Raw genomic sequence first — 86,188 nt, forward strand, 5'->3', positions numbered from 1 at the left:
TGGGCTTTTCTTCTTCGATTTAGCTACAGGAGTTGCATATAACGTTTAGGGTTCATGACGTCCGACGAAGTCGGATGTGTCCGGCTGATTCTACTTCCTGGCTTCATACCTCCGGCCCGGACCAAGCGGCGAACGCCGCGCAGCATTGAAACCGTTGTTAAGCGACGCTTCTGACCCCTTTGCGTTACTTTCAAATCTCCTTGCCCCGCCTTCATGACAGTCTTTTACTGCCGGGCAGGCTTCGGTTTCGAATTCGCTTCGGTTCTTTCACTTCTACAAAACGAGCTGCCCTTCAAGCTCGTTTCTTCTAGCCTTTTACTGCCGGGCAGGCTTCGATTCCGAATTCGCTTCGGTTCTTCCACTTCTACAAAACGAGCTGCCCTTCAAGCTCGTTTCTTCCAGCCTTTTACTGCCGGGCAGGCTTCGGTTTCGAATTTGCTTCGGTTCTTCTACTTCTACAAAGCGAGCTGCCTTTTCAAGCTCGCTTCTTCTAGCCTTTACTGCCGGGCAGGCTTCGGTTCCGAGTTTACTTCGTCCCGTCCTTTATCTATCTTTGCCTTCATATGTCTTCGCTTTTCCAATCGTCTTTCAGAAGTTTCGCTTAACGTTTGTGTATTCACGAACCTTCACTGCCTTAAACGACCGGAGGGAGTGGCCGCGACGCGGTTAGGCAGTGCAAGGTTGTCCGGCTGAATAAGCTTCCTTGCTATTAGAACGGCTTCATTACAAAGCCGTTCTATTCCAGCTTCGGTCCGGACCAAGGAGCCGGAGGCGACGCAGCGTGAATACGGTGTTAGGCGAAGTGACCTCTTCTTTGATTAGACTTACAAATTACTTTTCTTTAAAGTCTTTCTTAAGTATTGAATATATTGCAGTGTCGACAAACCGATTCCTCCAATAAAAATGTTCTCTCAATATTCCTTCTTCCTTAAATTCAATTCTCTCAAGTACCTTCCTTGAATTCACATTTTCTGGTTCTACAAATGCTTCGATTCGGTTTAATTCTAAATTATTAAACCCGAATTCAACTACTTTCAAAATTGCCTCTGTCATAATACCTTTACGCCAATATTGTGGCGTAAGCTCATATCCAATTTCAGATCTGTGATGATTTTTCATCCAACCATGAAACCCACATGTTCCAATTACACGCTCTTCAGACTTTAAAGTTATTCCCCAGCGAATTCCTTGATTTCTTTCAAATCTGTGATTCCATTTGTTAATTAATTCTTCTGCTTGATTGATATTCGTAAAACTCACTAAATCATAATATTTTGTTACTTCTTCCAAAGAGAAATAATTATAGATCTCTCTCGAATCCTCTTGTTTAATCTGTCTTAGTATTAATCTTTCGGTTTCCAATATAGGAAACTGTAACATTTTCTCTTCTCCTTCCATCATTCAGGTCATTTCGCCTAACGTTCAGGGTTCATGACGTCCGACGAAGTCGGATGTGTCCGGCTGATTCTGCTTCCTGGCTCCTCATCTCCGGCCGGACCAAGCGGCGTAAGCCGCGCAGCATGCACCCGTTGTTATGCGTTGTACCTGACTTCATTGAAAATTCAATCAAATCGCCTTGTATCCTTTAAATCATTTATAAATGTTTTCAAGATTTTCATAGTATTTGTACTTATAAAATTTCATTTCCGGCACCTTTTCTAACCAGTTCACCTCTGTACCAATTCGTTCATAATTATACGGAACGTCCAATTGACTTGCATCTTCACCGACTCGACTCCAAATCACCTCACTATCTGTTTTTGTGACTTCCGCGATAATCACTGTACATAATAAATCACAATCATCTGGACACATTAATATAGGTAAAGCAATCTTATTTTCCTCGGAATAAAAACGACTCAATATTAATTTGGCTTCTTCCCTAGAACCAAGCCATTCACTAATGGTGGGGACTAAACCCAAATATAAGTTGTTTGGGTATAAATGATGGAGGTATGCATCGAGAGGCACTCCATCGAGCACTATTACTGGATGTTCTACATCTACATATTTAGTTGTTTGGGTGTCAACAAGTATTTTGTTCACGGCAGTTCGCTCTTTCATTTTTATTTTTCCAGGTATTACGCATAACTCACATATTTGCGAACTTCGTAAATATGCCGCATTGGTTGTTGTTGGCGCCCCCGAATCTCATGCCTTATCCCCGATGCAGTTCATTTAAACATGTGATGTTCAACAACCATGGCCATGCAGCGACGTCTCTTAGCTACATTGTCGCTTGTAACCGCAGATGGCTGGATCCGGGCACCGCGCGGGTCCACAGCTCGTAGCAGTTGACTCACAAGCTGAGTCGCATACCCACGAACTGTACTGGCGTCCGCTTGACCTGTGCTGGCATCTGTCTGTTAGATTCCTGCCGACCCGATCATTACCGCTAATCATCACCGGTGTCCAGTACAGCGCGACGTTCGTCCTGGCTCCTTAGTCCGCAGCAGTCCGCATGGTGGAGTAGCGCTGCATGTAGCGACTCGCTTGCTCGATATTCTCGGTCTCGCGAGCAATGACCAGTTGGCGCACGCCCTCCAGCTTGCCGCCTCGGAAGCTGCAGTGATGATCATAGCAACGGGGATCCTCCAGCGCCGCTGGCAGGAATCGCGGGACATTGGCAGCCAGCCCCTGATTATCCGGATGCATGATCCACGCGAGCGTCTTCCAGTCCAGGATCCCCTCTGGTGTTTTGAGCGGTGTCTCCAGCCGGTAGCCCGACTCCAGCTCCAATGTGTACAAGTACATCCCGCCCGCTTCGCCGCGCTCGGTAGTCCAGGTGACCAGTCCCTTGTACACCGGCGCATGCCCGGTAATCCCGGTCTCCTCCTCCAGCTCCCGCAGCATGGAGTCGCGCGGTGTCTCTCCCGGCTCCAGCTTGCCTCCGATCCCGTTCCAACAGCCCATCCAGCTCGGCGCTTCTCGATTCAGCAGCAGGATCGTGTCGTGCTGTCGGATGAAACAGATGTTGTATTTGATCATGCCGCGCGTCCATCCCCTTCTTTCCGTAATTTCCCTTATTATAGCAGACAAGTAAGACGACGGGGATTATTTTTTGAGCGATTAGCAAGCCACCTTTCATCGCCTTGCTTCCTCGACTCGAACGAGAACAAGCCTTGCGCATATGAGCGCAAAGCTTCTTCTGCAACGCACGACCAGTCATCGCAGGTGCCCAGGCCCTCACCATGCGGCGCCTGGCGGCTCGCTCAACGATTCACTGACGACGCCAGGCGCCGCATCGTAGCAAGAACATCGGCGATTTCGCTCATCTCTCCGCTATACACATCCACGATCGTCCCATCCGGATCCACAAAAAAAGATTTGGGCAATTGGCTCACCCCATAGCGCCGCATCCACGACTCGTCCCGGTCGAGCAGGATCGGGAACGCCAGATCGTAGCGCTGGACGAACTTGCGTACCGTCTCCTCGTCCTCGCCGACATTCACCGCGACGACCACCGTCCCATCGGACAGCTTATACGCTTCGTTTAAGATCGGCAGTTCATTGACGCACGGGGTGCACCACGACGCCCAGAAATTCAGAACGATTCCCTGCCCGCGATAGTCCGCCAGCGCCGTCTCGGTGCCGTCCAGTAGCGTCAACTCCACATTCGGCGCCGTCTCCCCAATTTTTGGCGGAGTCGGCGTCGCATCCATATGTATATGCACGGCGTAGGCCACTGCCCCGAGCAAGAGCAGCAGTAGTGCCGTTTGCGCCGTCGACCTCCACTTGCCGGTGAATCGTTTCATCCCTTTCTCCCCTCTCGATCCGAGCATTCGCATCGTCTTCCACATAATTGTCACATTTACGGGCTTGTTTCACAAGCAATAACTCATTCGAGTCATGGTGAGCTGGCTTGGCTGGCCGATATAATGAATTTGACTTTCACGAAGCGGCCGTCCGGCCCTCGCGATCCGGCACAGACCGGAAGAATATTTATAGTGAAAAAGGAGCGCATCTGAATGATCGAACCATCCGTCCCTGCCCAGGCTCCGGCCTCGGCTTCCGCTCAAGAAGCCAAGCCGTCAGCCAAGCCACGCCTTTCCACTGCCTTGTACCAGTCCGTCTGGCGCTGGCATTTTTATGCCGGCCTCCTCTTTGCGCCATTCCTGATCATCCTTGCACTGAGCGGCGGACTCTATCTGTTCAAGCCGCAGATCGAAGGCATGCTCTACAAGGATATGCTGACGGTGCAGGACACCGGGGCCGCGCGCCTCACGCCGGAGGCGCTGATCGCCAAGACCGAGCGCGCCTATCCCGGCACAAGCATCAGCTCGATGACCTTCTCGGATCATCCGAATGAGACCGTCAAGATGAGCGCAACGCGCAACGGCCAGGCGCTGACACTGTATGCCGACCCGTACAACGGCCAGCTGACCGGCACGCTCGTCAACGACAGCACCTTCGCCGCCGTCGTCAAGAAGATTCATAGCCAGCTGCTCGTCGGCGGCACCTGGGCCAATCGGCTCGTCGAGCTGGCCGCCTGCTGGGCCATCATTCTCGTCGCGACCGGGCTCTACCTGTGGTGGCCGCGCGGCAAATCCAGTATCTGGGGCACCCTTCTCCCCCGCCGCAGCCGTGTCGGCAGCCGCCAGTTCTGGCGCGACTTGCATGCGGTACCGGCCTTCTGGCTGTCGCTTCTCATCCTTGTCTTGATCGCGAGCGGACTCCCCTGGTCGGGCGTACTGGGCGCTCAGATTGACCGGCTGGCGAATTCGACCCATTCGAACTATCCGCCATACGCACTCAGCTTCCTGCCTGGACCCGAGTCGACCACGATCCTCACTCAGGACATCGCCGACGACATCCCGTGGGCCACGCAGAATCTCCCGGTACCTGCGAGCATGCCCGGCAACTATGTGCGTCAGGAGATGAACGCTATCGTCCAAGTGGCCGACGCGCAGAATGTGCGCAAGCCATATACCATCTCCCTGCCGCGCGGCGAGCAAGGCGTCTACACGATCGCCACATCGCATACCCGGCCCGGGCACAATGCCACGCTGCATGTGGACCAATACAGCGGCGCCGTGCTGACAGACGTCAGATTTGCCCAATACGGCCTGATGGCCAAGGCAATCACGCTCGGCATCGCCTTCCACGAGGGACGCTTGTTCGGACTGGCGAACCAATTGCTCGGCCTGCTGGTCTGTATCGGTATCGTGCTCATCGCCGTCTCGTCCTTCTTCATGTGGCGCAAGCGCAAACCGCAGGGCAAGAGCGGTGCGCCTGCCGCAGCCAAGCTCAAAACGGCGCGCTTTGGTGTGCTCGCCATTCTGCTCGTCTGCGGTGCCGTCATGCCGCTGGTCGGCTTGTCGATCCTTGCCGTCCTGCTGGCAGAGCTGCTTGTGCTGCGTCGGATCAAGCCCATCAAGCGCTGGCTGTCGTTGTAATGCGAAAGGAGATCGAACCAACCATGTCCCGACTGAATGTCCATAACGCTCGGCCCCAGCACGCTGCCCGAGCTCTGACGCCCCGCCCTGCTCGACCCAGAGCCATGCCGTGGCTCACGGCCATGCTGCTGCTTGCTACGTTGTTGACCGGCTGCACTGCAGATCCCGGCCCGCTCGACCCCGACGGCCTGCGGCCGCATCTGGCCGTGCAACTGCTGCTTCCCGGGGAGTTCGAGCCGGATGCTGGCGAATCGCTGCGGGCCGAGCTGCGATTCGCCGGCGTACCCTATGAGGAGGCGGAGACGGCGACCTTCGTACTCTGGCCTGAGGCTCAGCCGGACCAGGCGGTCACGCTCCCGGCCCAGGCGCAAGGCGAAGGCGTATATACTGCAGCGTCCTTGCTCCAGGAAGGCCTGTACCGCGTCCAGTTCCGCGCCGAGACGAGCGACGGCGACGTCATGCCGATGCGCCGTCTCGCCGTCGGTCCTGCTGCGATAGAGGCGCTCGCCGCGCTGGAGACGTCCGCTGACGAGTCCGCCACCGAAGCGGCAACCGGCGGCGGACACCATCATCACTGAGCGCAATGCCTCACCGCACCTCTCTTCTCTAGACCCTTGACATTGCCCAAAGCCGGCGTTCGCCTCATGGCGAAGCCGGCTTTGGGCGCGGGCTCAGGATATTATACCTTCTAAATGTTGAACAACAGATCGGCGAACGCCGCCTCCGCCCCGTCCGCGCCGAGCCCGGCGCGGATCTGCTCGCCGCTGCCGTCATAGCGAATCTCGCCGCCCTCCAGGAAGACGATGCGCCCGGCCAATCGCTCGGCGAGCTGCAGCTGATGCGTGGAGAAGAAGACCGTCTGACCGCGCGCGGCAGCACGCTGCACGAGCTCGCCGAAGGTCGACAGCCAGTACGGATCGAGGCCATTGGTCGGCTCGTCCATGAGCAGCAGCGGGGGATGCGCCAGCAGCGCCTGCGCCAGCATGACGCGCTGCCGCATCCCCTTCGAGAAGGACGACACCGGCTTGCGCCCTGTCTCCCCCAGTCCGACCTCGCGCAGCGCCTCTTCCGCACGACCGCGGGGCAAGCCCTTGAGCTTCGCCCAGAAGGTCATCGTCTCCAGCGCCGTCAGCCCCGCGCCGAAGCGATAGTCGTCCGGCATATAGCCGACCTGGGCCGCATAGCGTCGGCGCTGCTTGGCCCACGCCAGGCCGTCGATCGAGATTGTGCCGCTTGTCGGGTGCAGGATACCGGCAATCATCCGCAGAATCGTGCTCTTGCCGGCGCCGTTGCCGCCGCATAGCGCGATTACCTGCCCGCGACCAGCCTCCAGGTCCAAGCCGCCGATGATCGTCTGCCGTCCGATGCGTTTGGTCACATCGGCGATGCGCAATAGCATGTCAGCCACGTCGTCTCCCCCTCTCCCAGAGCCAGGTCGCCAGTCCCGCCGCACAGCCGATCCATAGCGCGAGCCACGCCGCGTATGCGCCTGTGCCGGACGGCTGGCGAATCCATTTGATCCATTCGTAATACTCCGGTCCGAGCACGGCCCCGCCCCCCAGCTTGACGACTGCGAACAAGCGACTCAGTTCCGCCGGATTGAGCAGCGTCAGCCCGACGACGGCAGGCTTGATCCACATATACGGCATCGCGCCGAGAGACGCGATCAAGAGCGGCGCCCATCCGATCACCGTGAAGAACCAGATGGCGACCGCGATCGTGAGCGCCTGCCAGCGCGTGCGCGCCAGCGTCCCGACGAGCAGCGCAATCGCCAGATAGAGCAAGATCAGACTGGCGGCAAAAACAAGCAGCAGCCCGTAAGCTTGCCAGGCGAACGGCTGTCCGAGCAAGGTGCCGGCCACGCCGGCCAGACCGAAGCCCAGGGCCGCAATGACCAGCAACACGACGCCCAGCCCGGCGTACTTGCCGAGCATAAAAGACGTCGTGCGCAGCGGATAGGAGGCGAGCAGCTCCCAGCTGCCCTCCTCCTTCTCGGACGTAAGCGACACTGCGCCCAGCATCAGCGTCATCAGCGGCAGCAGATACAGCATCAGATTAAGCATCGTTCCCGTTACTCCGGAATAACCGGCGACATACCCTTGCCCGTTGATCAGCAGGAGACCTAGCATGAATACGGCGAACAGGGCCATGAACGAGTAAGCCCACGGATTGCGAAAGCCCGTCTTGACCTCGCGGACCGCGACCTGCAGCGCGTCACTCATGCGGCATGATCGGCATCGTCTTCTGCGTTGCCCGCTTCATGGCTGTGCATATCGGCATTGTCGGCCTCCTCGCCGTGATCATGCGTACTGGCATCATCCGCTCCATCCATGTGCATATCCGTGCTGCCTGTGCCTTCACTTTCTTCCTCGCCATGCATGTTCGCGCCCTCTTCATGCTCGCCGTTGCCGTCCATCTCCATACCATCCATATCCATACCATCCATATCCATACCATCCATATCCATCATGTCGCGGTTGACTTCCCAGCTGTGGTCCGCCAGCTCCTCCGCCGTCATGAGCTTGCCCTTGCCCTGCTCCGCGATGAAGGCCTCGGCCTTTTCTTCGGATTCAAAGGAAACGATGCCGAAGGCCATCGGCGTACGGATTTCAGCATCATAGACGTAGTAAGCTTTCTCATAATCCAGCCATTGCAGCGTTTCATAATCGCGCACGAATGCGGCGCCGATCGTCGCCGTGCCGTTTTCGGTTTTCCAGACGTTCATATCCCCCAGATCATCGAATTTCAACGATTGTCCGTCCTTCGTAATAATTTGCGTCGCATATTGATCGTCTTTGATGGCCATGTTGCAGATGACGCAACGGTCCGTCTCTTCGTTGATCGGCTCAGGGGAGTAGGCCTCTGCCGTGCCGCAGGCGGAAAGGATCACCATCGTCAACAACAGCGCGCCAAACCCGCTCATCCATTTAACTCGATTTTTCGTGTTTTTCATCATCATTTCCTCCTGGCTTTCCATATAATAAGTCCCGCCGTCGCCAGCAGCACGGCCCCTGCCATGCCACTTGCTACAGGGGGGATTCCGCCCTCATCGGCGTCTGCATCCCACTGCGGCGGGTGCATGAGCGGCGCCTCGTCAATCGACCATGCAGCCCGTCCCACCTGATACAGCTGCTCGACGAACAGGGTGCCGGGCGCCTGGAACAGCAGCTGAAAGGCCGGGCGCTTTTGGATCAAGCCGGCGAAAAACGGGTTGATCGCGTAGGGCAGCTCGCTGTAGCCGTCTCCGTCCGTGTCGACGCCCTGAAAATCGTCCCAATAATTCCCGTGCAATCGGTTGTCGGCGCTGCTGCGCGCCTGCGCGCCGGTGACATTTCCGACGAATGCGTTGTGCGTCAGCGCATTGTCCTGCGCATCCAGCAGCTGCATGCCGACAAAATTACCGTATACCCGATTGTCGCGCACCGTATTGCCTGCCGAGGACTCGATGTATACGCCGACCCGATTGCCCTCCACCACATTGTGCTGAACGAGCGTGGCTGCCGCATCATAGAGCAGGATGCCCTGCGAATTGACATTCTCGCTCTGCTTCGCAAAGCGATTGCGCTCCACTGTGACGTCACGGACGGCCATGACCATCGCACCGGTGACGTTGCGTTCCCCGACATTGTCGCGTATGACGGTCCCCGCCGTGTACATGCAGTGTGCACCGTATCTCGAATCCTCGATCACATTGCCGAGCACCTGTGTCTCGTCGCTGTTCTCCATGTAGATGCCGTCGTGCACGCGGCGTATCGTATTGCCCGTGATCGCGGCGCGATGCGACTCGTACAGATCGATGCCGTTGCCCTTGCGCGCGGTGGTGACCGCCGCGGCCTCCGGCCGCTCGCTCCATTCGATGCTCGTGTCGCGCACGGTGCTCTCGTCCGCCCCGCGCAGCCAGATGCCGTGCGAGGCGGTCACGATCCGGAGCCCCGCCAGCATCACGCGATCACCGCGGATCTCGACCGTCGGCGCATCCTTCACCTGCTCGTCCTCGATATGGAGTCCGGACACCGACACATCGTCCGCCGCGACGATCAGCACTGGTTCTGCGCCATCGCCGATCAGGGCAGTCTCCTCGCCCTCCGGCGATGCGAGCGTCAGCGGCTTGGCGATCGTGAGCGTGCCGCGATAGCGACCGGCCGGCATCAAGAGCACCGATCCGGGCGGGGCCTCATCGACGAGCTGCTGCAGCGACTCCATGCTGGTCGTATCCACTGCAGCAGCTTGCGCCGACGGCGACGGTATCAATAGGCTCGCTCCCAGCGCTGGGAGGACGATCAGCGCCAGGAGGGCCGTCAAGCTGCATACCCGCATTCGAACACGACTTGACGCAGCGCCGGCCTTACGCGCCGACTTCGTCTGGAGGCTTCGCCAATTCGTCCTCACTCCACGACCACCTCGTCTTTTTTGGTCAAGTGCAGATCGCCGACATAGATATGGACGAATACCTCGTACGTGCCCGCTGCTGGAAAAGTAAATTCCCCCGCAAACACGCTATCCGCTTCGTACGAAGCGTCAAATAGCTGCGCCTCGCCGTCTACGCGCACATCCAGCGTGATATCTGCCGATTCGTCCAGCTCGGCGCCGCTGATCACAGCGCGCAGCTCCGCCGGCTCGCCGGCGATCGGCGGCGCGGGCGTCGTCTCGATCGTGGCCGCCACCGCCATCGGGTCGTCGATCGTCGCGGGCGGAGCTGGCTCCTGACCGCATGCTCCCAGTAAGCCGGCCAGCAGCAGGACGAGCACAGGAAGCGTCCGTGCCTGCCACTTTGAATGGTTCGTCAATGCCAACACCCCCTTCCCCCAATGTCCCGCTGACAGTATAGCAAGCCAATCCGATTCCAGATATGGCTCTTTCGAGTTATATTGCCCCGTTTGCGCCTGCGAATTTATGACAATGCTGCAACATCCGGCCGCGCCGCTCGCGTGTGCGGCATCGCACGCATTTGTCGCATTGCGCGAATCTCCACCTTGCGGAACCGTGCCTGTCGATCCTCCGACAAAAAAAAAGCGCCCCATCCGGTATAAGGACGGGGCGCTTGGCCTCCTGCTGCTTCCCGGCGATGCCGGTTAGCGCCTTATGCGATCGCAGGCCGCTTATTCCTCGGCCTCGACGTTGTGATACACCTGCTGGACGTCCTCCAGATCCTCGAGCGCATCGATCAGCTTGTCGAACTGGGTCTGCGCCTCCGCATCCAGCGCGACCTCGGTCTGTGGCAGCATCGTCAGCTCGGCGACCGTGAAGTCGCTGACGCCCGCCTGCTGGAACGCTTCTTGCACGGCGTGAAATTGGTCCGGATCAGCGTAGACGACGATCGCCTCGTCCTCCTCCAGGATATCGCGCGCATCCACATCCGCTTCCATCAGGATTTCCATCGCTTCCTCCAGCGATTTTCCCTCCAGGCCGATCACGGCGGTCGCGTCGAACATGTAAGAGACCGAGCCGTTGACCCCCATGCTGCCGCCGTTTTTGGTGAAGGCGGCGCGCACCGACGAGGCCGTCCGGTTCACGTTGTTCGTCAGCGCGTCGACGATGACCATCGCGCCGTTCGGCCCGAATCCCTCGTAGCGCAGCTCGTCGTACGTTTCCTCGCCGCTGCCCTTGGCCTTGTCCAGCGCGCGATCGATGATCGCTCTGGGTACGTTGTACGTCTTCGCCCGTTCCAGCACGACCTTGAGCGCGCGATTCGATTCGGGGTCCGGCTCGCCCTTTTTCGCGGCGACATAGATCTCCACCCCGAATTTGGCGTAGATCCGGCTGGTGTTGGCATCCTTCGACGCCTTCTTTTCTTTAATATTATTCCACTTGCGGCCCATGCTTTCCCCACTTTCTTGTCTTCAATACTTCTACCTTATCCGATTCCGCGCAGACTTTCAACTGTCTGGCCATAGCGCGTTCCATCCCGTTCCCGAATGCTGGCGCGCTCATCCCTCGCGTCCGAACCGCTTCGCATTCCGCTCGCGCGCCCGCGCCGCCTCGATCTCCCGGTCGCGCGGCGGCGCCTGCGTCACCAGCTCGGCGAGCAGCGTCCGCGCCGAGCCGGCCACCTCGTCGACGGCACGGTTGAACGCGGCCTCGTTCGCCTTGGACGGGCTATTGTAGCCGGACAGCTTGCGCACGAATTGCAGCGCTGCGGCCTCCACTTCCTCATGGGTAGCCGGCGGTTCAAAATTAAATAGCGTCTTGATATTGCGGCACATTTCCGAATCGGCTCCTTTCCGTTGCTTGTCTGGCTGCTTCCATTCTATCGCAGCCGCACGGCATGACGCACGCAGAGCCTTTTGCCGGTAGCGGCAAAAGGCTCTGCATCGTGAATTCGATACTTCGCTTAATGGGCATGCGCCTGCTGACCCGGCATCCCGTCGCCGCCGGAAGCCGGCGCCTCCGCGCGACGCAGCAGCAGCGAAGCGATCCACGCCACCGCCACCAGTCCGAAGGCTAGCAAAAACGCGCTCTTCATGCCGAAGATCAGCGCCTGCACCTGCGTCTGCGGATCGGTGCTGCCGCTCTGCTCGAGGTAGACCGCAGAGCGTGACGACATGACCGTCACGAGCAGCGCCGTGCCGATCGCTCCCGACACCTGCTGCAGCGTGCTGATAATAGCCGTGCCGTGCGCGTAAAGCGCAGGCGGCAGTTCATTAAGCGCATTGGTCATGACCGGCATCATCACCATCGAGATGCCCAGCATGAGCAGTGTGTTCATGACCATGATCAGCAGATACGACGTCGCCAGCGTAATATAGGCGAACTGCCACAGCGCGAGGCCAATCAGCGCCAGGCCGACGACCGCCAGCCCCTTCGCACCGAAGCGGTCGAACAATCGCCCGTTGATCGGCGACATAATTCCCATCAGAATGCCGCCCGGCAGCATGATCAGTCCCGCATCGAGCGGTGTGTAGCCGAGCGCGTTTTGGAGGAATAGCGGCAGCAGCATCATCGCCGAGAACATCGCCATCATGACGATCATCATGATGAGCACCGACTTGCGAAACACCGCATAGCGGAAGGTGCTCAGATCGAGCAGCGGCTCGCTTAGCCGGGCTTGCCGCCAGGCGAATAGCCCCAGCGACACGAGGCCGACCGCGATCGGCAGCAGCACCGCCAGGCTCAGCCATCCGCTTGAACCAGCCGCTTCAGCCTCTCCGCCATGACCGCCGCCGGCGCTGCTGAAGCCGTAGACGATGCCGCCGAAGCCGAGCGTCGACAGCAGCAGTGACGTCAGATCGATGCTCGGCCGATCCGTTTCGGTGACGTTTTTGAGCTTGTAGTACGCGAATCCGACCACGAACAGCGCCACCGGCAGTACGCTGTAGAACAGAACGCGCCAGCTGAAGTGCTGCACGATCAGACCGGACAACGTCGGGCCGATCGCCGGCGCAAACGTAATGACGATGCCGATCGTGCCCATTGCCGCGCCGCGCTTGCGCAGCGGGACGAGCGCGAAGACGACATTGGTCAGCAATGGGAACAAGAGGCCCGTGCCAGCCGCCTGCAGCACGCGTCCGGACAGCAGCAGCGCAAAATTCGGGGCAACCGCCGCCGTGAGCGTCCCCAACGTAAAAAGGCCCATCGCCGAGAGGAACAGCGTGCGTGTCGTGAAGCGTCGAATCAAAAAGGCCGTCATCGGGATAAGCACTCCGATGACGAGCAGATAGCCGGTCGTCAGCCATTGCGCCGTGCTCGGGGCGATGCCAATATCGTTCATGATTCGGGTCAGCGCCACGTTCAGCAGCGTCTCGTTCAGAATCGCGACGAATACACCGAGAATCATGACCATGACAACCATGAAGTTTTCTCGACTGCCAAAGGTCCCCCCTTCCCCGGCTTGCGCCGGATTGTGCTGTACTGCGGCTTGTGCGTTCACAATTGATTTCTCCTCTCGCATTCCATTGCGTATATTGTAGCATGGGACAAATCATGGTGTTTCTTATCAATTGCGGGGTTGGGCACGCTACTTGCACATGCGCGCCTGCCAATCGCGTGCGGTGCGGCATCCGCACCGCACGTGCGCCGCGCAGCCTCCTCACCGCATGGCGGGGCTGCTCGTCGAGCCGACTCGGCTCAGGAAGCGCTCCATGAGGACAGGCAGCGAGATGAGGATCGGCGGATCATCCGGGCTCGGCGGATGCAGCACCGCGTCCTTCTCGTGCAGCTTGCTCCCTTCGCCGACGACGATCGGGGCATGATCGCGCGTGCGCAGCGTCTTCCTCGTCAACAGGATGTCGGAGGCGTCGGTGCCCCAGGCGACGGACGTCGCCATCAAATAATACGTCCCGGGCTTGACGCCTCCAAAGGTGAAAGGAGCCTCCCCGGAGACGAGCGTGCCGTGCAGCGGCAGACCCTCGGGAATCGGCCGCGCGAACAGGCCGACCAGCACCACGCCGCTCAAAGGCAAGGGCGCCCGCACCCGGCCTCGCACGACGCTATGCCGACCGAGCAGCGGCATCCGCTCGCGCAGCTCGCCGAGCTTGTGCAAGCGCGCCACATCGCGCTCGGCCTGCTGACGCGAATTGCGGAACTGGGCGGGTGTCATGCCGACCCGCGCGGTGAATCGCGTCGTGAACGTGCCGAGACTTTGCTGTCCGATCTCGAGTCCGATATCCCGCACGCTGAGTTGCGTGCTCAGCAGCAGATCCTTCGCCTTCTGCAGGCGCAGCGCAGAGATATAGTACAGCGGAGACAGCCCCATGCGCTCCTTGAAGATGCGCGTAAAATGGTATGGACTGTACGCGGCATATTGCGCCAATCGCGCAAGCGTCAACGGCTCGTGCAGATGCCGCTGAATAAATGCAATCATCTCATCCAGTTCGGGGTAGCGATCGGGCACGCGTGCTCCACCTTTCGAATGCGAACATTTGTGTGCATCTTGGCTATCCCCATTTTAACGGTCTTGCTCTCAGAATTCAACACCCAAAATCTTGACCCGAATTCATCGGGTCCTATCGCTATATCGGGCGTAGCCTTCCGCCTCCATCCGCGTCAGCGGCACGAAGCGGAGCGCGGCCGACTGGATGTGATAATGGCGCTTGTCGCCGCCGGGGCCATCCGTGAGCAAATGCCCGAGCCAGGCGCCGCTCAATCGGCTGCGCACCGCGGTGCGTGCGCCTTCCGGATGCAGCTCGGCTTCCCGCACGACGAGTCCCTCCTCCAGCGGTCGCGTGAAAGCCGGGTATCCGGTCGAGGCATCGTATTGATCGGCTGTACCGAATAGCGGATCGCCGGTCAACACGTCCACGTAGATGCCCGGCTCATTTTGGTTCCAATACGCGTTGGCGTAAGGCGCTTCTTCTTCACGAACTGCAATGACGCGGTACTGCGCTTCGCCGAGCGATTTGCGCCACATGTCCATATCCCGCTCCGTCTGCCAATGGCGAGCCAGATAGGCGTCGCGGCCGGACGCCTCCCGATATCGGCGGTAATGCATGATCCGGCGCTTGTAATAGTCCTGATGCTCTTCTTCTGCTATGTAGAAGGGCTGTGCCGGAAGGATGGCGGTGACAATTGGACGTTTGAAGCGTCCGCTTTTTTCCAGTGCCCGTTTGGACGCCTCGGCCTCGCGCCGCTGCTGCTCGTCATGCACAAAAATCGCGCTGCGGTACGAAGCTCCGCGATCGCCGAACTGCCCGCCGTCGTCTGTCGGATCGATCTGCCCCCAAAATACATCCAGCAATCGCGTGTACGGAAAGCGTGCCGGATCGTAAACGATTTGCACCGCCTCGTAGTGCCCGGTCTGCTCCGTGCCGACGTCCTCATACGTCGGATTGTCCGTATGACCTCCCGTGTAGCCCGATTGGACGGAAACAATTCCGGGCAGCGTATCGAACGGTTTGACCATACACCAGAAGCACCCTCCCGCAAAAGTCGCGCGTTTGAATGCGTCAGATTCCCACTTCTGCAATTGCACCCCTCCTATCTATAGTTAAGAAAAAACCGCCCGCTGCTCGAACAGCCGGGCGGTTTTCGCCTGCCGGATGCATGAGTCCGCGACTAGCCGGTAGAAGGGCTGTTCGGGACATGCCCCTTCTGATTGCGGTTCTCGCGCGTGCTGGCGGCCTCGGCGTTTTCGGCATGCTTCGCTTTTTGCAGCGTCGACTGCCGTTCCGCTTGTTCTTCAGATCGCTTGCGCTTGCTCATCGGCGCACCTCCATTCCAAGCATATTGCCGCGTCGGGCGCGGCCCGGTTAGTATGCCGCCCGTCCTTCGTCTGCTATTCGCCGTCATTTCACATGCCGTTCGAAACATGCTACACTTGATTTAGAAGCTATTCATCGACTGCCCCCCAAGCGATCTTCAGGCCAAAATAATAACAGGGAGAAGCGCATGAATCATCCAATTTCCAAACAAGACTACGAGCAGCTTGCCGAATTTCGTTACAAGATTCGCAAGTTCCTCCGCTTCAGCGAGGCCGCTGCGCGCGAGAGCGGCGTCACGCCCCAGCAATATCAACTGCTGCTCGCCATCATGGGCTATCCCGGACGCGATTACGCCACGCCCGGAGAATTGGCCGAGCGGCTCCAGGTCACCCATCACGCGTGCGTCGAGCTGATCGGCCGATCGGTCCGCAGCGGCCTGGTCGTGCGCCAGCGCAATCCCGAGGATCGGCGCAGCGTGTTCATCGCGCTCACGGCCGAAGGGAGCGAGCTGCTGCGCACCCTCGCCGAGACGCATCTGGACGAAATCGAGCGCATCGGGCTTTTTACGGGAGGTGAGCAGCCCCCGTGTTCGTCTGGTTCGGCATCGCCGCCCTCTTAATCTATGTCTTGCTGGTGTTCTATGTCGGACGCTCCGGCTGGCGCTGGCTTCGCCCGCTTCATTCCAAGGTGTTCGGCTGGCTGTACGGCATTGTGCTGGCCGTCGTCGCGTTGGCGTTTTTGCTGGCGCAGTGGACAGGCAATATCGTACTCGGGGTCATCGGCGCGTACTGGATGGCCGTCTTCTGTCTGCTGCTGATGATCCTGCCGATCACGCAGCTCGCAGCCTGGCTGATTCGCCGCATCCGCCGCCATGCGCCCGGCCGCGAGCTCTGGCCCGGGGTATGCGCGCTGACGCTGCTGATCCTGCTGATGGCCTGGGGCAGCTACATGGCCTACAGTCCGAGTGTGCGGACCTACGAGATCGACATCGCCAAGCCTGCGCCGGGACTGGAGCGGCTCACGATTGCGATGGCCTCGGACATGCACTTCGGCATCCTGTCCGGCGAAGGGCACGCCCGCCGTCTGGTACGAGAGCTGAATGCCTTGGAGCCGGATATTGTATTGCTGCCGGGCGACATCATCGACGACGATATTCAGCCCTATCTGGACGCCGGGATGCCGGAGATCCTGTCGGGCATTCGCGCGCCCTTCGGCGTGTACGCCGTGCTCGGCAATCACGATCGGCACGAGCTGCGCACCGCCTCGGTCGTCGACGTACTGGAGCGCAGCGGCATCCAGGTGCTGGACGAGGCCTCCGCCACGATCGGCGGCGCCTTCACCCTCATCGGCCGGCGCGATCTGTCGGACTCCGAGCGCGGACGTCTGGACGAAGCGATGACGGGCACCGATCCGGCGCTGCCGCTGATCCTGCTCGATCACCAGCCGGTGGAGCTGGGCGAAGCGCGCGCCGCCGGCATTGATCTGATGCTGTCCGGCCATACGCACCGCGGTCAGATCTTTCCGGGCAACCTGCTGACAGGACTGCTCTTCGAGAATCACTGGGGCCACCTTGAGCAGGGGAACTTCCATTCGGTGGTGTCCGCCGGCTTTGGCTTTTGGGGCCCGCCGATCCGTCTGGGCAGCCGATCAGAGATCGTGCGGATCGAATTGACCTTTGGCGCAGCCGGCGCATGATCTCCAGCGCGTGACACATCTGTGCAAGCGACACTCCGGCAGCGTGTGACATGCTTGCTTCACGTGTGACATGCCTGCTTCACGTGTGCCTACCTGCTGATGACACGTCTGCGCACATGACGCTTTGATGCGACGCGTGACGTTCCGGCGCGTCTGCCCGTTGTTGCTCGCTTGCGCGGCATTGCCGATTCTCCCGGGACCAACACAAAACCGCCTGTCCCCCGGCCGCAGCCGGAGTCAGACGGTTTTGCTTGTTCTTGTACCCGTGGCGCTGTATTTCGTTGATCCGCATCCCGCGCCTCTGGCCGCTAGCTTGTCATTAGATAGCGTCAGATCGGGTAAAGGACGCGTTCAACATGTGATTTCGAATGTTGACGCACCTCCTTTCCTGATGCCTAGACTATACCACAGCTTCGCGACAATTGCCAGACTTTTCGGATTATTATCTCAGCCACATATTAAGCGCACCTCACAGCTCGGGCTCCCGCACGTATTGCCGTTGCCGGGATGATAATAGACGCGGTAGCGCAGCCCGTCCTTCGGATCGATGAACACTTCGCCGGTCCGCTCGTAGCCCGAAGCAGGCCGGTCACTCCCGGCTTCTCCGGGTTGTCCGCTTTTGTAGCGACGGTCGAAATAACGCCAGCCGAGCCAGAGCAGGAGGACGAGTCCGATAATCGGAAGTCCCCATACGACGAGCAACACCAATAGCGCAGAGGTCCAGACGAATTCCATCAGCCTGACCGTCTCAGCTTGACCGCCGTACCGTAGGCGACGATCTCGCTCATATTGTTGCCGATCTCGCTGCCGTCAAAGCGCATCATGACAATCGCGTCAGCGTGCATGGCGTGCGCATTCTGCACCATTCGGTCGATCGCCTGTCGCCGCGCGTCCTCGATCATCTGCGTATAGGCCGTGATTTCGCCGCCTACCAGCGACTTGAGCGCCGCTCGAATATCGCCGCCGATGCCGCGCGATCGGACGACGACGCCGAATACCGAGCCGAGCGTCTCGCTCACCTCCGCCCCTGCGATCCTCTCCGTCGTGGCTATGATCATCTCTTTTCCCCCTTAAATGCCCGCAATTAGTCCGCTGATCTGTCTCACTTGCAATCATGCGACGTTCTCACGCTACTGTCGTACTGCACATGCACTCCCGTGTCCCGAAGAGAGGCTCAGCCGATCCGGCACTGTTCACACCGGTGTCGGTCCCAGTGGAATGCGGTACTCGGACAGTTCCTCGACGATATGCTCCTCCTCCTGGGCGTACACCCAGCGAAAGCGCAGCCGGTCGCCGGCATAGCCCGTCCTCGAGCGGATATCGGGCAGGATCACCGTCTCCAGATTGTCCAGCAGCGTCTGCTGGAGCTTGGCCACGCGCGCCGCATTCGCTTGTGCGCGTACGATGGCCTGCGCCTCGTCCGCCGAGCTGAGCGCATAATAAGCGCGACTCAGCGCCTCGTGCTCTTGTTCTCCCGGCACCGCCGCGCCGGAGGCGAGCACGACCTCGCGCGCAGTCGCGAGCCAGTCCCGATAGAGGTCAATTTCAACTTCGATAGCCATTCGCATCATCTCTCCTTTCTTCATCGTGCATCTCGCACAAGCGTTCTTTAGATATACTTATAAGGCTGCTTTCGTGCGCGACCCGAGCGCCGCTCGCCGTCCTTCGGCTTTTCGTACAATCCTTGATAGTGCTGCAGCTTGATTGCCAATTGCTCGGTTGCCGTTGTATGTACTTCGTTAATGGGGTCAGGCAGATTCTCATACCGACTGAGCTTGTTCTGCAGCTCGCGCATGCGATCCATTCGTCCCTGATAGCTCTCTTTGATCAGTCCGTCGCCGTCAGGCAGTGGAATGGCGTTGGCTTCGGCGGCCAGCTCGGTAATTTTAGCCTCCGTATAGCGCGCCTTTTCCTCCGCAGTCGGTTCCTTGAACGTCATCGGCGCATCGGGCAGCAATTGATTGAACGCTTTGACGAAGTCGACCGGACGATTCGGAAAAATTCCCATTTGGCGGGTCAGCCGCGGTGCATAGTCCGGATGAAGCGGGTTGCGCAGCACTTCGGCGCCGCCGATTTTGTCCGGCGCATGGAGCTCGCTGGGCGCGCCCATAAAGATGCTGTCCCGGCCGCCCTGGCCCTGGTAATACATCTGTTCAAGATCATGCTTTTGCTCCGAGACGTCATACAGTCCTTGTCGGGACAGCATCGAAGCATCGTATGGAATGGCAGTCCCGTTTGGCTTTACCGCCTGCCGCGAGCGCGAGCCTTCGGCCATGTCGGTAATCGCGGTCAACTTCGACAGATTTTCGGTCAATTGAGTCCGCTCCAGCCCCAAGCTCGATTTTAGCGCCTCCGCATCGTTTCCCATATAGCCGAGTGATAGACGGGCAATGTGCGGGTCACCGAATCGGGGCTCCTCGAACTCCGTTCCGGTGGCGTGCTTGAACAAGCTTTGCGACGTGTTGTCCGGCGTTTGCGATAGCAGCGAGGTGAACATGGACTTGTAATCGGCCTCCGGTTCTTTGACGCCTAAGGGGCGATCCGCATTTCCTCCGGCGACGACAAAGTGCCCGTTGCCGTTGGTCATCCGCATCGTCTGATCCCCGACGACAAACGTCTTGTCGCTCAATTTTTTCTTTTCACCGCGTTTTTTGGCAATGGCGTTTTCGCGATCTTTTTTGACCCGGCGCGCAGAGAAAGCGGCGCGATCACCGGGGATGTGCATCTTCGATATTTTTTTTGGTCCCTTACGCGGTTTGCTTTTTTCAAGCTTCCCCAGACGCCTGCGTTCGAAGCGATACATAATTCGCAGCTTCGCTTTTGGATCGAGCGAGGTCGGAATGCGCGGGCTCTCCATCTCCTCTTGCTCGGCTTCGCTATCGAGATCGGCATTAATCAGATCGTCCAGCTCAAGCTCCATTCTGTCGCCAGGCTCTTCCTGCGTTTCGGCTTCCTCTTGCAGCTCCGCTTCCTCTTGCAACTCCGCTTCTTCTTCCTCGAACGCTCCCTGCTCTTCCTCCATCGTCCCGCCGCCCGGCTCTCCGTCGTCCAAGCTTCCGCTTGCGCCGCCGTTGCCATTATCGCTGCCGTTGCCGCCCTCGCGCTGGATCGGCGCACTGCCGAGCCACGAGGAGAATCCGCGATTGCCCATGGCCTGCTGGAGCTGCAACGCAGCGGGCGTCGCGCTTGCCCCTCGGCGATGAAGCGGTTCGCGGTTCGATAGAGCAGATCGCTTCGAATGCGACCGATCGCCACCGCTTCGTTGGTGCATGCGCAGCCCTCCGATCTCACATTCACACACTGGGAATAGTATACCAGATTTTACTTGGCAAGGCGAAACGGCGAGGCGGGTATTTGACGCCGAGTACGTTTCGTTCCGCGAAAGATAAGACCGGTGTATGCGATTAGCTTATACCCTCTTATCTTTCAAGGCGAAACGGCGAGGCGGGTACTTGACGCCTGTTCCCCCACTGCCAGCCGATTCCGCTCCGGTAGCCTCACATTTTACGCTTATTCCCGCCAGCCAGCCGAATTTTCCCCTGTAGCCTCGCATTTCACGCTTATTCCCATCAGCCAGCCGAATTCTCCCCTGTAACCTCACATTTTACGCTTATTCCCGCCAGCCAGCCGAATTCCCCCCCTGTAACCTCACATTTTACGCTTATTCCCGCCAGCCAGCCGAATTCTCCCCTGTAGCCTCGCATTTCACGCTTATTCCCATCAGCCAGCCGAATTCTCCCCTGTAGCCTCACATTTTACGCTTATTCCCGCCAGCCAGCCGAATTCTCCCCTGTAGCCTCACATTTTACGCTTATTCCCGCCAGCCAGCCGATTTCTCCCCTGTAGCCTCACATTTTACGCTTATTCCCGCCAGCCAGCCGAATTCCCCCCTGTAGCCTCGCATTTCACGCTTATTCCCATCGGCCAGCCGAATTCCCCCCTGTAGCCTCACATTTTACGCTTATTCCCGCCAGCCAGCCGATTTCGCTCCGGTAGCCTCAAGTTTTACACTTATTGCATCTCCATTCCTTCCAGCTAGTCGTAAATTTTAGCCCGATCCCCCGCCTGGATAGTCGAAATAGCCGAGATGGGGGCTCACCGTCCTCCGACATCGCGCCACGTCTCGATCCGCAGCTGCTACCCGAATCGCCCCTTCCCCCAATTCCAGCGGCCCAGCAGCCGCATCAGCGCAGGCACCAGCATGAGCCGAATAAGCGTCGCGTCCAGGAAGATGGCGACCGCAATGCCGATCCCGAGCTGGCGCACGCCGGCGACCTCTGCGAGCGCGAACGGCGTCGTGACGGCGATCATGATAGCGGCCGCGGCTGTAATGATCGGCCCTGTCGCCAGCATGCCCTCGCGCACGGCGCCGTCATTGTCGCCGCTCGCGCGATAGCGCTCGCACATGCGCGAGACGAGGAAGACGCCGTAATCCATGCTGACGGCGAAGACGATGCCGAACACAAAAGCCGGGATCATCAGGGCTACAGGCCCGCGCTCCATGCCGAATGCGCCGTAGCGCAGCGCCAGCGTCAGCACGCCAAAGGCCGCGCCCATGCCGAGCAGGCTGGTGAGCAGCGTCTTGGCGGCAAGCGCCGGCGAACCGAAGGCAAGCAGCAGCACCACTACGTTGGCCGCGGCGCCCGCGAGCAGCACGTGCCATGCGCCGGCTCGAACGGCGTCAAATAGCTCCTGCTCGCGCTTGACCTCGCCGCCGACGAGCACCGGCAGCGATGAGGCGGTGCCGATGCGTGCCCAGGACGATACCCACGCGCGCGCCTCGGGCGCATGCGCCCCATGGCGCAACTGGACCTCGATGCGCATGCTGCCGCCGCGCAAATACGTCGCCAACCGCGCTTGGGGCGCAGCCGTCTCCAGCGTGGCCGTCCCCAGCCCGGTCGCCAATGCAAAAGGCGAGTCGACTCCCGCCACATCCGCATCCTGCGACAGCGCCAGCGCTAGGCGGCGCGCACGCGCCCAATCTGCGGCCGTCCACGCGCCGCCCGGCGCGAATGCGATGAGCGGAACCCGCGCTCCGCTCGGACCGAAGACCTCCTCCATCGTCTGCGTCGCCGCGCGCACCGGATGGCCCGCAGGCAGCGAGCCTGCATCCGGCATCTCGACCTCGATCCGCAGCAGCGGCAGCAGCAGTGCCAGCAGCACCCCGCCGGAGAGGAGAGCCGATCTGACTGGACGGCGCATGACCGCATCCGTCCATCGCGTGAGCCAGCGCGCGAGCAGCCTGCGCCCGCCGCCGCTACGCCTCGGGCCAGCGGCGCGGGCGAGCCGCGGCGCCAGCAGCACCAGCAATGCCGGCAGCAACGTGAAGCAAGTGACTACCGACGTCGCCAGCACCAGTAGCGCGGCGCCGGCCACCGACGCGAACATTGGCACCGGGATCAGCATCATCGCCGCCAGCCCTCCGCCGGCGCACAGCGCCGAGCAGCACACACTGCACCCAGCCGTGCGCAGCGTCGTCTGCAAGGCGGCGACGGGAGTCGCGCGCAGCAGCTCCTCGCGATAGCGGCCGACGAGGAGCAACGCAAAATCGATGGACAGCGCAAGCCCGACCATCGGAATCACGCTCAGCACGAAATTTGACAGCATGGCGTCCTGCGCGATCCAGGCCGCTGCAGCCAGCGCCGCGCTGACCGTCGCCCACCCGACGAGGATCGGCAGCAGCGCTGGCAACAGGCCGCCCAAGGCCAGCCACATGACCGCCAGCGCCGCCGGCAGCCCGATCCGCTCGGCGACCGCCACGTCCCGGCGGCTCGCGGCATTGACCTCCGCTTGGACGACGGGCGCGCCGCTCCACGCCGGCTCGACATCCGGGTGCGGCGGCAGTCGGCGCCGCAGCTCGTCCAGCACGGCGGGATGCGCCCGCTGCGGAGGCGACAGTTCCACCGCCGCATACGCGTAATCCCCGCGCCGCTGCTCCGGCCGCTCGAGCGGCGAGATGACACGGATCACGCCCGGGACACTCTCCAGCGCCGCCACGGCTTCGCGCAAATAAGCCGCATATGCGGCTTCGTCGAGCCTGCCGTGCTTGCGCAGCAGCACGAGCACCGGCTCGGCGGGCATGCCGTATTGCGTCTCGAGCATGTGCCGGACAGTGTCGTAGTCCCCGCCTGCCGGAGGAGACAGGCCATGATCGCCGACCCGTCCGGGCAGCTCTGCAGCCAGCGGCGCGCTGACGATCAGCAGCGCCGACCAGGCCAGGACGACAGCCCAGCACCAGGCCCGGCCTCCTCTTGCGCCGCCGCTCATCGCTGCGAGAGCTCGCGCATGCGCACCCGCGTGGCGAGCACGAGGCGCTGCGCCGTCCCGGGCAGCAGGCGGGCCAGCGCCGGCGCGACGCGCCGCCCCGTCTCGCTGCCGAGGGCGACGTGCAAGGCGAGGCCCCAGCGCAGCGCCGGGGCGAGCTCGCGGTGCAGCGCTGCGTCATACGCGCGATACGCGCGCGCCCATCGTCCCGCGCCAGGAGCTCCGCGCAGGTAGCGATCCGTCTCCCGCACGACCAGCTGCGCAGCGCGCAGCGCCATCGACATGCCGTCGCCGCACAGGGGCGGGATGCGTGCGGCTGCATCGCCGATGCGTAGGCAACCATCCGACGCGGCGCGGATTCCGGCCCGATAGCGCGGGACGACGACTGCCGACAGCGTGCCGGCAACCGGCCGCCCGCCGGCGAGGCGCGCCTGCAGCCGCGGATGGCGGGCCGCAGCGGCATGCAGCATGCCCAGCGCGTCGCCGCCCTGACGCCACAGCTCGGAGGCGGTCAGCAGCGCCGCCATATTATAGCGGCCGTCTTCGACCGGACATAGCCCGAGATAGCCGCCGCGAAAAAAATACATCTCGACCGCTCCGCCCCGCGTCAGTCCCTCATAGTGCGCGCCGAGACCGAGCTGCCGCGCGGGGCCTGAAGACGCCTCGCCGGCCCCCGCGCCGCGCGCCTCCACGACCACCCGGCTCCGCAGCGCGAGCCGCTCGCCGCCGTAATCCGCCTCCACACGCCAGCCCCATTCGCCCGCTGTCGCGACGCGTCGCACGCTGCCCTGGAGCAGGCGCGCGCCGGAGCGAACCGCAGCCGCCTGCAGCGCCGCGTCCAGCGCATAGCGGCTCAGCCCGGCGGCGGGAGCAGGCAGAGCCAGCTCGATCGGGCGGCCGCCGGGCATCGTCAGCACGGCGCGCTCGATCCGGCTCGCGCCGAGCTCGGCCGTCACGCCGCCGAGGCCCAGCGCATCCAGCAGCTCGGCGGACTCCGGTGAGAGGAAGGCGCCGCACACCTTGTGCCGGGGCAGCCGCCGCCGCTCGATGAGCGCCGTGCGCCAGCCCAGGTCGGCGAGCGCCTTGGCCGCGGCACTGCCGGCGAGGCCGGCGCCGAGGACGACGGCGTCGTAGGACGACTCCTGCCGCTCAGGCATCGGGCTCGCCTCCCGCTGCGCCGGCAGCCGGCTTGGCGGCGACTACGCAGTAGCGAAAAAGCGGCCGCCACCGTACCTCGAAGGACGCTGCAGTCTCCCCCAGCTCGCTCTGCAATGCCGCCCAATCCTCGCTGCGGAACCCGCGCGCCACCGACAAGGGCCCGTCATGGCGCACATAGCGGCCGGTGCGCAGCAGACGCGCCGCCACCCATACGCCGAGCCAAGCCAGTCTGTGCCGGTGGATGTCCCCGATGACGACGCCGACGCGGGACGCCCGCAGCAGTGCCCGCATCGCACCCGGCAGCTCGGGCCGCGCGAAATGATGGAGCACCTGCGACGCCGTCACAATATCCGCGCTGTCCGTCGCGAGCGCATAGAGATCGGCCTGCACCACCTCCACGTTTGAATGCTCGACGAACAAGCGCCTCGCCTCCGCGCAAGCCTCGGCGCTGCGATCGACGAGCGTCAAATGCAGCTCCACCCCGGCCTGCTCGGCCCAGCGCAGCAAGCTGAGATTGACGTCGCCTCCGCCGCTGCCCGCGTCCAGCACCCGCAGACGGCGCGGCCGACCGTGCCGCTCCCACAGCCGCACGACGCCATGTCGGGTGGCAGGCGCCGCGCCCAGCAGCCGGTTCAAGCGGCGCAGCTCGCGCAGCGCCGCCGTCAGCTCGTGCCCGCCGCCCGGCTCGTCCATCAGCTCCGGCGAGGCGGCACGCATCCGCAGCGAGCTACGCATCGGCCCCCACCGCCTCTCGCTGCGGCGCGACGGCCGAGGGCATGCGCACAATCTGCATCAGCTCCGCGGTCAGCCCCGGCCCGAAGGCCAGCGCCGTGCCTTCGGTCTTGTTGGCGCGCGTCTCTTGCAGCAGCTCCTGCAGGACGAACAGGATTGTCGCCGACGACAGGTTGCCGTATCGCTGCAGGACGGTGCGGGCCGAGTGCACCTGCGTATCCGTCAGGCCGAAGATCTGCTGCAGCGCATCGACGATGCCGCGACCGCCGGGATGAATCGCCCACAGCGGCGCTGCGGCCGCTGCGCCGGACAGCCGCTCCAGCTCCTGCGGCACACTGCGGGCGAGCAGCCGCGGGATGGACGGCGACAGGTACAGATCGAAGCCGTGGTTGCCGACCTCCCAGATCATCTGATCGGACGTATCCGGGATCAGCGCCGAGCGCGCCGGACCGAGCGCATACAGCCCCGGGCGGTCCGGCTGCGCCTGCCGCACGACGCACGAGGAAGCGCCGTCCCCGAAGAACGAGGCCGCCAGCAGCGCCTCCTTCTCCACGGAGGGCTGAATGTGCAGCGTACACAGCTCGACGCATGCGACCAGCACGACCGTCTCCGGATCCGACGCCGCCAGCTCGCGCGCCAGCGCGATTGCCCGCAGACCGGCCGCGCAGCCGAGGAACGTAAGCGGGATGCGCCGCACATCGCTGCGCAAGCCGAGCCGCCCGACCAAGCTGACATCGAGCCCCGGCAAAAACTGGCCCGTACAGCTGACGGTGATCAGATGCGTCACGCCGTCGGCTGCCTGTGCAGCCGCCGTCAGTGCCTTGGCGGCTGCGGCCGCGCCGAGCGGCACCGCCTCGCGCTTGTAGACGGCCATCCGTTCGGCCGTGGTCGGAATCCGTTCCGTCTGCCCGTCCAGCGGCCAGTATCGGCAAGTTCCGGCAGGCTCCAGCAGGCTAGGATCGCACGTATAGCGCGTCTGCACGCCGCTTTGACGCAGCAGGCGCTTGGCCCAGCGCGCAGCGGCCGGCTGACTGTGAAGCGCCTCGAGCAGCCGGCCCGTCAGCTCCTCCTGATCCATGCGATGCTCCGGTACTGCCGTGCCGATTCCGGCAATTTGAATGGTATTCGCTGCTTCATTCATCGTTCGCTGCCCCCATTTCCGATATCCCGCGTCTCAAGTGGACAAGAATGTCTTAAGCGATGTATATGCCGACTCCGCTCGCAGTATGCGGCCGCCGCAAGTACGCCCGGCCGCAGCACTCGCCAGCTCAAGGAATTTGTGATACACTTCACATTAAAGGATTCGCAGAAATCGATTTCTAAAAGGTGGCTGCACGACATGAAAAAAACGGTTACGATTCACGATATTGCGCGGATCGCAGAGGTTTCCTCCGCAACGGTGTCCCGCGTCCTCAGCAACAGCTCTTACCCGGTGAGCGACAAGCTGCGCAGCAAAATTTTACGCATCGCCAAGGAGCATAATTACATTCCCAATCTGATCGGCAAGCAGCTCAAAACGAACGCCAGCATGACGATCGGGGTCATCATCCCGACGATCACGAACCCGTTCTATTCCTCGGTCATCCTCGGCATCGAGGAGATCGCGCGTCAGAACCATTATCACGTCATCGTGTGCAACTCGCTGCACAATCCCGAATTCGAGGGCGAATATATCAAAACGATGGTCGAAAAGCAGATCAAGGGGCTCATCATTTCGTCCATCTCGAAGGATGTCTCGCTGCTCAAGCAGTTCATGAGGGCCGGTCTGAACGTCATTGCCATCGATCAAAAAATCGACGAGGACGAGATCACGCAGATCGAATTCAACTACGAAAAAGGCGGCTACATGGCCGCGCAGCATTTGCTCGCGCTGGGCCATACGCGCATCGGCTACGCCACCTCCAGACTGGACCGGCCCAGCCGCCGCGACATCCACGCCGGCTATTTGCGGGCGATGGAGGAGGCCGGCCTGCCGGCGCTGGTGGAGGAATCGCAGTCCGAGGAGGCGTTCAACAGCACCGGCGAATTCGATGTCGGCAAACGCCTGGCGGCGCGTATGCTCGCGGCTTCGACGCCGCCCACCGCCATCTTTGCCTGCAACGACATGATGGCCTTCGGGGTCATCAACGAGCTGATGCTGCGCGGCATTTCCGTGCCGGGGGAAATTTCAGTGATCGGCTTTGACGGCATCGAATTCGGCAAAATGACGCATCCGCCGCTCACGACGATCAAACAGCCCGACTACGAAATGGGTATTCTCTCCGGCAAAATATTGCTCGATATGATGCGCGGCGACGAAAATCCGACGCTGTCGGTCACGCTCCAGCCCAAGCTGGTGGAGCGCGCCTCCGCCGCGCAGGCGCATACTTCAAGCCCCATCTGACACTCCTCTTTTCTTCGGCGTCCCGCCTCAGTTGCAATGCGCGGCGGCGCTCGCTTTTTACGCTTGATGTAAGCGCTTAATGTTCGATTACCTGACATCTTCGCCTCCCAACATGGCCGCAATCCGAAAAATTTTAAAAAAAGGGCTGTTCAATTCAAGAACTCATGTTATACTAACGTCGTAGTAATCGATTACTGTCTGGTTAATCTACGGCGACAGGAGAGACTACCCATGAAAAAAATTGCGCTTGTCGGTGCCGGATCCCGCGCCCTTCACATGTTCGCGAAGCCGCTTGCCGAAGAGCTCAAGCCCTTTGTCGACTTTTGCGGCGTGTACGATCTTAATCGCAAGCGCGCCGAGCTACTCAGTCAGGATTGCGGCGGCATCCCCGTCTACGACAGCTTCGAAGCGATGCTGGGCGAGGCCCGTCCGGACACGGTCGTGGTTGCTTCGACCGACAGCACGCATCACGAATATATCGTCGCCGCCCTGCAGGCCGGCTGCGACGTCATCTCCGAGAAGCCGATGACGACCGATGCCGCCAAGTGCGAGGCCATTCTCAAGGCCGAGCAAGACTCCGGACGGCGCGTCACCGTTACCTTCAATCTTCGCTTCGCCCCTTATTTTGCGAGAGTCAAGGAGCTGCTGGATGAAGGCGCGGTGGGCCGCGTGCATCACATTGCCTTGCAATGGTACCTGGACCGCAGACACGGCGCAGACTACTTTCGGCGCTGGCACGCCGAAATGAAAAATAGCGGCGGACTGCTCGTGCACAAAAGCACGCATCACTTTGACATCATCAACTGGTGGCTGGACAGTCGCCCGGACAGCGTCTATGCCAACGGAGCACGGCAGCTGTACGGTCCGACGCGGGAGGAGCGCGGCGAGCGCTGTCTGACCTGCGACTACAAAGCCTCGTGCGCATTTTATTTCGACGTGCGGGATCAACCGTTCACAGACCGTTACTTTTTGCAGGCGGAGCAGGAAGACGGCTATATCCGCGATCGCTGCGTGTTCAGCGAACGCATCGACATCTACGACACCATGTCGGTCAACGTGCGGTATGACAGCGGAGCCATGCTCACCTATTCGCTGGTCGCCTACAGCCCCAACGAAGGCTGGCGGGCGACGATCACCGGCAGCGACGGCACGATGGAGATCGCCAACCAGTACAGCAATGCCGATATGAGTCAAGCGGGGCCGAGCGCCATCCGCGTCTACAAGCCCGGAGGCGAGGTGCGCCGATACGACGTACCGACCCACGGCTCGGGCCACGGCGGCGGCGACGCCCGATTGCGGGCGATGCTGTTCCACCCGCAGCCTGCGCCCGACCTGCTCGGTCAACAAGCCGGCAGCGTCGCCGGGGCCTACTCGCTCCTGATCGGCGATGCGGCCAACCGTTCGATCGCAGAGGGACGGCCCATTCAATTGCCCGTATGGAGGTGAAGCGCCATGAATACGCTGCTGGAGCTCGAGCGTTACACGCCGACCTTGTACGATACGCAAGATCAATTGAAGACGCATATATTCGCCCGCACCGACGAGGCGCTGGAGGCCGGGGAGCGCGCGCGCGATGCGCTGGCCACGGCGGATCAGCTCCGCATTCGTCAGGCGGCCGTTCGGGACGCGTTCCTCGCGTCGATCGGCGGACTGCCGACCGGCGGACCGCTGCACGGCCGCTCATCCGGCGAGTTGAGAACGACCGACTATCGCATCGAGCGCATCCTCTTCGAGTCCCGGCCCGGCCATCCCGTCACGGCCAATCTATACATGCCGCACGGGCTGCATACGCCGGCGCCCGCCGTCCTGTTCCTGTGCGGACACGAGCGCGGCGCCAAGCATAGCCCGCTCTATCGCCGGGTATGCGGCATTCTCGCGCGCAGCGGGCTGATCGTGCTCGCCGTCGACCCGCTCGGGCAGGGCGAGCGCCTCGGCTACCTTGAGCAAGACGGAGCCGACGGGCCCGTCGGCTGGGGCACGCACGAGCATCAGCACGTCGGCGCCCAGTGTCTGCCGCTCGGCCTCGGCCTGGCGCGCTACTTCGTGCACGATGCCATGCGCGCCGTCGATTACCTGCTGACCCGCCCCGAGGTCGACCCGGCCCGCATCGGCGTGACCGGCAATTCCGGCGGCGGGACGCAGACGGCGATGCTGATGCTGTGCGACCCCCGGCTCGCCGCCGCCGCGCCGGGCACCTTCATCACGGGGCGCAGCCGATACATGCATGCGGGCGGCGTGCAGGACGCCGAGCAGGTCTGGCCCGGCTGGTCGGCTGCGGGCTACGATCACGAGGATTTGCTGCTCGCCTGCTGTCCCCGTCCGGTGCTCGTCCTGGCCGCGACCTCGGACTTTTTTCCAATCGAGGCGACGCGCCGCACCGTCGCGCGCGCCGCACGATATTGGGAGCTCCTCGGCGTCCCCGGGGGCCTCGCGCTCGTCGAGGACGCGTCCACACACAGCTACACGGACGTGCTGGCCGAGGCCGCCGCGGCTTTTTTCGCCGAGCGGCTCGGGGCCGTCCCGGGCGCGACCGACAGCTCGGCGATGCAGCCGGAGGCGATCGCCGAGGAGCAGCTATGGTGCGTCCCCTCGGGACAGGTCCTGCGCGAGCTGAGCGGCGTGCGCACTGTGCACGACGAGCTCGTCGCGGAGACCGAGCGCCTGCGCGAGGCACGGCAGCTGCGGAGCGAGGCCGCCGACGCGCGCGGCGACGCGCTTGACTGGCTCCGCGCCCGCGTACTCGGGCCGCGGCGCACCCACTCGCCCAATCTGCGCCGGCAGCCGCTCGGCGTGATCGCCGGCTTGGAGGCCGAGCTGCGCATGTGGTGGGCGCAGGACGGCATCATGAACAGCGGCATCTGGCTGCAAGCTGCCGGCTCCGCATCGACGGAGCCGGCAGCTCCGGCCGGACTCACGCTGGCGCTCTGGGAGGGCGGCACCACTTCGCTGACCCGCCACGAGGCCTGGCTGCACAGCCAGGCGGACAGCGGCCGGGCCGTGCTCGTGCTCAATCTGTCGGGCATCGGGCCCCATGCCCCCTACCCGATCTATGGCAAGCCGCCGCTCGCGCGCTTCGGGGTGATGCACAAGCTCGCCGACGAGCTGATCTGGATCGGCGACAGCCTCGCAGCCCTGCATGCGCACGATATGATTCGGGCGCTCGACGCATTGCCTGCACCCTATGCGCCCTTGACCTCTCCGGTCGAGGCCTACGCTTGCGGACGCGACGGCGTCGCGCTCGCGCTCGCAGCCGCCCTCGACGCGCGCATCGGCGAGACGACGATCGCGGGAGACTGGGCATGCATGACGGATTGGGTGATGGCCCGCGATTACGACGATACGGACATTATGCGCAGCATCATGCCGGGCATGCTGCGCTGGTTCGATCTCGACGAGCTCGCCGCGTGGCGCGCGTCCGCAGCGCCAGACCGCTAGAGCCGCAGTACCGGCTGCATCATGTCGGCCACACCGGCAGTACCATCTTGATCGAAAGGAGCGTCGCCTATCATGGAACCGATCACCGTCGTTTTAATCGGAGCCGGCATGCGCGGGATGATCTACACCCGGCATGCGACGGACCACCCGCACGAGCTGCGCGTCGTCGGCGTCGCCGACCCCGATCCGGACAAGCGGGCGCGCTGCCGCGAGGTTTTCGGCTTTGACGAGACACATGCCTACGCAGACTGGGACGCCTTGTTCGCGGGTCCGCGCATCGCCGACGCCGTCTTCGTCTGCACGCAGGATCGCGATCATTACGAGCCGGCCCTCCGCGCGCTCCAGGCCGGTTATCACGTGCTGCTGGAGAAGCCGATGTCTCCCAGCTGGGAGGAATGCGTGGCGCTGGAGCGCCAGGCGGCCGAGAGCGACAGACTGCTCGCGATCTGTCATGTCCTGCGTTACTCGCCGTTTTTTCGCACGATCAAGCAAGCGGTGACCGACGGTCGGATCGGCCGGCTAATGTCGATTCAGCACAATGAGAACGTCGGCTTCCTGCATTATGCGCACAGCTATGTGCGCGGCAAGTGGCGCCGTTCGGACGAGTCCAGTCCGATGATTCTCGCCAAGTCGTGCCACGACCTGGATATCATGCTCTGGCTGGCCGACAGTCCCTGCCGCAGCGTCGCTTCGTACGGCGGTCTCTCCCATTTTGACGAGACGCATGCGCCGCCCGGAGCGCCGACGTATTGTCTGGACGGCTGCCCCGTATCCGACACCTGCCCGTACTACGCACCGAACACGTACCTGCGGCAGGAGGTCGGCTGGATGGCCGCTTCGGTCTCCGCCGACACCAGCTATGCGGCCCGTTATGCCGCGCTGCGCAAAGGACAATACGGCCGCTGCGTCTATCGCTGCGACAACGACGTCGTCGATCATCAGGTCGTCAGCCTGGACTTCGCCAATGACGTCACAGCCTCATTCACGATGAGCGCCTTTACGGCCCATACGAGCCGCACGCTCAAGCTGATGGGCACCGAAGGCGAGCTGCGCGCCACGATGGCGTCCAATGAAATCGAGATTACCCGCTTCGGCAGCGGCCGGCGGGAGCTGGTGCAGCTGACCGATCCGGGCGGCCATGTCGGTCATGGCGGCGGAGACGCCCGGCTTGTGCGCGATTTTGTACGCGCGGTGCGCCAATACGGCTCGCACGACAGCCTCACCTCCGCTGCGGCCTCCGTGCAGAGCCATCTGATGGCTTTTGCAGCCGAGCGCGCGCGTCTGGAGCGACGCGTCGTGCCGCTCAGCGAATTTACGGCTCCACTCAATTGAACATCAGGAGGAATTATGCGATGCAGATTCATATAGTAGACGATGCCGACCAGCTCGGCCTTCAGGCCGCCCGCGCGAGCGCAGCACTGTTGAATGAAGTCATAGCCGAGCAAGGGCAAGCGCGCGTCGCGCTGTCCACGGGCGCCTCGCAATTTGAGTTTCTGAAGCACTTCGTGACCATGGACGTGCCGTGGGACAAGGTCGTCATGTTCCATCTCGACGAATATATCGGCTTGTCCGAGCAGCATCCGGCCAGCTTTCGCAACTATTTGAAGGAGCGCTTCCTGCAACATGTCGGCGTCACCGACTACCTGCTCGTGGACGGCGAAGGCGATCCCGCCGCCGTCATCGCCCGGCTCAACGAAGCCATCGCGGCAGCGCCTGTCGACCTCGCGCTGATCGGAATCGGCGAGAACGGACACATCGCCTTCAACGATCCGCCGGCGGACTTTGACGACCCGGCCCCTTACCGCATCGTCGACCTGACCGATACCTGCAAGCAGCAGCAGGTCAACGAAGGCTGGTTCCCGTCCTTGCAGGAGGTGCCCCGTCAGGCAATCACAATGACCGTCAGCCAGATCATGCGTTGCCGCCGCATCATCTCCTGCGTGCCGCATCAAGCCAAGGCCGCGGCCATCGCCAACACGCTGGAAAAAGAGATCAGTCCGCACTACCCGTCGACCATTCTCAAGCGCCACGACGACTGGAGTTTGTACCTGGACAAAGCCTCTTCCTCCAAAATTGCAGTGTGGGCCTAGAATGCAAGGCGAAACTTGTACATGCTCTATATTTAAAAAAGCGCAAATCTCCGAACGATTCGGGATTTGCGCTTTTTGTTGTATTTTCGTATACGCTGTTACTCCACAAAAGCGAAGCGGCGCTTGGACCACGGCGCGCTGCGGAACGCCTGGGCCAGTCCGCCGCGGCGCAGCTCGGACTTGTCGATATGCTTTTGCCGCACCGTCACATCGGCGCGTCCCGCAAACGGAAACGGCGCAAGCGCGATGCGTTCCTCGTCGATCCAGGCCGCGCGAAAGGTGACGCCGTCCTCCATCTGCGTGCCAAAGCCGCCTTGGTACCACGGGTGCTCCTCCTGCTTCGACGCGCCGGGTCGATTGAAACAGATGTACAGGCTCAGCTCGTCGCAGAGCTGGAGCAAGCGGAAGTGATGCGCAACGCTGCGCTCGTCGAGCTCGCCGAGTGCCGCGCGTATGCGTTCCCGTCGCAGCTCCTCATGCGCCAGAAAAGCCGCCGCATCGGCCTCCCCGGAGTTGCGAATATCGCCAAAGGAGCAAAAATGCAGGCTCGAAAGCAGGGCGGCATACGGCGACTTCGCTTCGATCTCATCCAGACCGACTGTATATAGCAGCAGCTTGGGGAGCAGCGGAAACGAGAGGAAATCGCAGGGCGCCTCGGCCAGGTCGTCCCAGATCGGCGTCTCGTCCATCCGCAGCCAGGCCCGGTCATGCTCCTCTACGGCGAGCAACACGTCCGTCGCCCGAGCCGTATCGGCCAGCCACTTGCCATCCAGCTGCTGTGCGATCTGACCCGACAAGCGGGCATGGTCGTCCTGCGTGGTCAGTACGAATGCGTTCTGCGTGTCCCTGACGATCACCGGCACCCTCTCCTTGTGGAGCAATTTAGAAAGTGAGGTGAAAAAGTAAGCCTCCGTGCCCGAATTGCGTTTCCGTATGCTCCCGTAGCGATGTTTCTTCGAAACATTTTACCTCCTCTATTTCTTGAATGGACTTCTTAATTAGGAAGAAATCGAGGAGCAAAATGGCGGGCGCTTAAAACGTTCTGCAAGAACGTACTTCGGAAGCATATGCTTTTCTCCAACGCATTTTCGGCTACTCTGGCACTTTTTCACCTCACTTTTACACGCTCTTGATCTTGAATAAGCCGCTGATCGAGCCGCCGCGGCGATTGGCGCGGATCGCTTCGGCTAGCAAGCCCGCTACCGACAGCACCTTGATATGCGGCGGGCTGCTCTCCGGCAGCGCGATCGAATCGGTCACCACGACCTGGCGAATGTTCGGGTGAGACAGGCGCTCCAGCGCCTTGCTCGAGAACACCGCGTGCGTCGCGCAGACATAAGCGCCGCGGGCCCCTCTCTCCTCCAGCGCGGTCGCGACGTTCTCGACTGTCATGCCGGTGTCGATCATATCCTCGATAATGATCGGCGTGTGGCCCTCGACCTCGCCGATCACATGCGTGATCGAGGATTCGTTGTGCGCGGCGCGTTTTTTGACCATGAAGGCGAACGGATAATCGAGATAGCTCGCCAGCTTCTCGGCTGTCTCCGCCCGGCCCGCATCCGGCGAGACGATAATCGGGTTGCTGAGCTCGAGCGACTTGATGTGATTGCTGATCAAGTCGAGCGCCGAGAGATGGTCGACCGGAATGTTGAAGAAGCCCTGGATCGCAGCGGAGTGCAGATCCAGCGTCAACAGTCTGTCCGCGCCGGTTTTGGTCAGCACGTCGGACACCATTTTGGCCGAGATCGGCTCGCGCGGCGCGCCCTTGCGCTCTTGGCGGGCATAGCCGAAGTAAGGAACGACGAGGTTGATCGTCTTCGCCGAGGCGCGCTTGGCGGCGTCGATCATGACGAGCAGCTCGACGAATTGCTCGTTGATCGGGTGCGAGAAGGACTGCACCAGGTAGACGTCCTGATTGCGAATGCCCTGCTCGTAGTGGACGTAGACCTCCCCGCTCTTGAAGCGCGAGCGCTTGATCTGGCCGAGCGGCAGCTCCAGGCGGCGGCAGATCTCTTCCGCCAGCTGCGGATTCGACGAGCCTGAAAAAATGCTGATGTTCTCCTTCATCGTCTCTCCTCCTAGTCTATCAACACTGTATGTCCCAGTATACCACATTGCAGGACGCTTTTCCGACTGTGAAATCGCGCGCCGCTCCGCTATAATAGAAGTGGCCGCGGCGCCCAGCTGCGCGCAGGAAAGGAGAATCGTCATGGAAATTACGGAACTCGCCTTGCGTCTGATCGACGAGGACCCGGGGCAACCCAGATACCAGTTCGAAGACGAGGCGCTGCAGGAGCTGATGCGCAGCATCGAGGAGCTTGGTCTGCTCTCGCCGATCAAGGTGCGCCCGGTGCCCGGCGGACGCTATCAGATCATCTACGGCAACCGGCGCTACAAAGCCTGCAGCATGCTGGGGCTGGACCACATACCGTGCATCGTCTCGACGGTCACCGACGAAACCGAGATTTACCTCGAGCAGATCGCCGAAAACCTGACCCGCGAGGGCTTCTCCCCGATCGAAGAAGCCGAGGCGTTCGACAAGCTGCTCAAAGACGCCAAATTCGGCAGCTCGGTCAAATTTCTCGCTTCGCGGCTGGGGAAGCCGGAATCTTACATACGCAACAAATGCGAACTGTTGAAATTCGGCGCCGCCGTGCGCAAGCGCATCGTGCGGGGCACGGAAATCCGGCCGGACTGCCTGACGGAGGATCAGCTGCTGCCCCTGAAGGCGCTGCCTCTTGAGTACCGCGATTCCCTCGCGCTCATCGCCGCTCGCGACGAGCTGGCGCCGACCGATGTCAAAAAAATCGCCAGCCTGTACAAGGACGCGACCATCTCGGACAGCACCAAAAACAAGCTGCTCGCCAGGTCCGGGCCCGAGCTGATCGATACGTGGTCGGTCTACCGCCAGAATCGGGCCGAGCGCGCCAAGCAGGCCGCGCAGGCGCAAGCCGAAGCGCAGCAAACCGAGACGCAAGAAACCGAGACACAAGAAGCGCCGTCTTTGCCAGCCTCTTCAGACGCCTCCGCGGCGACCGCGCAGGCGCAAGCGCATCCCGGCGAGTCTGACGCGGCCGGAACCACTTCTCCACCGCAGCAGCCCGCCCATCGCGCGCAAACGCAAACAGCCCCGCTTCCGTTCAAGGCGGAAATGGAGCTGCTCCTGGATGCCATGGAGCGGCAAACGAATGCGGGTGCCGCAAATGTCTCGCTGGCTCCCGATCCCTCGGCGCTGCGCGCGGACATCGATGCGGTCATTGACGGGCTGCAAGCCCAGCTCCTGCGCTGGCAAGCGATACGAAAAGCGCTCAAGAGCTGAGTCTGTCTCGGACAGACCTCGCCCTCCGGGGATTCAGCCGTTCAATCGACGCGCCAGACGTTCGATCCGCAAGCGCAGCTCGTGGTGGTCGAACGGCTTGACGATGTAATCGTCCGCTCCCATCTGCAGCGCCTGCAGAATATCCGACTGCTTGTTGCGGGACGTCAGCATGACGATCAGGACATTCTGCTCCGGATAGCCGCTCCGCAAGCGCTGCAGAATATCCGTCCCGTCGACATCCGGCAGCGCGCCGTCCAGCAGCATGATGTATTTCCCGCCCTCGCTGTACCACCCCGATTCCAAAAAAGCCGTGCCGCTGGAGTAGCTCTGCGTGTCCGCTTGGCGCGCCCAGCCCGGCGGGTGCCAGCCGGCGAATTGTTGCAGCATCAGCTCGCGAATGACCGGATCGTCGTCGACGAAGATGAGCTGCAGCGGCTTGCCCTCTTCGCTCGCCATCTGCTGCAGGTCGTACAGCATGGTGCGGTTGCGGCCGGCCCGCTTGCCGGCATACAGGGCCTGATCGGCTTCGCCGATCAATTGCTCGCTCTGGTCGTTGCCGTCGTGAACCATCGTGACGCCTGCGGTGAAGGTCGTGCGGAAGCTGCCGCCGTGCGGATCGACAAATGACACATTGGCAAAGGCCTGGCGGATACGCTCCACCACGGCTACGGCTTGCTGCGTATCGTTGTCGGGCAGCAGCAACGCGAATTCCTCGCCGCCGTATCGGCACAAAATGTCCTCGCCGCGAATCGCGCCGAGCACCGTGGCCGCGAATCGGCGCAGCACATCGTCCCCTGCCAGATGGCCGTAAGTATCATTGACGTTTTTGAAATGATCGAGATCCAGCAGCACCAGCGCAAAACCTCGCTGCGTCCGCTGGTACGTGGCGATCAGCTGTTGCACGACGCGGTTGAAATGCTTGCGGTTGCAAGCGCCCGTCAGCTCGTCCGTAATGATCGAACGCTCCCAGTCGCGCTTCATCGCGAACCGGTTCTGGAGCAGTGCGATCAGGAGCTCCGGATCGACAGGCTTTTCAATCGTGTCCATCGCGCCGGAGCGGTAAGCCGCAAGCCGGTTCTCCTTCGATAGATGGGCACTGATGACGATGACCGGAATATGATCCTGCCTGGCCTTGTCCATAATTTTGACCAGCAGCTCCATGCCGCTGCGATCCGGCAGCAGCAGATCGAGCAGGATCAGCTCGGGCTTGCCGTCATAGAACAGCTTCAGCCCGCGCCTCGCGGTAAGGGCGATGCTGACGCTGAAGGCCTCGCGCTCCAGCACATCCTTCAAGTAAGTGACCAGCTCGATATCGTCGTCGATAATCAGCACCCGTCCTGCAGCCTCGTCCGGCAGATCAGCCTCCCGCTCCTCCGGTTCGGTCGCTACCCGCTCGTGATCAGGCTTGCAGCCATCCGCGCCAAGCGCCGCGAGCGCTTGCTTGCGCGCCTCTTCCACGAGCGGCTCCCATTCGGTGCTCGGCACCATGCGGCGGCTCTCTTCCCCGATTGCCGCCTCGCCGCGGGCCGCGCTTTGCTCCAGAGCACTCAGGCCGAGCGTCCCTGCCGTGCCCTTCAAGTTGTGAAAGAACCGGTACAGCTCCTGTGCGTCCAGCTCGCTTTTTTCCCACGAACCGAAAAATTGCTCCACTCGCTGTGCCAGTTGTCGAATATAGGCCGTTTTATCCATGCTGCTCCTTTAGCTGCGTATCGGAATTTGTTGTTCGAGTTCGATTATAGCACACTCTGCTAGCGCGTCTAACGCTTATTACCCGCAAGCCTGGCGCTTCAAGCGTCGGACGAAGAGCTTGCCGCACAACCCGGCTTTTTTTCAAGGGCTACTCTTTAGTATGTATTTAGCAAGTTGAAAGACTGCCTTAAGCTTTTCTTAACCGCTATAGGTTACGCTGAGAAGCAAGGAGGCGAAACGATGAACGTATCAATGATTGAAGCGCAGAACGTCACCAAGCACTACCATTCGGGTCGAGGTCAGATCATCCAAGTACTCGGCGGCATTACCTTCACCATGCAAGCCGGGGAATTTGTCGGGATCATGGGGCCGTCCGGCTCCGGCAAGACGACGCTGCTGAATGTCATTGCCACGCTGGATGCTCCCTCAACCGGCGCCATTCGGATCGCCGGCACCGACATCACAACGCTGAATGCGCGTCAGAGCGCCGATTTTCGCGCCCGGCGGCTCGGTTTTATTTTTCAAGATTACAACCTGCTCGACAATCTGACTATCGACGACAACATCGCACTGCCGCTGGCGCTTCAGCATGCGCCTGCAGCCGAGGTCAAGGCGCGCGTAGCGCGCTTGATGACGGAATTCGGAATCGCCTCGCTCGCCGGACGCTACCCCGTGGAGCTGTCCGGCGGACAAAAGCAGCGCGCTGCAGCCGCTCGCGCCGTCATCCACAAGCCTGCGCTGCTGCTCGGCGACGAGCCGACCGGCGCGCTGGATTCGCATAATGCGGCCGTGCTGCTCGAGATTCTGACCCATCTCAATCGCGAAGGCGCGTCGATCCTGATGGTCACGCACGACGCCGTGACGGCGAGCAGCTGCAACCGCATCCTGTACATGCGCGACGGCATGCTGAGCCGCGAGCTGCGGCGCACCGGCACGCGACAACAATTCTATCGGGAGATCCTCGCGCTGCTGGGCGAGCAGGATATGAATGTCGGGACAGCGGCAGCGCTCCGGGAGGCGCATCCATGACGCTCAAGCTCGCCCTCTCGGGCATCCGCGGCCGATTGCGGAATCTGATCGTCCTGTTGGCCGGTCTCGTCGTATCGATCGCCATTTTCTACATGTTTCAGACGATGGCCTGGAATACCGCGTTCATTACGCACAATGCGATGATTAATTCCATTCAGCTCGTTTATGCGATGGGTTCCTTTTTACTGGCCGCAGTCACCCTTTTTTACGTCATCTACGCCGGCGGATTTTTGTTCTCGCTGCGGCAGCGCGAATATGGCATGTACATGACGATCGGCGCCAGGCGCAGCCGCGTGCGCACGGTCATGCTGCTCGAATGGCTCGTGATCGGCGGCGCGGCGATCGTGATTGGCATGGCGCTCGGCTGCGGGCTGGCGCTGCTCGTATCGTCGCTGCTGGCGAACATGCTGGACACGACCTTTTCCGGCTATCGCGCCCTGTACGGTCCCGCCGTCCTGTTCACGGTCGTCTTTTACGTCGCGCTGCTGGCAGTGACGGCGCTCTGGAGCCAGCTCAAGCTCGGGCGCATGCGGCTGCTGCAGCTGCTCCGGGCCGGCGACAGCGCCGAGCGCCCCGCTCGCGCCGGACGAGGCGCATTTTGGGGCGGATTGCTCGGACTCGGCGCGCTCCTGATCGGGTATATCGCGCTGACCTTCATGGAGCAGCTGCGCGAGATCGGCTTGTTGGCCGCGACCGTCATGACGCCGCTGGGGACTTATTTGCTGTTCATGACCTGGCTCCCCAGGCTCGTACGACGCGCGGGACGTAGCGACCGGCGGCTTGCCGGCATTCGCGCTTTTACGAACGGGCAGCTCGCCTTCCGGGTGCGCGACCTGTCGCGCATGCTGGCGACGACGGCTCTGCTGGTGGCGCTCGGTACGGGCGCGATCGCGGGCGGCATCGCCTTCCTGAACGACGCCTATCTCAAGGCGCGCCAATCCGGACAGTACGATATCGTGCTCGAAAACCCCGATCCGCAGCAGCTCGAGCTGCTGCGAGCGGTGACGTTCGAGGAGCGGCACGAGCTGCGCGTCAAGCGCGAGGACGCGGTCGCCTGGGTTGCCCGCGCGGATCTCGAGGCGATGCTCGCGCACACGCCCCCAGTGCTGGAGGACGGGACCGTCCTGGAAGAAGCGCTGCCCGGGGGCCAGCAAGCGATCACCTGGACATCGCATCCGCAGTGGCGGCAGCTGCTGTCGGGCGTCCTGCCCGCGTCCGCCCTTGGCGCAGACGAGATTCGGCTAGCCGACAATTCGTACTTTGGCGCCATCGGCACGGCAGCCACGACCGTGTGGTTCGGCCGATCCGACGACTTTTTGGCCTATACCGACATTTGGGGTGAATTGGAGAGCGGTCGCACAGCTTATCATTGGAGCAAGTACGATCAGTATCAAGACAATCTGGGGCTGGCCGGAGGCACGGTATTTATGGGGTTTTTCCTCGGAGTAGCTTTCCTGACGATGATGGCGAGCTGTCTGATGTTCAAAATTTTGAGCGGGGCGTCCACCGACGCGCGGCGCTACGCGCTGCTGCGCAAGCTCGGCGTCCGCGGCGAACGGATGCGCGCCTCCATTCGCCGCGAGCTTGGATACCTCTTTTTGCTGCCCGGCGCAGCCGGATTACTGCATGTGCTGGTCGGCATGAACTTGTTTGCTTTCATTCTTCAGCAGCCTTATTACCGTCTCTGGCTGCCGCTGCTGATGTTCGCCGTCATTTACGGGCTGTATTATCTCGTCACCGTATGGATGTACAACCGACTCGCATTGCCTGCCCCGGTTTCCGGCGACGTGCCGCACACGCGCCAGACAGGCGGCGGCACGCGCTATCCGGGCGGCAGCATGTCGCGGAACTGATCGATCGGAATCGCATATCCCACATCCTTGCTTTCGCCGTCCTGGCGGATTTGGCCGGTCGCAAAAACGACCGCCACGGCGCGCCCCTCCTCGTTCAGGACCGGGCTTCCGCTGTTGCCGGGATAGACGGGCGCATTCAGCGCCAACACAGGCGCCGCGCGTCCGGTTAGCCGGACCAGACCGATTGCCGTGCCTTCGGCCGCAATTTGCGTGAACTGGAGCGGATTGCCGATGATGTAGATCGTGCTGCCCTCGGCCGCAGGTTCATCCGCCAGCGCGATCCCGGGCAACGATTCGGTGACGTCGAGCTCCGCCTTGAGGATGGCGATATCGAGCGCCGGATCGCTCGCCACCGTCACCGCTTCCCAGCTGCGATCATGCTCGGGGAACTTGATCAAGGTGAACGGGCCGTCCTCGATGACGTGATAATTCGTAAGGATATAGCCGTTCTGAAGGTGGAACCCCGTGCCTTTTCCACCCTCGGTGCCGACGGCAACCACCGCGCGCTTATAGTCCTGAATATCCGCGCGCGAAGAGAGCTCCTTGGATTTGGACAAGAACGGCAGCGTCTGAAAGTTATAAATTTGCGGCCAGAACGCAATGATGTTGCCGACCAGCGCCAGCGCCAGCGCGATCAGCACCGTTCGGCGAATCCAGGGCGAACGGGGGGGAGGCGCGTCTTCCTCCTCCTCCTCGTCCCAAAGAAAATCCTCCGGATCGGGCTCCCACGGTTCCTCTTCGTTGCGCTCCGCAGGCGATTGGCCATGGAGCTCAGCGCGCGTCTGGCGGTAATGATCGAGTGAAACGACATGATTCGGCTGCTTGGTCCGCTCGCTCCCCGCTTCGGTATCCTGGTAATCGGCAGCGCCCGGACGGCGCGGCCGCCGTTTGTCTTGCTCGTCGCTCATAACGTCCTCCGTCGTTTAGTCGAACAGCTTCTTGTACTTGCCGTAGCCCTCAGCTTCCAGCTGATCGACCGGCACGAAGCGAAGCGCCGCCGAATTGATGCAGTAGCGCAGGCCGCCCGGCGCCGGCCCGTCGTTGAACACGTGCCCCAGATGCGAATCCGCCTGCTTGCTGCGCACCTCCGTGCGGACCATGCCGTGACTCAGGTCCGATTCCTCGTGGATGTCCACATCGTCCAGGGGACGCGTGAAGCTCGGCCAGCCGCAATGCGAATCGAATTTTTCCTTTGAGCTGAATAGCGGCTCGCCGGATACGATGTCCACGTAGAGCCCGTCCCCCTTGTGATCCCAATACGCATTGTCGAAGGGCGGCTCGGTGGCGCTGTTCTGGGTGACCTCGTACTGGAGCGGCGTCAGTCGCTCCCGCAGCGACGTTTTGTCCTGCCCGGGACGCCAGTGCTTGCCGAGGAACGCGTCGCGCCCGGAGCCCTTGCGGTACATCTGGTAGCGAATCGGATTTTTTTTGTAATAGGCCTGATGATACTCCTCGGCCGGGTAGAAGGTGACGGCCGGCTCGATCGGCGTCACGATCGGCTTGTCGAAGCGACCGCTCGCCTCGAGCTCGCGCCTGGATTGCTCGGCGGCGATGCGTTGCTCCTCGTTGTGATAGAAGATCGCGGTGCGGTACGACTCGCCCTTATCGTAGAATTGCCCGTGCGGATCCGTCGGATCAATCTGCTGCCAGAACATGTCCAGCAGCGCCTGATACGGCAGTTGCTCCTCGTCGTACGTAATTTGCACCGCTTCCGCATGGCCGGTCGTCTCCGAGCACACTTCCTCGTACGTCGGATTCTCCGTATGGCCGCCGGTATAGCCGGAGACGACGCTGACGACGCCGGGTATCTGGTCGAACGGCTTGACCATGCACCAGAAGCAGCCGCCTGCAAATGTCGCTTTAGCCGGTTCGGCATTGTGCATCTCTATCCCTCCATTCAATGCGCGCCGCAGGGTGCAGCTTGTCCTGCGTCCGCTTGTACGTCTATTTAACCATTACGCCGCCCACCAATGCAAATGCTTGTCATGGGCCGCGTAGCTGGAGACGCGTTGCCGGGACGGCATGCGAAAAAGCCGAAGCCGCTTCCATCGACTTCGGCAGTTTCATGGGTAGCTCGGCCATTACGGTTAATCCGATCGGGTAGCCAGATCGACGATCATCACGATCAGCATCAGCAGTTGAATGAGCAGCTCCGTGCCCATCGCAATCCCTCCCTGCCGGTTCGTCATGCTCCTTCGAGCGGCTTCTCCTCTCCCGCCGGTGGCCTCGTCTCCCCTATCATATCTATGCAGCGGCGCTCGTCTTCATGTTTGCAATCGACAATGAGCGGGTATCTGTAACGAATCCCCGGGCATGACGCATCGATAAACGTGTCGTTCAGGAGCTACAAAACTGATAGCGGCCGCAGCGGGAATTACCGCTGCGGCCGTTCGCGTTCAATCCCTATCGTCATCATCGTCGCGGTCGTCATCATGCTCCCAATCCGCATATACGATTGAGCCGTCGACTGCGTCGACACCCACCTCCACGGCGTTGCCGCGCGCTTGATCGCCGCTTGGCCGCACGTCCACCTCGTAGATCAGCACGCCGTCTTCCTCGTCCAGATCGACCTCCGTTGCCGTGCCCGGCACCTGCGCGAGCGCCGCCTCCACCGCCTTGGCGGCTCCGATCGTCGGGCGGCCGTCCCGATAGGCCGCCAGATCATCGTCGTCGTCATCATCTTCCCGCTCGCTATGCGTCCCCAGCAGCTTGCCCGTATACGCCTCGATTCGAACCTCGACCGAGGTCGCGCCGCGATCCAGCTCCACCTCGTAATAACGCGTCCCGCCGCTGCGCTCCAGCTCGATGCTCTCCACATGGCCCGATGCGTGCTCCAACGCCAGCGCCTCTGCCTTGGCCACGCCGATCAGCTTGCCCGCACCGCTCTCATTCTGTGCGGCCTGCACAGCGCCGATTCCGTACAGACTGCCGGCCGCGAGCACGACCGCGCATGCGCCGACCCAGCCTTTCATGCTTCGTCTATTCATCCTTCATCGCCTCCATTGCCAGTTGTCGGTACAAGACAACTTTACACTCCGGAGATGAGGAAAGGCTGACAGTTCCATTAGAATTCGATGAGAATCGGCACCGCATCCTAATCTTCTTCCTCGTCCTCGTCTTCGTCGTCATCGTCATCCCAGGCGATCGACCGCACTTCGCCGGATATCGCATGCACTTGGACGATAGCTTCTCTGCCGTCGGCGGCGTCGATCTCGACCAGGAAGTAGCGGCCGCCCTCGCCCTCCTCCTCGTCGATATCCTGGACCTCACCGGGTACGGCTGCCAGCGCCAGCGCCGCCGCCTCCTGCTCCGACAGCTCAAGGTCGGGCGACACGTCCGGATCGTCGCCTTTATCCGCACCGCCGGGAGACGGCGTGTCGGGCGGATCGTAGGCCTCCAGTCGCCGAATCGAGAGGATGGCGCCGTCGCGGGCGTCGACCGTGAAGCCATACCGCCCCCGCTCGGTCTCCAGCTCGATGCGGTACGCGTCGCCCTGCAGCACGGCGCCGCTGATCTCGCCGGCATAGGCGTCGCGCACCGCCTCCTGCGCATCGCGGATGCTGAGCGGCGGCGCCGCAGCGTCGGTCGAGCAGCGCCACAGCACCGCTCCCGCGACGACGACGAGCAGCACCGTTAGCGCTGCGCTTGCCGTGCGTTTGGTGAATCTCATCTCCCTCTCTCCTTATCTGCTGATGGCGGATCTACGTTCATGCATCCCCTCGGCACCGACGCCGGAGGCCGGGTCGGAAGGCGGATCGTCGCAACCGTGCCGACTCCCTCCGTGCTGTCCAGCCCGATCTCGGCGCTTACCGCACGCGCCAGCTCGACAGCCAGGGCGAGCCCGAGGCCGGCGCCGCCTCCTTCGCGGCCGCGCGCCTCGTCCACCCGGTAGAAGCGGTCGAACACCTTGGGCAGCTCTTCCTTCGGGATGCCGGCGCCGCGGTCGATGATCCGGATCGCGACCTGTTCAGTGTCCGCAGCGACCTCGACCTTAATCGGGCCGTCGCTGTATTTGCGCGCATTGTCCAAAAAGATGAAGAGCAGCTGGCGCAACATATGCGGGTCGGTATAGACGTAGCATGGCGGCTCGGCCCGAAGCTCGACCGCACGGCCGTATGCCTCCCGGAAGGCGACCACAGAGCGATCCGTCAAGGCTGACGCCTCGTGCCGCGCCACCTCCGCCTTCCAATGCTCGCCGCCCTTGGCCAGCAGCAGCAGCGTCTCGGTCAGCTCCTTCATGCGCGCCGCCTCCGTCCGGATCGCCTCGACCGATTCGCGAAAAAATTGCGGATGCGTCTGACCGCGGCGTTCGAGCAAGCTGGCGTAGCTCTCGATAATCGTAATCGGCGTCTTCAGCTCGTGCGAGGCGTCGCTCACAAAGCGTTCCTGCTTGATAAAATTGCGCTCAAGCAACTCGATCATCCCGTTGAAGGTGCGCCCCATCTCCGTGAGCTCGTCCTCTCGCGCCTCCTCCAGCTCCAGCTTGCGGAAGCGGCCGCTGCGCCGGATCGCCTGCATCGTCGAGGTCATGGCCGTCACCGGGCGCATGATCAGCCTGCCGAGTATCCCCGCCGATGCCAGAGCAGGGACCAGGGCGAGCGCCGTCACCGCGATCAGGACCAGCCGCAGCACGCGCAGCGTGTCCACAGCAGGCGCCAGGGTTTCGGTCAATTGAACGCTCACTACGGCGCCGTCGGGCCAGATGATCGGCACGGCGGACAAGGCATAGACGCGCCCGTCGACCCTATGCTCGAAGACGGCGCGTCGCGGCAGGTAGACGGCGGGCTCCCGACTCAGCTGCTGCTCTTCGGAAGACGTCACCGCAGCCAGCGTACGCCCGTCCTCCGCGACGATGCGCACCATGCCTTGCGCCGGCACATAGGCGCGCAGCAGCTCCGTGCCGGCGCCGGGCACGGCGCTCTCGCGCAGCGCCTGGGCGATGCGCGTCGCCTCCGCCATCGCCTGACGGAGCTCGCCGCGCATCGTCATCGTGCTGAAGGCGTAATAGATTGCAATATTCATGACGATCAGCAGCACGGCGAACAGCACCGCCGAGTACAAATAAATCTTGCTGCGCAGCTTCATCGTTCGTCACGCAGCGTATAGCCGACTCCGCGCACGGTGTGAATCAGCGGCGCGGCGCCGGCGGGCTCGATTTTTTTGCGTACGTAGCGGATGTAGACATCCACGACGTTGGTGTCGCCGGCGTAGGCGTAGCCCCATACGGCGTCCAGGAGCTGCTCGCGCGTCAGCACCTGGCGCTTGTTGCGCAGCAAGCAGACGAGCAGTTCGAATTCGCGCGGCGTCAGCTCGATGGTCTGAGCGCCGCGCAGCACCTCGCGCGTGCCTTCGTTGAGCCGCAGATCGCCGGCCTCCAGCCAGCCCGGCTCGGCCGGCGATTCGCGCTGTGCGGCGCGCTGGCGCAGGGCGGCGCGGACGCGGGCCAGCAGCTCTTCGATGCGGAACGGCTTGGTGATATAATCGTTGGCGCCCAGATCCAGCCCCGACACCTTGTCCTCGATGGCGCTCTTGGCCGTCAGCAGCAGGACTGCCGTCTGCTGATCGGCGCTGCGGATGCGGCGCAGCAGCTCGATCCCGCTCAGCCCCGGCAGCATCACGTCGAGCAGGACGAGCGCGAAGTCCCCCTCCTGATACGCGCGCAGACCGTCGAGTCCGTTCCGGCAGATCGCCACTTCGTACCCCTCGCACGTCAATTCAATCTCCAGCAGTCTGGCGATCTTCGCCTCGTCTTCGACAATCAGGATCGATTGCTCCACGCCGTCTCCTCCTCGCGCTGACCATTGCATTGTATTGCCATCGTACCATATCGTTGTTCGAAGACGAAACGGCTGGCGCGCTCCTCCATATATAAATAGCAGGCCTCGCCGCATCGCGGCAAAGCCTGCTTCGATTCGCTTCTCGCACGATCATCCTCAGAACGGCTATCCGTGGTCAAGATGGATATTCGTTGGGGACATGCTCCTCGAGGAACGCGTCCACCTCGTCCGTGCGCTCGCCGTCCGTCTGCTCGAGCAGCTCCAGGAACTGCTCCAGCGTCGCCAGCAGCTCGCTGTCCGTCGTGCCATGCTCCTCGATAGCCGAACGATACGCGTCCAGGGCTTTTTCGTTCGCCTTGGCGGTCTCGTAGCCGAACAGCGGCGTGTTGTTCGGGCCGTAGAACAGGAACAGCCGCGCCAGCTGAAGCATATCCTCGACCTCTCCGCGCCGATTGGAGACGGCATAGGTGCCCAGGAAGTCCTCATACGCAAGCGCACGATCGAGCAGTTCGGCATGGCTGATGCGCAGCGCGGCATCGCCGATCGACGGATCGTTCGCCTCGATCGCCTTGAGCGCGGCGTAGGCGGCGATATCAGGGCGAATATACGGCGCGTAGCGGGCATATTCGGAATAATTGATGACCGGGAAGTACATGCCCTCCGAAGTCGCGATCTTGTAGCCGCGATCCCGGATGTCCATCAGGATAGCGCGCAGCTCCTCATCGTCGATCGCCCCGAGCAGCGCGGTGTACGTGCCGCTGCCGGTCTCGGCCCATGCGTCCCCGATCGCTTGCTGCGCCTCGCGTCCTTCGATCCATGCCAGCGCCTCGTCCATCTCCGCTTCCTGGGCATTCTCCAGATGAAGGGTCATGACGGTCGCCTCATGCTTGTTGGTTTCGTCAATTCGGTTCAGCAAATATTTACGCGCATAATCCAGCGTCTCCGGCTGACGGACCAGCTCCTCAAAGCGCTCGAACACCGACTGTTGGGAGGCGCCTTGGGCAGCTGCAGCGGGAGTAATGACCGCCCACGGCGCGCTTGCTCCTGCCGCCAGTGTGAGCGCGACGCCGAGCGCGGCGCTTTTTTTCCAGGTTTGTTTTTTCATCTCAAGTTCCTCCATCCTGTCGAGTCTGAGCTGTTATTACCCGCTACGGACGATCCCTACACAGCTTAATCCGTCCACCCTTGCTCGTACGCGTATCGGGCCAGTTGGACGCGGTTTTCGAGATGCAGTTTGTGCAAGATATTCTTGAGATGATTTTTGACCGTATGCTCCGAGATCTCAAGCGTCTCGGCGATATCGCGGTTGTACAGCCCCTTGGCCACAAGCCCCAAAATTTCATGCTCGCGCTGGGTGAGGGGGCTTGCGGAGGGGGCGTGTTTGGCCCGCGGTGCGAATTCATCCAGTATGCGATAGGCCAGCTCGCGTGTCAAAGGCGCCTCGTCCAGCGCGACCGCGCGCAGGTATTCGTGCCATGCGCCGGGATTGAGGTTTTTGAGCAGGTAGCCTTGCGCCCCCTTCTTGAGCGCTTCGAATAAGTGGGCGATATCGTCGGATACGGTCACCATCACAATTTTGATATACGGATAGCGATCCTTGAGCCGCTTGGTCGCTTCCAGCCCGTCCATCCCGGGCATCTGAATGTCCATCAGGATCAGGTCGGGCATCCATTGCTCGGTCAGGGCCATCGCGTCCTGGCCGTCACGGCCCTCGGCTACGACCTCGAATAATGGGTCCATCTCCAATATGGTGCGCATCCCTTCTCGGGCATGCGCGCTGTCGTCAATCACGACGACGCGGAACGGTGTTGTCGTCATCAGCCGGCCTCCTTGCGAATGGATACCATCGTCTGACCGCCGCTGCGCGCGATCGCGAGCTTCCAGCCCATTGCCTTCGCCCGATCGCGCATCATCGCCAGGCCGTAGCGATGGCCTTTGACTTCGGCCTCGGGATCGAAGCCGACGCCATTGTCCATGATGGTGCAGCTCCAGCCTCCCGGCCACGCCTCCGCCTCCAGGCGCACGAGCGAAGCGCCGGCATGCTTGTGGACGTTGATCAGCGCCTCGCGCACGAGTGCGAGCAGCTCGGTTTTTTCCTTGGCGCTCAATCCAGAATCCGGCAGCAGCCAGTGCACCTCGCAGGCGAGTCCGGTCTCGGCTCGCAGGCGCTCGACCAGCTCGTGCACACCCGGCATGCCGGTTGCCAGCGGTCCTTGGCCCGCGGGCAAGCGCAGACTCGCGATCGCTTCGCGCACATAGGCGTGCGTCTGGTGCACCGTTCGGCGCAGCGGCTCGTGGTTCGCCCCGCCCGCTTCGAGCCGCTCGACTTGCACATTAAGCAGAAAGAGCGATTGCGCGATGCCGTCATGCAGCTCGCGCGCGAGCTTCTCGCGCTCCTGGAGCGCCGTCTGAATCTGCCTGGCGCGATCCAGCTCCTGCTGATTGTGCTCCATCAAGCGGAACAGCCGCGTCAGCAGCAGCAGAGAGACCCCGAATACGATGAGCGGCGCGAGCCAATTGCCGAGCTCCATCGAGATATACGGCAGCAGGAATTCGTGCCGCACGTATTCCCAGATGCCGATCGTCAGGGTCGGAATGGTCATGATGAGCCATTTGATTTGTCGATACGTCACTGGACGCGCCCCCCTACTCTCTTAATCACAGGGCGAAACGGGCAAGCCGTCTTTTTACGGCGCAACCCGTTTCGTTCCGAGAAATTTAGAAAAGTATATGGGAAATCATATACTTTCTATAATCTTAAACGAAAACAGGATAACAGCCATATAGCCCATCGGGGCTACATGAATGTTATCCTGCGGGAAGCGTAGCCGCGGCTCACGCGTAGCGCTCGTCCTTGCGCAGGCCGATCGTCTGCAGCACGATATTCCAAAGCGAGAGCGGGCGCGGCTCCAGCGCCACGGTCGTGCAGGCGGACTCCGGCTCGTAGCCGGTGCCGAGCGCCTCGCCCAGCGTGGCCTCGGTCAAGTAGTTGGTGCTGGCCGATTGCTCGAAGCAAGCGGGCGCAATGTAAATCTTGTGCGTGTGGTCCAGCACCATTCGCGTGTCGGCCGGCGGACCGACCGGCACCCGGACGAAGGCCGCTACAACAAGCAGCAGGGCGGTAACGAGAAGTACAATTTGCGCTTTTTTTCGCATCATGAAAGGATAATGGCCCTCCGAGTCCAGATGTCCGTCTAGCAGCGCTTACGACCTGTTGTGACGCAGCACCGCGATCAGGGAGACAATAATTAAAATAAAAGCCGTCAAAGCAAGCATCGGAATCGTGATGAAACCAAACCAGTTCAAATAATCACCCGTACAAGGAACCGGGCCGCAAGCCGCAAGATTCCCTGCATGCTGCGGAAACTTTTGAATCCAGGTATGATAGGCGGATACCAGCAGCCCCAGACAAGCAAGCGGCAGCGCGTAGATCGCGATCACCCGCTCCTTGCGGGAATAGGCAATCCCGAGCAGCAAGGCCAGCGGATACATAAAAATGCGCTGCACCCAACATAAATTGCAGGGCTGAAACTTCATGACCTCGCTCAAATAAAGGCTGCCCGCCGTCGCGATAACGGCGACGGACCAGGCTGCAAACATCCAAAAATTGGATCGTTCCGAGCTTTTCAACCCGGTTCCCCCTCTCCCGCTACGCTGTTACTTCTTCGCCGCCAGCCACGCGGATACCTCCTGAATTTGCGATTCGTCCAGTGTGTCTTTGAATGCCGGCATGCCGCCGCGGCCATTGGTGATCAGATTGATCAATTCCTGCTCGTCGTATTTGCCGCCGACCTTTTGCAGATTCGGACCGGCGCGCCCCTCCAGATCGGCGCCGTGGCAAGCCAGGCAATTTTGCTTGTAGATCGTTTCCGCCGCCGCGACATCCGCATTTTCCGCGCCGCCCGCATTATTGTTGTTGCCCGCAGGCGGAGCTGTGTTATTCTCGTTCGCGCCGCCGCCGCCGCAACCAGCCAGCAGGACGACTCCGGTCAGTGCCACTGCCGCCTTGTACTTCCATCCTTTCATATCGCCATTCATCTCCTTTTTCGGGTTTGTCCTTATCTTACCCGATTCTACGGCTTTTAGCAGACGATTTTTAGCAAAAAATGCCGCCGCTTTGTGAGGAATCCATGACAATTTATCGGAAACCGTCCGCTCAGCCGCCGCAATAGCCCGGATGAGCCATGACCACGCCCAAAAATCATGCTAGAATAAGGCAGACCAAAAGAAAAAAAGGAGGTTCGCCATGAATTCCAATGCCACTCCCCGCTCCAGCCGGCCCTATCTGATCGCCGCAGCCGTTTTGCTGATTGCGCTGGCGGCCTATTTGCTGTATCCGGTATTGGCCGGAGGCGACAAGCTGCCGGTCGTCATGGACGCCCCGGATTTTGCGTTGACCGATCCTGCCGGCGCTCCGGTGACCCAAGCCGACTTCGACGGCCAGGTGCGACTGGTTGAATTTATTTTCACGAGCTGCCCGGATATCTGCCCCGCCACGACCGCCAATATGGTGCAGATGCAAGAACCGCTCAAGGAGAAGGGCTGGTTTGGCGACGAGGTGCAATTCGTGGCGATCACATTCGATCCGGAGACCGACACCCCCGAGCGACTGGCCGAGTACGCCGACCGCATGGGCATGGACCTCTCCGGCTGGACGCTGATTCGCGACGACGAGCAGAAGACCAAGGATTACGCCGCCAATTTCAACATCTCCATTCAGCGGCTTGACCAAGGACAGTACATGCACTCCGTCACCTCGCTGCTGTTGATCGACGGCCAGCACCGCGTGCGCAAAATTTATAAAATGGGCGAGGACATGAACAACGATCAAATCATGGCCGACCTCGAATCCGTCGTCACAGAACGTTCACCGTCCTGACGCGGCCTCGATCCCGCTCTGGCATTGCGTCGGCTTGCTGCGTTATACTATAATTTGGTGTAGCGTGAAAAGGGTTGTACGCAAAGGGGGTGAACGACATGAAATGGGCCATGTTCGGCGTATTCATCGCAGCGGTGCTGCTCAGCGTATATTTGCTTTTGTTCGAGCTGCCTGAAAAGGAATCGTCCGAAGAAACGCCGGAAGAGACGGTCGTCCTGCCGGACACGCCTGTGGATGCGGGGGCAGCCGAAACGCTGTATGCGCAATCCTGCATCGGCTGTCACGGCGATCAAATGCAAGGCGGCATGGGACCGGCGTTGTCGGCTGTCGGATCTTCAATGACGCGCGAAGAGATCTACACGAAGATTATGGAAGGCGGAGGCGGCATGCCTTCCTTTGAGACCCAGCTGAGCGAGGATGAAATCATCAATGTCAGCGGCTGGCTAGCGGATATGAAATAAAAAAACAGGCTGCACGGCGTCTTCAACGCTGGCAGCCTGTTTTTTTGTGCTTATTGCTTCGGCTTACTGCCTGGAACGAGCGAGCTTACATTTGCTGAGTCAGGGTAATCGACCAGTCGGACGGCTCCCACTCGATATCCCAACCGAAATGCTCGGCTACGAAGCGCAGCGGCACCTGCGTGCGTCCCTGCTCGATGAACACTGGCGCTTCGAGCGGCTCCTGAACGCCATTGACGACAGCGGTCTCGCTGCCTGCCTGCACGACGATCGTGTCCCCGTTCGTGTACGTGATGACCATTTCGTTGCTGCGGTTCCATTCGATCTGTGCATTGAGCACGTCAGCCATCGTCCGCAGGGAGACATAGGTTGTGCCGTCGACATTCATCGGCGCCACGTCGGACATCATTTCTTCGCCATCTACGAAGAAGGTCGTGCTGTTCACTTGCAGCCAGATGCTCATGATCGGTTGGTCCGCAGGCGGAGCGCTGGGCGGGAATACCGGACCTTCCGGCACACCGGTGAATTCGGTCGGATCCTGCATGACGATCGCCTTGCCGAGCGTCGCACCGATGCCGAACACGAACGCATAGCCCTCGCGGAAGTTGTCGTACGTTTCGAAGAAGGCTTTCTCATTGTAGCTGTCGAACGTGTCAAGCACTTGATTTTCGTGCATCATGACGGCCTCGACCGCTGCAGCCTCGGGAAGATTGCTATCGGTCGCCGTATCCAGGAAGGAGCCGATATTCTCAGCGAACACGTCGAGCCGGTCGCGTGCATCGTCAATCGCATCGGCATCGCCTTCCAGCGTCGCTTCCACAATCGCCTCCTGGGCTTCAATGTGGTTCGTGTTCCAGATCGCCATGAACTGTTCGCCGCCCGCTTCGCCATAGATCGACGCGATCGCAGCGCTGAAGTCGGCGGTATTCGCATCTTGTGTGGAGAGAATGACGTTGTAGTCCTCGCTCTCATCGAGCCCCTTCTGCATGCTCAGCACGGCAAGCGCGAAATGCTCGGCCGCCAGATGATTGAGCGTGGAACGAAGGTCGCCTGCCGGCGTGTTCGGCTTGGTGCCGTCGAAAACGTCCGGGAACTGCTCGGCAATCGCTTGGGAGAGTGCGTCACTGATGTCGAACATGTCGCCGAGACCTTCGCGGAAAGCGCCATAAGCTTGGCCGTATTCCCCGCTGGCGTAGTGATCGAACACTTCGATCACCTGGTTCTCGTGCTTGCGCAGCACGTCCTTGGCCGCCGAAGCCGGCAGATTGCCTTCGGTGGCGGTGCCCAGGAAATCGCCGAATTCTTGAACGAATTCTTCCAATTCGTCCTCTGCTTCTTGGCGCGCATCCTCGTCGTCAGCCAGCTCCGCCTCAACGAATTCTTCGGTATACGAGTTGTGCGCGCTGAAGATCCGGTCGAATTCGGCCGCTCCGGCGTCGCCGTAGACCGAAGCGATCGCAGGCTTCATATCCGCGGCATTTTGCTCCAGCGCCGCTTGGGCGGCTGCTGCATCCGGCGCTCCGTCATACAGCTTCATCATCGACGTCGTCGCGAGGACGAAGTGTTCCGACAGCAAATGATCCAATGTAGCGCGGAGTTCGACAGATTTGGTCTCCGTGCTGGCCTCCATCTCGGCTGCGCTTGCGCTGCCAACTACGCCGATCGCCGGCACGAGCAGGCTCAAGCTGAGTACGGGTGCGACTAATTTTTTGAACTTCATCGGTTCACTCTCCCCAAAATAATGTAATTGCCTTACCTAATTCATGGAACGCCGTAGAATCCCGATTGGATCACAGGCCCGCAAAAAAAATTTTTGCGAAGAAAAAAAGCGGCACAGGGCGCAAGCCCCGTACCGCTTTTTTTAATGCTCAATAAGGCTGGGTTCAAGTATGGCCACTTACATTTCTTGCGTCAATGTGACCGACCAGTCGGACGGCTCCCAATCCAGCTCCCAGCCGAATTGCTCGGCTACGAAGCGCAGCGGCACCTGGGTGCGTCCCTGCTCGATGAAGACCGGGGCTTGCAGCATCACCGATTGTCCATTGACCGTAGCAGTATCGCTACCGGCACGAATCTTGACGATATTACCGCCACTGTGTGTCGTCACCGTATGCGTCGCGCTGTCCCATTCAATCTGAGCGCCGAGCACATCGGCCAGCGTGCGGATCGAGACATACGTCGTACCGTCTACATTCATCGGCGCGACATCCGACATCATTTCATTGCCGTCCACGAAGAATGTCGTGCTGTTGATCTGAATCCAGATGCTCATGACCGGTGCATCAGCAGGCGGTGCGGTAGGCGGGAATACCGGTCCTTCCGGCATGTCAGTGAAGTCAGCCGGGTTTTGTTTGACAATGGCCGTACCGAGCGTTTTGCCTACGCCGAACATGAATGCATAGCCCTCGCGGAAATCTTTGTACGTTTGCGTATACGCATTGCTATTGTAGCTGTCGAACGTGTCCAGCACCTGGTTCTCATGCATGACCACCGCTTCGACTGCCGCTTGCGCCGGCAGATTGCCTTCCGTCGCCGTACCGAGGAATTCGCCGAAATTCTTGGCAAATACGTCCAGGCGATCTCGCGCATCGTCAATCGCATCGGCGTCGCCGTCGACCGTCGCGTCGACGATCGCTTCTTGCGCTTCGATATGATTGGTGTTCCAGATCGTCATGAACTGGTTGCCGCCCGCTTGGCCGTAGATCGAGGCGATCGCGGCAGTGAAGTCGGCGGTGTTGGCATCCTGCGCCTCGAGAATGGCGCTGTAATCATCGGCTTCGTCCACACCCTTTTGCATGCTCAAGGCCGCAATTGCAAAATGCTCGGAGGCCAAATGGTTGAGCGTCGAGCGCAGGTCGCCTGCCGGCGTGTCCGGCATCGTCTCGTCGAACTTGTCCGGGAATTGCGTCGTGATGGCGCCGGCGAGCGCGCCGCTGATGTCGAACATCATGCCAAAGCCTTCGCGGAAAGAATCGTAGGCTTCGTCGTAATCGCCATCGATGTAGGCGTCAAACACCTCAATGACCTGGTTCTCATGCTTGCGCAGCACGTCCTTGGCGGCCGATGCAGGCAAATTGCCTTCGGTAGCCGTTCCTAAGAAATCGCCGAATTCTTGAACAAATTCCTCCAGCTCTTCCTCGGCATCCTCGCGCGCTTCATCGTCATTGGCCAGCTCGGCTTGTACGAATTCTTCCGTGTAGGAATTGTGTGCGCTGAAGATCCGGTCGAATTCGGCTGCTCCGGCGTCGCCGTAGATCGAGGCGATGGCCGGTTCCATGTCCGCGGCATTTTGCTCCAATGCGGCTTGTACGACTGCCGCATCCGGCGCCCGATCGTACAGCTTCATCATGGACGTCGTAGCCAGTACGAAATGCTCCGACAAGAGATGATCCAGTGTAGCGCGCAACTCGACTGCTTTTGTATCCGCGCTGGCTTCCATCTCGGCTGCGCTTGCGCCGCCTGCGATTCCGACTGCCGGCACAAGTAAGCTCAGACTGAGCACTGGGGCGACTAGTTTTTTGAATTTCATCGATTCACTCTCCCAAGGTGTGTTTGTCTTTCTATTTCGTTACACGTCGGGAGAGGGCATTCAGATCAATATTGAGCAAAAGAATTTTTTCGAAGCGGCTATTGGTCGCTTGCCTGTACGGAAATTGGACCCAGCTCTGCGCTGGTCATGTTGCCCTTGCTGCCGCTTTGCAGACCGGCTCCGACCAGCATGCCGCCCTCCATTTCACAGACGATGCTGGCGATTTTAATCCAGTCGCCCGCCCCGTTTTTGTAATAGCCGGTGAATACGCTGCCTTGCTTCTCCAGCTTCACCTCGACAGGCTGACCGGGGGTCGAGCCGCGCTGGTAGCTGGTAGCGGGGTAAGTCTCGTTGCGGTAGGACATGATGACGTCGCCGTTGAGCCGATATCGAACGAATACATTGCGGCTATCCGGCGCATCCTCGTCCCGAATCATGACGCCGGCTGCAGCGTGTATGGCCACCTCCCCGGTCCCTTCGATGGCCGGCGGATTATTCAGCTCGTAGACCGTGGCAGTTACCGTGACCGTCTCTTGCGCGGCCAGCGGCCTGGCCAGCAGCGTCATACTGTCCTCCTCGCCCCAGGCGTCGTAGCCGCTCGTCGCGATATGGATGCGATTCGCCTGCTCATACGCATAACCGCTCGTCGCAGGCTCGCCGGCTCGTTCGTAATGGTGGATCGTATAGCCCGCGGGGACGGCGGCTTGCTCCGGCATGACCGCGACCATCGCTGTTCCGGTACGCACTCTGCCGTACACTGTGGCCGTGACGGACAAGTAGCCCACGCCCTGTTGCGCGGCTACGGCGCCCGAGCCCTGCAAGTGAACGATGTCGGCATCGCTGTGCAGTGTCACCGCCGCCTGCGCCTTGTCGAGCTCGCTCCCCTTGGAGCCGATCAGTGTGTAGTCCCAAGCGATCGTATCGCCAACTCCGTAGACATCCTCATCGATGGTCACCTCGACCCGATCCAGCATCTCCTCCAGCACCTCAATCGTCGCCTCGGCGAATAGGGCCGGATTGTCCGCCGAGACAGCCGTCAGCGTATAGGTTCCGGGCGCCAGCGCAGTCACGGACGTGCCGTCGATCTGCACGTTCGGACTGTCCGCCGTCAGCGTCACATTCTCGTATCTGCGCTGACTGCCGTACACCGATTCCGATACGAGCACCGGCGCGAAGCGCTCGTCGACCTCGTAGAACGGCTTCAAGCCCGCAAACGAAACGGCGGCAATCGCATCGTCTACGACGGCCTCGAATGCGGTGCTCACTGTTTGGCCGTTCCATTGTGCTGTGACCGTAATGACGCTTTTGCCCGGGCCGACAGCCGTCGCCTTGCCCGTCGCGTCGATGAAGACCGCCAGCGGATTGTCGCTTGCGTACGTGACCGCGGTCACTGTAGCGGGACCGACGGCATAGCCTTGCTCTGTGCGCAGCGTGTAGCCCATCTGGAGCTGTCCGCCGCTCTCGAGACGCGCCCACGCTTTTTTGAACGGGTCATGCGCCGCGTAGGCATAGAGCGCCTCCGGCGCGTCCTCCGGATCTGCGAACGGATAGTCGGAGCGCAGACCGATCTCGCTCAGTTCGATGTCGCGAAAGCCGACCGCATACGCCGGAGAATCGTAGCGCAGCCGGTAATCGCGCTTCGAAGGAGATACGAAGCTCGGATTAGCGCGCAACGAATTCGCGTCGAAGCCGCGACCGTCGTATTCCCGCCATTCCGCGTAGGTTTCGACCGGCGCTTGACCGCCGATCCGGTACTCGCCGTTGCCGCTGTTCAGCAAATTGTAATCGATGCTTGCGACCGTGTCCGCCCGCCATTTCATAATATTATAGACGTTGCCGTTGCCGAAGCCGCTCAAAATATTGCGCTGCGCGACCAAACCGGTCGAGATGCGGTCAGACGTGTTCATGTCGTTGGCATTGATTGGCGCATTTTTGTAATCGACATCCAGCATGACATTGTTCAGCACTTTGGCGTCCTTGGAGGCGTTGGCGTGGAAGCCCGCCGACAGCACGCCCCCCTCTGTCGTCTGATTGTCGTAGACGACGTTGGACGCGACAATCTGATCGTTCGAATTCTCGTCCAGATAGAGCGGGAACCAGAATGAATGACCCGGATTGACGGTCAACTGAGGCAGCTCGTTATCATGAATTTTGTTTTTGCGGACGACATTGCCCCTTCCCGCGCCCCACATGCCAATCGCGTTGGTATCCTGCGAATCCTGCACGACCTCGGATACGTCGTTGTATTCGACAGTATTGAACATGGCGATTTTGAAGTCCTCGACATTTTCCGGCGTCACGGTCACATCGTCGAGAATCTTGCCCATAATATTCGGGTCCGGAATGCCGAAGATATGAATGCCGTTGCGCGGCGAGCCGCTGATTTTATTGTAAGCGATCCGGTTGTGCGACGCGTTCATGATGCGAATCCCCGCAGCGTTGCCGTTGAGCTCGCCGACATCTCGAATGACGTTGTTCAACACCCGGTTGCCGTAGGTCTCGTTGGACCTCGTATTCGCCTTGCCGCTGATGAATACGCCGTAGAAGCCCGTCTGGTAGATCAGATTGTTTTCGACGGTGTTGTTCTTGGCGTTCTCATTGATGTGCACGCCAATGTGACCGCTGTTGTAAATTTCCGAGCCGCGCACCTCGATGTTGCGCGCATCGGCGATCGAGACCGTGCTGACATTCAGATCCGTCCCACGCAGCTCCAGACCCTGCAACACGATATTCCGAGCCGGAGCGGCTGCGGTGCCCGCCACGCTGATCAGCACGGACTTGGCGGGGATGACGATGTCGGCTGACGCGATATCGCCGTAAGGCATGTAGTACAGCATATTTGCCGCGGCATCGACGTAATATTCGCCGGGCGTATCCAGAAATTCCAGAGCATTGTACACATAATACCGCGAGCCCGTGCCCATCTCGTAGATCAGGTCGCGATCCAGATAGACGGTGCGCGTCACATAGTCGACCGACGTGACCTTCGGCCGGGCCGTGGAATAGTTGATGTAGCCGCTCGGACCGCCCGGCCAGGCGTAGACAGCCAACTGCTCCGGCGCATCCACCGGCGGGATGTCGCCCTCCTCGAACCGGAAGCGGCTCTTCTTGTCCTCGTCCGCCGCGATTGCGCGCGCATAGCCCCCGTCCGGCGTGCGGGCGATCGTGGCGCGTCGCTTGTCCTCATAGAGCGTGAGCGGATTGGCGCCGGCAGGCAGCGGCGCGCGGTAGATGCCGTCGCGGAAGGGCTCCCAGCCGCTGACCTGCTGGCCGCCGTCGAGGATGACGCGCTCTCCCTCATACGCGCGGTAGGTCACCTTGTAATTGTCGCCCGGCGAGTCGGCGCCCGTCAGCCTGAAGCTGTCGCTCAGACTGTACGTGCCGCCGCGCAGCACGACATCAATATTGCCCGTCTCCCCTGCAGCCAGGAGCACGCGGACCGCATCCCGCGCTTCCGTCAACGAACCGTACGGGTCGGCCAGGGTGCCGGCTCCGCCCGGTGCCGCGTCCGGCGCGACATACACGACAGCGCTCGGCAGCAGCGCTTCCTCGAACAGCTGCATCGCCTGCACGGCGATCTGGCTGCGCTTCGACTCCGGCGGCAGCTTGCCCCGCTCGGCCAGCATTGCGACCCCGGTTGCGCCGTGATCGTCATAGTCCTTGTCCAGCAGCAGAGCGGCATCCGCCAGGGTCGTCACCAGCCCCCCGTCCGCACGGATCGGCGCCTGGGACAGTGCGACCGGCTCTCCGTCCATGAGGGCGGCCGTCTCGCCCGCTCTTACCTCGATCTCGCGACCGTGCAGCGCAATATACAGCGTATCGGCGACGGCATCGTAGGCGGTATCCGCCTGGAAGGCGCGGGCGGCATCCTGCAGCGGCAGCATCAGCTCGCCGTCGCTTCTGTACGGCGCGCTTGCCAGTTCGACCGGTTCGTTGGTCGCGTACGCCCGTCCGTCGCCTTCCCGGACGACCAGCGCGCGCAGCATGTAGTCGGCGATCTTTTTTTCCGCCTCAGGGAAGCGGGCCTTGCCCTTGTACGCCCTGACGTTGTCGATCCAGAACGCCGGGTCTTCCGCATGGAGCGCCGAATACCGGACATGGGACAGCGAGGCCGCGTCGTAACCGTTGTAGAATTTGACGTTGCGGACCAGCGTTTTGCCGTCCACCCAGATCGAGAACGTGTCGGTATCAGTGTTCAGCTCGGTCACGATTCGGTGCCACTCGTTCTCCGTCACGGCGACCGTCTTCCGCACGTTCGCGCCGGTCTCGTTATTGTAAGGGACCGACACGCTGTTGTTGATGATCGAGGTCAGCACGCCCTGCCGGTTGCCGTCCAGCAGAATGTCCGGCACCTTGATCTGCTTCGCGGCGCCGGCGTAGCGAATATCCGTCTCGTAAGTCATGATGCCCGCATAAGCGTCCAGACTGCGCACCATCCCCTTCCCGGCCGCGCCGGCGGGGACGTACATGCTCATATCGCCCGATTCTCCGCCCGGGCGCTGCATGCGGGTAATGGCGCTATTGATCGTCCAGTCCGCCGGTTCGTCGTCGAAGTCCTCTTCGAACAGCAGCTCGAGCGGCTCCTCCTCCGGCTCCTCGACGACGACCGGCTCCGGCGGGACGGCGGAGCGCTCGGCGACGAAGACGCCGCCGATGCGCACCCATGTATCGGTCGCGCCCGTGACATGCTCGCCGACGACACGAAGCACGAGCGTATGCTCGCCCTCGGACAGATCGGTGGCCAGCATGGAGTACGTGCCTCGGGAGCCGCCTGCGAGCGCGGTCGCATCGCAGCCCGAGAGCAGTTGCGGCGGCCCGTCGTCAATCTGCCACTCGACGTAGCCGGCATCGATGGATTTGAGCCAGTATAAGCCGACCGCGCTGCCTCGGAAGTTGACGACCGCCGTCGCATTAGCCGTCTTGCTGACGATCATATGCGGATGTCGGCCGCCCATGCTCGTCTCCTCCTGCGCGAAGCCGTTGACAGCCAGCTCGTAGCCGTCTACAAGATCGGCCTCTTCGAGAGCGCTTTCATAAAGCGCGGCGGGCAACGCATAGGCGCTCGGCGCCGCCGGCGTCTCGACGCCCAGAGCTGCGCTCAGGAACTGCTGCACCTCTGCCGCATAGACGGCGTAGCCCTCGTCCGACGGGTGCTCGTCGTCGCGGAACATCGTCTCCCAGGTTGCTCCGTTCGCCCCGCTGTCGATGAGCTGATACAGCGCATAGCCGACGTTGACGAACGGCAGGCCATAGTGCGCCGCGATTGCCTCATGCCAAGCCACCGATTTCATCAGCTCGCTGTTGTCGTAATCCTGCTCCGCTCCTTCCTTATTGAGCGTGTAGATCATGACGATGTCGGCATACGGATTGGCCGCGTAGATTTGCCGCACCAGTCCCTCCATGCTGTCCTTGACCAACTTCTCGTTCTGCCCGTAATCGTTGACGGCCGCCTCGATGAAGACGAGGTCGGGCGCTTCGGACAGCAGCTGCGCTTTGGCGCGGAATACATTCGGGATCGAGCCGAAGCCGCCGATGCCCGCGTTGACCTCGCGAATGTCGGCGTCGGGATACGCATTCTCGAACCATGCGGTCGTCTTGGCGCGCCAACTGTACGCGGGATTCGATGCGCCGGTGCCGACGGTGATCGATCCGCCGATGTACCCGATCGTCAGTGTCTCGTCCGTCTCCAACTTATAGACCGTGTTGCTGATGCCCCGACGCTCGATCGGCGGCGCTTCCTCGGCCGACGCCGGCAGCGCGGGAAGACTGCCGACCAGCAACGCGATCGTCAGCAGCCAAGCCAATGTTTTTCGCACAATATTCATCCTCCTTTTCGGCCCACTATAGCACGCCCGACGCGACGCAGCCATTGCAGCATCTGAATCCGTCTTGCAAAATCTGAACAAGGCGAAAAAAGTTAGTTAGACAAGTAGAAAAAGCCTTCCCCGCCACGTCTTCAAGGCGGAGAAGGCTCTTTGGTTCACGATTTAAAACGATACGTATGCGCCAGCGACCATTGCAAGCGCTTCTGGCTGCGCCTCTCCGGACACGCCCGGCACCTCGCGGGGGTGAAATTCAATAAGCTCCGACGAATATAGGCTGACGTACATGCTTCCGCCATAGGCTGCCGCGCGAATGAGCACCGGCTGATTATAAGCATTGCGAAACACGAAGTCAGGCCCGCCCCAGCTCACCGTCGCATCCCGGCCCGGTCGTACATACGGCACGCGCCGGCTGTGCGAATACCGATTGACGATCTCCATCCCGGCCCGATCGGCGGCATTGTACAGCGTTGAAGATACTTGGCATATGCCGCCGCCAACATCTTCGGCCAGCTCGCCTCTGACGATGACCGGTGCGCGCAGATAGCCTTTTTGAAGCGTGCGCTCTCCGACGACTGCATTGAACGAAAATTGTTCCCCCGGAAACACGACTGTGTTGTTGATCGCTTGCGCAGCCAGGGCAATATTATGTGATCGATTGCGGTTGGCGGCGTTAAAATACGTGGCGTACCGGCCGATCGCCTGTTCCTTGATCTGGGCAAGCAGCTCTCTGTCTACACGCGCGTGCACGCGCATGAGCGGCGCCTGCAGCCGGCCCGGCCCTCCGCTCAACACATGCGCTGCAAAGGCGGCGGTAAACGCGCGGCGATCCAACCGGACGCCTGTCCGCTCGGCCTCGATGGCGCCGCTGCTTCCGATCCGCGCATTGACAGGCGCTCGGGCCACATGCTCGTCAATGCGGTCCATCAAGGTCTCCAACGCGCCGAGATCGATCAGGGAGGTTCCGGCGAGCGTGTAATCGGCTGCCTGCACTTCCGCTACAATTGTCTGTTCGTGCGTGATCGTCCAGCCCGTAGCTGCTGCAGCCTGCGGAGCGAAGAGGAGAACGAGCAGCAATCCCGGGTACCAGATCCACCTCAAGGATACACCCCCATCTGGTTCGAATGCCCCTATTATTCGCTCGCGCCTGCGGATTATACGCGTTGTCCGCTCAGCTACGCGGCCGCTTGGCGGCCAACTCGCCCACAATCGACTTGAGTCTGCGCAGCTTGACTGTAAATACGGTGCGTTCGCCGGGAGCGCTGCGGACCGCGACGCTGCCACCGAGCCGTTCGATCAGTCGTCTGGTCTGCGCGAGGCCTACCCCACGGCCCGGCACGCTGCGGTTGATCGCATCCTCGGCAGCATAAGGACGATCAAAAATCAGCTTTTGATGCTGGGCGCCGATTCCGCTTCCCTGATCCCATACTTCGAGCAACAGATCGTCCTCCTCTTGCCGCAGCGTGACGCCGAGTGCACCTCCCTGTGCGCCGTGTTCGACGGCATTGGCGAGCAGATGGTGTACGATTCGCTCCAGCATATCTTCGTCGCCCAGCACGTAATGGGGCTGCTCGGTCAGCTTCAGCGTCAGCCTCAGCCCCTTGCGCGCGCATTCCTGCCGGTAGCTTCGCACGACCGTCTGGCAGATACGATTGAGATTGACTTTGGCCAGCGGTAGGCCGTCATATGCCGCCTCCGGGCTGCCGCCGGTCTCGGCCATGCGGTCGAGCGCGCGGTTGAGCTCGATCAGGAGTTTTTGCAGCTCGGGATCGTCGGCATAGAGCAGCACCTTGCGCGACGCCCCATGCTTCAGCACCTCGCCGAGCTTTTTGCTAATATAGGCAAGCTGCATGGCGCGCATTCGGCCGGCCCGGTACTGTACGATGACGACCGCCGCCAGTACAGCAATCATGCCGAATAATACTGAGATCATAGCGAAGGCTCCCCCATGGTCGAATTCAAGTCCCCGGACTCCTTTTTTGAAAGCATCAAACGTATAGGATTTCGTTGCAGTCTACCGCGGCAACCGCAGCATCGCCGATCTGGACGATCTGCTGTCAGGCAACGATGTCGAATCGCTAATCTCCTACAACGCAAGACTTACGCTGGAGCAAATCCGCGCCATTCGCCGTACGGGCAACCTGCCATCCGGCTACCGCAGATTATAAGTTCGTGTGGGATAAGGGCTCACCCTTCACCGATCGTCATGCCGGTTGCGCCTCATCATGCTGCGCAGCAGGAAATAGACGAGGATCAGCACCACCAGGACTGCGCCGGCCATGCCGTAAGTGGAGGCAAGCGGGTTATCTGCTGTGCCATCAGATTCCGCTTCCGCACTGCGCTCCGCCGCCGCGGTGTTTGCTCCGGCAGCAGGGTCTGGCTGACCGGCTTCATCGGCAGCGGCGCTGCGCTCTTCTGGCTCCGGCTCTTCGGCCGAGGCCTTTTTTTCATCCTCGCTTGACTGATTGACTCCATCGGAATTGTTCTCCTCCGGCGAAGGCTCCGCATCTGCCGGAATCTCTATGGTGAAAGCCAGGCTTCCCTCGACCTCGTGCCCGTCCTCCCCCACGATCGTCCAAGTAGCGGTGTAAGCCCCGCTGACCAGGTTGTCGCCGAGCACAGCGGTCAGATTGACGCCTTCAATCTGCAGCTCGCCGACCTCCGCTTCCTCACCTGCGTCTGTCGCTACCGTCAATCGGCTCTCCCCGGATATCGGCGTATTGAACGTAAGCGCAATGCGCGCCGGCGCTTCTGTGACTGTCGAGCCGTCAGCCGGCGTCGAGGCAATCAATGCCGTATGCGCGTAGGATGTGCCCGGCGCCAAAACAAGGGCTAAAGACCCAATGAAAAGCAACAATCCATAAAACCATTTTTTGTTCATTCCGATTCCCCTTCGCATCCACTTCCGAATAAGCCTTTTTACCCTTGCAAAAAACTTTATAGTAGAAATCATACAAAAAACCTAGTATAATACGACTAAATCATTTAACCTCATAGAATGAAATTCATAAAGGACGTGCCGCATCATGAAAGAGCGCTACTATTCTACCGTCGAATATACGGATCGTTTCGGAAAAGCCAACCGCAGATTTGAAATCTATGCCGATGAAGGCGCCAAGCCGACGATCGGAGACTACGTGGACGCATTTGCCCGCTCCGGGATGGATGTGCAAATTACCGACTTTCTGGACATGATTTTCAAGCCGACCGACCCGGCGATTTCCCCGCTCATATCCCTTCGCGTCATTCGTACGCTCAAAGATTATTCCTAGCCGTCAAGCAAGCGCGTTATGGCGTATTGTACTGCGCCAAAAACTGACGCAGGCTGTCCTCGGCTCCCCCCGTCGGGGCGTATTCCAGCCCGCAATACCCATTGTAGCCCTTTTCGCGAATCGCCGCCAGCACGTTCCCGTAGTGGATCTCGCCCGTCCCTGGCTCATGGCGGCCCGGATGATCCGCGAGGTGAAAATGGCCGACCCATTCCAGTGCGTTCGTCGCATTCAAGATCAGATTGCCTTCCGTCACCTGCTGATGGTACAAATCGAACAGTACCTTGACATGCGTGCTCGCAACCTCGCGCACGATCGCGAATGCTTCGTCCGAGCGAGACAGAAAGTGGCCTTTATGATTAACCAGCGTGTTGAGCGGTTCAAGCACAAGCGTCACCCCCGCCTTCTCCAGCAACGGCGCTGCAGCCTTTAAGCCGTCCACCACGCTCTCCAGCTGCGTTGCCCGGTCCAGATCCGGCAGCGTCTGTCCGGCGAGACCGATCAGCGTCCGACAGCCCAGCTTTTGCGCCGCGCCGATGCTGGCCGCTAAGCCATCCAGCATCTCCTCGCGTCTGCGCGGATCGACGAGCGGCACGCCAGTCGTGCAAAAGGCAGACAGCGCAAGCCCCAGTCTGCGCTGGAGCGCGGCCAGCTCGTCAAGGTCCTTCGATTCCCATCCCCAAAATTCGTAAGCGTCGTAGCCGGCTCTTTTTACCGCTTCCAGCTGCTCTGGCAACGACAAGCCCGTGCCGTTAAACAGCATTTCAATCGATGGCGAGAACTTCATTCTTGGTTGCCCCCAATGCTAAAGTGTCGGTCATTGTTAAACAGTTCGCGATGGTCCGCCGCATTTCCTTTAAAAGACGGTGGATTCACAGTACAATATAAAGAGGAGGTGCGGCAAAATGAATATGGCCAAAATGAAGGATCGCAAGGAACTGGACAAGCGCGTTCCCGGCATGCCTTGGTACGTCGAAAAATTCATTAATTACAAGCTTCCCGACCTGTCGCCCTCGTCCTTGCTCGAATACGTCCGCGACTATGAAACCTTTTTTCGCTGGCTGATGGCCGAGGGCCTTTCATCGGCCGACTCCATGCGCGATATTAAGCTGGAAGAGCTCGAACAATTGCACATGGACAGCATCGACAACTACAAGATGTTTCTGACCGCGTTCAAGCCCCAGACCAATAGTCGGACCACCGTTTCGCGCAAGCTGTCCTCCTTGCGTTCGCTGTTTCACTATTTAAGTCAGATTGCCGAAGACGACAATTTTTACCCGCTGCTCAAGCGCAATGTCATGGCCAAGGTTTCGATCAAGCGCACGCACAAGCCCAAAGATACGGCCGCCCGACTGGAGGGCAAGCTGCTGCAGGAGGGCGAAATTGCGGCGTTTGTCGGATATGTCAAGCAAGGCTACGGCCAAGATGCGGCGGCCAACAAACAGGCCATGTACGCGTACGCGCACAACAAGGAGCGCGACGCCTGCATCGTGCAGCTCATCTTGCAATCGGGACTCCGCGTCTCCGAGCTGGTCAATCTGAATATCGACGATCTGGACCTGCAAAAAAAACTGACCTATGTATACCGCAAAGGCGCCAACGACGACAGCTTTAAAACGCCCGTTTATTTCCGTCAGGAAGCCGTCGACGACCTGCAGACGTATCTTGCGCTGCGCGATGCCCGCTACAAAGCGCCGCGGCGCGAAAAGGCGCTTTTCCTGGCGATTGCCAACGGCAAGCAGGCGGGCTCCCGCATGACCAAGCGAGCCATCCAGGAAATGGTCATCAAATACGCAAAACGATTCGGAAAGCCGTACTTGTCTGTCCATAAGCTGCGGCATTCCTTTGCGACTGACTACTACCTCCGCAATGATATCTACAAAACACAGGAGCAGCTCGGACATGCGTCGCCGGAAACGACCCAAATCTACGCGCATCTGACGGACAAAACGATGGCCGAAGCGATCGAAAGTCCGAAGGAAGGCTCGGGACGGACCTTGCCGTAAAAGCCGCTCATCGCGGCAGCATCGCCACATTGTCAAGGGATACGCTGCCCGGCGCCAAGCCTTCAAATACCCAGGAAATCGCGCGAATCTGCCGGGGATCGACGGGAGCACCGCCGCCGGCGAAGCGCGAAATCGGGATAAACACATCCTCGTAAGCTTGCTCGGAGGAGGGCTCCAGCTTGCCGTTCTTGATCTGACCGGTCAGCGGGCCGGCATTGAGGAAGCGGCTGTAAAACGGCGCTGACGGCTGCATAACCTCGCCTAGGGACAACGAGGCCTGACGACCGTCCGCAAGCGTCAAGCGGATCGTCAGCTCGGCCAGCTGGCTGGCGGCTTCGACACTGCCGGGCGCCAGGGAAAACGCGAGCTGGGCGCTATCCTCCAGACCGGCCGCGACCGCGGCCGGAAGCGCCAGATCGTACCGTCCGCCGGCGTCGCTCCATTCCAGTCGCACGGCGCGATTCATGCGGGAGCCTAGCTGCCGGTTTTTTTTGTCTTCTTCGGACCAGCGCGCCAGCCCGTCCCCGCTCAGCTCGGCCGTCGGCAAGGTAGCCGTCCGGAGATCGCGATCCTCCTCATAGTCGCTCAGCCTGATCATCTCCGAATCCATGTAGCGGCTCTTGTAAGCCGTGCTGTCCGGGAGCCAAGCGGCAGCGTAGCGCCAGTCCCGGAACATCGGCTCGTAGCGCGCGTCGCCGCGCATCGTCAGCTCCAGGAACGCCGATATATAGACGGCCGCGACCTGGCGCTGCTCCTGTGCATCCATCAAGGCCTGGGTATTCATGAGCAGCCTCGTCGGCAATCGAATGTCGTGCGCCCCCCACGTCGTGTTGAATTGGCCATGGTTGGCGCGGGACAGATAGAGCGAGGCCTTGGTATAGGGGCCGCCCGGGCCGTCCGTCATGCGCACCCGGTCATATTGACGATCCCCGTCAAAGGTGGTCACGTCCGAATCATACGCGCCTTGCAGCGTGAGATAGTTGATATCCTCCAGCTCGACATAACGGCCAGCCAGCTTTTTGTCCGTCGGTGCGAAGGCGATGACCGTCTGGATCGGATAGCTAAGGTTGGCCAGCATGTCCGGTTGATCGGTCAGCCGGAAGTAAGCGTCGTATACGGCCGCCAGCGCAGCCGCTTGCCCGCCGCGGGAATGGCCGATCAGCGCGATCGACTGCAGATCGAGCTTGCCTGCCAGCAGCCCCTGTGCCGCCCCGTCCATCTGCTCCAGCGCCTGCAAATGCCGCAGCAGGAGCCAGGCGCGCAGGGCGTAGTCGTCGTCCGGAATGCCGGACCAGATCGAGTAGTTTACAAAATTTTCATCCACTGACACTGCGGCATAACCGCGGCTGGCCAGCAGCTCGCCGAGATAGCCGTACCCGCCATCCGAGAAATCCTCCATCAGATGATTGCCGTGCACCATCAGCACGAGCGGGAACGGCCCATCTCCCTCGGGCAGCCAGACCGTGCCATTGACAGGCAGATTGCTCGGGTCGAAGCCCCAATACCAGCTGCGCAGTCCATTCCAGCGCGACACAAAAGCAGAGGCGTCAACCGGCTCCGTCTTCAGCGCAGCCTCTTCCCCAAAGGCCGAACGCCGAATATCTTGGCCGCTGCCATACGTAAATCGACGCACCTCATACTCCCCGGGCCGCGCCGGATTGTCCGCCTGCAACGCGCTGCCCGGCGGCACTGCATTCTGGACTTCCGGCCCCGCCGAACTGTGCAGGCCGAATGCTCCGGTCACGACATAAAAAACAGCCGCCAGCGTCAGCGCGCTAATGCCGAGCGCGCAGCGCTCGCTGCGCGCGTAAGGCTTGCGCTGCAGCGACAAGCCAAGCACGACGGAGGCCGCCATCGCACCAGCGCTGCAAAATGCGGTGAACGCAAACCCGCCGACATAACTGGTGTTCATGTATGTAAAAAGCTTCGGAAACAGTCCGAGCGTCCCGCCGACAAGACCCAGCAGCAGCCATGGCACACGCAGCGGGATCCAGACCAGCAGCACGCACAAAAGCAGCGCGCCTGCAAAAAACAGCGCGTAGCCGGCCGCGATCACCGCCAACAGCAGCAGCGCATCTGCCGCCGCGCCGAGGCCGGTCGGCATGCCCCGCGCCGTCTCGACCAGCAGCCACAGCTGCAGTGCCGCGATCCCCGCAATGGCGCTCAGGCAGGTCCGCGAGCCGAACTCCGGCAAGCGCCGCAGGCGCGTGCGCAATCGTTTCATCGGGGCATCCTCCTTTCGGAACGCGTCTGGCGAGGACGCAGGTTACGACAGCAATTGTTCCAGATTGCGCAAGAGCTCGCTCGGACGATAGGGCTTGATCAATACCTCCGAAGCACCTGCCTCAAGGGCGCGTTCGCGCTCTTCGTAAGCGGTCGAGATGATGACCGGAATGCGCTGCATCCGCGCATCCTCCCGCATCGCGCCAAATACGTCCCAGCCGGTGAACGGTGTGTCCAAAAACAGATCAAGGACAACCGCATCGGGCAGCTGACGGCGCATTTCTCTCAACGCTTGTTCGCCGTCCGCGAATTGCCGGACCCGCAGGCCCCCTCGCTCCAGCTCTTCCACCAGCAGAGCCGCCAGACTGCGGTCGTTCTCAATTAGCATAACCGACTTTTGCGCGCCGCGCTCTGCAAGCGCCGCGGAACTTTCCCGTTGCGCCGGCTGCACAGGCGGGTCTCCGGCTAGCAGCGGGAGCCGAAACGTGAAGACGCTGCCCCTGCCCTGCTCCGACTCGACCCCGATCTCACCCCGATGCCGGTCCAGAATCTCCTTGACAATCGCCAGGCCAAGACCGGTCCCGCCAATCTCGCGGCGATCCGAGTTGTCGACGCGGTGAAATTTGGTAAAAAGCCGAGGCAGCTCCTCCTGCGGAATGCCCAGGCCTTCGTCCCGGATCTGAACGCTCAGCCATTGCCCGGCAGCACGACTCACAATTTCGATGCGTCCGCCGGCGGGCGAATACTTGACCGCATTGTCGAGCAGATTGGTCAACACTTGGCGCAGCCGCTCCCGATCCGCCAGCACGAGCGCGGATTCGGACTGATCGTCCAGGACGAATTGATGCGCCGCGCTGCGCGCGCGAATCAGCTCGGTCGTCTCCTGCAAGATCGTCGACAGCGACACAGCGCGCATATCGTAAGCCTGACGCCCCGATTCCATCCGCTGCAAATCGAGAAAATCATTAATTAATCCCGTTAACCGATTTGCTTCCTGATAGATCGTCGAAATGTATTTGCGCTGCCGCTCGGGCTTCAGCTCCCGGTGCAAGAGCAGCTCCGCAAATCCGAGCACGCTTGCCAGCGGCGTGCGCAATTCGTGGCTGACCGTGCTTACGAATTCCGATTTCATCCGGTCGACTTCATATTCCCTGGTGATGTCGCGATGCACAATCAGCAAGCCGAATTGGCGGCCCTCCCGAAACAACGGCTCGGTATACAGCTGCATATGCCGCTGCTCCGGCGTCTCCAGCTCGTATCCAAGGCTTCGTCCGGCGCTCGCGCCGCCGTTTTTGAGCGCTTCGCAAATAAAGGCTTCCACCGGCTCGGGCTCGCGCAGCCGAACGCGCATGTGCGCAAGAAACCGATCCAGCGGCAGCTCGATTTCGTGATCGGCGTCCACGCCGAAAAAGTCGCGCATCTGGCCATTGATCTGACGCGTCGTGCCCTCCAGATCCATGAACTGCACGCCTTCGTGAATCGTATCCAGCATGTCGCGGATCATCTGACGCTGCCGCTCGGTCTGCTCGTGCATCTCCAGCTTGTCCAGCGCCAGCGCCGTCTGGGCGGCGATGCCTTCCATCTCGGCCCGCTCCTGGAGGTCGATGGAGCGGCCATAGCGCGTCAGGACGATGCCGCCCTTGAGCACATCCTGCGCGTCCAATATCGGAATGTACAGCTCGCTCGCGGTTAGCTCGGCTTCGTGATAGCCTTGTTCACCCGGTGTGCAAGGCCGCTCCAGCAGGAAGGAAAGGCCGGTCTGAGCAATGCGTCCGTAGGGGCCGTCGCCCATCTCCCCGACGAAGCGGTTGGCCGAGGCTGCCGATATGCCATATCCGGCGTATCGCCGCGGATCGCCTTCCAGCACGATCATGCCTTTGTCGGCGCCTGTCAGCTCGACGGTACGGCTGATGATGACATCGAGCAAATGCTCGACGTGCGACGCCGTTCCGAGCGCCTGGATCAACGCATTGCGTTTTTCCAAAAAACGGGCGCTGTTCTCCATTTGCGCAAATGCGAATTGCAGCTCCTCTTGCTGAGCCTGCAATTCGTCTTGCTGGGCCTGCAGTTCTTCGTTCTGTGCCACCAATTCTTCTTCCTTGTGTTGAATATCGCCGACCATACGCTCAAACGCGCGTGCCAAGTCGCCGATTTCGTCACGGCGCGCCAGCTCGCTTTGCCCTACCGCCTCGCCCTTGCCGATTCGGCTCGCTTGGCGGCTCAGCTGTCCCAGCGGCCCGCCGATATCGGTGGCGACGCGGCGCGCGATGAAAACGGACAGCAGCAAGACGGCAAGAATGTACACGACAAACAAGACGCCCTGCAGCGACAATCGATTCACCAGACGCGTATGCGCTTCGTCGAGGGAAGTCTGGACGCTCCGTTCGACGGTGCGCGCATACGTCATGATCGTATTGACCGGGTTGTCCGGCCCTGCCGGAATGAAGGCGCGCAACGCTTCGAAATCGTTTTGCTGCGCGTACGCGACCGCCTGCGGCAGTCTGTCCTCGAACAACTGATTAAAAAATGCGTCGATTTCTTCGATCATTTCAGTTTCCGTCCGACTCAGGGAGACTGTGCGGACATCCTTTAGCGCTTGTTCGAGTGTCTGCTTCTCCTCGAAAAGCCGCTTGTACTCGTAGTCCGACAAGTAGACAAAATAGCCTCTTGTCCGCATGATCAGCTCCCCGGAATGCGTCGCAATGGCTGAGATAATCGCGCGCTTGTGCTCTGCCTCGTCGGTGCGCAGCTCATACTGGCGCAAAATCGAGTTGGTGCTCCACAGCACATACAGCGCGCCCGCCAAAATCAACAGCACCGCCAGCAGCAGCAGCGAACTGATACGGCTGGTGATGCTGCGCTTGAAGTATCCGCGCCAGTCAGCCACCGAGCATATCCTCCACTCTGGCAACCAGGTCTAGCGGACTGAACGGCTTGGACATGAATGCGTCGGCTCCCGCTTCCAGCGCTTTATCCCGCTCTGTCTGCTGATTTTTAGCCGACAGCATCAGAATTTTTGCATCTGTCGCACTTGCGCCGACTCTGGCCTCGCGAATGACCTCGAGGCCGGTTTTTTTGGGCATCATATAATCCACAATAATCAAATCGTAACGGCCTGCCGCGATTCGATCGCATGCCTCTTGGCCGTCGCAGGCTTCGTCAAGAACGTACCCCTCGTCTTCAAGCGTGTCGACGACCAGCATACGCAGCACCGGCTCGTCCTCCGCCAATAATATCCGTTTCACTTCGTCGTATGTCCTCCCGTAGCGTAATTAAGCGGAGCCAGTGGCGGATAGAGTCTGCCGTAGGCCTCCTTCATTCGCGAATACGACACCTTGAGCCGCTCCTCATAGTCCGGCATATCCCAGCCCTCCCATGTCTCGTGCAGCAGCTCGTCAAGGCTCGGGCCTGGAGCCTGAAGCCCGGCCCGCGGCAGCATATCGAGCACCGCGCCTTGGCCAGGCGCATCCGGCGGTAAGCCGGATTCCGAGCCCAGGGCAGCATATGTCAGCGCCGCAATGCGCAGTCCCTCAGGACCCGGCTCCTGCGGCGACTGGATGCCGAGCAGGCCCCACGGGATACGCAGCTCAAGCAAGGCGCGATCCGCCGATTCGGCCGCATCCGTCAAGGAATCGTAATAGGGCTGCTCCGGATCGGCATTGCCGAAGCGCAGCCGTCCGGTCTCGAGCGAGGCGCCCCCGGCCTCGACAACCAATCGTTCGTAACCATCGCTCGACGCCGTCCAGAGACGCGAGTGGGCCGGGCCCTTTAGATCGACGATGTAATCGAACACTCCGGCACCCGGGTACGCGCCGTCTACCGGCAGCTCGCTCGTCCCGGTCCCGCTGCCGGTGTCGATCAGAATCATCGCATGCGTCCGCTCCCAGTCCCACCGATTCTCACCCGCGCCTTCGAGCAGCACCGCCAAGCCGCGCGCATCGCTAACGACGGCCAGGCGCGCGAGCTGGCCGGGCTGCTGCTGCGCCGACTCGTCCGTCTGCGGAACCGCAGCCGCGGACTCATCGTCGCCCTGCCCCTGCTCGGCGTCGGCCGCCGGCTCCCCCTGCTCCTTGTCATCGGCAAGCAGGCTCACAATCTCACGTTCATTATCCCACTCGTTGGCTGCGCCGTCTACCGTGATTCGCTGCGCCGCCGCCCCCGGCTCGAACCCGAGCAAGCCGTAATGCTGGGCGCTGTCCTGCGCGTCCGACCACATCGCCCGGCTCGTATCCGCAGTCGCCGCTGCGCCGGGCTCCCGCGGCGGAAGCCCCTGAGCCCCGGCTGTCGCGTACCAGCTGTCCTGCCAAGCGAATACCGCACCGCCGGCCATGCCTTGCTCGTAAATATCCTCGAACCTGGCGGCATTGTAATCGCCCTGCTCGGCCTCGCTCAAGTAGCCTGCAATCGTCCCGTCCCTTGCGCTGACGCCGCGCGCCGCGGACGCGCCGAATCCGCTGATGACCACTGGCATCGCATAACGCTCGCGCAGATTGCGAAGGTAGCCTGCAAAACGATTCGGCTCGCCGCGATGGTCGACGAATACATCCGCCTCTCCACCCGGTTCGGTCTCCGGCAGGCCAGAATGGCTCGGAAAAAGTTCGACGGCCGCAAAATAGCCGCCTTTCAGCGCCGCTCGCGGCAGAATTGCCCCCGCATCGACAACTGCGGAGCTCTCCTCCTCGAGCTCGCCGCGCATCGCAGTCAGGATACCGACCGGCCGCTGCCACGCATAACGCCGCTGCTCGTAATCGACCGCGTAATCCAGCATTCTCGCCGCCCATACCTCTGCCGCGCCGGCATCGTCCCGTACGTCGAAGTAGCGGCCGGAAAAACCGGTATTCGCTTCAGACGCAGGGGCTGCTGCGCGGGACTGCTCCAGCTCGGGCAGCTCCAGGACAAGGCCGAGCACATAAGCGGATACGTCCGCGCCCGACCCGGCTTTGTCGGCTTCATTAGATACCGCTGCGTCCGATGCAGCTGTGTCCGCGCCGTCGTCGCCGTGCAAGGCATCGATGGTGCGCGCGATCTCCGCTTCGTACCGCTCCTGCAGGTCGCCGCCCTCGCCGCTCTTCCCGCCTGCCGGGCTGAACGCGATCCCCTGCAGCACGTACAGCGGCTGCTTGGCTTGCTTGTTGTACGCCGCCATTGCTTCGTACAAGGCGGCCGGCTGCTTGCCCGACACCTGAATCACGTTGGCGTTCATATCGCCGATTGCCGCCAGCCAGCGCGCGTATTCCTCCTGCGTCACGGCCTGCTCCCCCGGGAGATGCCCCGGCTTGGAGGCGCCCAGCGCGACGCCCTTGAGCAACTGCTCTTGCCAGCCCCCTTGCTGGTACAACTCGAGATAGCGATCGCCCGCTCTGGCCGATATCCGGGTCTGCGCCTCGGTCGCCACCGGCTCCTCGGCCGGGGCCGGACGGGCGGCCTGCCACGCCCACCAGATTCCCGCCGCTGCCAAGACCGCTAGCGCGCCCCCTGCAACGAGCCCTCGTTTGCTGCGTCGTGTTCGCATGATAGCCCCCCTTCCATAGTCGGCAGTCCGACAAATGCCAAAACGGCTTCGCGGCCCTATGGGCCCGAAGCCGCGGTTCTTTTTTCCCGTGCCGCCATGCTGTGCTTGACGCTGTTCGTCAGCGCTGCAGCTTCGCTGCTACATCAAGCAGACGCTTCGTCTGCACCTTCACCGCATCCAGCACCTTCTCGTCGAAGTTGCCTTGCATGTCTGCCGTAGCGCTGGCGCCGTAAGGATTGCCTCCCGTCTCGAAGAGCACCGGGTCCGTGTATCCGGGAGCCACCACAATTGCGCCCCAGTGGTACATCGTCGTATACAGCGCCAGGATCGTCGCCTCCTGGCCTCCGTGTGGATTGCTGGCCGAGGACATGGCGCTTACCGCTTTGTCGATCAGCTTGCCCTCCGCCCACAAGCCGCCGGTGCTGTCTATCAGCTGCTTCAGTTGAGCGGCGACATTGCCGTAGCGGGTAGGCGTGCTGAACAGGATCGCATCGGCCCATTCCAGATCGCCCGGCGTCGCGACCGGCACATCCCGGGTCGCCTCGACATGCGCCTTCCAAGCCGGATTTGCATCGATGGCTTCCTGGGGCGCGAGCTCGGCCGCCCGCACGAAGCGCACTTCTGCGCCGCGATGCTGCGCCTCGCGTTCGGCAGCGCGGGCCATCGCATAATTGGTGCCGGTGGAGCTGTAGTATACAATAGCTAGCTTGATTGTCATCCGTCGATCCCTCCTTAGGTAAGCAGCTTGGTACGATTTGCGCAGCTGCACATATGCCTTACCTTACCCGTTCGGACGGCGGACGACACAAGCGGCGCCTGATTTTTATACGCCGGCGGAGGAGGCACTAGCCGCCTCGCCTTGGCTGTTGGCGGCCGGCCTCCGAGAGCGCCTGCAATTCTTCGTCGCCGAGCTCGTCCCCGCTGTAGCGGACGCGCTCGTACAGGTCGGTCAGCGCAGCGCGCAATCCGGGGTCGGCGTCGGCGCGCAGCTCCAGCTCGCGCAGCGTCTCGCGCGGCGTCAGGTGCGCCCGCGGCGTGTAGCCGCGCTTGATAGCCGCCGCCAGCGTGCGCCGATAGAGCTGACGCACCTGCTCGGCGTTGGTGAGCGGCCCTTGCTTGCGCGGCTCGGAGCGGCGAGCGCCGCGTCCCTTGCCCGGACGCCAGGCGAAGCCATCGAACAGCGATTCCACCTCGTCCACGTATCCGGCTTGCGGCGGCGCCGCTTCCGTACGGCCGAGCCGGCGCAACAGATAACGGTACACTCTCGCTACGAGCGGAGGCAGACGCTTGAACGCCTGCACGACGAGCACGACGACGAGCGCGATCAGCAAGGCATAGACGACGACCAGCAGGATGCGTTCCAGCCACTCCATCCAGACCGCCGGCTCGCGCGTCTCCTCCGGAAGCTGCATCGGCGGCTGCTCTGCGGGCGGCTGCTCGGGCGGGAGCTGTTGCTCCCCGCCGCCCAGGCCGTCCAGCCAGGCGGCGATGCGATCGCGCAGCCAGCGCACGAGCGCATCAAGCTGCTGGAGCAGGCCGAGCACGACCGCGACGGCGAACAGCGCGAGCACCTGGCCGCGATTGTGCCGCAGCACCGAGCCCGCTACAGCCGGACGTGACGCATCGGAGAACGTCTCCTGCCGGATCGTGCCTCGACTCATCGCCAGCAGCGTCGTCAGCAGCGCCGCCAGCCCTGGCCAGACGAGCGCCTGGGGGCGCACGCCGAGATTCGGATTGAGCGCCGCCAGCGCCGAGACGATGAAGTAAACGCCCAGGCCGACCAGATAGGCGGCGAGCGGAAAGCGCGCGAGCCATAGCTCGCCGTGCATCCTTGCCCCGCGCCATACCGACCACGCGGCGGGAATCGCCGCGGCTGCGGCTGCGCCCGGATGCGAAGCAAGCGCGAAGCCGCACAATCCGCCGATCAATAGCGAGTAGAGCAGCACGGCCAGTCGGTTGCGCAGCCACGCCGGGTGCGCCAGCAGCCAGCCTGCGCCTTGCAGCAGCGGCAGCGCCACGAGCCAGCTCCACATCGCCTGCGGCGGCAGCAGCAGCGTCCCGAGCACGAGCAGCGGCGCGAGATACAGCAGCGTCTCCGCCGCGCCCCGCAGCACCGCCAGTCCTAGTCCTGCAATCCGGCTTTTCATCGGCGCACGCCTCCTTTGCCCGATTCACGCTCGGTGGGCGGCAGCCGGAGCACCCGCACGCCATGTCCCCTGCGGCTCAGCTCGTCAAGTCGCGCCTGCATCCCCTCGTTCACATAGGCGGTCAGCACGCAATAATCGAGCCTGCCGTCGCTCTGCTCCGCCTCGGCAGCGAGCAGATCGGCGAACGGCTCGGCAGCCTGCACCTCCAGATGCGCCATCGTCTCATACAGGCCGCTCAGATGCGCGTCTCCAGCGGACGGGCCGACCCGCACGCCGGCGCCGGCTGAGCGCGACGCTCTGGCGTTGGTCGCGAATCCCGCCTCCATGCCGTGGCGCACCGCATATTCGGCCAGCCCTGCCGCATAGGAGATGCCCAGCTCCGCCCGCTCGACATCGTTGACGACGTTCCACATCCGCTCGTGATCCTCGATGTTCAGGACGATCATCAGCCGGTGATCGGCCGTCGTATCGTGCTGATGCACCTGCAGTCCGCCAGTCCGGGCCGTCGCCTTCCAGTTGACGCTCTTGAGGCTGTCGCCGGGCCGGTACGCCCGCACGCCTGAGGTCATGAAGGGGTCCTCCACGATCCAGCGCTGCACGACCAGATCGCCCTGCCAGCTCTGCGAAGGCAGCGCCAGCTCGTCCGGCAGCAGCGGGAGCGGATAGACTGTGAGCCGCGCATCCAGAGCGACGCGCCGGGTCGTGCGATTCATGCCGAGCGCGTCGCCGCAGGTCAGCGAGACGCCCTGTACGGTGTAGATCCCCCGCTTCGTACAGGTCACATGGTGGGTGCGCGTGATTTGCGTATACGGCATCATGCTGAAGAAGCTTTTGTGATTCTGCATGTATTCGCCGCTGCTGATGTCCAGGTTGCTCTCATGCTCGAATCGAAGGCCCGCATGCAGCAGCGACTCGACCCGGAGCCAGGGCAGCGGGAGCAGCTTGCGATTGGCGATGCGCTCCACCATCGCGATCCGATCCCCGGCGAAGCAGCGCACCTCGCTAAAGCTGCGCGTATAATCGAGCCGGCGCTGACCCAGGCGCGCATATACCCAGCCTTGTGCCCCCGCGACCAGCGCCATCATGACGAGCAGCCAATGTATCGCCATCGGCCGCCCCGTTAGCGCACCGGCTCCTCGGCCGGCACGGGCGCGCGCTCCAGCACCTCGGCGACGATGCGCGCCGCCTCGTCGGCGCGGCTGCGCTGCAGGCCGACAGGGATGACGCGATGGGCCAGCACGGGCTCCGCCATCGCCTTGACGTCGTCCGGCGTCGCATAATCTCGGCCCTGCAGGACGGCGTGGGCCTGCACCGCGCGCAGCAGCGCCTGACTGCCGCGCGGACTGACGCCGACGGCGAGCGACTCGTGCGTGCGTGTCAGCTCCACCACGCGCAGCAAGTAATCCAGCACGTCGTCGCTGACCCTCACGGCCGTATAGGCCGCCTGCGCCTGCAGCAGTTCGTCCGTCTCGGCCACCGGCCGCAGACGGGCGAGCGGATTGTCGCCGCGGAAGCGCTTTAGAATCGCGAGCCCTTCCTCGTGCGACGGGTAGCCCATTCGCAGCTTGAACAAAAAGCGGTCCAACTGCGCCTCGGGCAGCGGAAAGGTGCCTTGGTGCTCGACCGGATTCTGCGTGGCGATGACCAGGAAGGGCGCGGCCAGCGTATGCGTCTCGCCGTCGATGCTGACCTGACGCTCTTCCATGCATTCAAGCAAACTCGACTGCGTGCGCGGGGTGGCGCGATTGATCTCGTCGGCGAGCAGGACATTTGTAAATAGCGGTCCCGGCCGAAATTCGAAATCGCCGGATTGCTGGTTAAAAAACTGAATGCCGCTCAGATCGGACGGCAGCAAATCCGGCGTAAATTGCACGCGCTTGAACGTCCCGTGCAGCGACTGCGCCAGCGCCTTCGCCAGCAGTGTTTTGCCGGTCCCCGGCATGTCCTCCAGCAGCACATGACCGGAGGTGATCATCGCAATCAGGAGGCGATCGATCATCTCCTCCTTGCCGACGATGACCTCGGCGACATTGCCCTTGATACGCTGCGCCAGTGCGTGTATGTCCTTCAATTCCATGCGACCTCTCCTCATCCTCAAGATTGCGGCAGCAGATGCCTGGCGACATAACGCGCCACGCCGTCTGCGTCATTCGACTCCGCGATCGCGTCGGCCAAGTCGAGCAGAGACGGATGCGCGCCCTCGACTGCGACTCTGGTGCCGGCGAGCTCGAACAAGCCGACGTCGTTGATCTGATCGCCGAAAACCAGCACCTCCTGCGGATCGATCCCCGTCAGCTCGCACCACAGACGCAGTCCGTCGCGCTTGTTGGCGCGCGGATGGCTGAATTCGAGGAAATAATGATCCGGGATATAGCGGTCCTTCATCAGATGCGTATAGATGCGTTCGTCCAGCGCGGCCTTCGCCGCATCCTGCAGCGCTTTCAGCTCCTCGTACCGGCCGATATACGTCACGATCAGCGTCCGGCAATCCTCCGGACACGTCAGCCGCTCCAGCTCCCGAAATCGCGGATCGCCCGGGCGCGAGGCAAAAAAGGCACGCTCGCCCTCCCGCACCAGCTGCTCGTGCAGCACACGCTCCGTATCCTCGCGATCGAGCAAAAAAAGAAACGGCGACAATCCCCGGGCTCTGCCCAGCGCCAGCAGCTCGCCGGTCGCAGCGGGATCGAGCCAGCTCCCGCCCAATACGCGCCGATCTGCGGGATCCAGCAGCATGGCGCCGTTGTATACGATCAGCGGCTGCCGCCAGCGGATCGGCTTGACGATCGGATGGGCGCTGACGTGGCTGCGCGCCGTCGCATACGCGGCGGCCCCTCCGCGCTCGATCCAGCCGTTGAAGACGCTGGCGGCGTACGGGGACAGCGTCGCGTCGGAGCGCAGCAGCGTGCCGTCGAGATCGGTGACGACCGCTTTGATTCGCATAGGTCCTCGCGTCCTTTCGCCATAAGCTATGGGCTTGCGGGCGCCTCCGCTAGTGCGGCAGCAGCCGCGCGCAGCGGTAGAGCAGCGTGCAGAATGATCGATTATACCCGACGTGCATGGACGACAGATCGTAGATGCGACGCTGCGGATCGTAAGTGGCGCACAAGCGATGCCGCATTCTCGCGATCGCCAGCTCGACATAGCGATCCGCCGCCTCGGAGGCGTGAATCGTCACATACGCGTACAGCGAGTGCTCCAGCGGCTCGTCGAGCGCGCTCACGCCGGCGCACGAATATTCGGTCTCGACGCCTTTGCGCCGCAGCTCCGTCAGAGCCGGCAGCAGCTCGTGATCGACAGTCAGCTCGCGCCATTGCACGAGCCGCTTGCCGCGCACCCGCACCTTGTCCCGCTGCAGCCACTGCTCCAGCTCCTCGCGCCGCCTGCGCCAGCGCCGCTGTTCGTGCGGCGTCAGCAAGCGCTCCTCGCGCCCGTTCAGATCGTTCGTCACTCCGCGGGCACGCCTTCTTCGACGGCAAATTCGAAATCCTCGATGTCATACACCTGAACCGGTACCTCACCCTCGATGATCCGGTCCTGCAGCTCCACCTGATCGGAGAGCAGCGGAATCTCGAGCTTCATCGCCGTCAGGAGCAGCTCGGTTTCGATCGGGTCGAAATATTCGCCGTAATGGGCGTTGTCCACCGCTTGCACGACGACGAAGGAGATGCTCTCGTTCAATAGCAGGGGCGGGCTCTCCCGCCAAGGCGCCTGCAGCGCGCGTTCAATTTTTTTGCGGTTGAAGGGATCCTCGAAAAACGCAATCAATTCGCCGATTTTGCTGCGCACATGCGCCTCGTCGCCCGGGTCTTCCATAATGGCTTCCTCGCCCTCGCGCATATCGTAAAGCTCCATAATGCTGGAATACGGAATGACGTACTCAACCGGACGGCTCGGCACCAGCAGATGCCCGTATGTAGCTACCATCACCGCTTCGATCACAAAGCGCCGTCGCATGTCCTGTTCCTCCTTGCTTGGTTGCGGGCTCAAAGCCCGGCACGCATTTATTTTCCGCTTATTATACCGCATCCGGACAAAATTTGTCACTGCGCTTGCACAGCGGTAAAATAAAATAATGAAACTTGGCAAACGCAAGGAGTGGAACCTCAATATGCAAACCGAGCAAGTCATCATCATCGGGGCCGGGCCGTGCGGTCTCGCCGCGGCGCTGGAGCTGAAGGCGGCCGGCATCGAAGCGCTGATCATCGAAAAACGAAACGTCGTGCACTCGATTTCGCAATATCCGGTCAATATGTTTTTTTTCAGCTCGGCCGAGCTGCTGGAGATCGGCGGCGTGCCCTTCACAAGCGCGCAGGCCAAGCCTTCGCGCCTGGAGGCGCTTAACTACTATCGCACTGTCGCGCTGCGCAATCGCGTCCGCATCCGCGCCTATGAGACGGTGACGGCGGTCGATGCCGCCGCAGGCGGCGGTTTTGTCGTAACCAGCGAAGACCGCTACGGCGAAGCCCACCAATGCCATGCCGCTCACGTCGTCGTCGCGACCGGGTACTTCGATCATCCGAACCTGCTCGGCATCCCGGGTGAGACGAGCGACAAGGTGACGCACTTCTTTCGCGAAGCGCACCCGTACACGGGCATGAAGGTGGCGATCATCGGGGGCAGCAATTCGGCGATCGACGCCGCGCTGGAGCTGGAGAAGGTCGGCGCCGAGGTGACCGTCGTCTATCGGGGCGAGGATTATTCGCCGAGCATCAAGCCCTGGGTGCTGCCGATTTTTCAGAGCCTGGCGGCCAAGTCTCGCATCGCGATTCGCTTCCGCTCGCGCGTCGTGGCGATCGAGCCGCGCCGGATCGTGGTCGAATCGTCCGCGGGGACCGAGCATCTGGACAATGACTTCGTGCTGGCGCTCACCGGGTTTCATCCCGACCGGCAATTCCTCTCCCGAATCGGCGTTACGATGGAAGCGGAGGGATACCCGACGTTTCACGAGGAGACGATGGAGACCAACGTTCCCGACATCTACCTTGCGGGCGTGGTCGCTTCCCGCCACGAGGCCAACGAGATCTTTATCGAGACCGGCCGCTTTCACGGACGCAAAATCGCCGCGCATTTGCTAGCCAAGCGCGGCCGGTCCTGAGCGCGCGTGCGCAGCCGCCGAATCAAGGCTCGTAGATCATTTTGCTGGTCATGCCCCCGTCGACAACCAGATTGATCCCCGTGACAAAATCGTTGGTCGGATCGGTCAAATACAAGCACGCCTTGGCGATGTCGTCCGGACGGCCGACGCGGCCCGAAAAATGCTGTTCGTGATCCTGCAGCCGCAGCGCATCGTAATCGCCTGTCTCGATCCATCCCGGACTCACGCAATTGACCGTAATGCGGTCGGGGGCGAGCGAAGCGGCCAGCGCATGAGTCAAGGCCAGCAGTCCGCCTTTGGAGGCGGCGTACGCTTCGGAATGCGGCTCGGACATGAGGGCGCGAGTCGAAGCAATATTGACGATCGCCCCGCCCCCCTCCTGCCGACGCATCAGCTTGGCCGCCTCCCTCGCGCAGAGGAAGCTGCCGCGCAGATTCGTATTCAGCACGCTGTCCCATTCTTCCCAGCTCAGCTCGTACGGACTCTTGCCGATCCCGAAGCCGGCGTTGTTGATCAGCACGTCGACACTGCCGAGCTGCTCGCCGGCGACGGCGATCATCGCGGCGACCGCCTCCGGGTCGCGCAGATCCACCGCCTCGGCATACACCTCCCGACCGACCCCGGAGGCGGCGATCCGGCCGGCCTCCTCCAGTACGCCCGTCTCGTTCTTGTCCGCCAGCATCACTCGATAGCCCTTGGCCGCGTACGATTCGGCCAGAATATGGCCGATCCCGCCCGCAGCTCCTGTAATAATCGCTCCCAGCATGATTGCATTCGCTCCCTTCCTGCATCGTAAGGTTCATTATAGAGACTGGCCCGGCGCATGGCAAATAACCCCTTCGGCGACAGGAGTCGCCGAAGGGGCCATCGGGCCGGGCTGCGCCGGCCCTTCTTTCGTCAAGGCTGCGGGTAGCGCCGCTCGATGCGCCTCAGCTCTTCGAGCGCTGGCGCAGCCGGGTCTGCAAGCTTGCGGCGGGCAGGCAGCCGCGTCATCAATAAGCGTCCGACGGCCGCCGCACCCAGCACGGACACGAGCATCACGAGCAAACGAAGCTCTGCGAGAACAGCCGCCCCGGCCGCACTGACGAGCAGCCACAGCAGCGCCGTCCAGCGCAGCCACGGGCCGAGCCGGCCAGTATGCCAGGGCCCGCGCAGCAGCCTGCGGCGAAGCAGCAGCAGAGCGAGCGGCACGGCGGCGGCGCTCTGGGTGCAGAGCACCGACCAGGCGGCCAAGCCGACGACCCGCGTCGAGCCGCCGCCCGGCCACGGGTCGAACAGGGCCAGCGCCGCCGTCGCCAGCAGGACGCCTAGCGCCGTCACTGCCAGCATGCGGACCGGGACGCGCGGGCGGACCGGCACGGACGCGAGCCAGCGCGCCAGCCTTGTACGCCCATCGCGCTGTACCGCATACCACATGCGCGCGCTGCCGGCGAGCACGCCGATGCCTGCAGCCCACAGAGCTGCGATCGCGCCACATGTCAGGATGGAATAGAGCGGTCCGTCCCAGCGCGCCGCCAGAGCCGATACGGATCGGAGCCAGGCGGCGGCGTCATCGCCGATCGCGATCGGGTCGGGCGCTGCCAGCAGCAGTACAGCGAAGCATACGTACACGATCAGCAAGCTGTACGCGACAGCCAAAAACGAGCTCCACGGCGCCTGCGCCGCTGCGCCGCTCGTCTCCTCGCTGCGGTAAGCGCCGGCATCCGAGCCGCCGAACAGCCGAGCGAGCAGCACGACCGTCAGTCCCATGACGGCAACGCTCGCCTCCCCCGCTCCCCCGCCCGGCGCGGCCGTGAACAAAAAGGTTGTCGGCTGCAGCGCAGCGCCGCCCGCCCACACCAGGACGGCCGCAAGCGCGGCAAGCGCTCCCAGCTGGCAAGCCGCATGCCATGCCATCATGCGGCGCAGCCATCGGCCGCCGCACGCCGCAACGACCTGCAGTGCCAGCAGCAGCGCGGCAGCGGCGGCGATCAACGGCAAGCCGGCCGGCTGCGGAAACGCAAGCCCCAGCAGCAGCTCCGCCGCCGTCCAATTCAGCAGCACGATCAGGCCGGCGTCGCCCAGGCCCTTGAGCCAGGCGGCGAGCCAGCCCCATCCCTTGCCGCCGGTCGCCAGCGCCCAGTGATAGACGCCGCCCGCAGTCGGCACGGCAGAGGCCAGCTCGGCCTGGGCCGCCGCTACCGGCAGGGCGAGCAGACCGGCCAGCCCGATCCCGCACCCTACGGCCCACGGTCCGGCCAGCGCATACGCCGGACCGAAGAGCGTCATTGCGAGCGGCAGCGCCGCCAGCGCCCCAAAAGCCGCGGCGAACGCCGCGCCGCCCTCAAGCTCGCGGCTCAACTGCTGGGCATACCCCGCCCGATTCAGCGTGTACTTGTCCTCGGCATAACGCAGATAGCGGGACATCCGGCCTCCGCTCGCTTTGCCCGAATTGCCCGTGTGGCGGTGCGCTGCGAGCGCAATTAGCAGGATGAGCAGGCCGCTTGCGGGGAGCAGGAGCAAGCCCACGAGCGTATGCAACATCGCGTCCACCTCCCACCCTAACTTATGAGCGTGGACGCGTATTCAGCACCATTACCAGCAGCATGTGCGATTCACCGACGCCTCTGACCGTTAATCGTTGGCGATCATCGGACCGAGCGGACCCTCCTCGTTGACGATCTCCTGCACCGAGTAGGAGGAGATCGGAAAATACGGGAAGCCGTACACGTAAGGCGTCAATTCATAGAGCTGGAAGTAAATGACCAGCGCACGATCCGCGATATAAAAGTCCTGATCCGCCCGAATGCGCGTGAACGGCTCGAGCACCGGGACATCGCGCGACTTGATCTGCGCGGCCACCTGTTCCGACAGCTTGCCGACGTAATCGCTTCCGGGCTTGAACAGCTCCGCGAGCGAATAGCGCTTGCCCGTATCGGTCATGAAGGTCAGCGAACGCTGCAGCGTCAGACCGTGGGCGCCGCCGGTATACGCGTAATTGAATAACGACAGACTGAGGACCTCTTTTTCGTTTGTTTTGACCTCGAACCAGCCGATCATCTGCGCCCGCGGATCGTCCAGCGATCCTTGATCGCGGATCAACTGCTCGGCCTCGCGGCGAATCTCCTCGTTGATTTTGCGCTCCGCCTCGCGGCTTGCGAGGCCCGTGACGACGGGCAGCCACAGCTCGATCTTGGGATACGTCGTGCGGTAGGGCCGTATCACGGCCGGGACCTGGAATGCCATAGCGCTTAGACACCTGCCTATTTAACGGAATGCTCCATACTATGCACCCGCCCACCGCGCCGTACCTGTCTGCCGCTCTGCGCCCTTGACCACGCGCCCGATCGAGCTGCCGCCACCGGACACCGCCCCGCGTTATTCGAGCTTGAGCTTCTCGCCGTGCGTGAGCCGGCGCCCCCGAATGTCGACCACGAGCCTGCCCTCGTTCAGACCGAGGATGCGGTCGGCGAATCGCTCCGCCCACTCGCTCTGGTGCAGGACGGCGACGACGATGAGCCGCTGCTTGCGGCAGAGCGCCTTCAGGTCGGTCAGGATCTGCTCCGCGGCATGCGGGTCGAGTCCGGACACCGGCTCGTCCGCGAGCAAGACCTTGGCACCGTGTACGAGCGCCCTGGAGATCGCGACCCTTTGCCGTTCCCCGCCGCTGAGCTTGTCCGCTTTCTGATGGGCTTTTTCCAGCAGTCCGACCTTTTCGATCGTGTCCATAGCGCCCATATAATCGTCGTTGCGCACCATGCCGGTAACCATGCGCCATAGCGGCGTTTGCGACTGTGTGCCGATCAGCACGTTTTTGAGCGCGCTTTTGTTGGGCGACAGCGCCGGCTTTTCCTCGAGAATGGCGAATTCGCGACGAATTTTTCGCCTGCCTGTCCAGCCCTGCTTCAGCACATCGTCGCCTTGAACGAAGTATTCGCCGGACGTCCAGCGCTCTTTCAGACCCAGACATTTCAGCAGCATCGTTTTTCCGCTGCCGCTGGCGCCTACGACGGCGACAAATTCGCCGTGCTGCACATCAAAGCTGATGTCGTGCAAAATTTTGGGGCCCCCGGGAATTTTTTTGGTCAGGTGGCTTACCTTGATCATGGACATGCTCCTTTTGCGTTTATCGTCTGTATTTAGTTTAAGGGTACAAGGCGAAACGAGCAAGCCGTCTTTGCGGCGCGTGAAGTTTCGTTCCGAGAAATCTAGACATGCATGGGATCAGCTTTATGCATTCTATGATTTCAAGGCGAAACGAGCAAGCCGTCTTTGCGGCGCGTGAAGTTTCGTTCCGAGAAATCTAGATAGGC

General features: G+C 61.7%; 77 protein-coding genes. 17 read left to right on the forward strand and 60 right to left on the reverse strand.

Annotated elements, in window-relative coordinates; translation table 11 throughout:
• Positions 1-831: 831 nt before the first annotated feature.
• The 4 genes from IDH44_RS21055 to IDH44_RS21070 all read right to left on the reverse strand — a co-directional run bounded on the left by IDH44_RS21055 (position 832) and on the right by IDH44_RS21070 (position 3,755).
• A complete protein-coding gene (locus tag IDH44_RS21055) occupies positions 832-1,380 on the reverse strand; it encodes a GNAT family N-acetyltransferase (RefSeq protein ID WP_190920866.1) in 549 nt (182 codons plus the stop codon).
• Between the two features lie 210 nt (positions 1,381-1,590).
• On the reverse strand, positions 1,591-2,064 hold the full coding sequence (locus tag IDH44_RS21060; protein WP_190920795.1) for a hypothetical protein: 474 nt from the start codon (positions 2,062-2,064) through the stop codon (positions 1,591-1,593).
• Between the two features lie 378 nt (positions 2,065-2,442).
• Complete coding sequence (locus IDH44_RS21065) at positions 2,443-2,988, reverse strand: NUDIX hydrolase (protein WP_190920796.1); 546 nt, start codon at positions 2,986-2,988, stop codon at positions 2,443-2,445.
• Between the two features lie 224 nt (positions 2,989-3,212).
• Positions 3,213-3,755, reverse strand: coding sequence for a redoxin domain-containing protein (locus IDH44_RS21070; protein ID WP_190920797.1), 543 nt, complete (start codon positions 3,753-3,755; stop codon positions 3,213-3,215).
• 213 nt (positions 3,756-3,968) lie between these two features.
• Between IDH44_RS21070 and IDH44_RS21075 the strand changes: the two genes are divergently transcribed.
• Positions 3,969-5,396: a PepSY-associated TM helix domain-containing protein gene (locus IDH44_RS21075; RefSeq protein ID WP_190920798.1), complete on the forward strand. Its 1,428-nt coding sequence runs from the start codon at positions 3,969-3,971 to the stop codon at positions 5,394-5,396.
• Between the two features lie 104 nt (positions 5,397-5,500).
• Positions 5,501-5,974 carry a hypothetical protein gene (locus IDH44_RS21080; RefSeq protein ID WP_190920799.1) on the forward strand — a complete coding sequence of 158 codons (474 nt, stop codon included), beginning with the start codon at positions 5,501-5,503 and terminating at the stop codon, positions 5,972-5,974.
• Positions 5,975-6,084: 110 nt separating this feature from the next.
• Here IDH44_RS21080 and IDH44_RS21085 read toward each other — a convergent pair whose 3' ends face one another.
• The 11 genes from IDH44_RS21085 to IDH44_RS21135 form a co-directional block, all read right to left on the reverse strand.
• The gene (locus IDH44_RS21085; RefSeq protein ID WP_223869908.1) at positions 6,085-6,795 is read right to left on the reverse strand and encodes an ABC transporter ATP-binding protein; all 711 of its coding nucleotides are present in this window, start codon (positions 6,793-6,795) and stop codon (positions 6,085-6,087) included.
• A gap of 1 nt (position 6,796) precedes the next feature.
• A complete protein-coding gene (locus IDH44_RS21090; RefSeq protein WP_190920801.1) occupies positions 6,797-7,618 on the reverse strand; it encodes an ABC transporter permease in 822 nt (273 codons plus the stop codon).
• Complete coding sequence (locus IDH44_RS21095; protein WP_190920802.1) at positions 7,615-8,349, reverse strand: nitrous oxide reductase accessory protein NosL; 735 nt, start codon at positions 8,347-8,349, stop codon at positions 7,615-7,617. The genes IDH44_RS21090 and IDH44_RS21095 overlap by 4 nt, the downstream gene beginning before the upstream one ends.
• A 2-nt stretch (positions 8,350-8,351) precedes the next feature.
• A complete protein-coding gene (locus IDH44_RS21100; RefSeq protein ID WP_190920803.1) occupies positions 8,352-9,647 on the reverse strand; it encodes a right-handed parallel beta-helix repeat-containing protein in 1,296 nt (431 codons plus the stop codon).
• A 134-nt stretch (positions 9,648-9,781) separates the two neighbouring features.
• Positions 9,782-10,183 carry a hypothetical protein gene (locus IDH44_RS21105; protein WP_190920804.1) on the reverse strand — a complete coding sequence of 134 codons (402 nt, stop codon included), beginning with the start codon at positions 10,181-10,183 and terminating at the stop codon, positions 9,782-9,784.
• Between the two features lie 312 nt (positions 10,184-10,495).
• Positions 10,496-11,215, reverse strand: a complete 720-nt coding sequence (locus tag IDH44_RS21110) for a YebC/PmpR family DNA-binding transcriptional regulator (protein ID WP_190920805.1) — start codon at positions 11,213-11,215, stop codon at positions 10,496-10,498.
• Between the two features lie 108 nt (positions 11,216-11,323).
• A complete protein-coding gene (locus IDH44_RS21115; RefSeq protein ID WP_190920806.1) occupies positions 11,324-11,599 on the reverse strand; it encodes a DUF2277 domain-containing protein in 276 nt (91 codons plus the stop codon).
• 128 nt (positions 11,600-11,727) lie between these two features.
• Positions 11,728-13,263: an MDR family MFS transporter gene (locus IDH44_RS21120; RefSeq protein ID WP_317890230.1), complete on the reverse strand. Its 1,536-nt coding sequence runs from the start codon at positions 13,261-13,263 to the stop codon at positions 11,728-11,730.
• Between the two features lie 159 nt (positions 13,264-13,422).
• Positions 13,423-14,226, reverse strand: coding sequence for a helix-turn-helix domain-containing protein (locus IDH44_RS21125; RefSeq protein WP_190920807.1), 804 nt, complete (start codon positions 14,224-14,226; stop codon positions 13,423-13,425).
• Between the two features lie 102 nt (positions 14,227-14,328).
• Positions 14,329-15,303, reverse strand: coding sequence for a peptide-methionine (S)-S-oxide reductase MsrA (msrA, locus tag IDH44_RS21130; RefSeq protein ID WP_397326819.1), 975 nt, complete (start codon positions 15,301-15,303; stop codon positions 14,329-14,331).
• An 83-nt stretch (positions 15,304-15,386) separates the two neighbouring features.
• On the reverse strand, positions 15,387-15,533 hold the full coding sequence (locus IDH44_RS21135; protein WP_190920809.1) for a hypothetical protein: 147 nt from the start codon (positions 15,531-15,533) through the stop codon (positions 15,387-15,389).
• 186 nt (positions 15,534-15,719) lie between these two features.
• On the opposite strand from IDH44_RS21135, the gene IDH44_RS21140 reads away from it, so the two are divergent.
• Positions 15,720-16,151 carry a MarR family winged helix-turn-helix transcriptional regulator gene (locus IDH44_RS21140; protein ID WP_190920810.1) on the forward strand — a complete coding sequence of 144 codons (432 nt, stop codon included), beginning with the start codon at positions 15,720-15,722 and terminating at the stop codon, positions 16,149-16,151.
• The gene (locus IDH44_RS21145) at positions 16,118-17,227 is read left to right on the forward strand and encodes a metallophosphoesterase (RefSeq protein WP_190920811.1); all 1,110 of its coding nucleotides are present in this window, start codon (positions 16,118-16,120) and stop codon (positions 17,225-17,227) included. The genes IDH44_RS21140 and IDH44_RS21145 overlap by 34 nt, the downstream gene beginning before the upstream one ends.
• 447 nt (positions 17,228-17,674) lie before the next feature.
• Here the strand turns inward: IDH44_RS21145 and IDH44_RS21150 are convergent, their stop codons facing one another.
• The 8 genes from IDH44_RS21150 to IDH44_RS21185 form a co-directional block, all read right to left on the reverse strand.
• Positions 17,675-17,962 (reverse strand): HD family phosphohydrolase, encoded by a 288-nt coding sequence (locus IDH44_RS21150; RefSeq protein WP_190920812.1) that lies wholly within the window; start codon positions 17,960-17,962, stop codon positions 17,675-17,677.
• Positions 17,962-18,285, reverse strand: coding sequence for a heavy metal-binding domain-containing protein (locus tag IDH44_RS21155; RefSeq protein WP_190920813.1), 324 nt, complete (start codon positions 18,283-18,285; stop codon positions 17,962-17,964). The genes IDH44_RS21150 and IDH44_RS21155 overlap by 1 nt, the downstream gene beginning before the upstream one ends.
• A 135-nt stretch (positions 18,286-18,420) precedes the next feature.
• Positions 18,421-18,789: a hypothetical protein gene (locus tag IDH44_RS21160; protein WP_223869903.1), complete on the reverse strand. Its 369-nt coding sequence runs from the start codon at positions 18,787-18,789 to the stop codon at positions 18,421-18,423.
• A gap of 47 nt (positions 18,790-18,836) precedes the next feature.
• A complete protein-coding gene (locus IDH44_RS21165) occupies positions 18,837-20,498 on the reverse strand; it encodes a hypothetical protein (protein WP_190920814.1) in 1,662 nt (553 codons plus the stop codon).
• An 866-nt stretch (positions 20,499-21,364) separates the two neighbouring features.
• Positions 21,365-23,494 carry an MMPL family transporter gene (locus IDH44_RS21170; RefSeq protein WP_190920815.1) on the reverse strand — a complete coding sequence of 710 codons (2,130 nt, stop codon included), beginning with the start codon at positions 23,492-23,494 and terminating at the stop codon, positions 21,365-21,367.
• Complete coding sequence (locus IDH44_RS21175) at positions 23,491-24,648, reverse strand: FAD-dependent monooxygenase (protein WP_190920816.1); 1,158 nt, start codon at positions 24,646-24,648, stop codon at positions 23,491-23,493. The genes IDH44_RS21170 and IDH44_RS21175 overlap by 4 nt, the downstream gene beginning before the upstream one ends.
• Positions 24,641-25,384, reverse strand: a complete 744-nt coding sequence (locus IDH44_RS21180; RefSeq protein WP_190920817.1) for a methyltransferase domain-containing protein — start codon at positions 25,382-25,384, stop codon at positions 24,641-24,643. Before IDH44_RS21180 ends, IDH44_RS21175 begins: the two co-directional genes overlap by 8 nt.
• Complete coding sequence (locus IDH44_RS21185) at positions 25,377-26,522, reverse strand: type III polyketide synthase (RefSeq protein WP_190920818.1); 1,146 nt, start codon at positions 26,520-26,522, stop codon at positions 25,377-25,379. Before IDH44_RS21185 ends, IDH44_RS21180 begins: the two co-directional genes overlap by 8 nt.
• A 198-nt stretch (positions 26,523-26,720) precedes the next feature.
• Between IDH44_RS21185 and IDH44_RS21190 the strand changes: the two genes are divergently transcribed.
• From IDH44_RS21190 to IDH44_RS21210, 5 genes are all read left to right on the forward strand, one after another.
• On the forward strand, positions 26,721-27,764 hold the full coding sequence (locus tag IDH44_RS21190; RefSeq protein ID WP_190920819.1) for a LacI family DNA-binding transcriptional regulator: 1,044 nt from the start codon (positions 26,721-26,723) through the stop codon (positions 27,762-27,764).
• Positions 27,765-27,995: 231 nt separating this feature from the next.
• Positions 27,996-29,210, forward strand: coding sequence for a Gfo/Idh/MocA family protein (locus IDH44_RS21195; protein WP_190920820.1), 1,215 nt, complete (start codon positions 27,996-27,998; stop codon positions 29,208-29,210).
• Between the two features lie 6 nt (positions 29,211-29,216).
• Positions 29,217-31,199, forward strand: coding sequence for an alpha/beta hydrolase family protein (locus IDH44_RS21200; RefSeq protein WP_190920821.1), 1,983 nt, complete (start codon positions 29,217-29,219; stop codon positions 31,197-31,199).
• A 72-nt stretch (positions 31,200-31,271) separates the two neighbouring features.
• Complete coding sequence (locus tag IDH44_RS21205; RefSeq protein WP_190920822.1) at positions 31,272-32,531, forward strand: Gfo/Idh/MocA family protein; 1,260 nt, start codon at positions 31,272-31,274, stop codon at positions 32,529-32,531.
• 20 nt (positions 32,532-32,551) lie between these two features.
• Positions 32,552-33,289, forward strand: coding sequence for a glucosamine-6-phosphate deaminase (locus tag IDH44_RS21210; protein ID WP_190920823.1), 738 nt, complete (start codon positions 32,552-32,554; stop codon positions 33,287-33,289).
• A 98-nt stretch (positions 33,290-33,387) separates the two neighbouring features.
• Here IDH44_RS21210 and IDH44_RS21215 read toward each other — a convergent pair whose 3' ends face one another.
• The gene (locus IDH44_RS21215; protein ID WP_190920824.1) at positions 33,388-34,146 is read right to left on the reverse strand and encodes a DUF3891 family protein; all 759 of its coding nucleotides are present in this window, start codon (positions 34,144-34,146) and stop codon (positions 33,388-33,390) included.
• A gap of 262 nt (positions 34,147-34,408) precedes the next feature.
• Complete coding sequence (locus tag IDH44_RS21220; protein ID WP_190920825.1) at positions 34,409-35,356, reverse strand: ribose-phosphate diphosphokinase; 948 nt, start codon at positions 35,354-35,356, stop codon at positions 34,409-34,411.
• A 142-nt stretch (positions 35,357-35,498) separates the two neighbouring features.
• Between IDH44_RS21220 and IDH44_RS21225 the strand changes: the two genes are divergently transcribed.
• A complete protein-coding gene (locus IDH44_RS21225) occupies positions 35,499-36,608 on the forward strand; it encodes a ParB/RepB/Spo0J family partition protein (RefSeq protein ID WP_190920826.1) in 1,110 nt (369 codons plus the stop codon).
• Positions 36,609-36,641: 33 nt separating this feature from the next.
• Here IDH44_RS21225 and IDH44_RS21230 read toward each other — a convergent pair whose 3' ends face one another.
• The gene (locus IDH44_RS21230) at positions 36,642-38,297 is read right to left on the reverse strand and encodes a diguanylate cyclase (protein ID WP_190920827.1); all 1,656 of its coding nucleotides are present in this window, start codon (positions 38,295-38,297) and stop codon (positions 36,642-36,644) included.
• A gap of 240 nt (positions 38,298-38,537) precedes the next feature.
• Here IDH44_RS21230 and IDH44_RS21235 point away from each other — a divergent pair, with 240 nt between their 5' ends.
• Together IDH44_RS21235 and IDH44_RS21240 are read left to right on the forward strand one after the other, a co-directional pair.
• A complete protein-coding gene (locus IDH44_RS21235) occupies positions 38,538-39,326 on the forward strand; it encodes an ABC transporter ATP-binding protein (RefSeq protein WP_190920828.1) in 789 nt (262 codons plus the stop codon).
• A complete protein-coding gene (locus IDH44_RS21240; protein ID WP_190920829.1) occupies positions 39,323-41,179 on the forward strand; it encodes an ABC transporter permease in 1,857 nt (618 codons plus the stop codon). Before IDH44_RS21235 ends, IDH44_RS21240 begins: the two co-directional genes overlap by 4 nt.
• On the opposite strand, the gene IDH44_RS21245 is transcribed toward IDH44_RS21240, so the two are convergent.
• The 12 genes from IDH44_RS21245 to IDH44_RS21300 all read right to left on the reverse strand — a co-directional run bounded on the left by IDH44_RS21245 (position 41,149) and on the right by IDH44_RS21300 (position 50,982).
• Complete coding sequence (locus IDH44_RS21245) at positions 41,149-42,087, reverse strand: S1 family peptidase (RefSeq protein WP_190920830.1); 939 nt, start codon at positions 42,085-42,087, stop codon at positions 41,149-41,151. The two genes, IDH44_RS21240 and IDH44_RS21245, sit on opposite strands and share 31 nt — an antisense overlap.
• A gap of 15 nt (positions 42,088-42,102) precedes the next feature.
• Positions 42,103-43,062 (reverse strand): peptide-methionine (S)-S-oxide reductase MsrA, encoded by a 960-nt coding sequence (gene msrA / locus IDH44_RS21250; RefSeq protein WP_190920831.1) that lies wholly within the window; start codon positions 43,060-43,062, stop codon positions 42,103-42,105.
• Between the two features lie 513 nt (positions 43,063-43,575).
• Positions 43,576-44,166 carry a PepSY domain-containing protein gene (locus IDH44_RS21255; RefSeq protein ID WP_223869905.1) on the reverse strand — a complete coding sequence of 197 codons (591 nt, stop codon included), beginning with the start codon at positions 44,164-44,166 and terminating at the stop codon, positions 43,576-43,578.
• A 107-nt stretch (positions 44,167-44,273) separates the two neighbouring features.
• Positions 44,274-44,849 carry a PepSY domain-containing protein gene (locus IDH44_RS21260; protein WP_190920832.1) on the reverse strand — a complete coding sequence of 192 codons (576 nt, stop codon included), beginning with the start codon at positions 44,847-44,849 and terminating at the stop codon, positions 44,274-44,276.
• Positions 44,846-46,264 carry a sensor histidine kinase gene (locus IDH44_RS21265; protein WP_190920833.1) on the reverse strand — a complete coding sequence of 473 codons (1,419 nt, stop codon included), beginning with the start codon at positions 46,262-46,264 and terminating at the stop codon, positions 44,846-44,848. The genes IDH44_RS21260 and IDH44_RS21265 overlap by 4 nt, the downstream gene beginning before the upstream one ends.
• Positions 46,261-46,956 carry a response regulator transcription factor gene (locus IDH44_RS21270; RefSeq protein WP_190920834.1) on the reverse strand — a complete coding sequence of 232 codons (696 nt, stop codon included), beginning with the start codon at positions 46,954-46,956 and terminating at the stop codon, positions 46,261-46,263. The genes IDH44_RS21265 and IDH44_RS21270 overlap by 4 nt, the downstream gene beginning before the upstream one ends.
• 175 nt (positions 46,957-47,131) lie before the next feature.
• Positions 47,132-48,061, reverse strand: coding sequence for a hypothetical protein (locus IDH44_RS21275; RefSeq protein WP_190920835.1), 930 nt, complete (start codon positions 48,059-48,061; stop codon positions 47,132-47,134).
• A gap of 65 nt (positions 48,062-48,126) precedes the next feature.
• A complete protein-coding gene (locus tag IDH44_RS21280) occupies positions 48,127-48,774 on the reverse strand; it encodes a response regulator (RefSeq protein ID WP_190920836.1) in 648 nt (215 codons plus the stop codon).
• Entirely contained in the window at positions 48,774-49,589 is an 816-nt protein-coding gene (locus tag IDH44_RS21285; RefSeq protein ID WP_190920837.1) for a sensor histidine kinase, read from the reverse strand. The genes IDH44_RS21280 and IDH44_RS21285 overlap by 1 nt, the downstream gene beginning before the upstream one ends.
• Before the next feature lie 202 nt (positions 49,590-49,791).
• Positions 49,792-50,115 carry a hypothetical protein gene (locus IDH44_RS21290; RefSeq protein WP_190920838.1) on the reverse strand — a complete coding sequence of 108 codons (324 nt, stop codon included), beginning with the start codon at positions 50,113-50,115 and terminating at the stop codon, positions 49,792-49,794.
• Between the two features lie 45 nt (positions 50,116-50,160).
• The gene (locus IDH44_RS21295; protein WP_190920839.1) at positions 50,161-50,586 is read right to left on the reverse strand and encodes a disulfide oxidoreductase; all 426 of its coding nucleotides are present in this window, start codon (positions 50,584-50,586) and stop codon (positions 50,161-50,163) included.
• Between the two features lie 27 nt (positions 50,587-50,613).
• The gene (locus IDH44_RS21300; RefSeq protein WP_190920840.1) at positions 50,614-50,982 is read right to left on the reverse strand and encodes a c-type cytochrome; all 369 of its coding nucleotides are present in this window, start codon (positions 50,980-50,982) and stop codon (positions 50,614-50,616) included.
• Positions 50,983-51,202: 220 nt separating this feature from the next.
• On the opposite strand from IDH44_RS21300, the gene IDH44_RS21305 reads away from it, so the two are divergent.
• Together IDH44_RS21305 and IDH44_RS21310 are read left to right on the forward strand one after the other, a co-directional pair.
• Positions 51,203-51,835, forward strand: a complete 633-nt coding sequence (locus tag IDH44_RS21305; protein ID WP_190920841.1) for an SCO family protein — start codon at positions 51,203-51,205, stop codon at positions 51,833-51,835.
• A 98-nt stretch (positions 51,836-51,933) separates the two neighbouring features.
• A complete protein-coding gene (locus IDH44_RS21310) occupies positions 51,934-52,296 on the forward strand; it encodes a c-type cytochrome (RefSeq protein ID WP_190920842.1) in 363 nt (120 codons plus the stop codon).
• An 85-nt stretch (positions 52,297-52,381) separates the two neighbouring features.
• Here IDH44_RS21310 and IDH44_RS21315 read toward each other — a convergent pair whose 3' ends face one another.
• From IDH44_RS21315 to IDH44_RS21340, 6 genes are all read right to left on the reverse strand, one after another.
• A complete protein-coding gene (locus tag IDH44_RS21315; RefSeq protein ID WP_190920843.1) occupies positions 52,382-54,013 on the reverse strand; it encodes a copper amine oxidase N-terminal domain-containing protein in 1,632 nt (543 codons plus the stop codon).
• Positions 54,014-54,190: 177 nt separating this feature from the next.
• A complete protein-coding gene (locus IDH44_RS21320) occupies positions 54,191-55,822 on the reverse strand; it encodes a copper amine oxidase N-terminal domain-containing protein (protein WP_190920844.1) in 1,632 nt (543 codons plus the stop codon).
• A 98-nt stretch (positions 55,823-55,920) separates the two neighbouring features.
• The gene (locus tag IDH44_RS21325) at positions 55,921-61,638 is read right to left on the reverse strand and encodes a GDSL-type esterase/lipase family protein (RefSeq protein WP_190920845.1); all 5,718 of its coding nucleotides are present in this window, start codon (positions 61,636-61,638) and stop codon (positions 55,921-55,923) included.
• A gap of 171 nt (positions 61,639-61,809) precedes the next feature.
• The gene (locus IDH44_RS21330) at positions 61,810-62,745 is read right to left on the reverse strand and encodes a VanW family protein (RefSeq protein WP_190920846.1); all 936 of its coding nucleotides are present in this window, start codon (positions 62,743-62,745) and stop codon (positions 61,810-61,812) included.
• A 70-nt stretch (positions 62,746-62,815) separates the two neighbouring features.
• The gene (locus IDH44_RS21335; protein WP_190920847.1) at positions 62,816-63,577 is read right to left on the reverse strand and encodes a sensor histidine kinase; all 762 of its coding nucleotides are present in this window, start codon (positions 63,575-63,577) and stop codon (positions 62,816-62,818) included.
• 261 nt (positions 63,578-63,838) lie between these two features.
• Entirely contained in the window at positions 63,839-64,525 is a 687-nt protein-coding gene (locus IDH44_RS21340; RefSeq protein ID WP_190920848.1) for a copper resistance CopC family protein, read from the reverse strand.
• A 145-nt stretch (positions 64,526-64,670) separates the two neighbouring features.
• Here IDH44_RS21340 and IDH44_RS21345 point away from each other — a divergent pair, with 145 nt between their 5' ends.
• Positions 64,671-64,916: a hypothetical protein gene (locus tag IDH44_RS21345; protein ID WP_190920849.1), complete on the forward strand. Its 246-nt coding sequence runs from the start codon at positions 64,671-64,673 to the stop codon at positions 64,914-64,916.
• A gap of 16 nt (positions 64,917-64,932) precedes the next feature.
• On the opposite strand, the gene IDH44_RS21350 is transcribed toward IDH44_RS21345, so the two are convergent.
• A complete protein-coding gene (locus IDH44_RS21350; protein ID WP_223869907.1) occupies positions 64,933-65,700 on the reverse strand; it encodes a hydroxypyruvate isomerase family protein in 768 nt (255 codons plus the stop codon).
• 118 nt (positions 65,701-65,818) lie between these two features.
• Here IDH44_RS21350 and xerS point away from each other — a divergent pair, with 118 nt between their 5' ends.
• Positions 65,819-66,919, forward strand: a complete 1,101-nt coding sequence (gene xerS / locus IDH44_RS21355) for a tyrosine recombinase XerS (RefSeq protein ID WP_190920850.1) — start codon at positions 65,819-65,821, stop codon at positions 66,917-66,919.
• A 7-nt stretch (positions 66,920-66,926) separates the two neighbouring features.
• On the opposite strand, the gene IDH44_RS21360 is transcribed toward xerS, so the two are convergent.
• The 11 genes from IDH44_RS21360 to IDH44_RS21410 all read right to left on the reverse strand — a co-directional run bounded on the left by IDH44_RS21360 (position 66,927) and on the right by IDH44_RS21410 (position 80,755).
• Entirely contained in the window at positions 66,927-69,143 is a 2,217-nt protein-coding gene (locus tag IDH44_RS21360; RefSeq protein ID WP_190920851.1) for an alpha/beta hydrolase, read from the reverse strand.
• A 42-nt stretch (positions 69,144-69,185) separates the two neighbouring features.
• Positions 69,186-72,029 carry an ATP-binding protein gene (locus tag IDH44_RS21365; RefSeq protein ID WP_190920852.1) on the reverse strand — a complete coding sequence of 948 codons (2,844 nt, stop codon included), beginning with the start codon at positions 72,027-72,029 and terminating at the stop codon, positions 69,186-69,188.
• On the reverse strand, positions 72,022-72,387 hold the full coding sequence (locus IDH44_RS21370; RefSeq protein ID WP_190920853.1) for a response regulator transcription factor: 366 nt from the start codon (positions 72,385-72,387) through the stop codon (positions 72,022-72,024). The genes IDH44_RS21365 and IDH44_RS21370 overlap by 8 nt, the downstream gene beginning before the upstream one ends.
• Entirely contained in the window at positions 72,384-74,654 is a 2,271-nt protein-coding gene (locus IDH44_RS21375; protein WP_190920854.1) for a hypothetical protein, read from the reverse strand. The genes IDH44_RS21370 and IDH44_RS21375 overlap by 4 nt, the downstream gene beginning before the upstream one ends.
• 118 nt (positions 74,655-74,772) lie before the next feature.
• The gene (gene wrbA, locus IDH44_RS21380) at positions 74,773-75,372 is read right to left on the reverse strand and encodes an NAD(P)H:quinone oxidoreductase (RefSeq protein ID WP_190920855.1); all 600 of its coding nucleotides are present in this window, start codon (positions 75,370-75,372) and stop codon (positions 74,773-74,775) included.
• A gap of 127 nt (positions 75,373-75,499) precedes the next feature.
• On the reverse strand, positions 75,500-76,801 hold the full coding sequence (locus IDH44_RS21385; RefSeq protein WP_190920856.1) for a DUF4129 domain-containing protein: 1,302 nt from the start codon (positions 76,799-76,801) through the stop codon (positions 75,500-75,502).
• Positions 76,798-77,910: a DUF58 domain-containing protein gene (locus IDH44_RS21390; RefSeq protein WP_190920857.1), complete on the reverse strand. Its 1,113-nt coding sequence runs from the start codon at positions 77,908-77,910 to the stop codon at positions 76,798-76,800. The genes IDH44_RS21385 and IDH44_RS21390 overlap by 4 nt, the downstream gene beginning before the upstream one ends.
• 11 nt (positions 77,911-77,921) lie before the next feature.
• Positions 77,922-78,878: an AAA family ATPase gene (locus tag IDH44_RS21395; protein WP_190920858.1), complete on the reverse strand. Its 957-nt coding sequence runs from the start codon at positions 78,876-78,878 to the stop codon at positions 77,922-77,924.
• Positions 78,879-78,895: 17 nt separating this feature from the next.
• A complete protein-coding gene (locus IDH44_RS21400; protein WP_190920859.1) occupies positions 78,896-79,741 on the reverse strand; it encodes an HAD family hydrolase in 846 nt (281 codons plus the stop codon).
• A gap of 49 nt (positions 79,742-79,790) precedes the next feature.
• Positions 79,791-80,249: a hypothetical protein gene (locus IDH44_RS21405; RefSeq protein ID WP_317890231.1), complete on the reverse strand. Its 459-nt coding sequence runs from the start codon at positions 80,247-80,249 to the stop codon at positions 79,791-79,793.
• Complete coding sequence (locus IDH44_RS21410; protein WP_190920860.1) at positions 80,246-80,755, reverse strand: ADP-heptose synthase; 510 nt, start codon at positions 80,753-80,755, stop codon at positions 80,246-80,248. Before IDH44_RS21410 ends, IDH44_RS21405 begins: the two co-directional genes overlap by 4 nt.
• A 154-nt stretch (positions 80,756-80,909) precedes the next feature.
• Here IDH44_RS21410 and IDH44_RS21415 point away from each other — a divergent pair, with 154 nt between their 5' ends.
• Positions 80,910-81,896 carry a YpdA family putative bacillithiol disulfide reductase gene (locus IDH44_RS21415; RefSeq protein WP_190920861.1) on the forward strand — a complete coding sequence of 329 codons (987 nt, stop codon included), beginning with the start codon at positions 80,910-80,912 and terminating at the stop codon, positions 81,894-81,896.
• Between the two features lie 22 nt (positions 81,897-81,918).
• On the opposite strand, the gene IDH44_RS21420 is transcribed toward IDH44_RS21415, so the two are convergent.
• The 4 genes from IDH44_RS21420 to IDH44_RS21435 all read right to left on the reverse strand — a co-directional run bounded on the left by IDH44_RS21420 (position 81,919) and on the right by IDH44_RS21435 (position 85,982).
• Positions 81,919-82,662 (reverse strand): SDR family NAD(P)-dependent oxidoreductase, encoded by a 744-nt coding sequence (locus tag IDH44_RS21420; RefSeq protein WP_190920862.1) that lies wholly within the window; start codon positions 82,660-82,662, stop codon positions 81,919-81,921.
• A 131-nt stretch (positions 82,663-82,793) separates the two neighbouring features.
• Positions 82,794-84,419, reverse strand: coding sequence for an amino acid permease (locus IDH44_RS21425; protein WP_190920863.1), 1,626 nt, complete (start codon positions 84,417-84,419; stop codon positions 82,794-82,796).
• A 90-nt stretch (positions 84,420-84,509) separates the two neighbouring features.
• Complete coding sequence (locus IDH44_RS21430; RefSeq protein ID WP_190920864.1) at positions 84,510-85,121, reverse strand: DUF3298 and DUF4163 domain-containing protein; 612 nt, start codon at positions 85,119-85,121, stop codon at positions 84,510-84,512.
• A 132-nt stretch (positions 85,122-85,253) separates the two neighbouring features.
• Positions 85,254-85,982, reverse strand: a complete 729-nt coding sequence (locus IDH44_RS21435) for a phosphonate ABC transporter ATP-binding protein (protein ID WP_190920865.1) — start codon at positions 85,980-85,982, stop codon at positions 85,254-85,256.
• Positions 85,983-86,188 lie beyond the last annotated feature (206 nt).

The sequence above is a fragment of the Paenibacillus sabuli genome (genome assembly GCF_014705605.1).
Taxonomy (GTDB): Bacteria; Bacillota; Bacilli; order Paenibacillales; family Paenibacillaceae; genus Paenibacillus_D; species Paenibacillus_D sabuli.

Coding starts and splice junctions, on each gene's coding strand:
- IDH44_RS21190 (WP_190920819.1), top strand. CDS start 26,721: ATGAAAAAAACGGTTACGATTCACGATATTGCGCGGATCGCAGAGGTT.
- IDH44_RS21210 (WP_190920823.1), top strand. CDS start 32,552: ATGCAGATTCATATAGTAGACGATGCCGACCAGCTCGGCCTTCAGGCC.
- IDH44_RS21415 (WP_190920861.1), top strand. CDS start 80,910: ATGCAAACCGAGCAAGTCATCATCATCGGGGCCGGGCCGTGCGGTCTC.
- IDH44_RS21080 (WP_190920799.1), top strand. CDS start 5,501: ATGCCGTGGCTCACGGCCATGCTGCTGCTTGCTACGTTGTTGACCGGC.
- IDH44_RS21310 (WP_190920842.1), top strand. CDS start 51,934: ATGAAATGGGCCATGTTCGGCGTATTCATCGCAGCGGTGCTGCTCAGC.
- IDH44_RS21335 (WP_190920847.1), bottom strand. CDS start 63,577: ATGATCTCAGTATTATTCGGCATGATTGCTGTACTGGCGGCGGTCGTC.
- IDH44_RS21090 (WP_190920801.1), bottom strand. CDS start 7,618: ATGAGTGACGCGCTGCAGGTCGCGGTCCGCGAGGTCAAGACGGGCTTT.
- IDH44_RS21345 (WP_190920849.1), top strand. CDS start 64,671: ATGAAAGAGCGCTACTATTCTACCGTCGAATATACGGATCGTTTCGGA.
- IDH44_RS21290 (WP_190920838.1), bottom strand. CDS start 50,115: ATGATGCGAAAAAAAGCGCAAATTGTACTTCTCGTTACCGCCCTGCTG.
- IDH44_RS21280 (WP_190920836.1), bottom strand. CDS start 48,774: ATGACGACAACACCGTTCCGCGTCGTCGTGATTGACGACAGCGCGCAT.
- IDH44_RS21070 (WP_190920797.1), bottom strand. CDS start 3,755: ATGAAACGATTCACCGGCAAGTGGAGGTCGACGGCGCAAACGGCACTA.
- IDH44_RS21245 (WP_190920830.1), bottom strand. CDS start 42,087: ATGAGCGACGAGCAAGACAAACGGCGGCCGCGCCGTCCGGGCGCTGCC.
- IDH44_RS21180 (WP_190920817.1), bottom strand. CDS start 25,384: ATGCGTAGCTCGCTGCGGATGCGTGCCGCCTCGCCGGAGCTGATGGAC.
- IDH44_RS21150 (WP_190920812.1), bottom strand. CDS start 17,962: ATGGAATTCGTCTGGACCTCTGCGCTATTGGTGTTGCTCGTCGTATGG.
- IDH44_RS21175 (WP_190920816.1), bottom strand. CDS start 24,648: ATGCCTGAGCGGCAGGAGTCGTCCTACGACGCCGTCGTCCTCGGCGCC.
- IDH44_RS21160 (WP_223869903.1), bottom strand. CDS start 18,789: ATGGCTATCGAAGTTGAAATTGACCTCTATCGGGACTGGCTCGCGACT.
- IDH44_RS21085 (WP_223869908.1), bottom strand. CDS start 6,795: ATGCTATTGCGCATCGCCGATGTGACCAAACGCATCGGACGGCAGACG.
- IDH44_RS21165 (WP_190920814.1), bottom strand. CDS start 20,498: ATGCACCAACGAAGCGGTGGCGATCGGTCGCATTCGAAGCGATCTGCT.
- IDH44_RS21185 (WP_190920818.1), bottom strand. CDS start 26,522: ATGAATGAAGCAGCGAATACCATTCAAATTGCCGGAATCGGCACGGCA.
- IDH44_RS21235 (WP_190920828.1), top strand. CDS start 38,538: ATGAACGTATCAATGATTGAAGCGCAGAACGTCACCAAGCACTACCAT.
- IDH44_RS21435 (WP_190920865.1), bottom strand. CDS start 85,982: ATGATCAAGGTAAGCCACCTGACCAAAAAAATTCCCGGGGGCCCCAAA.
- IDH44_RS21315 (WP_190920843.1), bottom strand. CDS start 54,013: ATGAAGTTCAAAAAATTAGTCGCACCCGTACTCAGCTTGAGCCTGCTC.
- IDH44_RS21170 (WP_190920815.1), bottom strand. CDS start 23,494: ATGAGCGGCGGCGCAAGAGGAGGCCGGGCCTGGTGCTGGGCTGTCGTC.
- IDH44_RS21110 (WP_190920805.1), bottom strand. CDS start 11,215: ATGGGCCGCAAGTGGAATAATATTAAAGAAAAGAAGGCGTCGAAGGAT.
- IDH44_RS21395 (WP_190920858.1), bottom strand. CDS start 78,878: ATGGAATTGAAGGACATACACGCACTGGCGCAGCGTATCAAGGGCAAT.
- IDH44_RS21400 (WP_190920859.1), bottom strand. CDS start 79,741: ATGCGAATCAAAGCGGTCGTCACCGATCTCGACGGCACGCTGCTGCGC.
- IDH44_RS21255 (WP_223869905.1), bottom strand. CDS start 44,166: ATGAATAGACGAAGCATGAAAGGCTGGGTCGGCGCATGCGCGGTCGTG.
- IDH44_RS21155 (WP_190920813.1), bottom strand. CDS start 18,285: ATGATCATAGCCACGACGGAGAGGATCGCAGGGGCGGAGGTGAGCGAG.
- IDH44_RS21225 (WP_190920826.1), top strand. CDS start 35,499: ATGGAAATTACGGAACTCGCCTTGCGTCTGATCGACGAGGACCCGGGG.
- IDH44_RS21055 (WP_190920866.1), bottom strand. CDS start 1,380: ATGTTACAGTTTCCTATATTGGAAACCGAAAGATTAATACTAAGACAG.
- wrbA (WP_190920855.1), bottom strand. CDS start 75,372: ATGACAATCAAGCTAGCTATTGTATACTACAGCTCCACCGGCACCAAT.
- IDH44_RS21385 (WP_190920856.1), bottom strand. CDS start 76,801: ATGAAAAGCCGGATTGCAGGACTAGGACTGGCGGTGCTGCGGGGCGCG.
- IDH44_RS21220 (WP_190920825.1), bottom strand. CDS start 35,356: ATGAAGGAGAACATCAGCATTTTTTCAGGCTCGTCGAATCCGCAGCTG.
- IDH44_RS21095 (WP_190920802.1), bottom strand. CDS start 8,349: ATGAAAAACACGAAAAATCGAGTTAAATGGATGAGCGGGTTTGGCGCG.
- IDH44_RS21260 (WP_190920832.1), bottom strand. CDS start 44,849: ATGAGATTCACCAAACGCACGGCAAGCGCAGCGCTAACGGTGCTGCTC.
- IDH44_RS21065 (WP_190920796.1), bottom strand. CDS start 2,988: ATGATCAAATACAACATCTGTTTCATCCGACAGCACGACACGATCCTG.
- IDH44_RS21195 (WP_190920820.1), top strand. CDS start 27,996: ATGAAAAAAATTGCGCTTGTCGGTGCCGGATCCCGCGCCCTTCACATG.
- IDH44_RS21375 (WP_190920854.1), bottom strand. CDS start 74,654: ATGCGAACACGACGCAGCAAACGAGGGCTCGTTGCAGGGGGCGCGCTA.
- IDH44_RS21230 (WP_190920827.1), bottom strand. CDS start 38,297: ATGGATAAAACGGCCTATATTCGACAACTGGCACAGCGAGTGGAGCAA.
- IDH44_RS21205 (WP_190920822.1), top strand. CDS start 31,272: ATGGAACCGATCACCGTCGTTTTAATCGGAGCCGGCATGCGCGGGATG.
- IDH44_RS21340 (WP_190920848.1), bottom strand. CDS start 64,525: ATGAACAAAAAATGGTTTTATGGATTGTTGCTTTTCATTGGGTCTTTA.
- IDH44_RS21305 (WP_190920841.1), top strand. CDS start 51,203: ATGAATTCCAATGCCACTCCCCGCTCCAGCCGGCCCTATCTGATCGCC.
- IDH44_RS21135 (WP_190920809.1), bottom strand. CDS start 15,533: ATGAGCAAGCGCAAGCGATCTGAAGAACAAGCGGAACGGCAGTCGACG.
- IDH44_RS21265 (WP_190920833.1), bottom strand. CDS start 46,264: ATGAAGCTGCGCAGCAAGATTTATTTGTACTCGGCGGTGCTGTTCGCC.
- IDH44_RS21140 (WP_190920810.1), top strand. CDS start 15,720: ATGAATCATCCAATTTCCAAACAAGACTACGAGCAGCTTGCCGAATTT.
- IDH44_RS21390 (WP_190920857.1), bottom strand. CDS start 77,910: ATGGCGATACATTGGCTGCTCGTCATGATGGCGCTGGTCGCGGGGGCA.
- IDH44_RS21425 (WP_190920863.1), bottom strand. CDS start 84,419: ATGTTGCATACGCTCGTGGGCTTGCTCCTGCTCCCCGCAAGCGGCCTG.
- IDH44_RS21420 (WP_190920862.1), bottom strand. CDS start 82,662: ATGCTGGGAGCGATTATTACAGGAGCTGCGGGCGGGATCGGCCATATT.
- IDH44_RS21300 (WP_190920840.1), bottom strand. CDS start 50,982: ATGAAAGGATGGAAGTACAAGGCGGCAGTGGCACTGACCGGAGTCGTC.
- IDH44_RS21200 (WP_190920821.1), top strand. CDS start 29,217: ATGAATACGCTGCTGGAGCTCGAGCGTTACACGCCGACCTTGTACGAT.
- IDH44_RS21240 (WP_190920829.1), top strand. CDS start 39,323: ATGACGCTCAAGCTCGCCCTCTCGGGCATCCGCGGCCGATTGCGGAAT.
- IDH44_RS21350 (WP_223869907.1), bottom strand. CDS start 65,700: ATGAAGTTCTCGCCATCGATTGAAATGCTGTTTAACGGCACGGGCTTG.
- IDH44_RS21320 (WP_190920844.1), bottom strand. CDS start 55,822: ATGAAATTCAAAAAACTAGTCGCCCCAGTGCTCAGTCTGAGCTTACTT.
- IDH44_RS21430 (WP_190920864.1), bottom strand. CDS start 85,121: ATGGCATTCCAGGTCCCGGCCGTGATACGGCCCTACCGCACGACGTAT.
- IDH44_RS21410 (WP_190920860.1), bottom strand. CDS start 80,755: ATGCGACGGCGCTTTGTGATCGAAGCGGTGATGGTAGCTACATACGGG.
- IDH44_RS21115 (WP_190920806.1), bottom strand. CDS start 11,599: ATGTGCCGCAATATCAAGACGCTATTTAATTTTGAACCGCCGGCTACC.
- xerS (WP_190920850.1), top strand. CDS start 65,819: ATGAATATGGCCAAAATGAAGGATCGCAAGGAACTGGACAAGCGCGTT.
- IDH44_RS21075 (WP_190920798.1), top strand. CDS start 3,969: ATGATCGAACCATCCGTCCCTGCCCAGGCTCCGGCCTCGGCTTCCGCT.
- IDH44_RS21360 (WP_190920851.1), bottom strand. CDS start 69,143: ATGAAACGATTGCGCACGCGCCTGCGGCGCTTGCCGGAGTTCGGCTCG.
- IDH44_RS21060 (WP_190920795.1), bottom strand. CDS start 2,064: ATGAAAGAGCGAACTGCCGTGAACAAAATACTTGTTGACACCCAAACA.
- msrA (WP_190920831.1), bottom strand. CDS start 43,062: ATGCACAATGCCGAACCGGCTAAAGCGACATTTGCAGGCGGCTGCTTC.
- IDH44_RS21275 (WP_190920835.1), bottom strand. CDS start 48,061: ATGAAAAAACAAACCTGGAAAAAAAGCGCCGCGCTCGGCGTCGCGCTC.